We start from the raw sequence: 113,373 nt of genomic DNA on the forward strand, positions 1-113,373 counted from the left end.
GCGCCGTGCACCGAAGCGCAGCCTGCTTCGCCCACAGCCATCAGGCCGGGAATGATCCGCTCCGGATTGGCGCCATCGGCGTTCAGCACTTCGCCCCAATAGTTGGTGGGGATGCCGCCCATATTGTAATGAACGGTCGGCAGAACCGGGATCGGCTCGCGTGTGACGTCGACGCCGGCGAAGATCTTGGCGCTCTCGGAAATGCCCGGCAGGCGCTCATGCAGAACGGCCGGATCGAGATGGTCGAGATGCAGGAAGATGTGGTCCTTGTTCTTGCCGACGCCGCGGCCTTCGCGGATCTCGAGCGTCATGCAGCGCGAAACGACATCGCGCGAGGCAAGATCCTTGGCCGAAGGCGCATAACGCTCCATGAAGCGTTCGCCTTCGGAGTTGACGAGGTAACCGCCTTCACCGCGGGCGCCTTCGGTGATCAGACAGCCCGATCCGTAGATACCGGTCGGGTGGAACTGGACGAATTCCATGTCCTGCAGCGGCAGGCCGGCGCGCGCCACCATTCCGCCGCCGTCGCCTGTACAGGTATGGGCCGAGGTCGCCGAAAAATAGGCACGGCCGTAGCCGCCGGTCGCCAGCACCACCATCTTGGCGGCGAAGCGATGGATCGTGCCGTCATCGAGACACCAGGCGACGACACCGGTGCAGCGGCTGCCGTCTTCGGACATGATCAGGTCGAGCGCAAAATATTCGATGAAGAATTCGGCATTGTTGCGCAGCGACTGGCCGTAGAGCGTATGCAGGATGGCGTGGCCGGTACGGTCCGCGACGGCGCAGGTGCGCTGCACCGGTGGGCCCTCGCCGTAATTCTGCATGTGGCCGCCGAAGGGGCGCTGATAGATCTTGCCCTCCTCGTTACGCGAGAACGGCACGCCGTAATGCTCGAGCTCATAGACCGCCTTCGGCGCTTCCATGGTCAGATACTGCATGGCGTCGACGTCGCCGAGCCAGTCCGAACCCTTGACGGTGTCGTAGAGATGCCACTGCCAGCTATCCGGCGTCATGTTGCGCAGCGAGGCGGCGATGCCGCCCTGCGCCGCTACGGTGTGCGAGCGGGTCGGGAAAACCTTGGTGATGCAGGCGGTACGGAATCCCTGCTCGGCCATGCCGAGCGTCGCGCGCAAACCTGCGCCGCCGGCGCCAACGACGATCACGTCATAGGAGTGGTCGACATATTTGTAGGCCTTGCCATTCTGGGCTGGTGAAGTCGGTGCCATGTCGAGCTTATCCTACGAATGCAATTTTCAAAATGGCGAAGAGACAGAGGCTGGCGACCACGATCGCAAAGAACGTGTTCAGCATCAGCAGAGCGATCTTTCCGAATTCGCCATGCACATAATCCTCGATGATGACCTGCATGCCGAGCTTCATATGGATGACGCCCGATATCACCATCAGTCCCATGACGACGGCGACAAAGGGGTTCGACAGGGCGCGAACCACATCCGCATAGGGCGCGCCGGCATAGGTGATCATGAAGATGACGAAGAACAGGATCAACGGAATATTGGAGACCGCGGTCAGCCGCTGACGCCAGAAATGGCTTGTGCCTTCCTTGGCGGAGCCGAGCCCGCGAACCTTGCCGAGGGGGGTGCGCATATCCATGAGAGGACCTTCAGAAGCGAATGAGAAAGCCGATCGCCCAGACCAGCACGGTCAGACAGAGCGAGCCGATGACGTTGGCGATGGCGAGCTTGGTCGAGACTTCCTTGTCGAAGCCGTAGCCGAGGTCCCACATGAGATGGCGGAAACCGCCGAGCATGTGGTGCAGCAGTGCCCAGGTATAGCCGAGCAGCACGAGCTTGCCGAGAAGGCTGCCGAGCACCCAGTTGGCCCAGTCGTAAGAGCTCTGGCCGCTTGCCGCTGCGATCAGCCACCAGGCGACCAGCAGCGTGCCGACGTAGAGCGCGCCACCGGTGATGCGGTGGACGATCGACATGACCATGGTGGGAATAAGTTTATAGACTTGCAAATGCGGCGACAGGGGCCGGTTATTTGTCACGTTCGCCATCAGAACCTCGCGGCGGCTTCTCTGCGCTCCCGGATTTCGGAGCATGCTCAGTCAACCACACGAATGACAAAATTCTCTGTGTGCGTTGCATCAATTGCGCACGTTTAATCACCGGAAAGCCATACGACAAGCACAATCGCTGTCTGCTTCTAATTTAATCGATTCGGGTTACCGCGAAGTTTGCGGACTAACGAAACTGGTCTTTTCCGCTCAATATTTCGGCCACTTCTCAGGCGCGCATGGACAAGCTGCAGCTTTTGGCGCAATCTGGCGTTAACGATTTGTTAACGATTGCAATTCCGGAGGCCGGCGTCGATGTTTCGCAGTCTGTCGAGAGCTACCTTGCTTACCCTTGCCGCGCTGGCCGCACTTCCCGCCATGGCGGGCGAGCACCGCGACGATCGTCGCTTTCCCCATCGCCGTGTCTTTCACGATGGACTTTATCTCGGCGAAAGGGTGAGTTGGCGCGATCGCGGCATTCGTTTCGACAGCACTTATGGCCATCGATACGGCAGAAAGCGGATGCCGATGCTGGAACGGTTTTCGCCGCCGACAGCCAATCGCGTCACCCGCGGTAGTCTCGTCGTCCTCCTGCCCCAGACAGCGGGCGGATACGGCGGCGGCACCTATGCCGGGTCTTCCTATGTCTACGAGACCGACGGCGGGACCTATGTCGGTGGCAACGGCTACGGCTACTATCCTGCAGCCCGGCCTGAGACGCTGGCGCCGAAGGCAAAGGTCATCGACGTCGCCATCCAGGACGATCCCTGCTCCTATGAAGCCAATGTCTGCGTCATCCGGCCTTAACCGCATGGCGCATCGCGACGCGCGTTAGAGTTCCGTATCAGCCGGGCGCGAAGCGCCATACGGTCGTCTTCTTGATGTCGCTATCCTCTAGCGCCCGCGTCACCGCCACCTGATAGACAGCGCAGAATTCCAGCCGGTCCCGCGGAAGGTAGCTGCGCCCGGGATCGCCGACCAGTACCGGCCTGCCCTCGGCCGCCAGCCGCGCGAACCAGGGGACGAGCGCATCAGCGAATGTGCGATCGTAAAAGACATCGCCGGCTAGCACGATGTCCGCCTCAACACTCGCACCGACCAGATCGGCGCCGGTAAATCCGAGCGCAACATGATTGGCCTCGGAATTCAGCCGGATTGCCGTCTTTGCCCAGGGGTCGATATCGGCAGCCATCACCTCCCCGGCGCCGGCCATGGCCGCCGCAATGCCGACAAGGCCGGAGCCGCTGGCAAAATCCAGCACGCGTTTGCCCCGCACCATGTCCGGATGATCGAGGATGTAGCGCGCCAGCCCCTGCCCGCCCGCCCAGGCAAAAGCCCAGAAGGGCGGCGGCAGGCCGATGGCTTCCAGCTCCTCTTCCGTTTTCAGCCAGAGTTCATGCGCCTCGTTCGCCAGAAAGAGCGAAATCTCCGGCACATGCGGCGGCGGCAGCAGACTCGTATTGGCGCGAATGAAGGTTTCCGGGTCGGTCTTCAATGGTCTTCAGCGCGGCGGATTGTCGAGGCCGCCCATGCGGCAGACTTCGGCCCATTCGTCATCAGTCACCGGCTGCACGGAAAGGCGCATGGAGGTGACGAGCGACATTTTGGCGAGTTTCGCATTCGCCTTGATGTCCTTCAGCGTTACCGGCTTCGGCATGTCCATGACGGCGCGGATATCGACGCAATCCCACTTCGGATCGCCCTTAGCGCTGGAGTCGGGATGCGACAGCGCTGCGACTTCGACGATGCCGACGATCTCCAGCCCGTCATTGGAATGGTAGAAGAACCCTTTGTCGCCGATCTGCATCGCCCGCATGTTGTTGCGCGCCAGATAGTTGCGCACGCCGGTCCATTCCGTGCCTTTTTCACCGGCGGCCTTCTGCTGCTCCCAGGACCAGGAGCCAGGTTCGGATTTATAGAGCCAATGCGCCATGCTCACGCCTCCGGCTTGTTGAAGACCCAGTTGAAGGGCTTGATATCGACGCTTTCGAACAAACCGGCCATGGCGTAAGGGTCGGCATCGGCGAGCGCCTTTGCCTCTTGCGCTGTCTCCGCCTTGACAAGCACCAGACTGCCGCAGGCCTTGCCTTCGTCGTCAAGAAAAGGGCCGGCCATAGAGAGCTTGCCTTCGGCATTGAGTTTGTCGAGATAGGCAAGATGCGTCGGCCGCGTCTCCATGCGAACGTTCAGATGTCCCGGCTTGTCCTTGCAGAGCAGGGCGAAAAGCATGTCTATTCTCCTATTCGGTGGTGATTGGACGCGTCATCAACTGCTCGATGGCGTCTGATATGTCGAGCCGGCCGTCGATGATGGCAGAAACGGCATCCGTGATCGGCATGCTGATCGCAAGCCCCGCGGCAAGCCGGGAGGCGACGGAAGCGGCAAACGCACCCTCCACCAGGGCGCCGTGGGTGGGATCGGTCTTTTCGCCGCGCCCGAGCGCAATGCCGAAACGCAGGTTTCGCGATTGATGACTCGTTGCCGTCAGCACCAGATCGCCGAGACCGGAAAGTCCGCGCACCGTATCGGCCTGCCCGCCTTTGGCGACGACGAAGCGCGACATTTCCGCGAGACCGCGCGCAATCAACGCGGCGCGGGCGGATTCGCCGATGCCGCGGCCTTCGACGATACCGCAGGCGATCGCCAGCACATTTTTGAGCGCGCCGCCGAGCTGCACGCCGATACGATCGGTGGAGGCATAGAGCCGGAAGGTCCGTCCGGAGATCGCCTGAGCGAGCCGCTCGGCTGTCTCCATGTCATTAGCCGCAATCGCCATCGCCGTCGGCAGCCCTTTGGCGATATCGGCGGCAAATCCCGGGCCGGAGAGAACCGCCACCGGATGGTCCGGCAGTTCCCGCTCGAGCATATCGGTCAAAAGATTGCCCGTCGTCCGCTCAAGGCCCTTGGCGCAGGTGACGACAACGGCATGCTTTGACAGGTAGGGACCATATTGCCGCGCCGCGTCGGCCTGTGCCTGCGACGGCATCGCAAAAAGCACGATGGACGCCCCGGTGACCGCATCCGCCTCGGCGGAAAATTCCAGGGCTTCGGGCAGCGAGATGCCGGGCAGCACGGCATCATGCAGCCGTTCTTCTTTCAGATCCTCGATCAGGGACGGATCGCGCCCGACGAGCGTCACGGCGCTGCGGCCGGCAAGGGCGATCACAGCGGCAAGTGCCGTGCCGAATGCGCCCGATCCGATGACGGCGATCTTTTCACTCATGCCTTGGCTCCTCTCTTTCCAAAGCCGATCAGCGTTTCGGCATTGGCATCGAGCGGCCAGCGCGAACGCGGCTGCACGTCGAGTGTATCAGGCGCTACACCGGTCGCCATGCGCTCGAGCCCCGCCCAGGCGATCATCACCGCATTGTCGGTGCAAAGGCTGAGCGGCGGCGCAATGAAGCGGAAACCGTTCTTGTCGCAGAGCGCCTGGAGCGTGCCGCGCAGCTCGAGATTGGCAGCGACGCCGCCGGCAACGACCAGCGCCGGCTTCTCGCCGCTGCTCGGGAACTCCGTCTTGAACCGTTGCAGGCCGCGGCCGATGCGGTCCTTCAGCGTGCGCGAAATCGCCTTCTGGAACGAAGCGCAGATATCAGCCACATCCTGATCGCTGAGCGGCGCGATCTCTTGCGCCGCCTGCCGCACCGCCGTCTTCAGGCCGGAAAACGAGAAGTCGAGCCGCGCCTCGCCGACGAGCGGGCGCGGAAAATCGAAACGATCGGCATTGCCGTCGCGCGCCATCCGCTCCACCGCCGGACCGCCGGGATAGGGCAGGCCGAGCAGTTTTGCCGTCTTGTCGAAAGCTTCGCCGAGTGCATCGTCGATCGTCGTGCCCCAACGTTCATACTGTCCGACGCCACGCACCAGGATCAGCTGGGTATGGCCGCCGGAGACGAGCAGCACCAGATAGGGAAAGGAGAGCCCGTCGGTCAGCCGCGCCGTCAGCGCATGGCCCTCGAGATGGTTGACAGCATAGAGCGGTTTGCCGGCGGCCCTGGCGATCGCCTTGCCGGTCATCAATCCGACAAGCAATCCGCCGATCAGACCCGGGCCTGACGTGGCGGCGATGGCGTCGACATCATCAAGCGACACATTGGCGCGTTTCAGCGCCTGTTCGATCAGTTCGTCCAACGCCTCGACATGGGCGCGCGCGGCGATCTCCGGCACCACGCCGCCATAGGCGCTGTGCTCGTCGAGCTGGGAAAGCACGACGTCCGACAGGACGTTGCAATGCCCCTCCGCATCACGCTCGACGACGGCGGCGGCGGTCTCGTCGCAGCTTGTTTCGATGCCGAGGATGAGCAGAAAGGGAACCATTGGCCTGTTCGTTGATTGCGATGGAACGGAAACCCGTTTACGAGAATTCCGGTAACAACGGAACAGAGCGGATGCAAACAAAACCTTTCCGGATCGGCACGCGGGGCAGCCCGCTGGCGCTTGCCCAGGCGCATGAGGCCCGCGACAGGCTGATGGCGGCGCATCATCTGCCTGAAGAGATGTTCGAAATCGTCGTGCTGACCACCAAGGGCGACCGCATCACCGACCGATCGCTGGCCGAGATCGGCGGCAAGGGCCTCTTCACCGAAGAGCTCGAACAGAAGCTTGTGTCGGGCGAGCTGGATTTCGCCGTGCACTCCGCCAAGGACATGCCGACGCACCTGCCGGACGGCCTTCACCTCTCTGCCTATCTGCCGCGCGAGGATATCCGCGACGCCGTCGTCGGCCGCACCGCACCCAGACTGATCGACCTGCCGCATGGCGCCACCGTCGGCTCTGCGTCGCTGCGCCGCCAGGCGCTGATCCGCCGCATGCGGCCCGACATCAACGTCATCACCTTCCGCGGCCTCGTCGAAACCCGCCTGCGCAAGCTCGAAGAGGGGCAAGCGGATGCGACCTTGCTGGCGCTAGCCGGCCTCAAACGACTCGGCAAGGTCGAGGTGATCACCGATATCCTCGACCCCGATAGCTTCCCACCGGCGCCGGCGCAGGGGGCGATCTGCATCGAAAGCCGCGTCGGCGACACAAAAATCGATGACCTCTTGGCGGCGGTCAACGATGCCGCGACCTTCGACACCGTCTCCTGCGAACGCGCCTTCCTCGCTGCTCTCGACGGCTCCTGCCGCACGCCGATCGGCGGCTATGCCGTTTGCGAGGGCGACCTCATTCGATTCTCCGGCCTGATCATCACGCCCGACGGCCGCAGCCAGCATGCGGTGACCACCGATGGCCACCGCCGCGACGCGGCCGCACTCGGCACCCGCGCCGGCCAGGATGTGCGCGCCAGAGCCGGCAGCGCCTTCTTCGACGACTGGCACTGAAGCGGCCATGCGTGTGCTCGTCACCCGCCCCGCGCATTCGGCGACAAGAACAGCACAACGTCTGCGCGACATGGGCCACGAGCCGCTGCTGCTGCCGCTGCGTCGGCCGGTGCACGACAGGGCCGCAGCCGCAAGCGCGCTTGCGGCCAGCAGCGGTGCAATCGCTGTGACCAGCGCCGAGGCGGTCAGGGTCGTTTCCGCCCTCGGCGATCAGCTCCACCCGCATCTGGCCCGCCCGCTGTTCGCGGTCGGAGACGCGACGGCGCAAGCCGCGGAAAGCCTCGGCTTCCGATCGGTCGCCTCTTCCTCCGGCAACGGACGCGATCTTGCCGAGCTCGTCGCGGCGCAAGGGGTGAATGGTTTGCTCTATCTTGCCGGGATACCGCGCGCCGAAACTTTTGAACAAGGAATGCTCGAACGCGGCATCCGTTTTTCCGTCGCCGAATGCTATCGCATGACGCCGGTTGTTCCGAGCCCGATTGAGATCGAAGCTCTGTTTTCCGGCGGCCGCCCTAACGCCGTTCTCTTCTATTCCCGGCAGGCGGTGGAAGATTTTTTTCACCTGGCAGAGCTGCGATCAGCTCTGTCGGAACACCGCGAAACCCGCCTTCTCTGCCTGAGCGAAGCGGTAGCACAGGCCATTCCGATGTCCCTGAAAAAAACCGTGGCGATTTCGTCCATGCCGGATGAGCAAAGTCTTTTGTCGCTGCTTTGAAGGCTCTAGCCGCCCAAATTTGATCTAACCTCTTCCCTTAACTGGCATCACTGTCTAGTTTCGTTGCAATGCAGGATAAAGAGGACCTCATGGTATCGGGAAACCCGCCACGCCATTCGAAGAGCGCCGATGAGCCGGTCACGATCGACCTCGATGCACAGGACTTCGCCTCCGAAGCCGATACCGAAAAGCCGGTGAACAATCATTCCGGCGACGCCGACAGCCACCCTGCGGATCTCGGCCCGCCGCCCGAAACCGAAGCGGCGTCGCAGCCTGAACCCGAAAGCAGGCGCGAATCGGAGCCGGAGGAGGAGGAGGAGAAGTCGGCGGCCGCCGAACGTTCCTTCACACCCCCTGCCGAACAGCCCGCGCGGCGGGGCGTCGGCACCTCCGGTCTTATCGCCGCCGGCATTTTCGGCGGTCTCGTGGCGCTGCTTGGCGCGGGCGTCATTCAATATGCCGGTTACCTCCCGGGTTCCTCCGCCCCGCAGACCTCGTCCGAGATCGCCGATCTCTCCGGTGAGATCGAAGGCTTGAAACAGACCGTCGCCAACCTTGCCGCCAATCCCGTAAACACGGGTGACGGCGCGTTCGAGACGCGGATTGCCGCGCTGGAAACGGCTGCGAAGAACACCGCAGCGGCGCCATCGGCAGATCCTGCAAATGTCGAGGCGCTCAACCAGAAGGTTGCAGAGCTCAGCAGTCAGGTCGACCAGCTGCGCTCGATGCTTGCCCAGTCCTCCGACCAACAGACGAGCAGCGACGCCGATATCGCCAAGCGCCTCGCCGAGGCCGAAAAGAAACTCAATGAGCCGCGCGAGGATGTTGCCGTCGCGCGAGCCATCGCGGCCGCCGCCCTGAAGGCGGCGATCGATCGCGGCGGGCCGTTCCTGGCCGAGCTGGATACGTTCGCCGGCGTCGCACCTGACGATCCTGCTGTCGCCGACTTGCGTGGCTTTGCCGAGACCGGCGTTCCCTCACGCGCCGACCTGATGCGTCAGGTTCCCGACGTTGCAACCGCCATCATCGAATCGGTCAATCAGCCGGATCCGAACCAGAGCTGGTCGGATCGGCTGATGGCGAGTGCAAAATCGCTGGTGTCGGTCCGGCCCGTCGGCAATATCGAAGGCGAAAGCGTCGAAGCGATCGCCGCCCGCTTAGAAGACAAGGTGAAGAACGGCGATCTGCCCGGCGCTTCCGCCGAATGGAACAATCTGCCGCCCCCCGGCAAGCAGGCGTCCGCCGCCTTCAAGCAGTCGCTGGAAGCGCGCATCCGTGTCGAGGAACTGGTCGGCGGGGCGCTGTCGAAAGCCGTCAGCGGCGCCGGCAAGGAAGGGTGAGACCATGACCAGGCTAGTCATCTTCGCCTTGCTCGTCCTGCTTCTTGCCTACGGCTTCTCCTGGTTCGCCGACCGCCCCGGGGACATCTCGCTGATCTGGGAGGGCCAGATCTACCAGACGAAACTGATCGTCGCCGTCAGCGCGATCATCGCCCTTATCGCCGCCGTGATGATCGCCTGGTGGTTCGCCCGGTTGATCTGGACTTCGCCGCATTCGGTGACACGCTATTTCCGCGCCCGCAAGCGCGATCGCGGCTATCAGGCGCTGTCGACCGGCCTGATCGCCGCGGGCGCCGGCAATGCATTGCTCGCCCGCAAGATGGCGGCTCGTTCGCGTGGCCTCATCCGCGCCGATCAGGAGCCGCTGATCAATCTGCTCGAGGCTCAGGCGGCACTGATCGAAGGCCGCCATGATGAGGCACGCGCCAAGTTCGAAGCCATGGCCAACGACCCGGAAACGCGCGAACTTGGCCTGCGCGGCCTCTATCTCGAAGCCCGCCGCCTCGGAGCCAACGAGGCCGCCCGCCAATATGCCGAAAAGGCCGCCGACAATGCCCCTTATCTGCCCTGGGCCGCCCAGGCGACGCTCGAATATCGCAGCCAAGCCGGCCGCTGGGACGATGCGATCCGACTGCTTGAGCAGCAGAAGGCCGCCCGCGTCGTTGACAAACCCGAGGCCAACCGCCTGCACGCCGTGCTGCTGACGGCACGCGCCACCGAGAAGCTGGAAGGCAACCCGGCCGGCGCCCGCGACGACGCCCTGCAAGCGCTGAAACTCGCCGCCGATTTCGTTCCGGCCGCTCTCATTGCCGCAAAGGCACTGTTCCGCGAAGGCGGTCTGCGCAAGGCCGCTTCAATCCTCGAACAAGTATGGAAATCGGCGCCTCATCCCGAGATCGGCCAGACCTATGTCAGAGCCCGCAGCGGCGATTCCACACTCGACCGTCTGAAACGCGCCGAACGGCTGGAAGCGATGCGCCCGAACAATGTCGAATCTCTTCTTGTCGTTGCCCAGGCGGCGCTCGACGCGCAGGAATTTGCCAAGGCGCGCGCCAAGGCGGAAGCGGCGGCGCGCATTGAGCCGCGTGAAGCGGCCTTCCTGCTCCTGGCCGACATCGAGGAGGCCGAGACCGGCGACCAGGGCCGCGTGCGCCACTGGCTGGCGCAGGCGCTGAAAGCCCCGCGCGATCCCGCCTGGGTTGCGGATGGTTTCGTCTCCGACAAATGGCTGCCGGTGTCGCCGGTCACCGGTCGTCTCGACGCCTTCGAATGGAAGGCGCCCTTCGGTCAGATCGAGGGGCCGCTCGAAGGCGGCTCGGTCCCGGCCTCGATCGAAACGGCTCTGAAGACCCTGCCGCCGCTGCGTGACGTCAAACCGGAAAGCCCGGTCAACGATCACCGCATTATTGAGCTGGAACGCGCCGCGACGATCGCCGAGGCTGCGCGCCCGGCGCCGGCAAAGCCGAAACCCGTCGAAGCCGCCGCCAGCGGCAAAGCGCCAGCACCGAACGAAGCAAAGCCCTTTTTCGGCGGGCTGCCGGATGATCCCGGCGTTCGCGATCCCAGGACGGAACCGGAACCCAAGACACGGCTTCGCCTTTTCTGACACGGAACGAAACCCGCATGTTCGAACGCTTTCAGGCATTCTTCCAGAATCTCACCGCCGATCGTCCGAAGAAAGGCTTTGCCCCCGATGACCCGCGCATCGCAGTGGCAGCACTCTGCATGCAGGTCATGGAAGCCGACGGCCAGATCAAGGCCAGTGAAAAGAAGCGGCTGCGCAAGCTCTTGAAGGAGCAGTATTCGCTCGACAGCAAGCAGCTCGATGCTTTGATGGCCGCCGGCCTCGAAGCCGAAAGCTCCGCCGTCGACTATTATCGCTTCACCGCCGACCTGAAACGCCATCTCGATACCGAGCAACGTCTGGAGCTGATCGGCATTCTCTGGGACATCGTTTATGCCGACGGCGAGCGCAGCGAGATGGAAGATCATGTCATCTGGCGTATCGCCGATCTGCTCGGGGTCTCCTCACGCGAACGCATTCAAAAGCGGCAGGAGGCGGCCGCCAGGGTAACGGATATCCAGGTTGCGCAAGATGATGCCGACTGAGCAAAACCCGAACCGGGACCGGCGCCCGATCCTTATCGTCCTGCATCAGGAGCGATCCAGTGCCGGACGTGTCGGGCAATTGCTGGTCGAAAAAGGCTACTGCCTCGATATCCGTCGCCCGGTCCTCGGGGACCCGCTTCCGACGACGCTCGCAGACCATGCCGGCGCCGTGGTCTTCGGGGGGCCGATGAGCGCCAACGATCCGGACGACTTCGTCAAGAAGGAGATCGATTGGATCGAGGTGCCGCTACGGGAAAAACGCCCTTTTCTCGGCATCTGCCTCGGCGCCCAGATGCTGGTGCGTCATCTTGGCGGCAAGGTGCAGCCGAATGCCGACGGCTCGACGGAGATCGGCTGGTACCCGCTGCACCCGACCGAGAAGGGCCGCCTGCTGATGCACTGGCCGAAGATGGTCTATCATTTTCACCGCGAAGGCTTCGAGCTGCCACACGGCGCCGACCTGCTCGCCGAAGGCGATGCCTACCCGAACCAGGCCTTTCGTTACGACGGCAACGCCTGGGGCCTGCAGTTCCATGCAGAGCTCACCCGGGTGATGATGCATCGCTGGGTCGTGCATGGTGCGCATCGCTTCATTCTGCCGAACGCCCAGCAGGGCCGCGAACACCTTGAGGGCCGCATGCTGTTCGACGCGCCGCTGAGAGCCTGGCTGACAGAATTCCTCGATCTCGTCTTCGAGGGAAAGACGGCGAAGGCGACACCGTCTATTACTCTGCACGCATAATCCCGCTTAGCGGTCAGGCGGGTGCGTCGAGCGTGTCGATCCTGCGCAGCTTCGGGAAACTGGAAGCCCAGATCGCCGCAACTGCCAGAGTTCCGATCCCGCCAATGATCACTGCCGGCACCGCGCCGAAGACCGATGCCATCGTGCCCGCCCTGAACTCCCCAAGTTCGTTGGAAGCGCCGACAAATACCATGTTGACCGCATTGACCCGGCCGCGGAGTTGGTCCGGCGTCCAGAGCGCGATCAGGCTCTCGCGCACATAGACCGACACCATGTCGGCCGCGCCCATCAGCGCCAGTGCTGCGATCGAAATTTCGGTATTGGTCGAGGCGCCGAAGATGATGGTGCCGACCCCGAACAGGGCAACGCCGATGAACATATAGAGACCGGCTCGGTGTTTCAGCGGGTAGGCTGCGAGGAAGATCGCCATGACGATGGCGCCGAGTCCTGGCGCTGCCCGCAGCAGTCCGAGTCCCCAAGGGCCAAGCGTCAGAATATCGCGGGCGAAGATCGGCATCAGTGCAGTCGCACCGCCGAGCAGAACGGCGAAGAGATCGAGCGAGATCGCGCCGAGCACCACCTTTTCGGCACGGATGAAACTGAAGCCGCCGAGTATCATCGCCCAGCTCTTGGCCTCACCCGTCGTTTTCTGTTCCGGCTTGGGGATCATGAAGAGAAGAGCCGCGCCGAGGATGGAGAAGATGACCGCCACCGTATACGCGGTCGTCGCACTGACGCCATAGAGCAGGCCGCCGATCACCGGCCCGGTGATCGCCGCCAGCTGCCAGGACGATGAATTCCAGGCGATCGCATTGGAAAGGGCGTGCTCGGGCACGAGATTGGGTGCGAGAGACTGCACCGCCGGCGACATGAAGGCACGCTCGATCCCGAAAATAAGAAGCACCGCAAAGACCGGCCAGGGCGCGAAGGTCTCCGTCGCCGTCATGATCAGCAGCGCCAGCGTGCAGAGCGCGCTTACCAGAGAGCAAAGAGCGGCGATGGCCCGGCGATTGTGCCGATCGGCGACCGAACCGGTGACCAGGATGAGCAGCAGCGACGGCAGGAACTGTACCAGCCCGATCAGACCGAGATAGATCGCCTTGCCGGTCTGATCGTACATCTGCCAGCCGACTGCGACACTGACGATCTGCTGCGAGAAGGAAAGCAGGAAACGCGCAAAGAAGAAGCGCGTGTACGACGGATGCCGAAACGCGGCGAAACGGTCTCCGGTGGGCGAAAACGACATGGGCCTTGTCCGAGGAAGCGGGCGCCGGAATGGCTGCGAGGCCGCCCGTTAAACGTGATCTGCCATGCGTTTCGACATGGCACTTGCCCGTTTAGTCGCCAATGTCTACATGTCTGTCAACAACCAATTGGAGACGACGATGTTTGCCTTGTTTCAAACCATTGATTTGGTTTTGAATATTTACACCTGGATACTCATTGCCAGTGCCGTTTTCTCCTGGCTCTATGCGTTCAACGTCATCAATTCCAGCAACCAGTTCGTCAATTCGGTCGGCATGTTCCTCTATAATGTCACCGAACCCGCGCTGAAGCCGATCCGCCGTCTGCTGCCGAATCTGGGCGGCATCGATATTTCTCCGATCATCCTGCTGGTGATCATCTTCTTCCTGCGCACATTCCTTTGGACCACCCTATACCCGCTGGTCGCTTGAACCCTCCCTGGAGGCTGTTCGCCGACCATCTTCGCCTCGCCGTTCGGCTGACACCGAATGGCGGGCGTGACGCGATCGATGGCGTCGAGGCGGATGGCGACGGCGAGACCCTGCTTAAGGCACGCGTCACGTCAGTGCCCGAGAAGGGCAAGGCCAACAAGGCGCTGATCCTTCTGATCGCCCGGTCGCTGCGCATTCCGAAATCCAGCATCAGCCTCGTCTCCGGCGAGACGGCGCGCAAAAAAATCCTCCGGATCGACGGAGATCCGGAGGATTTGGTAAAAAAGCTCGAAGCGTTATTAGGCTGAGGGATCAGCCCTTCGCCTTCTTGGCCCGCTCGACGGCTTCGATGATGAGCTGGCCGGCTTCCTTGGAATCGCCCCAGCCGAAGATCTTCACCCACTTGCCGGGCTCCAGATCCTTGTAGTGTTCGAAGAAGTGCTCGATCTGCTTCAGCGTGATCTCCGGGAGATCGGTAAAGTCCTTCACCTTCTCATAGCGCAGCGTCAGCTTCGGCGACGGCACGGCAATGATCTTCTCGTCCTTGCCGGAATTGTCTTCCATCTTCAGCACGCCGATGGGGCGGACGTTGATGACGCAGCCCGGAACCAGCGGCCGGGTGCTGGCGATCAGCACGTCGATCGGGTCGCCGTCTTCAGACAGGGTGTGCGGTACGAAACCGTAATTGCCCGGATAGGTCATCGGCGTATAGAGAAAACGATCGACGACCAGCGTGCCGGCCTCCTTGTCCATTTCATACTTGATCGGATGACCGCCAACAGGAACCTCGACGATAACGTTGACGTCTTCAGGTGGATTGTTACCGATTGAAATGGCGTCGATGCGCATAGGATACTCCCGCGGGGTTGAATTGCTCGAAGCCAGATAATCAGTTTCATCTCGCAACGCAACACGGCAGATCACCGATGCGTGATGACACCGGCGTGATGCCGCAAAAACTTTGGAAGAGAGGCGTGCAACGCCCGAGCAGGCCGATCAGTTCCAGATGAAACCGATCTTCTTCAACTGCTTGTGGTCGAAATTTTCCATACCTTCGCAGAAATCGGTCCCGCCGTGGTGGCGGTAGAAGCGGCTGGCGGCCTCGTTTTCCTCGAGGCACCAGACGACCAGGCCGTTGCAGCCGAGCGACTTCAACAGCCGGCGCGCCTCGCCGAACAGCATGTGGCCGAGACCGATGCCCTGATATTCGGGGCGAAGATAAAGCTCGTAGATTTCGCCTTCCTGCGGCAGGGCGCGGGCACGGTTGAGACCGAGCGTCGCATAACCGGCGACCGTCCCTGCCACATCAAGGACCAGCAATGTCGCAGGCCCGCGCGTGGCCTTGCGCCACCAGTTCTCGCCGCGACGCTCGATCATCTGCGTCAGCGCGCGATGCGGAATGATGCCTGCATAGGTATGTTGCCACGCGAGCCTGTGCGTTTCCGAAATGGCTCGGGCATCGTGCGGTTCGGCCCGCCGGACATCGATCGACAACGTCTTCATAACGTTTACTCTGGTCCTGCCGCAGGCAATTAACCATATGCGGCGAGCGCATCGTGATCGATTGCCCACAGACTTGATTTGTGGACGACGGATAAAATTTAACGCTTTTTTAACGATTGTCACAAGTCGGAATCAGCGCAGCGCACAATAAAAAACCCCGGCTCGAAGGCCGGGGTTTGAAAGCGGTAACGACTGAGCTCTTAGAGCGCCGCCTTGGTCTTTTCGAACCGCTTGCGGTCGTTGGCGTCGAGATACATCTTGCGCAGGCGAATGGACTTCGGCGTGACCTCGACCAGTTCGTCTTCCTGGATCCAGGAGAGTGCGCGCTCCAGCGTCATGCGGATCGGCGGGGTCAGCTTGACGGCTTCATCCTTGCCGGCGGCGCGGATGTTGGTCAGCTTCTTACCCTTCAGAACGTTGACCTCGAGGTCGTTGTCGCGGGTGTGAATGCCGATGATCATACCCATATAGACCTTTTCGCCTGCGTCGATGATCATCGGGCCGCGGTCTTCCAGGTTGAACAACGCGTAAGCAACGGCTTCACCGGCTTCGTTGGCGAGCAGCACGCCGTTGACGCGGCCGCCGATCTCACCCTTGTAGGGCTGGTAGCTGTGGAACAGGCGGTTCATGATCGCGGTACCGCGCGTATCCGTCAGCAGTTCCGACTGATAGCCGATCAGACCGCGGGTCGGCGCGTAGAAAACCAGACGGACGCGGTTACCGCCCGACGGGCGAAGCTCGACCATTTCGGCCTTGCGCTCCGACATCTTCTGCACCACGACGCCGGAATGTTCTTCGTCGACGTCGATCAGGACTTCTTCGATCGGCTCCAGAAGCTGACCGCTCTCATCCTTGTGCATGACGACGCGCGGACGCGAAACGGCAAGCTCGAAGCCTTCGCGGCGCATGTTTTCAATCAGAACGGCGAGCTGAAGTTCGCCACGGCCGGAAACGAAGAACGAGTCCTTGTCGGCGCTTTCCTCGATCTTCAGGGCAACGTTGCCTTCGGCCTCCTTGAACAGGCGGTCGCGGATGACGCGAGAGGTCACCTTGTCGCCTTCGGTGCCGGCAAGCGGTGAGTCGTTGACGATGAACGACATGGTGACGGTCGGCGGATCGATCGGCTGTGCCTTCAGGGCTTCCGTCACGGACGGATCGCAAAAGGTGTCGGCGACGGTGCCCTTGGAAAGGCCGGCGATGGCGACGATATCGCCCGCATGCGCTTCTTCGATAGGCTGACGCTCGATGCCGCGGAAGGCGAGAATCTTGGAAATGCGGCCCTGCTCGATGAGCTTGCCATCCTGACCGAGAACCTTGACGGCCTGGTTCGGCTTGATCGAGCCGGAGGCGATACGGCCGGTGATGATGCGACCGAGGAAGTTGTTGGCCTCGAGGATCGTGCCGATCATCCGGAACGGACCTTCTTCGACCTTCGGCTCGGGCACGTGCTTGACGACGAGGTCGAGCAGCGGCGCGAGACCTTCGTCGCTCGGGCCTGCCGGATCGTAGTTCATCCAGCCGGCGCGGCCGGAACCGTAAAGGATCGGGAAGTCCAGCTGCTCGTCGGTCGCATCAAGCGCCGCGAAAAGGTCGAAAACCTCGTTGACCACTTCATCGGCGCGCGCATCGGGACGGTCGATCTTGTTGATCGCAACGATCGGACGCAGGCCGACCTTGAGGGCCTTGCCGACGACGAACTTGGTCTGCGGCATCGGGCCCTCGGCAGCGTCCACGAGAACGATCGCACCGTCCACCATCGACAGAATGCGCTCGACTTCACCGCCGAAATCGGCGTGGCCGGGCGTGTCGACGATGTTGATGCGCGTGTCCTTCCATTCGATGGAAGTCGCCTTGGCGAGAATGGTGATGCCGCGCTCTTTTTCGATGTCGTTGGAATCCATCACGCGTTCCATGACGCGCTGGTTCTCGCGGAACGAGCCGGACTGTTTCAGAAGCTCGTCAACGAGAGTGGTCTTGCCATGGTCAACGTGCGCGATGATCGCGATGTTGCGAAGTGCCATATGTCATAATCTCTGAGGCTGGGGCGCTACGCCAAGTGGACGCGCCATTTACGTTTGGCGCGCTCTTACCGGTTTTTTCGCGATTGCGAAAGGGGGTCGCGCGCGAAAGCTGCGGCATGGCTGCCGCCATGCCGCTCGCTTCTCTGTCATCAAACTGTCTTAAGCGTCGCTGCCTGTCAATTCCTCGAAGGTGGCGAGTCCCTTTTTGACCAGCATAGCATCCGGCCTCGGCAGCTTGCCGCGGAAGGCCTTGTAGGCATCCTCGGGATCAACTGAGCCGCCGGTGGAATAGATATTCTCCTTGAGCTTGCGCGCCATCTCGCCGTTGAAGGCGTCTCCCGTCTCCTCGAAGGCGGCGAAGGCATCGGCGTCGAGAACTTCCGACCACATGTAGGAATAATAGCCGGCCGAATAACCGCCGGAGAAGATGTGCTGGAAGTGCGGTGTGGCATGGCGCATGACGATCGACTTCGGCATGCCGATCTCGGCCAGCACCTCCGCCTGTACCGCCATCGGATCGTCAACCGCTTCGCGCGTATGAAACGCCATATCGACAAGCGCCGACGAGGTGAATTCGACGGTATTGAAGCCGGCATTGAAGGTGCGGGCCGCCAGCACCTTGTCGAGGAGCGCCTGTGGCATCGGCTCGCCTGTCTCGAAATGCACGGCGTATTCCTTGAGGATGGCGGGAACAGTCAGCCAGTGCTCATAAAGCTGCGAGGGCAACTCCACGAAATCGCGCGAGACGCCGGTGCCGGAAACCGAGGGATAGGTGACGTTTGAAAGCATGCCGTGCAGCGCATGGCCGAATTCATGAAACAGCGTGCGGGCATCGTCGAGCGACAGCAGCGCCGGCTTGCCTTCAGCGGGCTTGGCGAAATTGCAGACATTGTAGATGATCGGCAATTCGCCGCGGCGGCCGTTCTTCAGTTGCAGCTTGTGCTGCGATTGCAGCGAGCTCATCCAGGCGCCTGAGCGTTTCGAGCTGCGGGCGAAATAATCGCCGAGGAAAAGGGCGACCAGTCTGTCGTCCCGATCTCTGATTTCGAACACTCTGACGTCGGGGTGATAAGCCGCGACACCCTTCTTCTCGACCGCGCGGATGCCGAACAGCCGGCCAGCCACGTCAAAGCAGGCGTCGATGATCTTTTCGAGCTGCAGGTAGGGCTTGAGCTCGGCCTCGGAAAAATCGAACTTCCGCGCCCGGATCTTTTCGGCGTAGTGGCGCCAGTCCCAAGGCATCACCTCATGGTTCCGCCCCTCCTCGGCGATCAGTGCCGCGATGTCGAGCTCTTCCTCGCCGGCGCGTTTCACCGCCCGCGCCCAGACGGCCCTCAGCAGGTCGTTCACCGCATCGGCCGTCTTGGCCATCGTGTTGTCGAGCTTCAGCTCGGCGAAATTCCCGTAGCCGAGCAGCTTCGCCACCTCGTGGCGCAGGGCCAGCGTTTCCTTGATGACGCCGCGATTGTCCGTCTCCCCGCCGTTTGCGCCGCGCGCCACCCATGCCTTGAAAGCCTGTTCGCGCAGATCCCGGCGCTCCGAAAAGGTCAGGAACGGCTCGATGATCGAGCGCGACAGCGTCACCGCATATTTGCCCTCCTCGCCGCGTTCGCGCGCCGCCGCTGCCATCGCGTCGCGCAGGAATTCCGGCAGCCCGTCGAGCTCTGCACCCTCGGATAGCATCAACGCCCAGGCCTTCTCGTCGGCCAGCACGTTCTGGCCGAACTGGGTGCCGAGACCCGCGAGCTTTTCGTTGATCGCCGCAAGTTTCTCCTGCTCGGGCTTTTGGAGCTTTGCGCCGGATTTGACGAAGCCTTTCCAATGGCGTTCCAGCACCCGCGTCTGTTCGAGCGTCAGGCCGAGGCTCTCGCGGTTCTCCCAAAGCGTATCGATGCGGGCAAAGAGTGCGGCATTCATCCCGATCTTCGAATAGTGCCGTGACATCTTCGGCGAAATCTCCCGCTCGAGCGCCTGGATGACCTCGTTGGTATGTGCGCCCGCCTTGTTCCAGAACAGCGCCGAAACGCGCGACAGTGCATCGCCGGCGATCTCAAGCGCCACCACCGTATTGTCGAATGTCGGCGCATCGCTATTTCCGGCAATCTCATCGATCTCCTGTTCATGCGCGGCGAGCGCTGCGTCGAAAGCGGCAGAAAAATCGCCATCATCGATGGCATCGAAACGTGGCAGACCGTGGAGAGCGTCCCAATTGACGAGCGCCGGATTGAAATCATGGGGAGAAGCCATCGGAGAATTCCTTTTGGTATGCGAACGGATGGTCAATATAGGAGAGCCGCCGCAGAATTGGTATGTCGCCGCGTTAGGCGTTTGCCTCGTCGGGCGATCTGACGCAGGTCAGCCAGAGCCGGCACACAAGATTTGACAATTGAAAATTAACTATTTGTTAACGATTGACGCGAATCACCCACAGGCGCTAGTTTCCCAATGATCTTCCTGCCAGGGGACATGCGCCATGGAAATTTTTTCCCTGCGGTCTTCTCAGAGTTTGCTGTTTAAAAACAACCCTAATAACGCAAGAAATTCGAAGACTGCCGATATTCAAATCGAGACCAAGGCTCCGGCCCCGGTTTCGTTCCAGCTCGAAGATAATCTCGACGAGGGGCCGGATTTCACCGCCGTCAGCCCTGGCGAGCTGCGCAACTACGCCCGCCAAAGCTTCGATAGCGGCCTGATCGATCAGAACACTTACGCCGCGATCTCCGAACCATTGCCGATGCATGCGATCGATCCACTGGGCAATATCATCGATCTCTCCAGCGTCACCGACGGCACGAGTTTCAATTTCCTCGATTATTATAAGAATCAGCTGCAGGTCGCCATGTCGATCGGCGATCCTCATGAAGTCCAGACGCTAAAGTCGATCGTCAATTTCCTGAACGGCTGAGCGAATGCGCCTCGCATGAAATGAGGCGCTTCAAGCCTTGCGCCAGCCGATGAGGCCGGGCGTTGCATGCCATAGCGCCTGGGCGGCAAAGCCCATGAACAGCACGCCGGACGAGCGCACGATCAGCCGCTCATGCGCGCGATAGAAGCGACGAACCGCCCCCGCCCCGATGATGCCGATCAGAATGACGTCGGCTGTCACGAAACCCAGGAAAGACACAACGAGAAGCACCGGCAGCGCCTCGAAATCGAGCGCGCCGGCCGAGCCCGCGACCAGCGCCGTGAATGTGGCAAGCGCGACCGGATAACCCTTCGGATTGGTGACGCCGAAAATCAGGCCACGCCGGAACGGCCGCTCGACCATAACAAGCGCCTGCCCGTCCGGTCTCGGCTTGGCGTTGACTGCGCCCCAACCGATCCAAGCGAGGTAGAAACCGCAGGCGAGCCCGAGCAGATCGAAGACGAAGGTCCCGATCGTCTTCGCCCCGACGATCGCAATCAGCGCCAGCGACGACCAGATGAGATCCCCGACCAGATGCCCCATCATGAACAAGGCCCCGGCCTTGCGCCCCTGACCGGCGCCGATGCCGAGCAGTTGCAGGAAGGCGGGTCCCGGAATGAGCACATAGAACAGCGCCGCCAGAAAGTCGCCGAAAAGCAGGGACTGCGTCATGAGAATGCTCCGAAGAATGACCAGAGCAGACTAAGTGATGGCAGGCGCCGGTCAAGGGCGATTAAGCGGCCATGAAAAGGTCAGAGCGGTTCTGCGCTCGGTGAAAAGCTGAACCGCTCGATCGCAATCTGCATCTCGTCATCACCTTCCGGTTGCGCGGTGCGCCGTGCTTTGACCGTCCGTACCTCATTTCAGGAAAAAGCCCGCACGGCAAAAATACCGGCGGGCTCGTATCGAGTCCAAGAAAACGCGTGATTACGTCCCGAGATTGCGCTTGCCGAGCGTGCGCAGGCGCAGCGCGTTGAGCTTGATGAAGCCGGCCGCATCCTTCTGGTCATAAGCGCCCTGGTCGTCCTCGAAGGTGACGAGCTTGTCGGAATAGAGCGACTTTTCGCTTTCGCGGCCGATGACCATGACATTGCCCTTGTAGAGCTTCAGCGTCACTTCGCCTTCGACATGCTCCTGGCTCTTGTCGATCAGCGCCTGCAGCATCTCGCGTTCCGGCGAGAACCAGAAGCCGTAATAGATCAGCTCGGCGTAGCGCGGCATGATCTCGTCCTTGAGATGGGCGGCACCCCGGTCGAGCGTGATCGATTCAATGGCGCGATGGGCCGAGAGCAGGATCGTGCCGCCGGGCGTTTCGTAAACGCCGCGGGATTTCATGCCGACGAAACGGTTCTCGACGAGATCGAGACGGCCGATGCCGTTGTCGCGGCCGTAGGTGTTGAGAGTGGCGAGCAGCGTCGCCGGCGACATCTCGACACCATTGATAGACACGGCATCGCCCTTGCGGAAGCCGATCTTGATTGTCGTCGCCTTGTCGGGAGCGGCCTCCGGCGAGATCGTGCGCATGTGCACATATTCCGGCGCCTCCTGAGCAGGGTCTTCCAGAACCTTGCCCTCGGAAGAGGAATGCAGAAGGTTGGCGTCGACGGAGAAGGGAGCCTCGCCCTTCTTGTCCTTTGCAACCGGGATCTGATGCTTCTCTGCGAATTCGAGCAGGTCGGTGCGGCTCTTGAAGGACCAATCGCGCCACGGCGCAATGATCTTGATGTCAGGGTTCAGGGCATAGGCGGAGAGCTCGAAGCGAACCTGATCGTTGCCCTTGCCCGTGGCGCCGTGGGCGATCGCATCGGCGCCGGTCTTGCGGGCGATATCGATCAGATGCTTTGAGATCAGCGGACGGGCGATCGAGGTGCCGAGCAGGTAGACGCCCTCGTAGACGGCATTGGCGCGGAACATCGGAAAGACGAAGTCGCGCACGAATTCCTCGCGGACGTCCTCGATATAGATCTCCTTGATGCCGAGCATTTCGGCCTTCTTGCGCGCCGGCTCCAGCTCCTCGCCCTGGCCGAGATCGGCGGTGAAGGTGACGACTTCGGCGCCGAGTTCCGTCTGCAGCCACTTCAGGATGATCGAGGTGTCGAGGCCGCCGGAATAGGCGAGCACGACTTTCTTCACGTCTTTGTATGATGCCATGATGATGAGGTCCGTTGCATAAAGGCCGGCGAAAACCCGGTGTCGCGGCACTTTTAGCGAGATTGGCGCGTGACGCAAGGGCAAGTGCGATGGCTGAGGCGCCGATAGCGTTTGACAGTGCGCAAGCGGCACCCATATTCGGCTGCGTGCGAACAATGCTCGAGGAGGGGCTGTCCCCGTGACGAATATTCAAGATATTTTCAAGAAGTCCAATGTTGCCGTCATCACCGGCGGCGCGTCCGGCATCGGACTTGCGGCGGCGAAGTATTTTGCCGGACGCGGCATGAGCGTCGTCATCGCCGATCTCGGCGGCGATCGGCTGGCCAACGCCGCCGAGGAGCTCAAGGCCATTGCCGGCGAAGAGGAGGTGATGGCAGTTGAGACCGACGTCGCCAGCCGGGAATCCCTGGAGGCGCTGGAACGCGCCGTACTCCAGCGTTTCGGCCGCGTGCACGTGCTGATGAACAATGCGGGCATTGGCCCGAAAACCTCGATCTTCAGTTCGCAGTCAAATTGGGACCATATCTTCGCCGTCAACCTGATGGGCGTGGTCAACGGCACGCGCGTCTTCGGGCCGAAGATGCTGTCCCACGGCGAGCCCGGCCTGATCATTAATACCGGCTCCAAGCAGGGCATCACCACGCCGCCGGGCAACCCGGCCTACAACATCTCCAAGGCTGGCGTGAAAGTCTTTACCGAGGCGCTCGAACACGAACTGCGCAACACCGCGGGTTCAAAGATCTCGGCGCATCTGCTGATCCCCGGCTTCGTCTTCACCGGCCTCACCAAGGGCGACCGGGCGGAAAAGCCAGCCGGCGCCTGGACACCGGAACAGACGGTCGATTTCATGGTCGAAAGCCTGGAACGCGGCGATTTCTATATCCTCTGCCCCGACAACGACGTGACCCGCGCGGTCGATGAACGCCGCATGGCCTGGGCCGCCGGCGATATCATCGAGAACCGCCCGCCGCTGTCGCGCTGGCACAAGGATTACGCCGACAAGTTCAAGGCCTTCCTCGAAGAGAAGTAATCGGTGCCACTGCATTTCACCCGGAAGCGTGCAGCGGTCCCGGGATAACGACATGCACAAAACAAACAGCGAATGCGCGCCGCATGAATCAAGTTTAGTGCGACGCGCATGAGAAGGTTTGATTGGTAATTTTCTGAAGGCTGGATAAGTAGTCACCTTGACTGTCCAGCTTTCCGAGCGTGCCATGGATTTCCTGCCGAACCTGCCGACCCTTCTCGCCTTTGCCGCCGCGACGCTGCTGCTCGCGGCGACCCCAGGTCCCGATATGACGCTGTCGATCAGCCGTTCACTCGCCCAGGGCAAGAAGGCGGCCCTTTTCGTCGTCGTCGGCACCAGCCTCGGCATCGTCGTCCACACCATGCTGGTCGCCTTCGGCATTTCCGCGTTGATCACCGCTTCGCCGACCGCTTTCCTGATCCTGAAGACCGGCGGCGCCGGCTATCTGCTCTGGCTCGCAGTGCAGGCGATCCGCTTCGGCTCGAAACTGACGGTCGCCAACGTCGAGACGCAGAAGGGCACCGCGCTTGCCAACGTCTCATCCGGCTTCTGGGTCAATCTCCTGAACCCCAAGGTCATCATCTTCTTCATGACCTTCCTGCCGCAATTCGTCAGCGCCGGCGATCCCGCCGTCACGCAGAAGCTGCTGTTTCTCGGCTTTTGTTTCATCCTGATCGGCATGCCCGTCAATGCCGCTGTCGTCTTTGCCGCCGACTGGCTGGCGTCCTGGCTGCAGAACAACAAGAAGATTCTGCGCGGCATGGATTACACCTTCGCCGGCGTCTTCTCGATCTTCGCCGCCAAAATCCTGCTCACCCAGGCTCGATAGGTCGCGGTCGGCTTTGCCGATCCGCACGCTGACGGCTCAGCCGATCAGCACGCTGTTGGTTCAGCCAATCAGCACGCTGTTGGTTCAGCCAATCAGCAAAGCATCGTCATCGAGCGTCTGGCCGCGCATCTTGCGGAACATGGCGATCAGATCTTCGACCTGCAGGTCCTTCCTGCTGTCGCCCGCCACGTCGAGAACGATCTCGCCACCATGGAGCATGATCGTGCGGTGGCCGTAATCAAGCGCCTGGCGCATGGAGTGCGTGACCATCATCGTCGTCAGCTTGCGCTCGGCAACGATCTTCTGCGTCAGATTCATCACGAACTCCGCCATCCCGGGATCGAGGGCCGCCGTATGTTCGTCGAGCAGCAGCACTTCCGAGCCGGCAAGTGTCGCCATGACGAGCGAAACCGCCTGACGCTGCCCGCCCGAGAGCAGATCCATGCGGTCCTTCAGCCGGTTCTCCAGCCCGAGATTGAGCTCGGCGATCCGCTCCTTGAAATAGTCCCGACGTTTGCCGCCAAGCGCCGGCACAAGCCCGCGCTTTTCGCCGCGCCGGGCAGCCAGAGCAAGATTCTCTTCGATCGACAATGAGCCGCAGCTTCCCGTCAGCGGGTCCTGGAAGACGCGCGCCACCAGGCCGGCGCGTGCCGCCGTCGATTTGCGCGTCACATCGCTCTTTCCGATCAGCACCTGTCCCTCGCTCGGGATGACATCGCCGGCGAGCACGCCGAGCAGCGTCGATTTGCCGGCACCGTTGGAGCCGATGACGGTGACGAAGGAGCCTTGCTCGATGGTCAGGCTGACGCCGTTCAGCGCCTGCTTCTGCAGCGGCGTGCCGCGTCCGAAAACGACCTTGATGTCTTTGACGCTGATCACGACACGGCACCTCGGCGAAGACGGGGAAGAATGAGCGCGAAGGTCACGAGCACCGCCGTCACGAAATTGAGGTCGGAGGCCTGCAGGCCGATGACGTCGCTCGACAGCGCCAGCTGGATCGCGATGCGATAGAGGATCGAGCCGAGCACGCAGCCGACAAGCGCGATCAGCAGGCCGCGGCGTCCGAGCAGCGTCTCGCCGATGATGACCGCCGCGAGCCCGACGACAATCGTGCCGACGCCCGAAGTGACGTCGGCAAAGCCGTTGGTCTGGGCAAACAAGGCGCCGCCAAACGCCACCAGCGCGTTCGAAATCGCCATGCCGAGATAGATTTGCCGGCTGGTGTCTACGCCCTGGGCGCGGGCCATGCGCGCATTGGCGCCGGTCGCGCGCATCGCAAGCCCGGCATCGCTTTCGAGGAAGCGCCAGACAAGGATCAGCGCGACGATCACCAGAACGCCGACAAAGAGCGGCCGCACGTAGAAATCGCGCAGGCCATGGCCGAAGAAGGAGCTGATCATCGTATCGGCATTGATGAGAGCGACGTTAGGTTTTCCCATCACCCGCAGATTGACGGAGAAGAGCGCGATCATCGTCAGGATCGAGGCGAGCAGGTTGAGGATCTTGAAGCGCACGTTGAGCAGCGCCGTCACCATGCCGGCCGCCGCGCCCGCCGCCATCGCAATCAGCGCTGCGAGCCAGGCATTGACGCCGGCAATAATCAGCACCGCGGTCACCGCCGCGCCGAGCGGAAAGGAACCATCCACCGTCAGGTCCGGGAAATCGAGGACGCGGAAGGCGAGATAGACGCCGAGGGCGACGAAGGAATAGACCAGGCCGAGCTCGACGGCCCCCCAGAATGCGATTTGGCTCAAGGCTTTCAGCCCCTTTTGTTTCCGTTCCGCCCGTCGCGAAACCGCAGCCTTTTAATACTTCAGCCGCCCCCGCGCAAACGGGAGCGGCTGAATGTGAATGGTCGAAGGAACGATGGCCGTCATTCGATGACCTTGTTGGCGCGCGAAAGCACGCTCTCGGGCAAGGTGACGCCCATCTTGGCCGCGGCGGCCTTGTTGACCACCAGATCGCTGCCTGCAGCGGTCTTGACCGCGATGTCGCCGGGGTTCTCACCCTTCAGCACGCGCACGACGATCTCGCCCGTCTGCTTGCCGACATCGTAATAGTTGAAGCCGAGGGCGGCGATCGAGCCGCGCGAAACCGAATCCGTATCGGCGGTGAAGAGCGGCAGCTTGCTCTCTTCGGCAACCGCAACGGCGCCTTCGAGCGCGGAGATGATCGTGTTGTCGGTCGGAACGTAGATGGCGTCGGCGCGGCCGACGAGGGCGCGCGCCGCACCCTGAACCTCGGCAGACTTGGTGGCAGCCGATTCCACGACCGTCAGGCCGGCCTTTTCGGCCTCGGCCTTCAAGACGGCGAGCAGCGAAACCGAGTTCGCCTCACCTGAGTTGTAGAGGTAGCCGATGGTTTTGACCTTCGGCACGATTTCCTTGATCAGCGCCAGGTGCTCGGCGACCGGCGACATATCGGAAAGGCCGGTCACATTGCCGCCGGGCTTGTTCATGTTCTTGACGAGCTGGGCGCCGAGCGGATCGGAGACGGCGGTGAAGACGACCGGAATGTCACGCGTCGAGGAAACGACCGCCTGGGCCGAGGGCGTGGAGATCGGCACGATGACGTTGGGCTCGTCGCCGGCGAACTGGCGGGCGATCTGGGCAGCGGTGGCCGGATTGCCCTGCGCCGATTCGAACAAGAATTTCAGGTTCTCGCCTTCCTTGTAGCCGGCGGCCGTCAGCACGTCGAGAACGCCCTTGCGCGCGGCATCCAGCGCCGGGTGCTCGACGATCGCGGTGACGGCGACGGTCACGTTGTCGGCCTTTGCGGGCAGGGAAAGGGCCAAAGTGGCGGCAAGAGCGAGCAGAATCGGGCGCATGGGTGTCCTCCTGAATGATTTTGGCGGCACTATTAGGAAAAGCGCATGCTTAAATCAATGCAGGAGAATTGTAGCGAGGATCAAACTTGCTGATCAGTCGTCGGCGCCGTGATTGGCGATCATCATCGCCTCGAAGGCCAGGCGCTCGGTCTTGCGCATGCGTTCGGATTCCGATTTCAGCTGGCCGCAGGCGGCAAGAATATCGCGGCCGCGCGGCGTGCGGATCGGCGAAGCGTAACCCGCCGAATTGATGAAATCGGCGAATTTCTCGATCTGCTCCCAATCCGAACACTGATAATTGGTACCGGGCCAGGGATTGAACGGAATGAGGTTGATCTTCGCCGGCACGCCCTTCAGGAGCTTGATCAAACCCTTCGCGTCTTCGAGGCTGTCGTTGACATCCTTCAGCATCACATATTCGAAGGTGATGCGCCGCGCATTGGAAAGGCCCGGATAGGCCTTGCAGGCGTCGATCAGCTCCTTCAGCGGATATTTCTTGTTGATCGGCACGAGGATGTCGCGCAGGTCATCGCGCACCGCATGCAGCGAGATCGCCAGCATGACGCCGATCTCCTCGCCGGTGCGGAAGATCTCCGGCACGACGCCGGAGGTGGAAAGCGTCACGCGGCGCTTGGACAGCGACAGGCCGTCGCCATCCGTGGCGATCAGCAGCGCCTGCTTGACGCTGTCGAAATTATAGAGGGGCTCGCCCATGCCCATCATCACGATATTGCTGACCTTGCGGCCCTCGGCAGGCATGATCGTGCCCTGCGGCGCTTCACGATCCGGGAAGTCGCCGAGCCGGTCGCGAGCGAGCAGCAACTGCGACAGAATTTCCTCCGCCGTCAGGTTGCGCACCAGGCGCTGTGTCCCGGTATGACAGAAGGAACAGGTCAGCGTGCAGCCGACCTGGCTTGAGATGCAGAGCGTGCCGCGGCCCTCTTCCGGAATGTAGACGGCCTCTATCTCGACCGCGCGTCCTGCGCCTCGCGCGGGAAAACGCAGCAGCCATTTGCGCGTGCCGTCGTTCGAGACCTGCTCCTCGACGATTTCCGGACGCGCGATGGTGAAATGCGTCTTCAGCATTTCGCGCATATCCTTGGCGACATTGGTCATATGGTCGAAATCAGAGACGCCGCGCACATAGATCCAGTTCCAGAGCTGCGAGACGCGCATCTTGATCTGCTTTTCGGGTACTCCCTTTTCCCGGAGCGCTGCCGCCATTTCCTCGCGGGAGAGCCCGATCAACGACGGCTTCTCGGCGCCGGAAGGCGGGCGCGCGGCCTGAGGTTTGTTGACGACGATTGCATCCATGACGGACATAGGCTTCTGACCCCGAATTCAAACACGTAACCGTTCCGCAAGCCGCTGACTTCACGGTGTGATCCGGAAGACTTGCGGGCGCATGACGGCACATTGGCAGAAATTGATCGCAGACGGCGACTGATATCGCGAACTGTCCGCTGTTTACGCGGCCTTTAGCATCATTTTGGCTGCGCGTCACTATAGATGGAAATAACAAAGGCCGGCGCAAGGCCGGCCTTTTGAACTCTCTCAGCAAAAGCCGCTTACTTGCAGCTTTCGATCTGCTTGAGCGCTGCCGAGATGCCCGAGAGCGAATAGCTGTAGGACGTGCCGGTGCCTTTGCGCGAAACCGCATTCACGGTCATCGAATGGCCGGTCTTCATCGCAGCGACGAGGGCCGGCTCCTGGGCAGCATTCTCGACCCAGCCGGCCTTGTCCTTGGTGAACATGACGAAGGTCTTGTTGTCGATGACGACGTTGATCTTCGAATTTTCCTTCACCGTATAGCCCATCATCGCCTGCGGCTCATAGGAGATGTTCTGGCCCGGACGCTGCGAAACGATGAAGAAATTGTCGCCGTGGTCGACGCTTGCCGGCTGCTTTGCCGTCGGGACCGACAGGACGTAGCACACGGTGCTGTTGCCCGACTTGTAGGAATAAGCCCCCCAGGCCTGGAACTGCTGAATGCGGGTCGGCGCGGCGGCGGTCGCGGCCTGCTGCGCTGCCGCCACTCCGGCCATTGTCATGGTGAGGGCGAGGGCGGATACGATACTTCTTACAAACATGGATTCCTGCCGGTTCTTGCGATTCAAGGCCCGAAGCGATCATAGCGGGCGCCGCATAATCACGATCTGCTTTATTTTGACTTAATTCAGGTTACCAAATGGTCAACAATAGCTGCGATTTGTATGTGCCTGTGTCATTTCAGCTCGACTGCCACTTTTGCCCCTTGCCGAAATCGGCTGCGATGCCGGTGCGCCGATGGCACGGCTGGCCGTTCGGCTGAACTTAAGACACAAAGATTCAGGCAAGAGTTTGACCTTTCAAAAATCCGCTGTACCTCATTAAGACTTTGGAAATCCGGGACGAAATTTTTGTCCTAGGGGGCTGGTGAGACGAGATGGGTGCCCGGGAAAGACAGCGTTTCGCTGCCCTCGCAAAGGCGGTCGCAGACGATCGCGACCAGCAGGCCTTTTCCATCTTGTTCGACTATTTCGCCCCGCGCCTGAAAGACCTGGCTAACGCGCCAGAAGATGACGTCAGGCGACGCCGAAGAGCTGGTCCAGGAGATCATGATCGTGCTCTGGCACAAGACCTGTGTCTACGATGCACGCGATCTTCTCTGTCCACCTGGCTTTTTCGCATCGCCCGCAACCGCCGCATCGATCTGCGGCGCCGCACCAGCACCCGCACTTTCGACGAAACCGACCCGAGCCTGCTGCCATCGGCCGAGATCGGCGCCGATGAAATCATCGCCAATGGCGATCGCGACGCCAGCTACGCGCCGCTGTCGAACAACTGCCCGAAGAACAGCGCGACATGATGCGTGCAGCTTTCTTCCTCGGCGAATCGCATTCCGGCTGCCGCTCGGCACGCTGAAATCACGTATTCGGCTTGCATTTGGAAAGCTTCGCAAGATGCTGGAGCGGGAACTCGGCTGAACCGAGTCGCGGTCTTCAAATCGTTTTCATCGTTTCGGCGGGCCTGTCGGCAAGGACCCTGTCCGCCGCGTCGTAATGGCTCGGCCGGATATGACCGCGCACCATGGCGAAGGCGGCGGAAAGCACGGCGATGTCGTCAGAAAATCCGATGACGGCGAAAATATCCGGAATCATGTCGACCGGCATGACGAAATAGGCCAGCGCTGCCAGCAACACGCCGCGCACCTTGGTCGGCGTCTGCGGATCGAGCGCGCAGTAGAAACCAGCGACGACGTCGCGCGAGAAGGGAATCTGCCGCACGGCCCGGCGGAAGGTCGGCCAGAACTTCTGCCGTACGCTTTCCTCCCGCCGGTTCTGGGTGTCCTCGTCGCCCGGCAGCAGGATTTCCCCGAATTTGACCTCGTCCATCCCTGACATCCTTTCGTCCATGCGAACATATGGTGATGGCGCTTCGGCTTTCAATCAGCGCTCGTTTTCAAACGGCACCGCGTGCTGCCACCTTGTCCATCGCCCTGGCGAGCTTGAAATCCAGTTCCGTCAGCCCGCCGGCATCATGCGTGTTCAGCGTCACATCCACCCTGGAATAGACGTTGAACCATTCGGGATGGTGGTTGAGTTTCTCGGCCGTAATCGCCGCCTGCGTCATAAAACCGAAGGCCTCGATGAAATTTGAAAACTTGAACGTTTTCGAGATCGAAGAGGCCGCATCGTTGAGCGCCCAGCCCGAAAGCTCGGCCATTCGTGCCTCGGCCGCGGCCCGTTCCAGTCTTTCCTGTTTCATGCCATGGTCCTCTCATCTGTCAGCAGGTTACCGATGAAAGACATCAGCATCCTTTTCGTTTGTATGGGCAATATATGCCGTTCTCCGCTCGCGGAGGGAATTTTTACCCATCTTGTCGCCGAGGCGAGGCTGACCGATCGCTTCGCGATCGATTCCGCCGGCACCGGCGACTGGCATGAAGGCGAACCGCCCGACCGCCGTTCGATCGCTGTTGCCCGCAATCATGGCCTCGACATAGCAGGGCAACGTGCCCGGCGCATCCGTTCGATCGATTTCGTCAGTGTCGATCTGATCGTCGCCATGGACCGCGACAACGTGGCGGAACTCAACAGGATCGCCTCTCCCGAGGCGAATATCCAGCTGTTCGGCGATATCGCGCTGGGAACGGGGGAGGACATTGCCGACCCCTATTATGGCGGTCCGGAAGGTTTCGAGCTGCTCTATACCAGGCTCTTGACCGGCTGCAGCAGCCTGCTCGAAACGCTCGTCGCCGGACGTACTTCGTGCAGCGGGAACACTTCCTCGGTGAGATAGGGCCCGCCACCGACCGATTCGCGCGATGAAAGCAGCACGAAACGCGGCGCCGTGAAGGTCGCGGTGTGGAAGTTGCCGCGCCCGCTCAGATATTGCACGACATCGTCGAGCCGCGAGGATTTCAGCCGTGCCAGCGTCACGTGCGGCGTGAATTTGCGCGGATCCGGCGGCAGGCCGATGCGCTGGCAGATCCGTTCGATCTCGGCCTGCAGGGCGTACATTTCAGGCGAGTGAGAAACGCCTGCCCAGACCGAGTGTGGCTTCTTTGAACCGAACGAGCCGATGCCTTCGAGCCGGAACTGAAATTCCGGCCGATCGATCCGGTCGAGACGTTCAACGATTTCATCGGCCGTGCGGCCGTCGACATCACCGATGAAGCGTAGCGTGATGTGGTAATTTTCCACATCGATCCATCGTGCTCCGGGGAGGCCACCGCGCAGCAATGAAAGGCTCATTGCCGCATTGCGCGGAATTTCGAGGGCGGTAAACAGTCTCGGCATAACGAGCACTCCCCGAATCTTTTGCAGGTGCTTACACGGAATCACGCAATCAATGGCCGTGCAAGCCCCTAATTCTTCACAGAAGAAATCGTATCGATGAAATTTGTGACATCAGCTTCCATTTTCTCGACCATGACGTCGACACCTCTCGCGTTCGGATGCATGCCGTCATCGAGCTTCAGCCCCGCATCGAGCGCAACCCCGTCGAGGAAGAAGGCATAGAGTCGAACTCCGTGTTTCTCCGAAAGTTTCCGATAAATCGGATTGAAGCGCGCCGCATAATCCGCTCCCATGTTCGGCGGCGCCATCATGCCGACAAGCAGCACCGCTATGCCGCGCGCCTTGAGCCGGGCAATCATCTGGTCGAGATTTTTCTCGCTCTCTTCCGGCGGAATTCCACGCAGCGCATCGTTGGCGCCAAGCTCGAGGATAACGCCATCGGTGCCGTCGGGGACCGACCAGTCGATCCGGGCAAGCCCACCTGTCGTGGTGTCGCCGGAAACCCCGGCATTGGCAATGGAAACGTCGAGCCCCTTCGCCTTCAACGCCGCCTGCAGCTTTTCCGGAAAGCCCTGGCCGGGCGGCAGCTGATAACCCGCCATCAGGCTGTCCCCGAATCCGACGAGATTGATCGTCCGCGCATTCGCTCCAACGGCAAAGATCAGCGACACCGCGATGACGGTGAATTGATGCGCGGCAACTTTAAATCTCATTCTGGCTTCCCTAGATTGGCGAGGTGCCGTTATGCGGCCATTGCGTTAGAGATTAATATAGGGCGATTTCCGTTGGCAAAAACCATCATCGAGTTGAAGGGCGCCGATCTCACCCTTGGCAGTGCGGCCGCCTCCGTCCATGTTCTGAAGGGTATCGATCTCGATATATCGGCCGGCGAATCCGTCGGCATCGTCGGGCCTTCCGGTTCCGGCAAATCCACTCTGCTGATGGTGCTTGCAGGACTGGAGAAGCTCGACAGCGGCGAAATCAACATCAATGACACGCCGCTCCACGCCCTCAGTGAGGATGAGGTCGCCGATTTCCGCGGCCGCAACATCGGCATCGTCTTCCAGTCCTTCCATCTGATTGCCAACATGACGGCGCTGGAAAACGTCGCGGTGCCGCTGGAGCTCGCCAATATCAACAACGCCTTCGAAATCGCCCATCGCGAACTGAGTTCGGTCGGTCTCGGCGAACGGCTGAACCACTATCCCGGCCAGCTTTCCGGCGGCGAGCAGCAGCGCGTGGCGATTGCCAGAGCGCTCGCTCCTTCGCCCGCCTTGCTGATTGCCGACGAGCCCACAGGCAATCTCGATACCGAGACCGGCCGACAGATCGCCGACCTTCTTTTCGCCAAGCAGGCCGAGCGCGGCATGACCCTGCTTCTCGTCACCCACGACGTCTCGCTTGCAAACCGCTGCTCGCGCCAGATCCGCGTCCGTTCCGGCAGGATCGAGGGCGACAGCGCTGCCCGCCGCAGCGAAGCGGCAATCGCATGAGCATGGTCACGCCACGCGTCGCGCTCGCTTTTCGCCTGGCGCTTCGCGAGTTGCGCGGCGGCATCCGCGGCTTCTATATCTTCCTGGCCTGCATCGCACTCGGCACCGGGGCGATCGCCGCCGTCAATTCCGTTTCGCAGTCGATCACCGACACGATCGCCTCGCAGGGGCAGGAGCTGCTGGCGGGCGACGTCCGCTTCGAACTCAACAATCGCCAGGCGACACCTCAGGAAATGAGCTTCCTTCAGGGCCTGGGAACCGTTTCGGTTTCAACGGGTCTGCGCTCGATGGCCCGCAAGCCCGACGGTTCTGATCAGGCGCTGGTCGAGGTCAAGGCGGTCGATGACGCCTATCCGCTCTACGGCAGGTTCGTCGCCGAACCGGACTATCCGCTTGCAGCCCTGCTTTCCGGCCAAGGCGGCACCTATGGCGCGGTCGCCGCCCCGCTGCTTCTCGATCGGCTCGGCCTTGCGATCGGCGACGAATTGCTGCTCGGCAATGTCAAGCTCAGCATTACCGGTACAGTGAAGACCGAGCCGGACGCGCTGTCGGAAGGCTTCGGCTTTGCGCCGCGTCTGCTTGTCAGCCGACAGGCGCTCGAAGCCTCGGGGCTGATCCAGACCGGAAGTCTGGTTGAACACGCCTATAAGATCAGATTGGAAGACAAGCGCGCCATGTCGGGCATCCAGGCGCGTGCCTCCAAGGAGTTTCCCTCTGCCGGCTGGGCGATCCGCACCAGCGACCGCGCAGCGCCCTCGCTCACTGAAAACATCACCCGTTTCTCGCAATTTCTGACGCTGGTCGGCCTCACAGCCCTGATCGTCGGTGGTGTTGGCGTCGCCAACGCCGTGCGTGCTTTCCTCGATTCCAAGCGCACCACCATCGCCACCTTCAAATGCCTCGGCGCTCCGGCCGCCGTCGTCGTTCTGATCTATCTCTTTCAGATCGCCATCATCGCCCTTGGCGGCATTATGGCCGGCCTCGTCATCGGCGCCCTGTCGCCGATCTTTGCAGCACAGTTCCTGGCGCAATTCCTGCCGGTCTCGACCGAGCCGACCCTCTATCCCAGTGCCCTGCTGCTTGCGACGCTCTTCGGCATCCTGACCACGCTCGCCTTCGCCATTCTGCCGCTCGGCCATGCCCGCGAAGTACCGGCGACCGCGCTCTTCCGCGAGCAGGCTTTCGAGGCCCGCCGTCTGCCGTCCTGGCCCTATATCCTGCTTGCCGCCCTCTTCATGGCTGCCCTTGCTGGCCTTGCCATCCTCACCGCCTATGATCGTTTCATCGCCGTCGTCTTCGTCGGCGCAATCGTCTTCGCCTTCGTCGTCCTGCGCCTCGTCGCCGCCTTGATCGCTTGGCTCGCGCGCCGCAGCCCGCGCGTTCATTCGCCGGCGCTCAGGCTCGCAATCGGCAACATCCACCGCCCCGGCGCGCTGACGCCATCGGTCGTGCTCTCGCTCGGCCTTGGCCTGGCGTTGCTGGTGACCCTGACCCTGATCGACGGCAACCTGCGCCAGCAGCTGACCGGCCGAATGAACGAGGGTGCACCCAACTTCTTCTTCGTCGATATCCAGAGTGCCGAGGTCGACGCCTTCCGCAATCTTGTCCAGACGCAGGCGCCGAAGGGCAAGTTGATGGAGGTGCCGATGCTGCGCGGCCGGATCGTCGCCTTCAACGGCGAGGACGTCACCAAGATGAATGTGCCGGCCGCCGGCCGCTGGGTGCTGAACGGCGATCGAGGCATCACCTACGCCGACACGCTGCCGGAAAATGCCGCCCTCACCGAAGGCATCTGGTGGGACAAGGATTATAGCGGCGAGCCGCTCGTCTCCTTCTCCTCGGAAGAGGCGCATGAACTCGGGCTCAAGATCGGAGACACGGTGACCGTGAACGTGCTGGGGCGCAATATCACGGCAAATATTGCCAATCTGCGCCGCGTCCAATGGGAATCACTGTCGATCAATTTCGTCATGGTCTTCTCACCGAACACCTTCCGCGGCGCCCCGCATGCCTGGCTGGCGACCCTGACCGATCCCTCCTCGACGCCGGCCGAAGATGCGGCGATCCTGAAATCCGTCACCAATACCTATCCGACGATCACCAGCGTGCGAGTCAAGGACGCGATCGACATCGTCAACCAGCTCGTCAGGCAGCTTGCGACGGCGATCCGTGCCGCCGCATCGGTGGCGCTCATCGCCTCGATTCTTGTCCTGGCCGGTGCGCTCGCCGCCGGCAACAGGGCGCGCACCCACGATGCGGTGGTGCTGAAGACGCTCGGCGCCACGCGCGCCATGCTGATTCGCGCCTTCAGCTACGAATATCTGATCCTCGGACTGGCGACTGCGATCTTCGCACTCTTTGCCGGCGCCATCGCCGCCTGGTTCATCGTCGCCCGCATCATGCGACTGCCGTCTGCCTTCCTGCCTGACGTGGCGGGCCTGACGCTGGTGACGGCACTCGTTCTGACAGTCGGCATCGGTCTCATCGGCACCTGGCGCATCCTCGGGCAGAAGGCGGCGCCCGTGCTGCGCGAGCTTTGAAGCTGTCCCAAAAGCCTTCACCTTACGGCGATTTAACCGGCCGCGCCGTTGCAGGCCCCTTGTTTGCAAAGGGCGAAAGCCTCATATTGTCTGCAGGCATGCTGGAGCTCCGCAGCGGCGCCCGGGTCGAGAACCCCGACACCGTATCTCCTTCGGAGCTTGTAAGAGGAAACTATGGCTGATCTTCGTAACTATCAAAGCCGCGTCCAGACCGGCGAGATGATTGATCAAGGCCTGCGCGCATATATGCTCAAGGTCTACAACCTGATGGCGCTGGGCCTGGCGATCACCGGCGTGGCCGCATATCTCGGATTCAACTTCGCGGTCCAGGACGGCCAGCTCACCCAGTTTGGCGCGCTTCTGTTCCAGTCGCCGTTGCGCTGGGTCGTCATCCTTGCCCCCCTTGCGGTCGTCTTCTTCCTGAGCTTCCGCATTCATCAGATGAGCGTCTCCGCCGCCCAGACCACCTTCTGGATCTACGCCGCCCTGGTAGGGCTGTCGCTCTCGTCGATCTTCCTGGTCTATACCGGCCAGAGCGTTGTTCAGACCTTCTTCGTCACCGCCGCCTCCTTCGGCGCACTGTCGCTTTACGGCTATACCGCGAAGCGTGACCTGTCGGCGATGGGTTCGTTCCTGATCATGGGTCTCTTCGGCCTGATCATCGCCTCGCTCGTCAACATCTTCCTGGCTTCATCCGCGCTGCAGTTCGCGATCTCGGTGATCGGCGTGCTGATCTTCGCAGGCCTCACCGCCTACGACACGCAGCGGATCAAGGAACTCTACTATGAAGCCGATGACGTCGCTGTCGCCGGGCGCAAGGCGATCATGGGTGCACTGACGCTTTATCTCGACTTCCTCAACCTCTTCATGTTCCTGCTGCAGTTCATGGGCAACCGCAGATAACAGGCGCAATGAGATCGAAAAGGCGGCTTCGGCCGCCTTTTTTGTTGCGCCGGTTTCGCAGGGATGATTTTAGAGGAGCCTGCTCTTCCGATGGACCTGCCGCCCCGATGTCCTTCCTTCTGCGCAACGCCGCCCAAGCCGACATCCCCGCCATCACGGAGATCTATCGTGACTCGGTCCTGAATGGCGTTGCAAGCTACGAGATTGCGCCGCCCTCCGAGGCCGAAATGGCCCAGCGTTTTTCCGCGATAGTCAGTCAGCAATATCCCTACATCGCCGCGGCCGATGCGGACGGGAAACTCTTGGGCTACGCTTATGCGTCGGCCTTCCGCACCCGCCCCGCCTATCGCTGGATGGTGGAGGATTCGATCTACCTGGCCCCCGAAGCCCGCGGGCGTGGCATCGGCAAGGCACTGATGATCGAGCTGATCGACCGCTGCACCGCGCTTGGTTTTCGTCAGATGGTGGCCGTCATCGGTGGCGCGAGCCCGGCCTCGATCGCGCTTCATCTGAAGGCAGGTTTTGTGGAGGTCGGCCTGATGAAGGGCACCGGCTACAAGCACGGCCACTGGCTGGACACGATGCTCATGCAGCGCAGCCTCGGCGAGGGCATGACAACCGATCCGAATCCCTCCACCTACCCCGGTACGCTGTTTGCGGGCTGATAAGAGTTATTTGTCCACGAGTTTCAAGGTTTTGTCGAATACCTTGAGGACCTGGTTCAACTCGTGTCCGCGCTTCAGGATCATGCCGTTGATATTGATCACGGAATAGGCACCCTGTTTGGCGGCAAGCTTCGGGTTCTTTTCAATCCGGAAGAGCGGCATCTCGCCGGAGCGCTTGAAGACGGAAAAGACCGCTCTGTCCTTCAGATGGTCAATGGCGTAATCGCGCCATTCCCCCTCGCCCACCATGCGGCCGTAGATCCAGAGGATCGCATCCAGCTCGCGCCGGTGGAAAGTCACCGGAAGCGGGTCCTTGCTTTGTTTGTATTCCCTGAGATCGACGATGACCGAGGAACTATTGTCGACGGAGCGGCTTTCGCCGTGTCGCAAATCCGGCTGATCTGTCATCAGGTCTCCAAGGCCTCCGCTTGTGACAGGAGAGTGACAGTTTGCCCGAGCCGCCGCAAATTGCAAGAGCGGCGCTCCTCACATTCGCCGCAGGTCCAGTCACGTTCGCTGGGGACCAAGCAATGCTTTCTCCCCAGTGCCGCATTTCAGTCAAAACAGCGCCTCATTTGCGGGAGATTTATGCATCCCGGTTTGGCGCCAGCGCGCCAAAGGGCCCGGCGGAGCGTATCGACCTTAACCCCAGCCCCGAATACGCTCGGCCGGGCCGCCCGCATTTCACCCGTACTCGGGTGAAATATCAGATGCTTTTTCCCGCCATCACCACGGTCGCGCCGAGGATCGCCGCCGGATCGCCGTCGGCCGTGGCCGACTGTAGCAGGATTGCGCAGCCCTCGAGCTGCGGCCGCTGCAAGACGCTCGCCGGTAGCGTCAGACTGGTCGCCTTGCCATCCCACATGCCGACGGTTTCGACGTTGGTGACGCTGTGCAGATAGGAGATCTTCTTTCCGCTGTTTTCGCCTTTCTCAACGTCGATTGTCTTCTCCTTGTCGAAATAGACCATGACGACATTGGCCTTGCCCTGTCCGGCACCGATCTTGATCTCCAGCTCGTCGCCGCGCATCGCCGCGCTGATGGGAACGGTCAGCCCATTGCCTTCGCTGCTGTAGGTGTCGATCTTGCTGTTGATGCCGGTGAGATCGGCGCCGGCCAAATGGCCGCGCCCATTGACGATGGCCTGCGGCGTATAGACGTTGCTGCGACCCATCGTCCTGGCATAGCCGTATTGCCGCTCGGTATTTTCCTTCGAGCTCAGCGTATCGGCCCAGCCGAGATAATTCCAGTAGTCAATGTGATAGGCGAGCGCGATGACATCGCCTTGGTTCACCAGCTTGCGGAAGGCGGCATCAGCGGGAGGACAGGAGGAGCAGCCCTGTGACGTGAAAAGCTCGACGACGCCTCTCGGCTTGCCGTCTTCGGCATGCAGCGAGCCTGCAAAAGCAACGCCGGCGATCAGCGAAATCAAGAAACGGGGGGACATTCACCTGCACCTCTTTTTCAGCGCCGGCGGCGTTTAGGAACCGAAGGCTCTGAGACATGAACGTACGAATAATCCTTCCGGGTCCAAACGAAAAGTCACGAACGGGTGAGACGTAGCTCGGCCGGAAGGCGCTGAAAACAAATCATCGTGAGCCCCATCGAATACTGTCGCCGCAAAGAAGAGCCGCCGGAAATTGCTCTCCGGCGGCCATTATCATAGCAAGCTCCAAGATCCGGATGATTTCAGGCCGATTCGGCCCAAAATCTGAATCCGGATCTACATCAAAAAAGCAGAGCATGATGTTGTCCGAAAACCGCTCACACTTTTCGGCATCATGCTCGACAATCAGGCAGCGAGATCACGCAGAACCGTCTGCAGGATGCCGCCATTGTTGAGGTAGATCACCTCGTCGAGCGTATCGACGCGCGACAGCAGCGGAACTTCCTTCACCGTGCCGTCGCCATAGGTGATCTTGGCGATCTTCCTCTCGCGCGGCTTGATCTTGTCCAGCCCCTCGATGGTGACGAGCTCGTCGCCCTTGAGGCCGAGGCTCTGCCAGGTCGTGCCCTCTTCGAAGACGAAGGGGATGACGCCCATGCCGACCAGGTTCGAGCGATGGATGCGCTCGAAGCTCTGGGCGATCACGGCCTTGACGCCGAGCAGGTTGGTGCCCTTGGCAGCCCAGTCGCGCGAGGAGCCGTTGCCGTATTCGACGCCGGCGAAGATGACGAGCGGCACGCCTTCGGCCTTGTACTGCATGGCGGCGTCGTAGATCGATGTCTCTTCCTTCGACGGATAGTGGATCGTGTAGCCGCCTTCCTTGCCGTTCGGGCCAAGCATGTGATTGCGGATGCGGATATTGGCGAAGGTGCCGCGCATCATCACTTCATGGTTGCCGCGCCGCGTGCCGTATTGGTTGAAGTCGGCAACGGCAACGTCATGGCCGATGAGGTATGCGCCGGCCGGCGATGCCGCCTTGATCGAACCGGCCGGAGAGATGTGGTCGGTGGTGATCTTGTCACCGAACAGGCCGAGGACGCGGGCGCCCTTGATGTCGGAGACGCCGGTGCCCTTCTTGCCCATGCCGACGAAATAGGGCGGGTTCTGGACATAGGTGGAGTTGTCGTCCCAGGCATAGGTCTGGCCCGGCGGGACCTGGACGGCCTGCCAGTTGGCATCACCCTTGAAGACGTCGGCATACTTGGTTTCGTAGAGTTCGCGGGTGACGTACTTCTGAATGAACTCCTGCACCTCGTGCGAGGTCGGCCAGATATCCTTGAGGTAGACCGGCTTGCCGTTCTGGTCTTCGCCGATTGGCTCCTTGGTCAGGTCCTTCTGGACCGTGCCGGCAAGAGCGTAGGCGACGACAAGCGGCGGCGAAGCGAGATAGTTCGCCTGGACGTCGGGCGAGATGCGGCCTTCGAAGTTGCGGTTGCCGGAGAGCACGCCGGAAACAATCAGACCCTTGTCATTGATCGTCTTGGAGATCGGCGCCGGCAACGGGCCGGAGTTGCCGATGCAGGTGGTGCAGCCGAAGCCGACGAGGTTGAAGCCGAGCTTATCGAGGTCGGCCTGCAGGCCCGACTTGGCGAGATATTCGCCGACGACCTGCGATCCGGGCGCGAGCGACGTCTTGACCCACGGCTTGGTCTTCAGCCCCTTGGCAACGGCGTTGCGGGCGAGAAGGCCGGCAGCGATCAGCACCGACGGGTTGGAGGTGTTGGTGCAGGAGGTGATGGCGGCAATCGCGACGTCACCATGGCCGAGATCGAAATCGGTGCCTTCGACTGCATAGCGGTTGTTGAGCTGCCCGGGCTTCTTGTAGTCGGCTTCCATCGACGTCGCGAAACCGGAAGCGATGTTTTCAAGCGCGATGCGGCCTTCCGGACGCTTGGGGCCTGCCATCGACGGCACGACGTCGCCGAGGTCGAGCTCCAGCGTATCGGTGAAGACGAGGTCGGAACCGTCGCCTTCGCGCCACATGCCCTGGGCCTTCGAATAGGCTTCGACAAGCGCGATGCGATCATGCGTGCGGCCGGACATGGTGAGATAGTTGATGGTTTCGCCGTCAACCGGGAAGAAGCCGCAGGTCGCGCCGTATTCCGGACCCATGTTGCCGATCGTCGCACGGTCGGCGAGCGGCATGTTGTCCATACCGGGGCCGAAGAATTCGACGAACTTGGAAACGACACCCTTCTTGCGCAGCATCTGCACGACGGTCAGAACGAGGTCGGTCGCGGTGACACCTTCCTTGAGCTTGCCGGTCAGCTTGAAGCCGATAACTTCGGGCAGAAGCATCGAAACCGGCTGGCCGAGCATGGCGGCTTCAGCCTCGATACCGCCCACACCCCAGCCGAGAACGCCGAGACCGTTGATCATCGTCGTGTGGCTGTCGGTGCCGACGCAGGTATCCGGATAAGCGATCGTCTCGCCGTCCTCTTCCTTGGTCCAGACGGTCTGGCCGAGATATTCGAGGTTGACCTGGTGACAGATCCCGGTGCCGGGGGGAACGACCCGGAAGTTCTTGAATGCCTGCTGGCCCCACTTCAGGAAGCGGTAGCGTTCGCCGTTGCGCTGATATTCCAGCTCGACATTCTTGGCGAAAGCCTGCGGCGTGCCGAATTCGTCGACGATGACTGAGTGGTCAATGACGAGGTCGACGGGAACGAGCGGGTTGATCTTCTCGGGATCGCCGCCGAGCGACACCATCGCGTCGCGCATCGCGGCCAGATCGACGACGGCGGGAACGCCGGTGAAGTCCTGCATCAGCACGCGCGCCGGGCGATAGGCGATTTCGTTTTCGACCGCACCCTTGTTGTTCAGCCACGCGGCGACGGCGAGGATGTGCTCCTTGGTGACCGACTGGCCGTCTTCGAAGCGCAGCAGGTTTTCGAGCAGCACCTTCATCGAATAGGGAAGCTTCGATACGCCGGCCAGACCGTTTGCCTCAGCCTTGGGCAGGCTGTAATAGACATAGTCCTTCCCGTTCACGGAAAGCGTGGAACGACAATTGAAACTGTCAAGAGATTTAGACACGAGAGACCCCGTTCTGATAGCCAACACAGTCGTGCGAACGCCTATGCACTTAATGCACATCAGGATGCGGGTACGGCCATTTCCGCTGTCCGCACGTGAAGCAGACGCTCCAAGTTCGGCACAAGGATGAAATTCACGCCGACCGCTGGCGTGGTTGCCGGTCTTATAGATAATTTCCTAAAAACTTGCCATACCCGACCACGGTCAAAATCGGAGATTTTTTGACCCTCCCGCGAGCCGAAACGAAGAAAGAGCCGACGCATGCAACTCACTGCCGAAAATCTGGCTGCAAGGCGCGGTGAGGATCTCATTTTCGTAAACATTTCCTTTCACTTGACAGCAGGAGAAGCCCTTGTCCTGACCGGCAAAAATGGATCGGGAAAATCCACTTTGCTGCGCGTTGCCGCCGGTCTTCTCAAGCCCGAAAAGGGAACTGTCATCTTCCGCGATAAAGAGAGCCCGCAAGGCCGCCATCCGGGCGAGGTCAGCCACTATCTCGGCCACCGAAATGCGATGAAAAATGAGCTTACGGTTGCGGAGAATTTGGAGTTCTGGCAGTCCTTCCTCAGCAGCCCGGGCGCCGCTGGCCTTCCTCTCGAAGACGCCGCCGAAGCCGTCGGCCTCTTAGGGATCACCCATATTCCCTTCGGCTATCTCTCCGCCGGCCAGCAGCGCCGCTTCGCCTTCGCCAAGCTGCTCGTCGCCCACCGCCCCATCTGGATCCTCGATGAACCCACAGCGGCACTGGATGCGAATGCCGATCGGCTGTTTGCCGCACTGATCGAGGCGCATCTTGCCAAGGGCGGCATCGTGCTCGCAGCGACGCATCAGCCGCTGGGGCTGAAGACTGTGCAGGAAATGAAGATGACGGGCTTCGCCGGTGTGGATCAGGGGGTGTGGGGGTGATGGTTTTCCGTGTGGTCACCCCCCTCTGCCCTGCCGGGCATTTCCCCCGCAAGGGGGGAGATCGGCAAGATGCGCCGACTTTGCGAATGCTTGATCGTGCACAAATCGGCTCCCCTCATCCGCTGCGTTTGATGGGGGCAAGAGCGCGCCCGCGGCCGATCTCCCCCCTTGGGGGGGAGATGCCCGGCAGGGCAGAGGGGGGTGACCCGTCCTCCGTAGATGCAGAGAGCCACCCCGCATGACCGCCCTCTTCCTCCGCGACCTCAAACTCTCGATTCGCGCCGGCGGCGGCGCACTGATCGGCGTGTTGTTCTTCCTGACCGTCGTCGCCGTCATCCCTTTTGGCGTCGGCCCTGACCTCAAGCTTCTCTCCCGCATCGGCCCAGCCATCGTCTGGATCGGCGCACTGCTCGCTGCCCTTCTCGGCCTCGACCGCCTGTTCCAGGCCGAGCGCGACGACGGATCGCTCGACTTGATGCTGATGCAGGAAACGCCGCTGGTCCTGACCGTGCTCCTCAAATGCTTCGCCCACTGGACCGCGACCAGCCTGCCGCTGGTCATCGCTTCGCCGCTGCTCGGCCTGTTCATGAACATGGACGAGAGGGCGATCGGCGCCACAGTGCTGACGCTCTTCGTCGGATCGCCGGCGATCACCTTCATCGGCGCCGTCGGCGCTGCCGTCGCCGTCGCTCTGCCCCGCGGCGGCCTGCTGGTCTCGATCCTCGTGCTGCCGCTGACCATTCCGGTACTGATCTTCGGCGTCAGCGCGACCTATGCCGCGGTCGAGGAGCCGGCGCCATTTCTGCCGCCCTTCCTCATATTGATTGCACTGACGCTCTTCTTCGCGGTCATCGGCCCGGCCGCCGCCGCACTTGCGCTGCGAAACACGTCGGATTGAAAGCCATTCGATTGCGGGAAAAGCCGGATCAAGGTAAGGAAGCGGTCATGAGCCAAACCAGCCTTGCCATCAGCAAAATCAGCGATCTTGCCAACCCGACGCGGTTTCTGGCGCTGGCGGCGCGCATCATTCCCTGGATGGCCGGCATCACCACCCTCTGTTTTGCGGTCGGTCTTTATCTGAGCTTCGCGACCGAAGGCGATTACCAGCAGGGCGAGACCGTGCGCATCATGTATATCCACGTGCCCGCGGCCTGGCTTTCGATGATGTGTTACACGATCATGAGCCTCTCGGCGATCGGCACGCTCGTCTGGCGCCACCCGCTCGCCGATGTTTCCGCCAAATCAGCAGCCCCGCTCGGCGCCGCCTTTACCCTGATTGCGCTCATCACCGGTTCGCTCTGGGGCAAGCCGATGTGGGGCACCTGGTGGGTCTGGGATGCGAGGCTCACCTCCGTCTTCATCCTCTTCCTGATGTATCTCGGCCTCATTGCGCTGAGCCGCGCCATCGACGATCCGTCGCGGGCGGCGCGCGTTTGCGCCGTGCTCATCCTGGTCGGCTTCGTCAACATCCCGATCATCAAGTTTTCCGTCGACTGGTGGAACACGCTGCATCAGCCGGCAAGCGTGATGCGCCTTGGCGGCCCGGCGATTGATCCGGAATTCCTGCGCCCGCTTTTCGTCATGGCGATCGCCTTCACCCTGCTGTTCTTCACGCTGCATATCATAGCCATGAGAAACGAGATCTGGCGCCGCCGTGTCGCCGCCCAGCGCCGTCTCGCCGCCCGCATGGCGAGCCGGGAGGAATAGGCCGTGACGCACGCCTTCTATGTCTATGCATCCTATGGCATCGCCGCATTGGTGACGATCGCCGTCATCCTGTGGACCTGGGCCGACGGCCGGGCGCGTCGCCGCGAGCTTGCAAGCCTCGAAGCCGCCGGTATCCGCCGCCGCTCGGCGCGGCCAAAGGATGGCGAATGACCGAGACGCCCGATACCAAAACTGCCAAGCCAGGTGGATTTGGCCGCTATGCACTGGCGCTTCTGCCGCTGATCGTGTTCGGCGGCATTGCCGCGACGGCCGCGAAGATGCTCTACGACCAGGATTTTCACGGCAAGAACATCGCCGAAATTCCGTCCGCCCTGATCGGCACCAAGGCGCCGTCGCTGAGCCTTCCTCCGCTCGAGGGCGCCAACCTGCCGGCGCTGACCGACGCCGCAGTCAGCGGCAAGCTGACCCTCGTCAACGTCTTCGCCTCATGGTGCATCCCCTGCCGCGACGAGCACCCTATCCTGAAGGAACTGGCGAAAGACGGCCGGCTAAACATTGTCGCCATCAATTACAAGGACAAGAACGAGAACGCCCTGCGCTTCCTCGGCGAACTCGGCAATCCCTATCAGGCGATCGGAATTGATCCGAACGGCAAGGCGGCGATCGACTGGGGCGTGTACGGCATTCCGGAAAGCTACCTCGTCGGCACGGACGGCACCATCCTCTACAAACGCGTCGGCCCCTTCGACGAGATCAGCCTGAAGGAAGGCCTGTATCCGGCGATGGAAAGGGCGCTGGGAAAGCCGGCGCCGTAGTCACCAGGCAGGACACCCCTCCCCACAGGGAGGCGCTTCACTTATCGCACCGCCTTTCCAAATCCTATTCTAACAACTGACTGCTTGTTGCTGTCGAGAGCCGACCGAAATGTAAGGTCAGATCGCGAACGAGCGAGCAAAATGCCGATCTGGCAGTCGGTCCCCTGCTCCGAAAAGCTTCTTCCTCAGCGTACCGTCCGAATAAGCGGTTTTGTATCGTCCGCGCTCCTGTAATCTCGGAACGACATGATTGACGAAATCCTCGTAGCTCTCCGGAACGACAGTTCTGGTGAGATTGAAGCCGTCGATCTCGCCCTCGTCCATCCACGAAATCATCTCCGACGCCACGCTGTCGCCATCCCCTACGACGAGTGGATAGCGCCCTCCAATCTTGAGTTCCTCCAAAAGCTGACGCTTCGTCCAACGCTTCTCCTGCGCCAGCTGAGTGACAGATTGGATGGAGTTGGAGGTTCCGTAGGAGATCGGTTCGTCCAGCCCGAACCTGGAGAGGTCGATCCCGGTGCCAGCAGAAAAGTGAGCCAGCCCGGCTTCGGGGTTGGCGTAGCTGAGATAATCCCGGTATAGATCCTGCGCCGCGCTCCGTGTCGCGCCGGTTATGACCGTTATGCCGACGAATATCTTTACATCGTCGGCATTCCGACCGGCACTGACCGCTCCCTCGCGGATGGCGCGCGCGGTCTTGCGAGCGGCTGCCTTGTCGACTGCGGTGATGAATACACATTCCGCGTGTTTCGCAGCGAATTCCTTTCCACGACCCGAGGTGCCGGCCTGATAAAGGACCGGCGTGCGTTGAGGGGAAGGCTCCGCCAAATGATAACCGGTGGCCTTGTAGTAGAGGCCATCGTGCATGACCGGCCTCACTCTGTTCGGATCTGCGTATCTGCGGCCTTCCTTGTCCAGCAAGACGGCCTCGTCTGACCAGCTCCCCTCCCAGAGCTTATAGAGGACCTCGAGGTACTCGTCGGCCCGCTCATATCGGCTGTCATGCTCCGATTGCGCGTCTTGCCCGACCGCACGCGCCGCACTGTCGAGATAGCCCGTAACGATGTTCCACCCAAGCCGACCCCCGGTAAGGTGGTCGAGGGTCGACATCCGGCGCGCAAACAGATAGGGCGGCTCACCATTCACGTTTACGGTGACACCGAAACCAAGGTGTTGTGTCACGGCCGCCATTGCCGAGATCAGCAAGAGTGGATCATTGACAGGCAGCTGGATCGATTCCCGGAGCGTCAGATCGGCTGATCCCTGATAAACATCGTAGACGCCAACGATATCGGCCAGGAAAATTCCGTCGAAAAGACCGCGATCGAGCGTCTTCGCAAGCGACGTCCAATAGTCGAGTGTCTTGTATTTGTGGGATTGATCACGCGGGTGCGCCCATAGACCGTGATTGATGTGGCCCACCGAATTCATGTTGAACGCGTTGATCAGCAGTTTTTTTGTCATCGTAAAATCGCCTAGATGGCACCGTGTCGCGGCGGGGCGCGCTCATTCAGGTAATAGTTTCCGATAGCCTGGTACTTCCAACGGACCGGGTCGTGGAGTGTGTGCGTTCTGACATTGCGCCAGTATCGGTCGAGGTTAAGCTCACTCGCCGTGGCGGAGGTGCCTGACAATTCGAACAATTTCGTTGCGGCCAGCAGACCAGCTTTTGTCGTTAGAATTCTGGCTTCGGCTACTGCCACCGATGCCGCGGCTACCGTGGCTTCTGTCGGCGTGGATTGTGCGTCATCCACAAAGCGGGATGCCCGACGCAACAATGCCGCGGCGGCTTTTAGCTTGACGTTCACCTGGCCCACTGCGCTGACCGTCAGCGGGTCGTCGGAGGCTCTACCGACATTGGCGTCAATCCACGGCCTGGCTCGCTCGCGGACGAAGCGCTTCATTTCTTCATGTGCTCCGACGCCGATGCCGTAATCAATGGCCGCGTGCATCAGCTGGGCGAAAGGCCCGATCGTAGTCGGCCTATCGAACGAAGCCTGGAATGGTATGATCCACCGTTCTTCGACGCGAACGTTATCGAACGTCACGGAGCCGCTGCCGGTTACGCTGCCCGAAGCCGTCCCAGTCGTCGATGACGGCGACGCCGCCCGATGTTCTTGGAACCATCACCAGATAGGAGACTTGCCCGCCTCCCTCCTGCGCGACAGCAAGGGTCGGTATCCAATGCGCAAAGATCGCCCCGGTGCAATAGAATTTGCGCCCGCTGACGATCCAATCGCCGTTCTCCTGGCGCAAGGAGGTTCTTCTTTTGAAATCCTTATTGCCAATCTCCGCAAGCGCATTGCCAAAACGTTCGCCGGCGAGGACACGATCGTAGAAAAAGCGTTTCTGCTCCCAGCTTCCGCCGACGCGCAGTACCTCAAGGGCATAGAAATGGTTCTGGGGGATCTGCGAAAGCGATCCGTCGGCCGCCCCGATCGTCGATATGATATCCGAGACCGTCTTGGAGCCGAGCGCCGGGCCGCCGAACTCCTTTGGAACGGTGACACCCCAAAGGCCACTCTGGGAGAACTGTTCAACCTCGCTCCAGGGAAGTTCGCGGCCGCGATCCCTTTCGGAAGCCGTCACCGCAAAACCGGCGGCGAGCTTATCGGCTACTTCGAGGGCTTGCTCATGGCTACCAATGACCGGCGGGACACCTGACGGCCGAGGGGCCGGCGCGGCAGCTTTTGCTTCATCACTCATCACTAGTTCCATTGATGCCGCTTGGGAAAAATGTCGTTCAGTTCGAAATTGCCCACAAGGTGATACTTCCAACGAACCGGATCGTGCAGAGTGTGCGTTCTTGCATTTCTCCAATGGCGGTCAAGATTGTGGGAGGCGCGCGTGGCCGAGGAACCCGCTAGATCGAAAAGCATCTCGCTTGCCTCCAGCGCGACTTCGGTCGTGAGTATCTTTGCGTTCGCCACCGCTACAGAAGCCTCTGCGCTGGAACGTTCGGTCACAGGCCGCCTCGCGATCTCATCTAGCGCGGCAGCGGCCTCATAGAGCACCTCCTGGGCCGCATGGTAGCTCGTGTAAAGGTTTCCTATTTCGTGGATGATAGTCGGGTCGTCCGCGGCGCGCTCGCCGCCGAAATCGACCCAAGGGCGTACCCGGTCTCGAACGAAGGACACCGCATCGGATATTGCCGCGCCAGCAATGCCGCAATCGATCGCGGCCTGTATCAATTGCGAAGTGGGACCGGCGAGCCCCGGCCTGTCCTTGAACTCGGCCATCCGGAAAATAAGATCGGGATCGGCCGCTGCGTCGTCGAAGATGACCGATCCGCTTGCCGTTGTCCGTTGCCCGAAGGAAGACCAGTCGTCGACAACCTTCACACCGGGCTGGTCTCGACGAAGCCAGACCTGGACTGGGTTATCGTCGTCATCAACCGCACGGGTTGGAATCCAATGGGCGAATATTGCACTGGTCGAATAGAAACGCCTCCCCGTGAGCCTCGGCTCTCCGTTGACCATCGATAGTCGAGTTGTGCTCGCCGTAACCACCCGGCTGCCTTTTTCAGGTCCCGCGTTTCCAATCCGATGACCGTTGAGCACGTCACCGAAAATGCGGGTCTTTTGGCTCTCGCTCCCGATATCACGGAGCAAAGCGAGCACGCCAAACTGGTTTTGGGGGAGTTGGCCGAGCGACGGATCGGCCTCGCACAGGATTTCGAACACCTTGGCGAGAGTTACCAACGAGACATCCGCGCCGCCAAACTCGCCTGGAACCGTGATACCGCCAAGACCGCTCGCAGTGTATTCCTCTATTTCATCCCAAGGCAGTCGTCGTTCGCGGTCTCGTGACGACGCCTCGATTTTGAAACGCGCGGCCAATTTTTCCGCTATCGCCAGGGCCTCGAGGTCGCTTGTGATCAAATGCGGCTTTGCGGGTGGATGCGGTAGTCGATTTTCAACCGGCCGATGAGACACATTGTCAGCCATCATTGACCTCATCGTGCCTTGAGGCGGCGAACTACAGCGTCGCCGCCAAGCTGTACGACACATACCAGGGCAATGAGCACGACGATCACCGCCACCATAACGGTCGTGTCAAAACGCTGATACCCGTACCGGATTGCCATATCACCGAGGCCTCCTGCACCCACAGCACCTGCCATCGCTGAGGCGCCGATCATGCTGACGACGGTGATCGTGAAGCCGCCGACGATTCCGGGAAGCGCCTCCGGAAGCAGGACGTGCCTGACGATATGCCATCTCCTGCAGCCGATGGCCTGGGCTGCCTCAATCAGCCCGCCATCGACCTCGCGCAGGCTGACTTCCGCAATTCTAGCGAAGAACGGCGTCGCACTTATTGAAAGCGGCACGACCGCGGCCCACACCCCGATTGTGGTTCCTGTAATCAACCGAGTGAGGGGTAACAGCGCGACGAGCAACACGATGAATGGCGTTGCTCTAAAACCGTTGATGACTGCCGCCAAAGAGCGTTGGGCATAAGGAGCCTTTATGAGCCCGCCTGGGGCAGCTAGAACGAGGAAGACTGCAAGCGGGATACCGGCGGCCAGTGCGATCAGAGCCGATGTGCCCACCATGAGAACGGTGTCCAGCAGCGCCTGCCAGAGGCGCTCATACATCATCGCGGACATAGCCGAGTATCCTTACGTTATCTGCAAGTCCCTCGAATCTGGAGAGACCGACTTGATCGTCTGCGTCAGTTGTCAAAAGTATCCGGCCGTACGCGTGGCCTTGGATCCGGTCCACTATGCTCTGAACGATCTGCACCGATGAGCCGACGACCCTCGCCAACTCCTGAAGCCTGATACCCTCACGCCCATTGCCCCCGTAGGTGAGTTCAATGAGCGCCCGCTGGTAAAAATGCTCGCGCGCAGATGTCAGCCGGTCCGCGATATCGCGCGGAATACCAGGCTCCAGCGGCTTGAGCAGTGCCTTTGTGGCTGCATGGCCGGGCTTGCTGAAAATCTCCCAGGTCTTGCCAGCCTCGGCAACCTGGCCGCCTTCCAGCACAACGACGTCATCACAGATCTCACGCACGACGCTCATCTCGTGCGTGATCAGCAGGATTGTGATGCCGAGCGAGCGATTGATGTCTTTGAGCAATTGGAGAATAGAGAGCGTGGTCTCCGGATCAAGCGCGGAGGTCGCCTCGTCGCAAAGGAGAATTTCAGGTCGGTTCACCAGCGCCCTCGCGATCCCTACCCTCTGTTTCTGCCCACCTGACAAACGCGAGGGGTAGGCGTCCTGCTTCCCTTCGAGGCCGACAAGCCGCAAAACATCAGCAACGCGCTCGTCAATTTCGAGCTTGGGCACACCCGCCACTATCAGAGGGAGCGCGACGTTACCCCAGACGGTTTTAGCCGACAGCAAATTGAAGTGTTGAAAGATCATTCCGACCTTGCGTCGGAATGTCACGAGTTCGTCGTCACTTAGCGACCGGACGTCAACCCCGTCTACGACGACGCTGCCCTCGGTCGCGGTCTCCAGCCGATTCACAGTGCGGAGCAGGCTCGATTTCCCTGCTCCGCTGCGCCCTATGATGCCGAAGATCGAGCCTCGTGCGACGTCTATCGTAATGCCTTTGAGAGCGTGGACGGAGCCCCTGTGTGTGTCATAGGTCTTTCCCACGCCGTCGAACGAGACGGCGATTGCCCGCGCGGGATTGGCCGATAAGCCTTTCCCGTTTTCCGGCGAAGGTGCCTCGATTGGCTCGACCCGGCTTACGGATAAGGCGGTCAATTCGTTGCCACCCAAGGCAAGGTGTAGAGCTTCGTGTCGGATGCGAACGCCTTGTTGATCGCATCCTTCACGGCCTGCGAATTCTGGTAAAGAGTGACCAGCTCCTTGACGGCCGGATCTTCCACGCGGTCGGACTTTACGGCAAAAATGATGGCGAACTGCTTGTCGTCGACACCGGAGTAGAGGAGGCCCGAACTCGGATCGAACGCCTTGGAGGCGACGATAAAGTGAGGGTACCCCTGAGCCAGATCAACATCGCCAGTGACGCGCGCAAGCTGGGGACCCTCGACTTCGGTGAAACTCAGGTTCTTTGGATTTTCAGTGATGTCGTCAAGCGATCCCTTGAACCCAACGCCGTCCTTGAGCTTGAGAAGGCCGGCCCGCTGGAGGAGTAGAAGTCCGCGGCCCTGGTTAACCGGGTCATTCGCTATGGCAACCTTGCCGTTTTCGGGGATATCTTCGAACTTCTTGTACTTGAGCGAGTACAGCCCGATGTTAGCAAGCACACCAATGCCGGCGCTCTTGAAATCATAGCCACGCTCCTTCGTAGCATTGTCGAGGAACGGCTGGTGCTGAAAATAGTTGACGTCGATGTCGCCGGATTGAAGCGCGATATTCGGCGTCGTCCAGTCGCTGAACTCGACCACTTCGAGATCGAGCCCTTTGGCCTTCGCCTCCGGGATCAAGACTTCAATCGAGTCCGCGTATACGCCAGGAACAACGCCGACCTTCAACGTGGCCGCCGTTGCAGGCAATGAGAAGGACAGCGCGGCCACAGCCACAAGCAATGTTCTAAGCGTAAGTTTCATTGGTTGACCTCTTGTTTTGGAGGGACCAACGTATTGTCTGTGAAATTGATAGACAAAGATGATTTTTGCGAGATGGCTTTCGCTTCGAGAATATTTTCGCAACCCAAAGTCATCGATTCAATGCGAACGCTTGCGGTGGCGGACGACAACCCTGAAGGGCGGGCGATTACTACCCCGCGGCCCGGAGATGTGCGTTCGGCGACAAAAGATTGGCCTTGATGAGACAATGGCGGCGGTTTTTGAAAACGAACTGAACCGCGCCGGATTGCCGGAGACCGTTGGCTTAAATTGTGCAGTCATCGCCGGTTCGCCCAGCATGGCGTGCTGGGAAATCACTCCGGACTGAAACTGCCCGCGCCGCTTCGCCGATCAAGTTGTTGACCACCGACGCAGCGGCATGGCTTTGCTGAACGATCTGGGGCACCAGATCGATATCGGGAAGGCTGCCCAGCCCCAGTGGCCCCATCGCAAACACCCCATGCGAAGGGTTCGCCCGGGTCCGCCCGCAGTCGTCCACGACGATGCCGATATCGAGTTCGTCCCTCGTTGCCAGACCCGCAACAATAAGCGAACGCACGGGTGGGCTATCGGTCCCGGATGGCCGTCCGCGGGAAGGACCTCCGGCCCGGTCAGTGCCGAAAACAGCACGCCGTTGGTGGCGATGCAATTCACCTTTCCCTTCCTCACGGCAATCGCGCCGCTTGCGATTGCGTGATGCAGGCGCTGATAGTGCTCCGGCGGCAAGCGGTTGCGATGACTGTCGTAGACGGCCTTCACGTGACGTTTGAACCGTGCCCGTTCTTCCGGCGTCAGGCCAGTCCAGATGTCTCGCGCGCGGGAACGAAAACCGTTCATGACGCCCTGCCATCCCGAACCTTCCAGGTCGGCTCTGCGTGCGGCCTCGCGCAAGAAGCGAAACGCACCGCGCAGCGTCTTCGGCACGGGCTGGTCCGTGACGACGGATCCAACCGCAGCGGGAGCATGCGACTGAGGCAGGAAACCCGATTCCGAGATCAACGTGACACGGGAAATTCTGGAATCAGCCAGCAGCCCGAGCGCCCTGTCGACCGCGTGAATGCCACTGCCGATCACGATAGCGCTTTGCGCAGCATCGGCAAGCGCCGCATCCGAAGTTTCACGCAGGCCGTAACCGGTGGCGAGAAAAACGGCATCGAAGCGGGTCGGCTGCTCGGCACCTGCGAAGACCGAATATCCTCCGGCCGGATGCCTGCCGATCGCCGTGATCGCATCCGAACCAAACTGCACGACGACATCGGGCCGATCTGTCAGGGCCTCGGAGAAGCGTTTATAGACATAGCTGCTGAAGATATCTCCTGGAACGAAGGCGTGCTCGAGACCGGCAGGGTCCGAGGTGAGGCGATCGCGCCATGTGTCATCTCTTTCCAGCCAGCGACGGAAATCGTCGGGCAGCGCGGGATCGACGGAAAGGTCGCGAACCCGGCTGGTCAGCACCGTCGATGCAGGCTGGCTGATGCCTTCGCTGATATCGATCTTTGCGCGCGGGTCGAACATCACCAGATGGAAAGGGTGATCGACTCTCTTGAAAAGAGCGATTGCGGTCATGATTCCGGTAAAGCCCCGGCCGACGATCGCAATCCGTGCGAGATGGTCGGCTTTCTGGCCATCCGGCCTCGAAGAACGTGACGAGAGAAGAGTCATTCATCGGCTCCTTCTGCGTGTGAGCGCCCGGATCGAGCGCCGCCTAATTCTCCACTAAAATAATAGAAAATACTATTCCGAACGCAAACATTATTCGACGCGCACGGTTGGCAACGTGGCTTCGGCTTGCGACAGGACCGCTGTTCCCTTGCCGACTGGCTGCTTCGCGCCTTCTGAAGCAATGAAGATGCGGGAGATGGACGATTGGAAATTAATTCCCGGCCACGCCGAAAAAAGAGAGGAATTTCGAACAACTGCGTCGATCTGCGGAATTCTTGAACCATCAATTCCAGCGAGGATTGGCTTAACGTCTCTCTTCCGGGTCCTGGCATCGGCTGCAAGAGGAAGGTAGCATGGCGGCTCCATTGGTCAGCTTGAGCAATCTGTCGACAGAGCCAGCGGCTTCGCCTCAGGTTGCCGCGATTTGGCAGGCCCTTTGCGCGGAGGCCGTCAATGCTTCGGCCAAGGACCCCGCACTCACGCGCGCCATGAATTCGGCAGTGCTTTATCACGCGAGCTTCGCCCAGGCGCTCGCCCAGCGGGTCGCAATCAAACTGGCCAACCACGACCTCGACCAGGACGAACTGCTGGCGGTAATCGCGCAGGCCTTGATCGCCAATCGCAATATCGTTGCGGATGCCGCTGCGGACCTGACGGCGGTCAAGGAGCGCGATCCGTCGAATACGGAAATCCTGACGCCATTTCTATATTTCAAGGGCTTTGTCGCCCTGCAGGGACAACGTGTCGCCCATTGGCTCTGGCATCATGACCGCCTGCATCTGGCGCGCCACATCCAGAGCCGCATTTCTGAAGTCTTTGGCGTCGACATTCATCCCGTCGCCAAGATGGGCAGGAGCATCATGCTCGATCACGGGAGCGGCTTGGTCATCGGCGAGACAGCCATCGTCGAAGACGACGTATCGATCCTCCAGAACGTCACATTGGGAGGAACGGGCAAGGAGACCGGCGACCGACACCCCAAGGTCCGGCGTGGCGCGCTGATCGGAGCAGGCGCCAAGATCCTCGGCAACATCGAAATCGGCGTCGGCGCCAAGGTTGGCGCAGGAAGCGTTGTCGTAAATGCCGTGGCAGCCTACACATCGGTAGCCGGCGTTCCGGCGAAACAGGTCGGCAAGCGCCATTTCAACCTGCCGGGCATCACGATGGACCAGACCTTATCTGAACCGGAATATACGATATAGAGCCGTTCTTGGAGAAGCGAGGCGGTGCCCCAGATGTCCCTCCCTCTTGTGGGGAGGGTTGGGGAGGGGACTTTCTTGACCCTAAACTCCGCCCTGCCAGACCTTGATCGCCTCGACCGGCCAGATCAGCATCAGCACGTTCAGCGTCAGGTTGTCTCGGATCATATAGCCAGTGAAAATCTCGAAGAAGATGGCGACGGCGACGGTCAGCGCCACCGGCGCCCGCCAGGCGAAGAAGAAGCCGAGGCACATGAAGACGGTGTCCATTGCCGAATTGAGGATGCTGTCGCCGTAATAATCGAGCGCGATCGTCGCCGTGCGGTAGCGGTCGATGATGAGAGGCGAGTTTTCCAGCAGTTCCCAGCCGGACTCGATGACGAGCGCCAGGAGCAGACGCGCCATCAGCGGCTTGCGGCGCAGGAGCAGATAGCTCAGGCCGTAAAACAGGAAGCCATGAATGATGTGCGACGGCGTGTACCAGTCCGACAGATGCTGCGAATTGCCGCTGGTATTGACCCCGCCCTCCCACAGCTTGACATAGCCGCAGGCGCAGATCGGCACGCGGCCCATCAGATGTTCGGCGATGATCTGGGCGACCAGGACCGCGAGGCACGCGACGAACCAGAAGGTCTGATGCCTGACCCGATATTCGGCGTCTGCAGCGCTCACTTTTCGCCGTCCGTTTCGGGATTGAGGCTATGCTTCAGCACCAGCGGCATCTGCGCCAGCGTGAAGATGATGGTGATCGGCATCGTGCCCCAGACCTTGAACGCGACCCAGGTATCGTCGGAAAAATTGCGCCAGACGACTTCGTTCAGCACGGCGAGGAACAGAAAGAAGATGCCCCAACGGATGGTGAGTTTGCGCCAGCCTTCGGCATCGAGCTGGAAGGCGGCGTTGAAGACATAGCCGAGCAGCGACCGGCCAAAGGCGAGCCCGCCGAGCAGCGCCACCCCGAAGAGCGTGTTGACGATGGTCGGCTTCATCTTGATGAAGGTCTCGTTCTGCAGCCAGATCGACAGCGAGCCGAAGATGACGACCACGATGCCGGAGACGAAGGGCATGATCGGCAGATGGCCGAGCACGATCTTCGAAACCACAAGCGAAATCACCGTCGCCGCCATGAAGAGCCCGGTCGCGACGAACAGCGGCCCGCCCAGTTCCGAAAGGGCGGGAAATTTTTCGACCAGCCATTGGCCACGCAGATTGGCGAAGAAGAAGATCATCAGCGGCCCGAGTTCCAACGCCAGTTTCAGCATCGGATGATGGCGGTCGGCCGCGGACGGGGTGATATCGCTTTCGGTGGTCATGCGTTCGTCGAACCTGCTATTCCTGAAAACCTGTTTCCCGACCGTCCCTTGCAGGCTTTCGGCGGCATATCTGTGGCATCATTGCCCCAGCCCGGCAATGGCATGGGCAAAATCCTCGGCCTCGAACGGCTCCAGATCGTCGACACCCTCGCCGATGCCGATGAAATAGACCGGCAGCTTGTGCTTGGCGGAGATCGCAACGAGAATGCCGCCCCGTGCCGTGCCGTCGAGCTTGGTCATGATCAGCCCGTTGACGCCGGCGACATTGCGGAAGATCTCGACCTGGCTCAGCGCATTCTGCCCCGTCGTGGCGTCGAGCGTCTGCAGTACGGTGTGCGGCGCATCGGGATCGAGCTTGCCGAGCACGCGCACGATCTTCTCGAGCTCGGCCATCAGCTCGGCCTTGTTCTGCAGGCGGCCGGCGGTATCGACGATCAGCACGTCGCATTTTTTCGCCTTCGCCTGTTCGAAGGCATCATAGGCAAGACCGGCGGCATCGGCGCCGAGCTTGGTGCCGATGAATTCGGAATTGGTTCGCTCAGCCCAGATCTTCAGCTGCTCGATCGCCGCCGCGCGGAAGGTATCGCCGGCGGCGAGCATCACCTTCAGCCCGGCGCCCGAAAGCTTCGCCGCAAGCTTGCCGATCGTCGTCGTCTTGCCGGTACCGTTGACGCCGACGACGAGGATGACATGCGGCTTGTGCGAGAGATCGAGCTGCAGCGGCTTGGCGACTGGCGTCAAAACCTTGGCGATTTCGGACGCCATGATTCGGCTGACGTCCTCGCCGGTCACATCCTTGCCGTAGCGCTCGGAAGCCAGCGTGTCGGTGACGCGCAGCGCCGTCTCGACGCCGAGATCGGCCTGGATCAGCAGGTCTTCGAGATCCTGCAGCGTCTCGTCGTCGAGCTTGCGCTTAGTGAAGAGTCCGGTGATCTGGCCGGTGAGCTGCGAGGACGTACGCGCAAGCCCGTTGCGCAGGCGCTGGAACCAGCTGAGTTTGGCTTGCGGGGCAACGGGTTCGGGTTCGGCGACCTTCGGGCCGGTAGCGAAGCCTTTGGGAAGGATGGGAGTGCTGGTCGCCGATTCCGCCGTGGGGCTACCCCCCTCTGCCCTGCCGGGCATCTTCCCCACAAGGGGGGAGATCGGCTGAACAGAGGCGTCCAGCACCTCATCGATCTCAGGTAGAATTTCCTCTACAGGCGCTTCTGCGACTTCTTCGGTCCCTTCGATCGAAGCCGGCGCATCAGACTCCAAATGATCTCCCCCCTTGTAGGGGACATGTCCCGAAGGGACAGAGGTGGGTGCTTCCGCAGCACTCTCGGCACTCACCTCCGCTTCCGCCTCGGCTTCCAGCAGCGACAGCGGCACGACGCCCATATCGCTCAGCTGGTCCGGAGCCGGCAGGATCGCTGGCTCGGCATCGTCACGCTCTTCCTCGGCATCCTGCACGACATCCGCAGCCGGTCCGCCGGCGGTATCCATCTCCTCGGGAAGAACAGGATCATCCGCGATCGGCAGGTCTTCGTCGCGCGAACGCTGCTCGAGCTCCCTTTCCACAGCCTCAGGCACGGGTTCTTCAGCCGGCTTGCCGAAGGTGAAGACCTTTTTGATGAAACTGAGCGCCATGGGGATTCCGTGAAAGTCAGGCCGCTGCGGCCGTCAATTGCATGTCGAGATGCTTGCCATTGTGGCCGGTGATCGTGACCGGCACAAGTTCGCCGGGACGAAGGCCGGCGGCTGTGACCAGCGTGAAGTTTTCCGTATGCGCCAGGCCGTTGTTTTCGACAAGCAGCCACTGCCGGGTTCCTACCATGCCATCGAGGTGGGATTGATGCAGCCTATGTCCCGTGGCGCGCAGCCGTGCGGCGCGGTCCTTGACCAGCGACCGGTCGTGCTGCGGCATGCGGGCGGCCGGCGTGCCGGGACGCGGGCTGTAGGGGAAAACATGCAGGTGCGCGATATCAGCTTCTTCAGCGAACCGGACCGCATTGGCGAACATCTCTTCCGTTTCCGTTGGGAAACCTGCGATCATATCGGCGCCGAAGCTCATCTCCGGGCGAAGGCGGCGCGCATCCTCGATGAAACGCAGCGCGTCGGCGCGAGAATGCCGCCTCTTCATCCGCTTCAGGATCATGTCGTCGCCATGCTGCAGCGACAGATGCAGATGCGGCATGAAGCGAGGCTCGTCGGCGATCAGGTCCATCAGATGGGCATCGGCCTCGATGCTGTCGATCGAGGATAGCCTCAGTCGGCGGATCTCCGGGAGCTGTTTCAAAAGCGTCTTTGCCAGAAGCCCGAGCGTCGGCGCGCCCGGCAGATCGCCGCCATAGCTGGTGGCGTCGACCCCGGTCAGCACGATCTCGCGATACCCGCTGTCGACGAGCTTGCGGGCCTGGTCAACCACGGCGCCCATCGGCACCGAGCGGGAATTGCCGCGGCCATAGGGAATGATGCAGAAGGTGCAGCGATGGTCGCAGCCGTTCTGGACCTGGATGAAGGCACGAACATGACCGTCGATGTGCCTGACCATCTGCGGCGCCGTCGCCTTGACGCTCATGATATCGTTGACGCGGAGCTTCTCCTCGGCCGAAACACCGAAATCCGGCAGGCTGCGATAGGAGGCGCTCGAAAGCTTCTCCTCGTTGCCGAGCACCGCATCGACCTCCGCCATCTCGGCGAAGGTCTGTTTTTCCGTCTGCGCGGCGCAGCCGGTGACGATGATGCGGGCATGTGGATTGTCGCGCCGCGCCCGGCGGATCGCCTGGCGGGCCTGACGCACGGCTTCGCCGGTGACGGCGCAAGTATTGACCAGGATGGCGTTGTTGAGCCCGGCCTTCTCGGCCTGCGCCTTCATCACTTCGGATTCATATGTGTTGAGGCGGCAGCCGAAGGTAATGACCTCGACGCCGCTCACTGCGCCCCCGCCTCTTGGGTACCATCGCGCGACCAGAGACCTGTCGACGGATCGAGTCGGCCCGACCATTCCCATTCGGCCGGACCGGTCATGATGACGTGATCGTCGCGCTCGCGCCATTCGATCGAAAGCACGGCTGGCGGCTTGGCGCTCGCCACATTGATCGTCACCTTGCGGCCGGTGCGGCCGGTACGTGCGGCGCTGACAGCAGCCGAACAGGCGGCCGAGCCGCAGGCGAGCGTCAACCCCGCGCCGCGCTCCCAAGTGCGTGTCGTTACCGATGTAGGCGACGTCACCTGCGCCAGCGTGATATTGGCGCGCTCGGGAAACATCGGATGGTTTTCGAGCAGCGGCCCGAAGCGGGCGAGATCATAGGACATTACGTCCTTATCCACCCAGAAGATCGCATGCGGATTTCCCATCGACATGGCGGAAGGCGAATGCAGCACCGGATTGTCGATCGGGCCGATCTGCAGCTCGATACGGCTGGTGTCGTGAAATTCTTCCGCCAGCGGGATCCTGTTCCAATCGAAAACCGGCTTTCCCATATCGACGGAGATCGTCCCGTCCTCGTGCTCGACGGCATTGAGGATCCCGGCGACCGTTTGGAAGGTGAAGGCCTTCCGACCGGTCTCTGCGGCAAGCGCCTGCACGACGCAGCGGGTGCCGTTACCGCAGGCCTGCGCCTTCGAGCCATCGGAGTTCAGGATATCGATGAAGGCATCTGTGCCGTCGGCCTTCGGATCATGGATCGCCATGATCTGGTCGAACTCGGTCTGCGGATCGGCATTGAGCGCGACCGCCGCCGAGGGCGTCACCTTATCAGGCCGTCCGCGCATGTCGACGACTAGGATCTTGTTGCCAAGCCCGTTCATCCTCGCGAATTCGACCGTTGCGCTCATAATGTCATTCCGTCCGTCTTTCCGCTGTATATGGCGGAAACGCGAGGGAATTACCAGTGGGTGAGTGCCATGCAGGCCTTGCAGCCGACTGAGCCTCCGGGCGGTCCGTCTTCTACCGCTGACCGCCGTCGGCTTCGAAGGACGCCGCATGCGCCTCGACGATAGCGGCGGTGATGACCTTCCTCAGCTCGTAGACCAGCGAGCGGGATCGTTTGCGATCCAGATCCTGTGCCGCTTTTGCAAGACTAAGGCCTTCGTTGAGAACAATATGATGGGCCCGTGCCAGCGCCCAACTTTCAATATCAGCATTGATCATTCGATATCTCCGCCGGATCATCCGGCATCAAGGATATTCACGAATCATTTTACAGGACGCACTTAAGTAGAAAGTAGAATCACAAGCGGAATATTTTGCAACTGGCGTAAATAGCGTATTGGCCTGTAAGCGGCATTTAACTACCGGATCCATGTCCCACTGCCTCCGAAAAGCCGGTCATGCGGCCATCGGCCCGCATTCGCCTTGACTTTCCCGACGCTTTCCTGTTTATCGCGGCCAATCCGCGACGAGCCACATGACTCCGAGCCGCCGACCGGGACACCGAGATCCCGGAGGTCAACACCCGACAGCGCGATGCGCCCTCGGGTGCTTTTTGGCTTTGCGTCTTGTTTTCGTCAAGGAAAAGCACGACGTTTCCGGGCAGATCAACCCGCCCGAAACGTATCAAGGAAGAGCCGATGTTTGAAAACCTCCAGGACCGTCTTGGATCCATTCTGAATGGACTGACAGGCCGTGGCGCGCTTTCGGAAGCCGATGTTTCTGCAGCGCTGCGCGAGGTTCGCCGCGCGTTGCTGGAGGCCGACGTCGCACTCGACGTCGTGCGCTCCTTCACTGACCGCGTGCGTGAAAAGGCAGTCGGCGCCGAGATCCTGAAGTCGATCAAACCCGGCCAAATGGTCGTCAAGATCGTGCATGACGAGCTGATCGAGATGCTGGGCGGCGAAGGTGTCGGCATCGATCTGCATGCGCCGGCCCCCGTCGTAGTCATGATGGTCGGCCTGCAGGGCTCGGGCAAGACGACGACGACCGCCAAGATCGCCAATCGCCTGTCGACGCGCGATAAGAAGAAGGTGCTGATGGCGTCGCTCGACACGCGCCGTCCGGCCGCTCAGGAACAGCTTCGTCAGCTCGGCGCCCAGACCAATATCGACACGCTGCCAATCATCACGGGTCAGTCGCCGACCGATATCGCCGCCCGCGCCGTGCAGGCGGCCAAGCTCGGCGGCCACGACGTCGTCATCCTCGATACCGCCGGCCGCACCCATATCGACGAGCCCTTGATGGTCGAGATGGCCGACATCAAGAAGCGATCGAATCCGCACGAAATCCTGCTGGTCGCCGACAGCCTCACCGGTCAGGACGCCGTCAACCTCGCCCGCAACTTCGACGAACGCGTCGGCATCACCGGTCTCGTGCTGACCCGTATGGACGGCGACGGGCGCGGCGGTGCTGCCCTTTCGATGCGCGCCGTAACCGGCAAGCCGATCAAGCTGATCGGCGTCGGCGAGAAGATGAGCGAGCTCGAGGAATTCCATCCCCGCCGCATCGCCGACCGTATCCTCGGCATGGGCGACATCGTCTCGCTCGTCGAGCGCGCGGCCGAGAACATCGACGCCGAGAAGGCGGCCGCGATGGCCGCCAAGATGGCCAAGGGTAAGTTCGACCTCGATGACCTCGCCGACCAGCTGCGCCAGATGCAGAAGATGGGCGGCATGGGCGGCATCATGGGGATGATGCCCGGCATGGCCGGCATGAAGGACAAGATGGCCGCCGCCGGTCTGAACGACAAGCTTTTCGGCCGCCAGATCGCCATCATCCAGTCGATGACCAAGGCCGAGCGCGCCAATCCCGACTTGCTCAAGCATTCGCGCAAGAAGCGAATCGCCGCCGGCTCAGGCACCGATGCCGCCGACATCAACAAGCTTCTGAAGATGCACCGCCAGATGGCTGATATGATGAAGATGATGGGCGGCAAGGGCAAAGGCGGCCTGATGAAGCAGATGATGGGCGGCCTTGCGGGCAAGATGGGGCTGGGGGGCCTCGGCGGCATGGGCGGCATGCCCGATCTCTCGAATATCGACCCGAAGCAGCTGGAAGCCCTGCAGAAACAGGCGGAAGCGGCGGGTTTGGGAAAACCGGGTGGGGGTATGCCCGGTCTCGGCGGCTTGCCGGGTGGTTTGCCTGGCCTCGGCGGCGCCAAGCTGCCGGGTCTTGGCGGTGGTTTCCCGGGTTTGCCCGGATTGCCGAAGAAGAAGTGAAAGGATCGTTTGCCCCATGATTGATCCGGACGTCAAAGCCCAGCTCGGGAGCTATCGTCAGTCGATCGACAATATCGATGCCGCTCTCGTGCACATGCTGGCCGAACGCTTCCGCTGCACCAAAGAGGTCGGCGTGCTGAAGGCCAAATACAATCTGCCGCCGGCCGATCCGGCGCGCGAGGAATACCAGATCGAACGCCTTCGCCAGCTGGCGAAAGCCGCCAATCTGGACCCGGATTTCGCCGAGAAGTTCTTGAACTTCGTCATCAAGGAAGTCATCCGGCATCATGAGCAGATCGCTGCGGACCACGCTGAACAGAACGCCGCAGCCCGATAACCATACCGCCTTACGAAGCGGTCTAGAAAAGCCTAAGGAGTAAAGAACATGGCACTGAAAATTCGTCTCGCCCGCGGTGGCTCCAAAAAGCGCCCGTATTACCACGTCGTTCTCGCCGATGCGCGCAGCCCGCGTGACGGCCGCTTCCTCGAAAATCTCGGCTCCTGGAACCCGATGCTCGCCAAGGATGACGAAAAGCGCGTTCAGCTGAACGCCGAGCGCATCAAGCATTGGCTCGACAACGGCGCTCAGCCGACTGACCGCGTCCTGCGCTTCCTCGACGAAGCCGGCGTTGCCAAGCGCGAAGCCAAGAACAACCCGATCAAGGCGAAGCCTGGCAAACGCGCCCAGGAACGCGCCGCCGAAAAGGCCCAGAAGATCGCCGACGCCGCAGCAGCTGCTGCTGACGCCGCGGAATAATCCGGACATCCCCTTTTCGAGCGGGCGGCATGGCGACATGCCGCCCGTTTTCGTTTCCAATCGCCCGCACTTCGTTTATGAGAAACCTGTCTTTCGGCTTCACATGAAGGAACCCATGACAAAGCTTGAAAACCCGGTTTTGATGGCTACGATCGGCGGCGCACAGGGCCTCAGGGGCGAGGTGCGCGCCAAGGCCTACACGGCCGATCCGACCGCGCTCGGCGATTATGGCCTTCTGCACAGCATGGACGGGCGCAGCTTCGAAATCCTCGAAATCCGCGAGATGAAGAACGTCGTCGTTGTCCGTTTCCGCGGCATTAACGACCGCAACGCCGCCGAAGCGCTGAACGGACTCGAACTCTATATCGAGCGAGACAACCTGCCGGACGAGGAGCTCGAGGACGACGAATTCTACTATGCCGATCTCGAAGGGCTCGAAGCGCTTGATGACAAGGGCGTCAGCTACGGGACGGTCACCGGTGTATTCGATTTCGGCGCCGGCGATCTCCTGGAGCTCAAGGGCCCGGGCAAGCGCCCGGTCCTCATTCCCTTCTCCGAAGCCTCGGTGCTGGAAATCGATCTCGAAGCCGGTACGCTGCTGATCGATCCGCTGGCGGCGGGACTGGTCGATGAGCCCGAGCTGTCGCAGTTCACTGCGGGCAAGCCGAAAAAGAAGAAGTAATGGCTTTCCGGGCGCGCATACTGACACTTTATCCGGAAATGTTTCCGGGGCATCTTGGCTTCTCGCTCGCCGGCAAGGCGATGGAGCGTGGGCAATGGTCGCTGGATCTGGTGCAAATACGTGATTTCGCCACTGACAGACACCGCACCGTCGACGACACCCCGGCGGGCGGCGGCGCCGGCATGGTGCTGAAGGCAGACGTTCTTGCTCGCGCGATCGACAGCGGCGGTGAGAATGATCCCCGGCCGCGCCTGCTGATGAGCCCGCGCGGCCGTCCGCTGACTCAGCAGCGCGTGCGTGAGCTTGCGGCGGGTGACGGTGTCATCATCGTCTGCGGTCGCTTCGAGGGCGTCGACCAGCGGGTGATCGAGGCACGCGGATTGGAAGAGGTCTCGATCGGCGATTACGTGCTGTCGGGTGGCGAGCCGGCGGCGCTGGTTCTGCTTGATGCGATCATCCGCACCCTGCCCGGCGTTATGGGCAACGATCTTTCCGGCCTGCACGAAAGCTTCGAGGGCGGCCTGCTGGAACATCCCCATTATACCCGCCCCCAAGAGTGGGAAGGCCGGGAAATTCCCTCCGTCTTGATGTCCGGCAACCACGGGGCCATCGAGAAATGGCGCCACCAGGAAGCGGTGCGACTGACGCGGGAACGGCGGCCGGACTTGCTCGATAGCGTTAAAACCGAGAAAAACGGCTGATTTCGCCGGCCTTTTCACAAAAATGTCGTGCGAGGGATGACAAGCCCCGGCCTTTCGTGTATTGGCGCACGCGGAAATGGGGTTAGCCCCGTCTGCCAGCAAACAAAGAATGGCGAATCCGCTCCCGCCCGCAAGGGCACAATCCTGAGGCTAACCCAAAGGATCAGTGTCGAGCGCTCTGGCTGTTTCAGAAGAACCAAAGGTTAAGACGATGAACATCATCCAGCAGCTTGAGGCCGAACAGGCCGCCAAGATCGAAGCCAAGCGCACCCTCCCCGAGTTCTCCCCGGGCGACACCGTCCGCGTCAACGTGAAGGTTACGGAAGGCAACCGTACCCGCGTTCAGGCCTATGAAGGCGTCTGCATCGCCCGCTCCGGCGGCGGCCTGCAGGAAAACTTCACGGTCCGCAAGATCTCCTACGGCGAAGGCGTCGAGCGCGTATTCCCGGTCTACTCGCCGCTGATCGAAAGCGTCGACGTCGTTCGTCGCGGTAAGGTCCGTCGCGCCAAGCTCTATTACCTCCGCGACCGTCGCGGCAAGTCCGCTCGTATCGTCGAAGACACCGGCGTTCGCGCCCGCAAGCTCAACGACGCCGAACGCGCTGCTGTCGCCGAGGAGAAGGCCCGTATCGAAGCCGAGAAGGTTGCAGCCGCCCAGGCGCTCGCCGCCGAAAAGGCAGCAGCAGAAGCTGCGGAAGCCAAGGCCGCTGCCGAAGCAGCTGCTGCAGCCGAAGCCGAGAAGGCGGCAGAATAAGATCTGCGCAAAATTCTGTTTCTGGAAAGGCGGTCTTCGGATCGCCTTTTCTATTTTTTGCTTCGCCACGCAGCCGGCGGCCTTGCCTCACACCCATCTTCCGTGACAGTTTTTGCCGTTCATTTGAGGGAACCGTTCAATGTTGTTTCGCCGCACCGTTCTTGCTGGCTTTGCCGCCCTTGCTCTTCTGCCGCTTGCCGCATCGGCCGCCGAACTGCCGGATCTTGGCGGCAAGAGCGTCATCGTCGTCACCGAGAATGCCTATCCGCCGCTGCAGTTCGTCGACCCGAAATCCGGCAAGGCGATCGGCTGGGAATATGATGCGATGAATGAGATCGCCAAGCGGCTGAATTTCAAGGTCGAGTACCAGAACACCAGCTGGGACGCGATGATCCAGGCGGTTTCCGACGGCCAGTACAACATCGGCATGACCGGCATCACGATCAAGGACGACCGCAAGCAGAAGGTGGATTTCTCCGATCCTTATATGCGCTCGCAGCAATTCATGCTGGTGCGCGGCGATGAGAAGCGCTTCACCGACGCCAAGTCCTTTGGTGAATTCAAGGAAGGCCTGATCGGCGCCCAGCCCGGCACCTCGCCTTTCTACACCGCCGTCTACGAAATCCTCGACGGCAACGAACAGAACCCGCGCATCAAGCTTTTCGAAACATTCGGCGCCACCGTGCAAGCCTTGAAAACAGGCGACGTCGATCTCGTCCTCACCGACAGCGTCGCTGCCAAGGGCTATGTCGATTCTTCCAACGGCGGCCTGAAGGTCGTCGGCGAACCGCTCGGCACCGAGGACTTCGGCTTCATCTTCCCGAAGGGTTCCGATCTCGTCGCTCCCATCAACGCCGCGATCGCAGCGCTGAAGTCCGACGGCACCTTCGACGCACTGAACAAGAAATGGTTCCTCTACTACAAGATGGGCGAATAATCCGCCGAGCGATCGCAGATGGCGCCCCAACCATCCCCGCGACACGAGAAGGACGACCGTCCCTGGTGGCTGGCCGTCCTTGTCCTGATCGGCATCGTTCTCGCCGTCGTCATCATCACCAATGACATTTACACCCAGGTCTTCCGGACCGTGGTGAATGGCGTCGGCGTCACCGTGTTCGTGACGCTCGTCGCCTTTGCGCTGGCAACCGTGCTTGGTCTCGGCATCGCGCTGCTCGGGCTGGCCGACAGCATCGTGCTGCGCCAGATCGCCCGCTTCTACATCGAGATCATCCGCGGCATTCCCATGCTGGTGCTGCTCTTCTACGTCGCCTTCGTCGGTGCGCCCGGTTTCGTCACGGCGTATAACTTTATCATCACACCCCTGGTGAAATCAGGTATCGCCGAGCCGATCCTGGTGCGCGACCTGTCGCTGATGTGGCGGGCCATCATCGCGCTGATGATCGGCTATTCATCCTTCATCGCCGAGGTCTTCCGAGCCGGCTTTCAATCGGTCGATATCGGTCAGATCGAGGCGGCAAAGTCGCTCGGCCTCTCGCGCTACCGCCGGTTCCGGCTCGTCGTCTTCCCGCAGGCGATCCGGGTCATCCTCCCGCCGCTCTCCAACGATTTCGTCTCGATGGTGAAGGATTCGTCTCTCGTGTCGGTGCTCGGCGTGGCCGATATTACGCAGATGGGTAAGGTCTATGCCTCCGGCTCCTTCCGCTTCTTCGAGACCTATTCGATCGTCACCTATATCTATCTGATCCTGACGATCGGACTGTCGCTGGCGCTGCGGCGGATCGAGAAGAAGATGAAGCAGATGCCGCGACACTAAACACCTGCGTCCATTCGGATGCAGAAAGGACGCGCCTCACGATTCGAATTGCCGTTTCGATCAAAAATCGCTATATCCAGCGCCATGGAATCCAAGTTCAGTTGCATTGGCGCGCATATATTCGTGCTGCAGGATCATTATCGCCTGCCGGCGCGGTTCTTTGCATGCGTCTCCGGTGCGCTCAACAGCCGACTTCGTTGATCGAATGACGGCCGGCGGAACCTGATCCGCTTTTTCCGATTTTCCAAAGCTTCCAAAAACGGACTTACCGCCATGAGCGCACCGCGTACCCTCTACGACAAGATCTGGGACGACCACCTGGTCGACGAGCAGGCAGACGGCACCTGTCTTCTCTACATCGACCGCCACCTGGTCCATGAAGTCACCTCGCCGCAGGCTTTCGAAGGCCTGCGCATGTCCGGCCGCAAGGTTCGCGCCCCTGAAAAGACGCTCGCCGTCGTCGACCACAACGTTCCGACCTCGGCCGACCGCCATCTCGGCATCAAGAACGAGGAAAGCCGCATCCAGGTCGAGCAGCTCGCCACGAACGCTGCCGAATTCAACGTCGAATATTATTCCGAGAACGATAAGCGCCAGGGCATCGTCCACATCATCGGGCCGGAACAGGGCTTCACCCTGCCGGGCATGACGATTGTCTGCGGCGACAGCCACACCTCCACCCATGGCGCCTTCGGCTCGCTCGCCCACGGCATCGGCACATCTGAGGTCGAGCACGTTCTCGCCACCCAGACGCTGATCCAGAAGAAGGCCAAGAACATGCTGGTGCAGGTCGACGGCCAGCTGCCGGCAGGCGTCACCGCCAAGGATATCGTTCTTGCCATCATCGGCGAGATCGGCACCGCAGGCGGCACCGGCTACGTCATCGAATATGCCGGCGAAGCGATCCGTGCGCTGTCGATGGAAGGCCGCATGACGATCTGCAACATGTCGATCGAAGGCGGCGCCCGCGCCGGCCTCATCGCTCCCGACGAAACCACCTTTGAATATATCAAGGGCAAGCCGCGCGCGCCCAAGGGCGAAGCGCTGGAACAGGCGATCGCCTACTGGAAGACGCTGAAATCAGACGAAGGCGCTCATTTCGACCGCGTCGTCAAACTGAACGCCGCCGAACTGCCGCCGATCGTCTCCTGGGGGTCTTCCCCGGAGGACGTCGTCTCCGTCCAGGGCATCGTACCCAATCCGGATGAAATCCAGGACGAAACGAAGCGTGCCTCCAAGTGGCGTGCGCTTGACTATATGGGCCTGAAGCCGGGCACGAAGATGACCGACATCGCTGTCGATCGCGTCTTCATCGGCTCGTGCACCAACGGCCGCATCGAAGACCTTCGCGCCGCTGCCAAGGTCGTCGAGGGCAAGACCGTCGCCTCGACCGTCAACGCGATGATCGTCCCCGGCTCCGGCCTCGTCAAGGAACAGGCGGAAGCCGAAGGCCTCGACAAGATCTTCAAGGCCGCCGGTTTTGACTGGCGCGAGCCGGGTTGCTCCATGTGCCTTGCCATGAACGACGACCGCCTTAAGCCGGGCGAGCGTTGCGCCTCGACCTCGAACCGAAATTTCGAAGGCCGTCAGGGTTTCAAGGGCCGCACGCATCTCGTCTCGCCGGCCATGGCCGCCGCCGCCGCAATTGCCGGGCACTTCGTCGATATCCGCGAGTGGAACTGATCCGTCCGACGGAATGAAAGATAAAGCCGCCCGATGCGTCTGCGCGCATCGGGCGGCTTTTACATTGCGGCGCCGACAGCCGATCGGCGGTGTTCGCGCAATCGGCGATCAGAAAGCCGCCGTCATCGGATCCGGACCCATGCGGGCGCCGGCATTGTCGAGCTTGGCAATCGCCGCCATGTCGTCGGCATCGAGCTTGAAGTCGAACACCTGGAAGTTCTCCTCGATGCGCGACGGCGTGACCGACTTCGGGATGACGACGAGGCCGGTATCGATATGCCAGCGGATGATCACCTGGGCCGGTGTCTTCCGATGTTTCTTGGCAATCTCGCCGATGACCTTGTTCGAGATGAATTTGCCCTGACCGAGCGGACTCCACGATTCGGTGACGATATTCAGTTTCTTGTGAGCCTCCTGCGCCGCCCTCTGCTGGAAGTCGGGGTGCAGCTCGATCTGATTGATGACCGGAACGACGCCGGTCTCGCCGATGATGCGCTCGAGATGTTCGGGATAGAAATTCGATACGCCGATCGAGCGGGCGCGGCCCTCTTCGCGGATGCGCACGAACGCTTTCCAGGTCTCGGTGTAGAGGCCGCGATGCGACGACGGCCAGTGAATGAGATAGAGGTCGACATAGTCGCAGCCGAGCTTCTTGAGGCTGCCGTCGAAGGCGCGCAACGCATTGTCGTAGCCCTGGTCGGTGTTCCTGAGTTTGGTGGTGACGAAGATATCCTTCCGGTCGAGACCGGACGAGCGGATGCCTTCGCCGACACCCTCTTCATTGTCGTAACCCGAAGCCGTATCGATATGCCGATAGCCGGCGGCAATGGCAGTGCGTACCGTCGGCGCGGCAATCTCCTGTGGCGTCTGCCAGACGCCGAGACCGACCTGGGGAATGGAATGTCCGTCATGGAAAGTGATGATGGGTTGAGCGGTCACAATATATCTCCGGGAGTTTGAAGAATTGGACGAGGCATGGATTGCGCCCGCACCTGCGGACGTCCCGGAACGCATTTCAGCCGGAGCGTCCAGTCACCGGAACCATATAGGTGGCGGCATCCTGAAGACAATCAGAGGACCCGGACAATCGTTCCCTTTCGAAGGTGGGGCAGAAGGCGGCGCATGTCACGCAGGCTTACGGCTACGCAGCCGGCCGTCGGCTCGTAGCCAGGCCTGATGAGATGGAAGAAGATCGCCGAACCGCGGTTGCGCAGCCGCGAGGAAATGTTCCAGTCCATGACAAGGCAGATATCGTAGAGGCCGTCACTACGCCGCATCTCCTCATGACTTGCGCCGAATGGCGCCCGCACGAGGCGATTGTAGTTGGCGTTGCCGGGCTGGTCGCACCAGAGCATGTCTGCGCGGATGCGGCGAATGGGGAGCGAGGTGATGAGCTGACCGTTCCGTTCACCGCGCCGGAAGCCGGAAATCAGCCGCATTGCCGCGATCGGCGTGGCGCCGTCGCCCTCGCGTTTCAGGATGGTCCGGCCCGAACGGCCGATCGCGGCAGGGATGGTGATTGCGCCGAATCGGACGATGGCGCGGCTCTTCTTCCCTGGCGCGGGGCGCACCACGATCGTCGATGGCCGCATGCCCCGGCTCCGCCTTGCTTTTTCCATTTTTCTCGCATGTCTTGCATTGCCTGAGGCCGTGATTGAATCATATGAAAAGCTGCGCGGCAACAGCCCCGCCGGCCGATCCTTGCCAAAGCTGGAATTTGGCGTAGGACTAGGGGACTAAACTTTGAGGACGCAACGGCATGACCGCACGCAACATTCTTCTGGTGGATGACGACGAGGACCTTCGTCAGACCCTGACGGAGCAATTGTCGCTTTATGAGGAATTCACGGTTCTGCAGGAAGCCAACGCCGGCAAAGGTGTTGCGACCGCTCGTTCGACGCCGGTCGATCTCTTGATCATGGATGTCGGCCTGCCCGATATGGACGGCCGCGAAGCGGTGAAGCTCCTGCGCAAGGGCGGCTTCAAGGCGCCGATCATCATGCTAACCGGCCACGATACCGATTCGGACACGATCCTCGGTCTTGAAGCCGGCGCCAACGATTATGTCACCAAGCCCTTCCGCTTCGCTGTGCTGCTGGCGCGCATCCGCGTGCAATTGCGCCAGCACGAGCAGAGCGAAGACGCAACCTTTACCGTCGGCCCGTATCTCTTCAAGCCGAGCCAGAAACTGCTCACCACCGACAACGGCCAGAAGATCCGCCTGACGGAAAAGGAAGCGGCGATCATCCGCTATCTCTACCGCGCCGAACAGAAGGTCGTCACCCGGGACGTGCTTCTTGAAGAGGTCTGGGGCTACAATTCCGGTGTAACCACGCACACGCTGGAAACCCATGTGTACCGGCTGCGCCAGAAGATCGAGCGCGATCCCTCCAACGCCGAAATTCTGGTGACGGAAAACGGCGGCTACAAGATCATACCCTAGAGCATTCCGTTTTCTCCAGAGATGCTCTAACTCTTTGTTTTCACGTAGCTCCCAGCAAAAGCGTTTGACGCTTTTCCTGGCAAAACCGCCAGGCGCTTCTGTTGGAATTGCTCTAAGGCGAAAAGCCGACATGGCGCTGACCGACGACATTCATCTGCTTTCCCAGCTTCCGCTGTTCAATGACATGAGCGAGGACCAGTTGCGGTTGATCGCCTTCGGCGCCGACCGGCGCATGATCGCCGCCGGCCAGATGCTGTTCCGCCAAGGCTCCCCGGCCGAGAGCGCCTACGTCGTCTTGAGCGGCAGCCTGGAACTCAGCACGACGAGCAGCGACGGCATGCAGCGGGCGGAGGCTGTCGCCGGACCGGGAACACTGATTTCTGAGCTGGCGCTGGTCACCCTGGTGGAGCGCAAGTTCACCGCGATCGCGCGCGAAGACACAAGCATCATCCGCATCACCCGCGCCCTCTTCCATCGGCTACTCGAGGAATATCCCGATGCGGCCCGCCTGATCGAAAACCGCATCCGCGACAATCTCGCCGAACTTGCAGCCAAGGCGGCAAGCCAGTTCCATCGATTCAGCTGAATCTTGCCAGAGCGCCGGGCAATGATGGAGCGCAGCCCAGGAGCGTAAGCTCAGCCGCGGCCGAGGCCGTCGATCGCCGCCGCAAGCTTCAGGAGATCTGAAGCGTAGAACCCGGCGGCATTGATGCAGTTCGTTTCGAGCAGCTTCAGTCCCTCTTCGGTACGGCAGACATCGATGACATAGGCCGGCGAGTAGCCGGGGTTGATGTCCACCATGCGCTGCCCGAACTCCAGCACATCGTCATCGATCTCGTAACGGTGGATGACACGTGAACCATCCTTGTAGAGCGAATAGGTGACAATCCGATCATTGACGGCACAGAGACGCCATTCACGCAGGATGCGCACAGGCTTGGTGAGCATCAGCAGCGTGTCATGGCGAAGTGATCCTGCCGGGATTTCCTCTTCGTCAAGTGCAAGCACCCGCTCCGCCATCCGGACGATCTCGCCCGTCGATTTCACGGTGCCGGGCTCTTCCTTGCTGTCGTCGACGGGGCGCAGGAACCATTCCCTCCCATCATCGGCCAGGCGCCTGGGGATGTCTCGGAGCGTCAGGAACAGCGCGTCGGCTCCGTTGAGAAGGTAGGGATGCCAAACCTTTTCCTGGACGAACGGACGGAGCTTGAACACGCCCGGCCAGTAGCCGTTCGCCTCGGCGTTCTTCCACAGTGAATAGGAGCCGAACATCACCACGGAGCCGGGATCCGGGACGACCGGCTCGGGGATGAGCTCGCCGACGAACGGGACGACTTTGTGCCATGTGTACGAGATACCGAGCTGGTCGAGCGCCTCGGCCAGCTTCTGGGTGTCTTCGAACTGCTGAAGAAGCCACTGCATCAGAAGTCGAAATGCGCCGTTACCGGCACGTGGTCCGACGGCCGGTCCCAGCCGCGCGCCTCCTTGAGGATCTCGATCCGCTGGAGATGCGGCCCGAGATCGGAAGACGACCAGATGTGGTCGAGACGGCGGCCGCGGTCGGCCGCTTCCCAATCCTTGGCCCGGTAACTCCACCAGGTATAAAGCTTCTCGCTCGCCGGCACATGATGACGCATGAGATCGAGCCAGCCGCCGCGCTTCATCACCTCGATGAGCCCGTCGGTTTCGACGGGCGTATGGCTGACGATTTTCAGCAGTTGCTTGTGTGACCAGACATCGTGCTCCAGCGGCGCGATGTTGAGGTCACCGACCAGGATGGCGGAAGTATTGGCCTCGCCATTGGCTTTCAGCTGCTTCATCTCCTCGATGAAATCGAGCTTGTGGCCGAATTTCGGATTGATGGTGCGATCCGGCTCGTCGCCGCCGGCCGGGACGTAGAAATTGTGCAGCCGGACACGGCGATTGCCGCGTTCGAACACCGCCGATATGTGGCGGGCATCGCCGACGCCGCAATAATCCTGCCGGTGATCCTCCGTCAGCGGAATGCGCGAGGCGATTGCGACCCCGTGATAGCCCTTCTGGCCATGGATGATGATGTGATCGTAGCCCATCGCCCGCAAAGGTGCTGCCGGGAAGAGCTCGTTCGGCACCTTGGTCTCCTGCAGGCAGAGAATGTCAGGCCTCTGTTTGAACACGAGCTGCTCGACGAGCGGCATGCGCAGCCGCACCGAATTGATGTTCCAAGTCGTAATCGAAAAACCCATGCCCAAGCCCTTTCACACTTTCATGGAAGGGCTTTAGAACAAAGGCACGCAGGAGGAAACTGGCAGCGTGCAAAGGCTTCAGGCGATCAATCGAAAACCCTTAGTCGCGTGAAGCTGCCGTGCCGGGAATGCTCTCGTAGGGCACCCGGAAGACGCGGTCGTCGAACTGCACGCCCGTCTTCACGTTGAAGATCATCACCGACGTATCCTTGCCCTGGTTGTCGGTGATCGTCCACTGGCGCAGATCATAGGTCTTCGGATCGAACATCATGGTGATGGTCGAGTTTCCGAACACGGTATTGTTGCCGAGCGCGATCGTCGTCAGGTCCGACTCCTCCTTCACGCCCTTCACCATGCCGGCCGAAAGGTCGATATGCTGCGCCAGGAGCAGGCTGAGCGGAGTCTTCGAGAGCGGATAGAGATCCCAGGTCTTGAGCTTCATATTGCCGATGGCGACGTTCTTGCCGTCGGCGATCACCCGCATCGGCGACGGATCGTCGTAGTTGAAACGCAGCTTGCCGGGACGCTGGATGAAGAACTTGCCGCCGGTTTGTTCGCCGCGCGGACCGAACTGGACAAATTCGCCCTGCATCGTCGTGACGCCGGAGAAATGATCGGCGATTGCCTGCGCGGTGCCGGAGGCGGGCGCTGCCGCCTGCGCGATGGCGCTGAGAGGGACGGCGCTCGCCACAGCAGCGACGGCGAAAGCGCCGAGAAGATCGCGGCGCGTCATCGCCAGGCCGGAGAGGAAGGAATCGGAGTTACGCATCTAAATCTCCTTAATGCGATCTGCATGCCGCTGAAAGGCGGCGTCTTCAAGGCGTTGCGATCGGCGCGCGAAAAGCAACGGCGTTGATGCCGTTACGTTTCCGCAAAGCGGCCACATCAGAAATATATGGCGCTTGTCTCAGCGGTCGAGGATGTCGCCCTCGGTCGGAACGAGGATTTCTCTTTTGCCGGCATGGTTGGCCGGCCCGATGATGCCTTCCTTCTCCATGCGCTCGATCAGCGAGGCGGCTCTATTATAGCCGATACCAAGTCGGCGTTGGACGTAAGAGGTCGAGGCCTTGCCGTCGCGCAGCACGATGGCGACGGCCTGATCATAGGGATCTTCCGAATCCGAAAGGTTCGACGTGCCGGCCGGGCCGCCGCCGCCATAATCGCCGTCCTCGTCGTCATCGGCGGTGATCGCATCGAGATATTGCGGCGAACCCTGCGTCTTCAAGTAGGAGACGATCTCTTCCACCTCGACATCAGAAACGAACGGGCCGTGGACGCGCTGGATGCGCCCGCCGCCCGCCATGTAGAGCATGTCGCCCATGCCGAGCAGCTGTTCGGCGCCCTGCTCCCCGAGAATCGTGCGGCTGTCGATCTTCGAGGTGACCTGGAAGGAGATGCGGGTCGGGAAGTTCGCCTTGATCGTGCCGGTGATGACGTCGACCGAAGGGCGCTGGGTCGCCATGATCACGTGGATGCCGGCCGCACGCGCCATTTGCGCCAGGCGTTGGACCGCGCCTTCGATATCCTTGCCGGCGACCATCATCAGATCGGCCATTTCGTCGATGATGACGACGATATAGGGCATCGGCTTCAGATCGAATTCCTCGGTCTCGTACATGGCTTCGCCGGTATGGCGGTCGAAGCCGGTCTGCACCGTGCGCGAGATCACCTCACCCTTCGACAAGGCCTGTTCGACCCGCGTGTTGAAGCCGTCTATGTTGCGCACGCCGATCTTCGACATCTTCTTGTAGCGCTCTTCCATCTCGCGCACCGTCCATTTCAGCGCGACGACGGCCTTCTTCGGATCGGTGACAACAGGCGAAAGCAGATGCGGAATGCCGTCATAGACGGAGAGTTCGAGCATCTTCGGGTCGATCATGATCAGCCGGCACTGTTCCGGCGTCATGCGGTAGAGCAGCGACAGGATCATCGTGTTGATGGCGACCGATTTGCCTGAACCGGTGGTGCCGGCGACGAGCAGGTGCGGCATCTTGGCGAGGTCAGCGATGACGGCTTCGCCGCCGATCGTCTTGCCGAGCGCCATGGCGAGCTTGGCCTTGCTGCCGTCGAAATCCCGCGACGCGATCAGTTCGCGGAGATAGACGGTCTCGCGTGTCTGGTTCGGGAGTTCGATACCGATCGCATTGCGGCCCGGCACGACGGCGACGCGGGCGGCAATGGCGCTCATCGAACGGGCGATATCGTCGGCAAGGCCGATGACGCGCGACGATTTGATGCCGGGCGCCGGCTCCAGTTCGTACAGCGTGACCACGGGGCCGGGACGGACATGAATGATTTCGCCCTTGACGCCGAAATCCTCGAGCACGCCTTCGAGCATGCGGGCATTCTGCTCCAGCGCATCGGCCGACAGTGTCGAATCGCGCACCACGTTCCTGGGCTCGGCGAGCAAATGCATCGAGGGAAGCTGGAAGCCCTCGGGACGAATGAACGAGCCCTGCGCTTCCCGCTCGACACGCGCGCCGGGCTTCGGACGCGTGATCGCCGGGACGACGCGAGGCTCCGGCTTGGCGGCGGCTTTTGCCGGCGCACGGATCATCCAGTCGTCATCATCGTCGTCAGGCAGAATGTCGGCCGGACGCGGCGGCATGTCGGTATCGAAGGGCGGATCGTCGTCCTCATCCTCATCGTCGATGGAAAGCGATGGCGCGGCGACGCGGCGGAGCGAAGCCGAGCGCGGCTCCATCGACGGCTCGAGGCGCTCGCCGCGAACGGCCGGCGCTTTGGCGCGGACCGGTTCGTTCAGCGTGCCGAATTCATCGTCGTTGAAATCATAGGGCGATTCGAAATCACCCTGGCGCCGCTTGCGCGGTCCCATGCCGAACAGCCGGCGCAGCCGGCCCTGGCTCATGAACCAGGCATGCGTCATCGCGCCGCTGAAAGCGACCCAGCGCGATTCGTCCTCTTCCTCATCCTCGTCTCCGACCACCCGCGCCTTGCTTGTTGTCTCGACGTAATCGTCCTCGATTTCGTCATCGGTCTCGCTGCGGCCGACGAGGCCTGATGCAAAGAGCATCATCCAGGCCGTCGGCACGGCAAAAATGCAGCCGACGACCATGGCGAAGGTCCCTGTGGGATAGGCGCCGACGAAGAGTGCGGGAAAACGCAGAATCATATCGCCGATGACGCCGCCGATACCGTTCGGGATCGGCCAGGTGAGCGGCGGCGGAAAACAGCCGATGACGGCGGAGGAAAGCACGGAGCCGGCAAGCCAGGCGCCGATGCGGGCGGGAATGCGGTCGAAGCGACGGCCGGAGATCATCGTCAACGCCCAGGCCACGATCGGCAGCATCGCCACGACACTGGCAAGCCCCAGAAACTGCATGACGATATCGGCAAAGGCAGCACCGCTGTAGCCGAGAATATTCGTCGGCAGGTTGGCAGTGGCGTAGGAATAGCTCGGATCGGCGACATTCCACGTCGCCAGCGCCGCAACTGAGAAAGCCAGCAGCAGAAAGATCGCAAAGCCGATGAGTGCCTGGATCTGCCGCAGCATGAATGCCGAGAAGGAGAACCGATCCGGACGGCCATCCATTGCCGGCGACGTGCTTCTTGCCATGTGTCTAACCCGTCCAATGCCTGAGGGCAGGCGAATCGCCGAAGCCTCGCCATGCCAAATGCGTCCGCTCTACCTAACCAGAGCGGGGTTAAAGCGATGTTAACCATGCATTCCGGCGTGCCCAATGCCGGCGATGAAAATAAAAAGGCCCGAACCGGTGGAAGGTTCGGGCCAAGAGCGGCTCTTGGTGAGAGCCGCGACGGGCTGTGTGGGGCGCCCTCACGCGGGCGCCCAAAGCCGAGATTACGAGTGATAGGCGGCTTCGCCGTGGGTCGCCAGGTCGAGACCTTCGCGCTCGGCCTCGACGGAGACGCGCAGGCCGATGACGACGTCGACGATCTTGTAGAGGATCGCCGAACCGATGCCCGACCACAGGAGGGTGGTGAGAACGCCCTTCGCCTGGTTGAAGACCTGGGTTGCCGTGCCGGCATAGGTGGCGGCAAAATCAGCCGTCGAATAGTCGACAATGCCTGCACCGCCCAGCGCCGGATTGACGAGGATGCCGGTGCCGAGAGCGCCGATGATGCCACCGATGCAATGCACGCCGAAGACGTCGAGGCTGTCGTCATAGTTGAACTTGTTCTTCACGACGTCGACGAAGAAGTAGCAGATCGGCGAGACGACGAGGCCGAGAACGATCGAGCCCATCGGACCGGCAAAACCTGCCGCTGGCGTGATGGCGACGAGACCGGCGACGGCACCGGAAGCGCCGCCGAGCATCGAGGCCTTGCCGCGGGCGAGGCTTTCGACGATGCACCAGGACACGGCGGCGGCGGCCGTCGCTACGAAGGTGTTGATCATCGCAAGCGATGCATAGCCATTGGCTTCGAGGTTGGAGCCGGCATTGAAGCCGAACCAGCCGACCCAGAGCAGCGAGGCACCGACCATGGTCAGCGTCATCGAATGCGGTGCCATGATTTCCTTCTTATAGCCCGTGCGCTTGCCGAGCATGATGGCGCCGACAAGGCCGGCGATACCGGCATTGATGTGAACGACCGTGCCGCCGGCGAAGTCGATTGCGCCGTAAGAGAAGATCAGGCCGGCCGGTGCGCTGTAGGAGCTCGGGCCGCCCCAGAACCAGACCATGTGCGCCATCGGGAAGTAGATGAAGGTGACCCACAGCACGACGAAGAGCATGACGGCCGAGAACTTGACGCGTTCGGCGAAGGCGCCGACGATCAGGCCGGGCGTGATGCAGGCGAAGGTCATCTGGAAGACGATGAAGGTGTATTCCGGAATGGCGACGCCCTTCGAGAAGGTTTCGGCGAGCGACGATGTGTTGACGCCGGCGAGGAAGGCCTTGGAGAAGCCGCCGATGAAGCTGTTCAGCGAGCCGCCGTCGGTAAAGGCGAGCGAATAGCCGTAGGTCACCCAGATCAGCGACACGACCGCCGTGATCATGAAGACCTGCATCAGCACGGAGAGCATGTTTTTGGCGCGCACGAGACCGCCGTAGAAAAGCGCAAGGCCGGGGATGGTCATCAGAAGGACGAGCGCCGAGGAGACGAGCATCCAGGTATTGTCACCCTTGTCCATGGTGAAGGCAGGAGCAGCGGCGGCAGCAGCTGGCGCGGCAGTCTCCTGCGCAAAAGCGACGGCCGGCGCAAGAAGCGCGGCCGATGCAGCGCCGACGCGCGCAAAGGTGGAAGAAAACTTCGAGATTGACATTGGAAAAGGCTCCTTGATCTGCCGTTCTTACAGCGCTTCTGAATCGGTTTCGCCCGTACGGATGCGCACGGCATGGTCGATCGAATAGACGAAAATCTTGCCGTCACCGATCTGGCCGGTCTTGGCCGACGCCGCGATGGCTTCGACCGCCCTGTCGACAAGTTCCGATGCAACCGCGATTTCGATCTTGAGCTTCGGCAGGAAGCTGACCGCATATTCGGTGCCGCGATAGATTTCGGTATGCCCCTTCTGGCGCCCGTAGCCCTTCACTTCGGTTACGGTCAGGCCCTGAATGCCGATCGCCGTAAGGGCTTCGCGGACCTCATCGAGCTTGAACGGCTTGATAATAGCCATCACAATTTTCATCTGGTTTCCCATCCTTCGTTATCCTCGGCGCGGAGCCGACTCTCCTTGCCGCTGACGTTCCTGAACAGCGACCGGCGATATACATTCAAAGGACGTGCCAGATTCGAAGCCGAAGTTAACTTATTGAAAAATAAATGTTATAATTGGGAATGCCAATAAACAGGCAATTGACCGAGCAATAAGCGCACAAATAATGCGCAAATCTGCAAATATGCCTGTTATTTATTCATTTGCCTTTTTCCGAATCAATCCTTCTTGCGCGACCGACGCGATCAGCATACCTGTCCGGGTGAACAGGCTCCCGCGGGTTAATCCCCTGGCGCCCGAAGCCGAGGGGCTGTCCTGCGTATAGAGCAGCCAGTCGTCGAGTTTGCAGGGTCGGTGGAACCACATGGAGTGATCGAGACTTGCCACCTGCAGGCTCTGGTCGAAGATGGACGTTCCGTGGGCATAAAGCGACGTATCGAGCAGCGTCATGTCTGAGAGATAGGCAAGCACCGCCGCCTGATAGAGCCGGTCATCGGGAACCGGAGCGGTGGCGCGCACCCAGACGTCCTGCCGGGGGTCGAGCTTCCTGTCGGAAAAATAATGGGTCAGCGAGACGGGACGGATCTCGATCGGCCGCTCGCGCTCCCAATATTTCCGGATCGCTTCCGGTGCATGCGCGAGATATTGCTCCTTGATCTGCTGCTCGCCAAGCAGCTCTTCGGGCATCGCCACCTCGGGCATGGCGATCTGGTGGTCGAAGCCCGCTTCCTCGACCTGGAAAGAAGCCGACAGCGCGAAGATTGCCTTGCCGTGCTGGATAGCGACGACGCGCCGGGTGTTGAAGCTCGATCCGTCGCGGATGCGCTCCACCTGGTAGATGATCGGTACCGAGGGATCGCCGGGGCGCATGAAATAAGCGTGCAGCGAATGAACGAAGCGCTCGGCCCCGATGGTGCGCTGTGCCGCCATCAGCGCCTGGCCGATGACCTGGCCGCCGAAGACCCGCTGCCAGCCGGCCTGCGGACTGCGGCCGCGGAAGATATCGACCTCGATCGGCTCCAGATCGAGCGTCGCAAGCAGCCTCTCCATCGCCGAAGGTTCGCTCGTCTCGCGCGTCATTTTGTATGCCTCCCGGCGGTAGGAAGTGAAGTTGCGATGATCTATATAGATCACATCTGAGGCACAAGGTACGGGAGCGGCGCGATGCTGGATATGCTGGTTGTGGGCGGGGGGTATGTCGGCCTTTCTGCGGCGGTCGCGGTCAAGCAGGCAGCGCCCCATCTGAACGTCGCGGTCGTGGAGGCCGCCCCCGAGCATGTCTGGAAAAACGATACGCGCGCTTCAGCCATCATCGCGGCGGCCTCAAAGATGCTCGAAGTCTTCGGCATCTGGAACGAGATAGAGCCTGAAGCGCAGCCGATCACCAAGATGATCGTCACCGATTCCCGGACCTCCGATCCGGTCCGTCCCGTATTCCTGACGTTCGACGGCGAAGTGGAGGAAGGCCGGCCCTTCGCACACATGATCCCGAACGTTGCAATGGTGGCAGCACTGCGCGGTCTCTGCCAGCGGCTCGGCATCGACATCCGCCACGGGCTTGGGGCGACCGAATTCAAAACCCACGACAGCCATGTCGACGTCACGCTTTCGGACGGCAGCACGCTGGAATCCCGGCTGGTGGTTGCCTGCGACGGCGTGCGCTCAAGGCTGCGCGATCTCGCCGGCATCAGGACCGTCACCTGGGACTACGGGCAGTCCGGCATTGTCGCGACCGTCGAACATGAGCGGCCGCATGACGGCTGTGCCGAAGAGCATTTTCTGCCGGCCGGCCCCTTCGCCATCCTGCCGCTCCGGAACAACCGCTCCTCGCTCGTCTGGACGGAACGCACGCATGATGCCGACAGGCTGGTCGCCGCCGACGATCTGATCTTCGAGGAGGAACTGGAACGCCGCTTCGGCCACAAGCTCGGGGCGCTCAAGGTCATCGGCGACAAACGCGCCTTTCCGCTCGGCCTGACGCTTGCCCGCGCCTTCGTCGCTCCACGTCTGGCGCTGGCCGGCGACGCCGCCCACGGCATCCATCCAATCTCGGGACAGGGCCTCAATCTCGGCTTCAAGGACGTTGCGGCGCTCGCCGAAACGATCGTCGAGGCCGACCGCCTCGGTCTCGATATCGGCTCGATCAACATCCTCGAGCGCTACCAGACCTGGCGGCGCTTCGACACCTTCCGTATGGGCGTGACGACCGACGTGCTGAACCGGCTCTTCTCCAACGACGCAATGCCGATCCGTATCGCTCGCGATGTCGGTCTCGGCATCGTCGACCGGCTGCCGCGCCTCAAATCCTTCTTCATCAGCCAGGCGGCCGGAACAGCGGCAAAGGATAATCCGCGGCTGCTGGCCGGCCAGACGATTTAGCCGAATTCGGAGAGGCTATTCGTCGAGGCGGCGGGCCTCGGACACCAGCATGATCGGAATGCCGTCGCGGATCGGATAGGCAAGCTGCGCCTTTTCCGAGACGAGCTCATTGTGTTCGCGATCATAGGAAAGCCGGCCCTTGGAGAGCGGACAGACCAGGAGTTCCAGCAGTTTCGGATCGACGCGGCTCAGTTTTTCGTCCATGACCGCAGTTTACTGCAGAACCGTATCGGAGTCACCGAAGACCCGCGCCAGCACGATTTCGGTAATGGCGATCAGCGTCTCGGCCCGCGTCTTCAGGTCCGGCGCCTCCAGGAGCGCCTGTTTTTCAGCCGGCCCGAACGGCGACATCATGGCAAGTGAATTGACGAGCGTCAGGTTGCTGGCCCGCTCGACGCTCTCCCAGTCGGCCTCCAGCTTATTGGCATCGAGATAGGCCTTAAAAGCGGTCAGAAGCGCCGTACGGTCGACCGCCTCCTCCTCGTTCTCGGCCGAGAGATCGGCAATGAAGGGCGCGATGCGGAAGGTGCGGAAGGGATCGCTGGTCACCTTCTCCTCCAGGAGCCGGAAGCGGCAGACGCCGGTCAGCGACACGATATAGCGCCCATCGCCGGTCTCGGCAAAGGAGGTGATGCGACCGAGGCAGCCGACGGCGGCAAGGTTGTGCTCGCCGCCCTTGTCCTCATGTTCGCCGAGTGCCGGCTGGACCATGCCGATCAGCCGGTTTCCGGCAAGGGCTGCATCCAGCATCGCCAGATAACGCGGCTCGAAGATGTTGAGGGGAAGCTGCCCGGCGGGCAGGAGGAGGGCCCCGGTCAGGGGGAAGACGGCGATCGCATCAGGCAGATCGCCCGGCTTCAGGTATCTGGCATTACCGACTTGCATGAAACCGTCCCGCATTCTGGTGGACGGGCGCGCCCGTCCTGACGAGAATGTGGTGCCCCCGCCCGAAAACGCAAGGGCGGATGTTCATCTTAAGAGAACAGCATTGCCGAAAGCTTGCGCCGCGCGGCAACCGTCGCCGGATCCTTGAAACCCCAGACCTCGAAGAACTGCAGCAGTTGCCGGCGGGCGCCGTCATCGTCGAAGGCGCGATCCTTGCGCATGATGTGAAGCAGATGTTCGGCGGCTTCCTCGCGCCGGCCTTCGACATTGAGGATCTTGGCGAGCTTCAGCCGCGCCTCGTGATTGTCGGGATTGGTCGCCAGCTCCTGCTCGAGCGCGACGGGATCGCCGAGCTTGCGCGCCTCCTCGATCTGGTCGAGCTTCTTCAGCACCGCCTGGATGCCGGCGTCCTTCGCAAGCTCCTCGGGCAGATCAGTCAGCGTTTCGCGGGCCCGCTGATGCTGGTTTGCGGCGATCATGCATTCGGCCATCCCGGCAAGCGCCTTGGCATTCTCCGGATCGGCCTGCATGACCGCGCCGTAAAGCTGCGCCGCCTCGTTGACGTTGCCAGCAGCGAGCAGCTCCGCCGCTTCCGTCAGCACGGCTTCGATTTCGGCCGCCTCATCGGCACCGGCAGGCCCGGCAATACGGTCGATGAACTGAGTGATCTGACTTTCCGGCACCGCACCCATGAAGCCGTCAGCCGGACGGCCGTTGACGAAGGCAATGACGGCGGGGATCGACTGGATTCCGAGCTGACCGGCAATCGAGGGATGGTCGTCGATGTTCATCTTGACCAGTCGAACGCGGCCCTTGGCCTCATTGACCACCTTCTCCAGGACCGGCGTCAGCTGCTTGCAGGGACCGCACCACGGTGCCCAGAAATCGACCAGCACCGGCTGTTTGCGCGACGCCTCAATGACGTCCTTGCCGAAATTCGCAGTCGTCGTGTCGCTGATGTAGCTGCCGGCCGCAGCCGCCGCTTCCGGCTGAGCGCCGAAGCTTGCCGTCGCCGACATCTGATTTCCGAAGGAACCGTTATAGGGGTTGTTGCTGCCGCTCATAGGTATCTCCCGCCGCGCCGATCCTGCCGGCGTCATTGTAGCGCTAAAATCGTATGTCAGGACGTCACTTTCAAGACAAGCGGCTTATGTCCGGTCGCTTCCATGAAACGGATGAGGTCGCCGCTCGCAATCGATGTTGTCGCATCGTTGGAGAGCGGGTGGCAGTTGATGATTTCCTCGGCCATCAGATCGGCATCGAGCACGAAAGTGACGTTTCCGCCGATGTCGTTGATCGCGCCGAAGGCAGTGACCGCTCCCGGAATGACACCGAGATACTCCATCAGCTTCTCCGCTCTGCCGAAGGAGACCCGGCCGGACCCGCCAATAATGGTGTGAACCTGCTTGAGGTCGACCTCGGCATTCTCCTCCACCGTCAGCAGGAAATACCTGTCCTTCTTGTCCTTGATGAAAAGATTCTTCGTGTGGCCGCCGGGGATCGCGTCGCGCAACGCAACTGATTCGGCCACGGTGAAAACAGGCGCATGATCCACTGTCTTATGGGCGATGCCGAGCCCGTCGAGGAAGGCGAACAATTCTTCTCTTGTCTTGGAGGTATTATCGGACATCGGGTAATCCATCGAACGGAGATAAGGAAAAGTCGAGGCGTCCTGATTAAGTCCGTCCACAATGTTTGGCAATCTTCGCAACCGACGCTCTGCCCCCAGTTTTGCGGCCTTTCCGCTCTGCCTCGCAGGACACCGAAATTTTTCTTCGCTTCTCCGTCATTTCCCTGTTGCATTTGAAAATCCGTTAGGCCATATAGCGCCCGTCGCCACGAGGCGGCGCCCACGGTCCAACGACTACCCCGGACCGATGCGGATTGAGCGGGTGTAGCTCAGGGGTAGAGCACAACCTTGCCAAGGTTGGGGTCGAGGGTTCGAATCCCTTCGCCCGCTCCAGTTTTTCTCTTGCACATCCCGAAGACACAGGTACGGAACGGACTCAAGCGGCAGCCTCCCAACGACCGGTTGCGATGGTTCGCAAGGGCCAGGTCTGATGAGGAGACACCGCCTAGCGGGATTTTCTTACGTCTTCGAATTTCAGATCAAAGCGCGCGAGATATTTGGCAAGCCGATCGGCGTCGTTGCTGCTCTTCTTTTCCAGCCGCGAGTTTGCAAACAGTGCCCGGCCCGCGGCACTGGCGCTGACATGCTCCTGGCAGGTGTGAAGAACGGCGGCGAGTTGAACGGCGTCGAAACGATCGAGGCTGTTAACGGCGTCCTCGCCGAGCAGATCGATGAGGATCTCGTCGGATGACCGGCGTCCCGAGGAGCCGCGCCAGGCTGCCTTCAGGCGTCGGATCTCGTCATCGACTACCTCGACAGTGATTCGGCCTTGAGGCGCGAGCGTTGCCATGCGCGTGACGGAGGCGGACAAGTCGCGGAAGTTCGCGCTCCAGACAGCTTCCGAGCCGGTTGCAAATGCGAGATAGCGGCTTCGCGCCTCTTTGTTGAACGTCACGTTCTGCCCTTCACGTTCAAGGAACCGTCGAAGCTCGAAATCGAGATTGGGCTCGATATCTTCCTTGCGCTCGCGCAACGCCGGCAGCTGGAAAGTCCATAGATTGAGCCGGGCAAAGAGATCTTCGCGGAATTGACCGTGGTGGACGGCTTCACCGAGATCGCGATTGGTACCCGCCAGAAGCTGGAAGTCGGCGGAAACTTCGCGGTCCGCGCCGACCGGCAGGAAGCGCTTCTCCTCGATCGCCCGCAGGCACATGGCCTGTTCATCCAGGCCGAGTTCGCCGATCTCATCGAGAAAGAGCACACCCTTGTCCGCCGACTTCAGCAGGCCGGGCCGTTCGCCTGCCGCGCCGGTAAAGGCGCCTTTGACATGGCCGAAAAGCGCCGACATGGCGTGATCGCCGCGGAGCGTTGCGCAGTTGACCTCAACGAACGGACCGCTGACTTTTCGCTCGACCCTCTTGAGTTCGTAGATGCGCTTGGCAAGCTGGGATTTTCCCGCGCCGGTCGGGCCTGCCGGGGATGATGCGCGCTTCGGTCAGGAGGAACCAGCAGATCTGGGCGACATGGGTGCCGGTGGTGATGTTGACGAAATAGTCTTCGGCCTCGGGATCGAAACTGTAGTCCCGGGCAAAATCCCTGAGGCTCGTATAGACTTCGGAAAAGTCCCAGGGGTCCCGCAGATTGATGATGCGCTGGCGAACCTCCGTCGCGGGCGAAATCGTCTCGATATCCCTGATCACAGTCTTGGCCAGCCAGTCGGAATGGTTGTCGTGGATCAATTCCAGCCGATCGATAAAGAGACCGGCCTGTTGGCAAAGGCCGACGTTCGGCCGCCAGCGCGTCCATCGGTCTTCACGCCGGCCCACGTCGAGAGTCGTTCCAAGAATGCTGATGGCGACTCGGCGCTTCATCTTTTATCCAAAATTATAAAATCCTATATCATGAGATAGACTATCCCGCTTTCTCGAACTTGGCAATTTGCAAGGCAGAAATTCTCTTATGACTTTTTACATAGGAAATCAAAGGTTTACGATCTATTTCGTGGGAACTTGTCGCGGATTTTAGAAACTGGCACGCCACTTGAATTGTATTGGGCAGAACCAAATCAAAGAGGTGCTGCCATGGTGAACAAGGCAATCTTCAAATCCTACTTCGGAAAGCTGCTCGCCGGCAAGACGACGACCAACCACGAAGGCGCAGCAGCCTATGCTCTCTCGCCGCGTGAAGCCCTGGCGCAATATGCCGTCACCGGCACATTCAGCGACACGTTCTATGCGGATGCCAGGGAACAGCTCGATGCCGTGATGCGCCTTGGCGCGGAGGTCGAGTCGGAATTCCTGGCAAAGCTCGCGGTCTACGCGGCGGAGAAGGGCCATATGAAGGACATGCCGGTCATGCTGCTGGCGATGCTTTCGGGCCTCGAAAGCGATGCCTTTGCGCCGGCGTTTCCGCGTGTCGTGAAGAGCGGCAAGATGTTGCGCGGCTTCGTGCAGGTCATGCGGTCGGGTGTGACCGGCCGGAAATCGCTCGGATCGCGGCCGAAGAAGATGGTGCAGGCCTGGTTCGACCGGGTGACGACGGAACAGTTTCTGCATGCGATGGTCGGCAATGATCCGTCGCTGCCGGATGTGATCCGGATGGTACATCCGAAGCCGCGAGACGCGGAGCGTCAGGCGCTCTACGCCTGGGCAGTCGGCAAGCCGTATGATGTCGCCGCATTGCCGGCGGAGGTAAAGGCGTTCGAAGCGTTCAAGCGCGATAGCAGCTTGCCGCTGCCGCCCGTGCCGTTCCAGATGTTGACCTCGCTTTGTCTGAGCAAGGAGCAGTGGTCGGAAATCGCCTTGAAGGGCTCGTGGCAGATGGTGCGCCAGAACCTCAACACCTTTGCCCGAAACGGCGTGTTCGAGGTGAATGGCATGGCCGCACGGCTTGCTGCGCGGATTGCCGATCCGGAAGCTGTGCGCAAGGCGCGTGTCTTCCCCTATCAGTTGATGGTGGCGTGGCATATGGCGAACCGGTCGGTTCCGGCTGTCGTTGCGGATGCTCTGCAGGATGCGATGGAGGTGGCAGTCTCCAGCGTGCCGACGATCGGCGGGAAGATCGTGGTCTGCCCGGATGTCTCCGGCTCCATGTCGTCCCCCGTCACCGGCTCCCGAAAGGGCGCGACATCAACCGTCCGCTGCATCGATGTCGCAGCACTCGTGGCTGCGTCGTTCCTGCGGCGTAACCGGCAGACGCGTATCATCCCGTTCGAACAGGACGTCGTGAACGTCCAGCTGAACGGGCGTGACAGCGTGATGACCAATGCGGCGAAGCTCGCGGCAGTCGGCGGCGGCGGAACGAACTGCTCCGCGCCGCTGCGGCTGCTGGCAAAGGAGAAGGCGGCGGTCGACCTCGTGCTCTTCGTCTCGGACAACCAGTCCTGGATGGATGCGCAGGGGCAGGGCCAGGCGACCGCGATGATGGCTGAATGGGCGCGGATCAAGAGGCTGAACCCGGCGGCGAAGCTGGTCTGCCTCGACATCCAGCCCTACGTCCAGACGCCGGCAACGGGAGAGGACGTGCTGAATATCGGCGGCTTCTCGGATGCCGTCTACGGAGCCATCACCAGCTTCGCAGCCGGCAAGTCCGGTCCGGGCGAATGGGTTCGCAGGATCGAGGCGACCGATCTTTGAAACTGCTTCGCGCCGCCAGTGAACGGCGCGAGGCACCGTGACGAATGCCGGATGGAACTACAGACTGTCACTCTCCAGGTCGCGGGTTCGAATCCCGTCGGGTCCCCCAGAAAACAAGGACCCGTAGCTCAGCGGATAGAGCGGGTGTTCCACCACATCTCGTCGTCACGGACCAATCGAAAGACATGTAAAAGACATGGCGAATGCCGGGGAAACTACATCGGTAACCCTGGGCGCGGGTTCAAGGCCCGCCTTGTCGCCCGAATCCCGAAAGGGAGAAGGATGCGCAAGATGTTTCCTCAGGACTTGTCGCCATGACGAGAATTGCAGCGGCGAATGCCGGACGAAACTACAGCCTCCGTATCGAGGTGGCCTGACAGGTTCGACTCCTGACCCGGCGGCGCTCTCTGGCACGAGCGGGGCCACTCGGTTTCGTCCACCTTTGTCGCCGCTGCAAAAATGCCTCGCCGTCCGGGAAAATCGTCGCCCAGGCGAGCATGAAACGTAACCAAGAAGAAGGACTGCAGACGCAGAAAAGAAGATGACCGAGATAATGAGCGGACAGGATCTGATCGACGCAGGCATGAGCCAGGGCAAGTGGTTTCGTCCGGCTCTCGATGCGGCCAACAGGGTTTTGAGCCAGGGCGGTTCGGCCGCGGAGGCGCTTGAAGCAGCAAGGGCTTTTCAGCCGGGGCCGACGCTCGCCCTGAGATCGGATAACGATATCGAGATCTATTCCAACATCCGCGCCGAGAACGCCTTCGAGCAGGACAATGTCGAAAAGGTCAATGCTACGATGCGGGCGCTGGTACGCACGCCGGTCGTCCGGGCTGCGGCGATCATGCCGGACGCCTGCCCGGCCGGGCCGGTCGGCACCATTCCGGTTGGCGGTGTCGTGGCATCCGAGGCGATCCATCCGGGCATGCACTCGGCGGACATCTGCTGCTCCATGGCAATCTCGATCTTTCCGGATGTCGATCCGAAATCGCTTCTCGATGCCGTGCACGCGGTGACGCATTTTGGTCCCGGGGGCCGTCCGCGCGGCGCGCAGATCAAGCCTTCCGAAGCGACGCTGTCGGCCTTCCAGCAGAACCCGTTCCTGCGGGACGGGGCGCTCAGTGCCGGCATCGAGCATTTCGGCACGCAGGGCGACGGCAATCATTTTGCTTTTGTCGGAACGATGAAATCGACCGGCGAGACCGCGCTCGTCACCCATCACGGGTCGCGTGCACCGGGTGCCCGGCTCTACGAAAAGGGCATGAAGGCCGCGAACCGCTTTCGCGAGCAGATCTCGCCGGAAACCCTGCGGCACAATGCGTGGATTCCCGCCGACACCGAAGAGGGCGACCTCTACTGGTCGGCTCTGCAGGCCATCCGGCAGTGGACGAGGGAAAACCATTATGTCGTGCATGACATGGCGGCAAAGGCACTCTCGGCGAAGGTGGCCGATCGTTTCTGGAACGAGCACAATTTCGTTTTCCGGAAATCGGACGGCCTCTTCTATCACGGCAAGGGAGCGACGCCGGCCTTCGACAAATGGGCTGAGGATGCGACCGATCTGACGATCATTCCGCTGAACATGGCGGAACCGATCCTGATCGTCCGCGGCTCAAACGCCGCCCATGGCCTCGGCTTCTCGCCACACGGCGCCGGCCGAAATTTTTCGCGCAGCGCCCATATCAGGCGCCTGGCGGAAGAATATGGCGCGGATGCCCGCGGCTTGAGCCCGAACAACATGGCGGCGATCATGGAAAAGGAGACGGCGGGTCTGGACGTTCGCTTCTTCTCAGGCTTTGCCGACGTCTCGGAACTGCCGAGCGCCTACAAGTCCGCCGCCAATGTGCGTGCGCAGATCGAGCACTACGGTCTGGCCGAGGTAGTCGACGAGGTCGTTCCGTATGGAAGCATCATGGCCGGCGACTGGCAGAAGGATGCACCCTGGCGTCGCAAACGGGAACGCCGTTGATTGCCTCCAGTGCTCCGGCCTTTGCCGTATTGGCAAGGGCCGCAGCACGATACGTGCGGCAATTCTGCCGCCGGTTCCTATTACTTTATCAGGGCCTAAGTATCCGCATCTCTTCGCATTATCTAAAAACTAATGTTGCCTCGTAACCACTCCTAAAGCCAACTCTGGCACCTTGTCGGCTATCGAAATTTGCTTCCAAATTTTTCGGCTGGGGTTTGTTATGAGTCACAATCGGGACGCCTGGGTCAGCCAGCGCGCTTATTCGCTGTGGGAATCGGAAGGTCGGCCGGAGGGGCGCGGGGAAAGCCACTGGATGCAGGCGCTCAAGGAATTCGAGCAACTGGAATTGACCAAAGCCTCGCCCGACGGAAATGACCTTATCGAGAAACTGAAGGCGGCCGGACGGCTGATGCGGGTCTATGACGGGGCGGTCCCCGCCGTCGAGAACGGCCTTCAGCTGAAAGCGGCGCGTTAAAACCTTTTCCAGTCGAATTGAAGCACTCATCCCGCCCGGATGCAGCAATGTGTCATCCTGATACTACTGGCGGGCGGCCCAGCCGAGGCCGCGCCGCAGGATGAGTGGCATAAAGGGATGGTCGAACTCGGCGGCGACATGGCCGAGTGCGGAATAGAAGATGCGGCCGGCGCCGAAATGGCGTTTGAAGACGACGGGCATCACCACATTGCGCGCCGCCGGATCGTAGGCGCCGGTGAAAGTGGTGGTCGCAAGGATTTCGACCGTCGGATCGTAATGCAGATAATATTGCTCCGAACGGTAGTCGAAATCGGGAATGCCCTCCATGACGGGATCGTCCTGGCGGGTGACGGCGACACGGAAATCGATGATGTTGCCGGGATGGGCGACCCAGGTGACGCCGGAGACGTAGCGGAAAGGCGCGCTTTCCTTGAAGGAGGTGGCGAGTGCGCCGTGATGGCCGGCTAGTCCGAGACCTCCACGTACAGCCTCGACCAGGGCGCTAGCATGGGGCTTTTCCAGCGTTCCGCCGGTGATGATGGGGACCAGCAAATCCGCCTTGGCCAGGATCGGAGATCCGAATATGCCGAGATCGCCGGTCACCTCCACGGCGAAGTCGTCCTCGCGCAGGAGATCGGCGACGATATGGGCGCATTGTTCCGGCTCATGGCCCTGCCAGCCGCCCCAGACGATCAATGCCTTCCTCATTCCCGTTCTCCTTGCTGTCTGTCGCGGATCGTTGAGCATCGCCCGATGGTACAAGCCGCTTAAATCGAGCGGTCATGCAAATCACGCGAATAATTGATCGACTTCCCCGTTTCGGCCAAATCGCAATACCGCCGGTTTCGGCATTTGACGTATTGTTCGCTCGCGCCGATCGAAGTTCCTTCTTTTTATTGACGCGTATCTCGTCTAGGTTTCTTCCATCTCTCACTGATAATTAAGGGTGGTGCATGGCAGGTGAAACGATTCTTGTGGTCGGCGGCGCCGGTTATATCGGCTCGCATACGTGCCTCGACCTGGCGAACAAGGGCTATAGGCCTGTCGTCTTCGATAATTTTTCGAACGGCCATCGCGAGTTCGTCAAATGGGGGCCGGCGGAAGAGGGCGACATTCGCGATCGTGCTCGGCTGGACGAGGTGCTGGCCAAGCACAAGCCGGCGGCAATCCTTCACTTCGCGGCGCTGATCGAGGTCGGCGAATCGGTCAAGGATCCGGTTTCATTCTATGAAAATAATGTGATCGGCACCTTGACGCTGCTTTCGGCGGCGCAGGCTGCCGGCGTCAACGCCTTCGTCTTCTCCTCCACCTGCGCCACCTATGGCCTGCCACAGAGCGTACCGCTCGACGAGACGCACCGGCAGGTGCCGATCAACCCGTATGGGCGGACGAAATATATCGTCGAACAGGCGCTTGCCGATTACGACCAGTACAAGGGCCTGCGCTCGGTGGTGCTGCGTTATTTCAATGCGGCCGGTGCTGATTTCGAAGGTCGGATCGGCGAGTGGCACCAGCCGGAAACGCATGCGATTCCCTTGGCGATCGACGCCGCACTCGGCCGTCGCCAGGGCTTCAAGGTGTTCGGTAGCGACTACGAGACGCGCGACGGCACCTGCGTGCGCGACTACATCCATGTGCTCGATCTTGCCGACGCGCATGTGCGCGCCGTCGAATATCTGCTGAGGGGCGGCGATTCCGTCGCGCTCAACCTCGGCACCGGCACGGGTACGACGGTCAGGGAATTGCTGGGCGCGATCGAGGACGTGTCGAACCGACCCTTCCCTGTCGAATATATCGGCCGGCGCGAAGGGGATTCGCATACGCTGGTCGCCAACAACGACAAGGCGCGCGACGTGCTCGGCTGGGTGCCGCAATATGATCTGTCCGAGATCATCCGCTCCGCCTGGAATTGGCATGCAAAATCCAACCAGCATTGAGCCAAGCAGCATTGAGCCAAAAAGCCTTGAAAAGCTCCGCCGGCCCAATATTCTGCTGATTACCGCGGACCAATGGCGTGGCGACTGCCTGTCGGCGGTCGGTCATACTTGTGTGAAAACACCTCACATCGATGCACTGGCGCGCGAAGGCACGCTCTTCCGGCAGCATTATGCCGGGGCCGCCCCCTGCTCTCCGGCCCGGGCCACGCTTTATACCGGCCTTTATCAGATGAACCACCGCGTCTGCCGCAATGGTTCGCCGCTCGACGCTCGCTTCGACAATCTGGCGCTGGCGGCCCGGCGGGCGGGATACGACCCAACGCTGTTCGGCTATACCGACACGGCGCCCGATCCGCGCGGCATGGATGCGGCTGACCCGCATCTGACCACCTACGAATGCGTGTTGCCGGGTTTTACCGCTCGCCAACTCCTGCCCGAGCATGAGCGGCAATGGCTCTCATGGCTCAGGTCACGTAGCCATGCAAATGCCGTCAGCCGCGACATCCACATTCCCGTCGGTGCGCGAGCCGGCGAAATTTCCGATGCTGCACCAGCCTATTCCAGCGATGAGACCCAGACCGCCTTCCTGGCCGGCGAGTTCATTCGCTGGATGGGCGAACAGGACCGGCCGTGGTTTGCGCATGTCTCCTTCTTGCGTCCGCACCCGCCATTCTCAGTGCCGGCGCCGTTCAACCGGATGTACAAGCCGGATGACGGGCCGGCCTTTGCGCGTGCGGAAAACCGCGAAGCGGAACAGGAAGCTCATCCCTATCTCTCCCATGCCATGCCGCTCACCGACAAGGGCAGCTTCATTCACGGGGCGCAAGGGCCGCTCAGCGCCTGGAGCAGCGAGGACTTCGCGGCGATCCGGGCAATTTATTACGGGATGATCTCAGAGGTCGATGCGCAGCTCGGCCGGATCTGGCAGGCGCTGAAGGATGCGGGCGCTTGGGAGAATACGCTCGTCGTCTTCACCTCGGACCACGCCGAGATGGCGGGAGATCACTGGACGCTCGGCAAGGGTGGCTTCTTCGATGGAAGCTACCATATCCCGTTGATCATCCGCGATCCCGCAAACGCTGCGGCCGGCAGGATCGTTGACGATTTCACCAGCGCTGCGGATATTTTTCCCACCTTGTGCGTAAGGCTCGGCATCGAGCCGAAGAACGGCCTCGACGGTCGGTCGCTGATGCCGTTCATCACGGGCGAGGTCGTCGAAGGCTGGCGCGACGCGATATTCTGGGAATTCGATTTCCGCGACATCGCCAAGGGCGAGGCGGAGCGGCATTTCGGGCTGGGGCCGAACCAATGCAACCTCGCCGTGATCCGCGACGATCGGTTCAAATATGTGCATTTTGCCGCACTGCCGCCGCTGCTCTTCGATCTCAGCAATGATCCGATGGAGCTCGACGATGTCGCGACTGATCCGGCCTATGCGGCGATCCGGCTTGAATATGCCGAGAAGTTGCTCTCGCTGAGAGCACGGCATCTCGACCAGACGCTTGCCTATACCGAGCTGACGGAAAAGGGGCCGGTGACGCACCGACCCCGGTAGAGCGTTTCCGTCTTCTTCGAATGGAGGCAACGCTCGCTTTATTTTTTACGTCCAGCAAGACCCGCTGTGCGCTTTGCCGGAATTGCCTTGAATCAGCCCAGATAGTCGCGCTTGCCGATCGGTGCGCCCTGGTTGCGCAGGATGGCGTGGGCGGTGGCGACGTGAAAGTAGAAGTTCGGCAGGGCGAAGGTGGTGACATATTCGTCACCCGGCAGCACGATGCCGCTCTTGCCCGGCAGAGTGATCTGTCGGCTTTCCGCGCCCTCCAGGGCTTGCGCCGAGAATCCGGCGAGATAGGCTTCTGTCTTTGCCAGGCGCTCGCGCAAATGCTCGATCGTCGTCTCGTTATCCTCGAACTTTGGCGCGTCGGTTGCGGTCAGGCGAGCGAGCGTGAACTTGGCGCTGTCGCTGGCCCGCTGATATTGGCCGGCGAGCGGCAGCATGTCGGGCGCAAGGCGGGCGGAGACGAGTATCGCGGGATCGATATTCTTTTCCTTCGCATAGGCTTCAGCCTTATCGAGATAGGTCTTCAGGCTGGCGAGGCCGCGCTGGAACATCGGAACGGTAAGGCGATAGATCGAAATGGACATCAGTCTGTCTCCAGAATTTTCAAAATGAGCGGCCGCGGCGATGTCGAAGGGCCTGCGGCGGGGCCTGTCTTGGACCTTTCCATAGATGGAGGCTGCCCACTTCGTGCGCAATGCCGCCGAACGCGTGTGCCACGCGCAATTCCCATGCATTGCCCATCAATATCCCGAGTGCCGCTAAAGAGAGCTTGACGTCTTTCCCAGAAAATGGAATGAATATTCCGCAGAACAAATTTTACGGTTTGTTTGTTCCGTTTTCGGAACGCCGCGGGAGAGGCGGCGCAGCAAATTGCGGCTTCAGGGCAGATGCCCGGAGCTCCGGCGTGAGGAGGGTGCAGCCGGGCACCGCTTTGTGGAGGAAGTGAAAATGAAAAAGTTTATCCTGGGCACTGCGATGGCGCTCGTCATGTCGACGGCCGCCCACGCGGAAACGGTTGGCGTCTCTATGGCGAAGTTCGACGACAACTTCCTGACCGTTCTGCGCAACGGCATGACCGATTATGCTAAAACGCTTTCCGGCCTCACGCTGCAGGTCGAAGACGCACAGAACGACGTTTCCAAGCAGCAGAGCCAGATCCAGAATTTCATCGCCTCCAAGGTCGATGCCATCATCGTCAACCCCGTCGATACCGATGCGACCACGGCAATGTCGAAGCTCGCCGCCGATGCCGGCATTCCGCTGGTTTACGTCAACCGCCAGCCGGTCAACGTCGACACGCTTCCAGAAAAGCAGGCCTTCGTCGCTTCCAACGAGCAGGAATCCGGCACGCTGGAAACCAAGGAAATCTGCCGCATTCTCGGTGGCAAGGGCAAGGCCGTCGTCATCATGGGCGAGCTTTCCAACCAGGCTGCCCGCATGCGCACCCAGGACGTCCATGACGTCATCAAGACGGATGAATGCAAGGGCCTTGAGATCGTCGAAGAGCAGACGGCCAACTGGGATCGCACCCAGGGCGCCGACCTGATGACCAACTGGCTCTCCAGCGGCATCGAATTCGACGCTGTGATCTCCAACAACGACGAAATGGCTATCGGCGCCATCCAGGCGCTGAAGGCAGCCGGCAAGGATATGAGCAAGGTTGTTATCGGTGGCGTCGACGCCACCCAGGACGCGCTTGCCGCCATGCAGGCGGGTGACCTCGACGTCACCGTGTTCCAGGACGCTGCCGGCCAGGGCAAGGGCGCACTCGATACGGCGCTCAAGCTTGCCAAGGGCGAAAAGGTCGAAAAGAAGGTCTACATCCCCTTCCAGCTCGTCACCCCAGAAAACGTCAAGGACTTCGTCGCCAAGAACTGAGGCGAGTGCCAGGCAGGATGCGGGCTCTGCCCGCATCCTTTCAGTCTGTCCGTATCCGGAGGAGATGATATGGCCGTCAGTCCGACAACCATGGCAGCCGTGCGTGCGAGCGGTGCCGTTCCGAATGCGGAGTTTCTCTTGAGCGCCGAGGGCGTCCGCAAGGAGTTTCCCGGCGTCGTCGCACTCGATGATGTGCAGTTTCGGCTGAAGCGCGCCTCCGTGCATGCGCTGATGGGTGAAAACGGCGCCGGCAAATCGACATTGATGAAGATCCTCGCCGGAATCTATACGCCCGATAAAGGCGATATTCGCCTCAAAGGGGTCGAGATCCAGCTGAAATCTCCGCTCGATGCGCTGGAGAACGGCATCGCCATGATCCATCAGGAGCTGAACCTGATGCCGTTCATGACGGTTGCCGAAAATATCTGGATCCGCCGCGAACCGAAGAACCGCTTCGGTTTCATTGACCATGGCGTGATGCATAACATGACCGAGGAGCTGTTTGCCCGGCTCAATATTGATATCGATCCCGATATCGAAGTCCGGCACCTCTCGGTCGCCAACCGGCAGATGGTCGAGATCGCCAAGGCGGTTTCCTATAATTCCGATGTCCTCATCATGGACGAACCCACTTCGGCCCTGACGGAGCGCGAGGTCGAGCATCTTTTCCGCATCATCCGCGACCTCAGGTCTGAGGGAATCGGCATCGTCTACATTACCCATAAGATGAACGAGCTGTTCGAGATCGCCGACGAGTTTTCCGTCTTCCGCGATGGCCGATATATCGGCACGCACGCCTCGACCGACGTCACCCGCGACGACATCATCCGCATGATGGTCGGGCGTGAGATCACCCAGATGTTTCCGAAGGAACAGGTGCCGATCGGCGAGGTCGTGCTCTCCGTCAAGGATCTTTGCCTCAACGGTGTCTTCAAGGACGTCTCCTTCGAGGTCAGGGCCGGCGAGATTCTCGGTGTGGCCGGCCTCGTCGGCTCCGGACGGTCGAATGTCGCCGAAACGCTGTTCGGCGTGACGCCGGCAAGCTCCGGCAGGATCGAACTGTTCGGCAAGCCGGTGACGATTTCCTCGCCGACCGAGGCGATCCGTCACCAAATGGCATTCCTGACGGAGGATCGCAAAGACACCGGCTGCCTGTTGATCTTGGATATTCTGGAAAACATGCAGATCGCCGTCCTGCAGGACAAATTTGTCAAGGGTGGTTTCGTCCAGCAGGGCGCACTCGAGGCAACCTGCGAAGACATGGCGAAAAGGCTGCGCGTAAAAACCCCCAATCTTTACGAGCGGGTGGAAAACCTTTCGGGCGGCAATCAGCAGAAAGTACTGATCGGGCGCTGGCTGCTCACCCATCCGAAGATCCTGATCCTCGATGAACCGACGCGCGGCATCGATGTCGGCGCCAAGGCGGAAATCCATCGGCTAGTCACGGAAATGGCGCGAAACGGCGTGGCGGTTATCATGATCTCATCCGAAATGCCGGAGGTTCTCGGCATGAGCGACCGCATCATGGTCATGCATGAGGGCCTGGTGACCGGTTTCCTCAATCGCGATGAAGCAACGCAGATCAAGGTGATGGAACTGGCTGCGCGGTAATGCGCAGCTTGGAATCGCCTAAGGGAGGTTTGATATGAGTACCAAGGCAGCAGAGGGTACGGCCCCGCTCGCAACCCGGCAGAGACGGCGGCGTATGCCGCCGGAACTCAGCATCTTCCTGGTGCTTGTCGGCATCGCGTTCATCTATGAAGCGCTCGGCTGGATTTTCATCGGCCAAAGCTTCCTGATGAATTCGCAGCGCCTGACAATCATGATCCTGCAGGTCTCCGTCATCGGCATTATCGCAGTCGGCGTCACGCAGGTCATCATAACAGGCGGCATCGATCTATCATCGGGCTCCGTCGTCGGCATGACGGCGATGATCGCAACAAGTTTCGCCCAGTCCTCCACCTGGGGGCGGGCCGTCTTTCCCTCGCTGACCGATCTTCCGGCGCTCGTGCCCATCATGATCGGTCTGCTGATCGGAGCGGCGGCGGGTCTGGCGAACGGCGCGCTCATCGCCTATACGAAGATCCCTCCGTTCATTGCAACGCTTGGCATGTTCGTTTCCGCCAGAGGTGTTGCCAAGTGGTATACGAAGGGGCAGCCGGTTTCCGGTATCACCGAGCAGTTTCATTTCATCGGGACGAAGGCGTGGCCGGTTGTCGTCTTCCTCGTCGTCGCGCTGATCTTCCACATCGCGCTGCGCTACACCCGCTATGGAAAGTTCACCTACGCCATCGGCGCGAACCCCCAGGCCGCCCGCGTTTCCGGTATCAACATCGAAGCGCACCTCGTCAAAGTCTATGTGATTGCTGGATTGCTTGCTGGTCTCGCCGGCATCGTCACGGCGGCACGCGCGGAAACCGCGCAGGCGAGCATGGGTGTCGGATATGAGTTGGACGCGATCGCTGCGACCGTTATCGGCGGCACCTCGCTCACCGGCGGCGTCGGGCGCATCACCGGCACCGTCATCGGCACCATCATTCTTGGCGTCATGACCTCGGGCTTCACCTTCCTCAGGATCGACGCCTATTATCAGGAGATCGTCAAGGGCTTCATCATCGTCGCGGCCGTCGTCATCGACGTCTACCGGCAAAAGAAGCGCCGCAAGCACTGAGCACGACCATGTGATCCGATGATTTTGCGGGGGCTTCGGCCCCCGTTTCGCTTTTGGTGATGCTCCACGATGCCGATGCCCAAAAAAAGAGGTGGCGAATTCCGTCAGCTTTTCTATTCTGCCGCTTATTGGCCCGCTCGGGCAGCGCAGGAAGACAGATGCAATTCGTATTTGACGGCCACAACGACGTTCTCCTCCGGCTCTGGACACATTCAAAAGACGGCAGCGACCCGATCGCGGAATTCGCAGACGGAACGACGACCGGCCATATCGATGCACGTCGCGCCAGGGAAGGAGGCCTCTCAGGCGGCCTCTGCGCCATCTACATTCCCTCGGGCGATCTTGTCTTCGCCGATCCGGATGCCGATGGCCGCTACATCACGCCGATGGCGGCTCCTCTCGATCCGCTGCCGTCGCTTGCCATCGCCACCGAAATGGCGGCGATCGCTTTGCGGCTCGACCAGGCAGGCGCCTGGCGGCTCTGCCGGACGGTTAAGGACATCCGCGGCGCCATGCAGGAGGGGATCTTTGCCGCCGTCATGCATATGGAAGGCTGTGAGGCTATCGGCCCGGACCTTTCGGCTCTCGAACTATTTTATGCAGCGGGACTGCGATCGCTTGGCCCGGTCTGGAGCCGGCACAACGTCTTCGGACATGGCGTGCCCTTCGCTTTCCCGATGTCGCCGGATACGGCGCCCGGCCTCACCGAGGCCGGTTTCGAGCTGGTGAGGGAGTGCAATCGCCTCGGTATCCTCATCGACCTCGCCCACATTACCGAAAAGGGCTTCTGGGACGTAGCGAAGACGACGGACCAGCCGCTGGTCGCCAGCCATTCCAACGCGCATGCACTGACGCCGGTGGCGCGCAATCTGACGGATAGGCAGCTCGATGCGATCCGCGAAAGCCGCGGGCTCGTCGGCATCAACTATGCCACCGCCATGCTGCGTCCCGACGGTCGCTCGGACAGCGATACACCGCTTGCCGATATGATCCGCCACATCGACTATCTGGTGAACCGCATCGGCATCGATTGCGTCGGCCTCGGATCGGACTTCGACGGCGCAACCATTCCGGAAGAAATCGGCGACGCGGCCGGCAATCAGAAGCTGATTGCCGCTCTCCGGGAGGTTGGATATGGTGAGGCCGACCTCAAGAAACTTGCCCGTGAAAATTGGCTTCGTATTCTGGCGCAAGCTTGGCGGGAGGACCACGCCTAAAGTGCGGCGCGCCTCTCGACGCACTGAAAACGGACAATATTTTAATGGGACATGACCGACAAAACGCCTCGTAATCAATCAAGAACAGGGGAACAGACCATGATGATCGCCAAGCTCAGCCGCAATTTCCGCCTACTTTCCGCAGGAGCCGCCATTTCGCTCCTGATGATGACGGCACCCGCCGCCTTTGCCGAGACGCCCAAGGACACGCTGGTCGAAGGGTTTGCCATCGACGACATCATCACCATGGATCCGGGCGAAGCCTTCGAGCTTTCGACCGCGGAGATCACCAGCAACAGCTACAGCCTGCTCGTCCGTCTCGATCTCGCCGACACGTCCAAGGTGAAGGGTGATCTTGCCGAGAGCTGGAGCGTTTCGGATGACGGCCTCACCTATACGTTCAAGCTGAAGCCCGGCCTCAAATTCGCCTCCGGAAACCCCATTACCGCCGAAGACGTTGCATGGTCGTTCGAACGCGCCGTCAAGCTCGACAAAAGCCCGGCCTTCATCCTCACCCAGTTCGGCCTGACGGGCGACAATGTCACTGAAAAAGCCAAGGCGGCCGACGCCAATACCTTCGTCTTCACCGTGGACAAGGCCTATGCGCCGAGCTTCGTACTCAACTGCCTGACGGCGACCGTCGCCTCGGTTGTCGACAAGAAGCTCGTGATGGAACATGTGAAGGCGGTGACGCCGGATGCCGAGCATAAATACGACAATGATTTCGGCAATGAATGGCTGAAGACCGGTTATGCCGGCTCCGGCGCCTTCAAACTGCGCGAATGGCGGGCAAACGAAGTCGTCGTGCTTGAGCGGAACGACAATTATTACGGCGACAAGGCCAAGCTCAACCGCGTCATTTACCGCTATATGAAGGAAAGTTCGGCCCAGCGGCTGGCGCTCGAAGCTGGTGATATCGACATCGCCCGCAATCTGGAGCCTGGCGATATCGACGCCGTTTCCAAGAATGCCGATCTCGCCACGACAAGTGCGCCGAAAGGCACGATCTACTATGTCAGCCTGAACAACAAGAACGAGAACCTGAAGAAGCCTGAAGTCCAGGAGGCTTTCAAGTATCTGGTCGATTACGATGCGATCGGCGCGACCTTGATCAAGGGCATCGGCGAGATCCACCAGACCTTCCTGCCGAAGGGTCAACTGGGCGCCCTGGATGAAAACCCCTACAAGCTCGACGTTGCCAAGGCCAAGGAGCTCCTTGCCAAGGCCGGCCTCCCGGACGGGTTCTCGGTTACGATGGATGTGCGCAACACGCAGCCGGTGACCGGTATAGCTGAATCCATGCAGCAGACGCTGGCGCAGGCCGGCGTCAAGCTGGAAATCATTCCGGGTGACGGCAAGCAGACGCTGACCAAATATCGCGCTCGCACCCACGACATCTATATTGGTAACTGGGGATCGGATTATTTCGATCCGAACTCCAATGCCGATACCTTCACGAGTAATCCTGATAATTCGGATGCGGGCACGGTGAAGACACTCGCCTGGCGCAACACCTGGGAAGCGCCGGAACTCGATAAGCAAACCAAGGCGGCCTTGCTTGAACGCGACAACGCCAAGCGCGCCGCAATGTATGAGGATATCCAGAAGAAGTTCCTTGCCAACAGCCCCTTCGTCATCATCTTCCAGCAGACCGAGGTGGCCGGTTATCGGAAGAATCTGAAGGAGTTCAAACTGGGTCCGAGCTTCGATACCAACTTCGTCGGCCCGATCGCCAAGGAATAATCCGGCAGGATTAGCGGCGTGAGCACCATCGAAACCACACGGGAGGCGCGGCCCCGCAAGGGCCGTGCCGGCGCCTTCGCCAAGGCTTTGGGGCGGTTCCTGTTCGCCGCCGTCACCACCTATCTCGGCCTACTGGCCGTCACCTTCTTCATCGGCCGAGTCGTACCGATCGATCCCGTGCTCGCCATTCTCGGCGACCGCGCTCCCACCCATGTCGTCGAGCGGGTGCGCCAGGAGATGGGTTTCAACCTGCCGCTCTATCAGCAGTTCTACATCTATATCAAAGGCGTCCTGTCCGGCGATTTCGGCAACTCGGTGCTGACGACCAATCCTGTCATGGTCGACATCCGCCGGGTCATGCCGGCGACGATCGAGCTCGCGACGTTGGGAACGCTAATCGGCGCCTGCGTCGGCGTGCCGCTTGGCGTTCTCGCCGCAGTGCGCCGCGGCAGCATCGCCGACCAGATCGTACGCGTCATTGGTCTCATCGGCTATTCGGTGCCGATCTTCTGGCTGGCGCTGATCTCCCTCGTCATCTTCTATGCGCAGCTGCGGTGGGTGGCTTTTCCCGGCCGAATCGACATCGTCTTCGAATATACCTTCACGCCGATCACCGGCTTCTATCTTCTGGACAGCGCCTGGCAGGGGCAATGGGATGTCTTCTATGACGTCGTCCGCCACATCATCCTTCCCGCGTCCCTGCTCGGCTATTTTTCGCTTGCCTATATCAGCCGCATGACGCGCAGTTTCATGCTGAACGAGCTTTCGCAGGAATATATCGTCGCCGCGCGTGCCAAAGGTCTTTCGGAAACACGGGTGATCTGGGGCCATGCGCTGCGCAATGCCGCCGTGCCGCTCGTCACCGTCATCGCGCTTTCCTATGCCGGGCTGCTCGAAGGATCGGTGCTGACCGAGACCGTATTTTCCTGGCCGGGCATCGGGCTCTACATCACCAATTCGCTGCAGAACGCCGATATGAACGCCGTGCTCGGCGGCACGATCGTCATCGGGACGATCTTCATCGGCATCAATCTTCTGTCTGATCTTCTCTACCGGACGCTCGATCCGAGGACGCGAAACCGATGACGGCTCCTGCCAGCCCCTCTCCTGCGATGAGCCGCCGCGAATGGCTGCTTTCCGACCGGCCGCAATCGCGAAGGCAGGCCCGTCTCGGCCGCGCTTACGTCACCTGGCGGCAGTTCACGGCCAACAGGCTTGCCGTCGTCGGCCTGCTGATCATCGTCGCCCTGCTCCTCGTCGCCGCGTTCGCGGATCTCCTCGCCACGCACAACCCCGTCGTCGGCGATCTCCGCAATGCCCGCCTGCTGCCGCCGGGAACGAGCGGCTACCTGCTCGGCACGGATGATCAGGGCCGCGACATCTATTCACGGCTGATCTATGGATCGCGATTGACCCTGTTCGTAGTCGTGCTCGTCGCCATCATCTCCGCGCCGATCGGGCTGATCGTCGGCACGGTCTCAGGTTATGCCGGAGGCTGGGTAGATGCGACCCTGATGCGCATCACCGATATCTTTCTTGCCTTTCCGAAGTTGGTTTTGGCGCTCGCCTTCGTCGCCGCGCTCGGCCCCGGCATCCAGAACGCGGTCATCGCCATCGCCATCACCTCCTGGCCCCCCTATGCCCGCATCGCTCGGGCCGAGACGCTGACGGTCCGGCGTTCCGACTACATTGCGGCGGTGAAGCTGATGGGCGCCTCGCCTTTCCGCATCATCGTGCGCCATGTCATGCCGCTCTGCATTTCCTCGCTGATCGTGCGCGTGACGCTCGATATGGCCGGCATCATTCTGACAGCGGCCGGCCTCGGCTTTCTGGGTCTCGGCGCACAGCCGCCGCTGCCGGAATGGGGCGCGATGATCGCCTCGGGCCGGCGCTTCATTCTGGATCAGTGGTGGGTCGCGGCCATGCCCGGCATCGCCATTCTCATCGTCAGTCTCGGTTTTAATCTCTTAGGCGACGGCCTGCGCGATGCGCTCGATCCGAAGGAGAGCGGCCGATGACGACGCTTCTGACTGTCGACAAGCTCAAGGTCAGTTACCCCACCCGCACCGGCCTGATCGAGGCCGTGCGCGGCGTCTCCTTCACGCTCGGCAGAGAAAGGCTCGGCATCGTCGGCGAATCCGGCTCCGGCAAGTCGCAGACCGGCCGGGCGATCATGGGGCTGACGCCGAAACACGGGATCGTCACGGCCGACAGGCTCGATTTCAGCGGCATCGATCTCCTCAAGGCATCCGCCGGCGAAAGGCGCAGGTTGCGCGGCAAGCGCATCGCCATGATCCTGCAGGATCCGAAATATTCGCTCGACCCAGTCATGACGATCGGACGGCAGATCTGCGAAACGCTGCGCACCCATGAGAAGATCGGCAAAGCGGAAGCGCGCGAACGGGCGCTCGCCATGCTGGAAGCGGTGCAGATCCGCGATCCCAAACGCGTCTTCGACCTGCACCCGCACGAAGTTTCGGGCGGCATGGGACAGCGCGCCATGATCGCCATGATGCTGATTGCCGGGCCTGAACTGCTGATTGCCGACGAACCGACTTCGGCGCTCGACGTGACGGTGCAGCTCGATGTGCTGCGGATCATGGACAGGCTGGTCTCTGAGCGCGGAATGGGGCTGATCTTCGTTTCCCATGATCTGAGGCTGGTCTCTTCCTTCTGCGACCGGGTCATCGTCATGTATGCCGGCAAGATCGTCGAAGAGCTGGCGGCTGCCGATCTCAAACATGCGCAGCATCCCTATACCAGGGGACTGCTGAACTGCATGCCGGAAATCGGCGCGAACCGCCATCCGCTGCCGGTGCTCGACCGCAAGCCGGAGTGGGCGGCATGAGCGCAGCCCTCCACGTCGACAATCTCAGTGTCGCCTACGATGATTTTCATGCGCTGAAGGATGTCAGCATCAGCGTCGAGCGCGGTGAATCTTTCGGCCTCGTCGGTGAATCCGGGTCGGGCAAATCGACCTTGCTGCGCGCCGTTGCCGGACTTGCGCCCATCAGCGGCGGCGCGGTCCGCATCGACGGCGAAGAGTTGAAGGGTTCGAAGCGCAGCAAGGCCTTCTATCGGCGCGTGCAGATGGTCTTCCAGGATCCCTACGGCTCGCTGCATCCGCGCCAGACGATCGATCGGTTGCTGCTCGAACCGCTTGCGATCCACGCCGTTACCGACAGCGACAAGCGTATTGCCCGCGCGCTCGACGAAGTCGGTCTCGGCAATGGTTTCCGTTTCCGCTATCCGCATCAGCTTTCCGGTGGTCAGCGACAGCGTGTGGCGATCGCCAGGGCGCTGATCGTGCAACCGTCGATCCTGCTGCTCGACGAGCCGACATCGGCGCTCGACGCCTCGGTGCAGGCGGAGGTGCTGAACCTGCTCGAACAGATACGCCGCGACCGCAAGCTCACTTTCGTCATGGTCAGCCATGACCTCGGCGTCATCACCCATATGTGCGAAAGGCTCGCGGTGATGCGCAGCGGCGATGTCGTCGAACGATTGAGCTCGGAAGAGCTGGCGCGGGGCGCGGTCAAGGAGGATTACACGAAAAATCTGATGATCGCGAGCAAGGGTTTCGTCAAAGCCTAAAGGTAATCATTTCAAGCCATTGAAAAGAAAAGGCCGGTGGGGGCGTTAAGGATAATGTTCCCTTAAAAGACGACCATTCGACTAGACTATTGACAGCCGCCGCGCTTCTGTCATGATCCTGTTAACGATTGTTAGCTTTCGTGATCGATGGAGGTCGAGGCATGTTCTTTCTCGGTGGGATGACCATGGGCTATCTCGATCCTCCCGTAAAAGCCGATCGCAAGGAACAGATCACGGTCTCCATACCGGCGGAACAGAACCGGCGCCTGATCGGGACCGAGACCTCCGATCTGCAGCAGAACGAGAACGCCATCGAGCGCTCCTTGATCTGGGCATGGCGCACGCTCTGCTAAAGAGCGGTTGAATTTTCTCTTCCGCCCGCTCTGGAAGGAAATTTATCTCTACCTACCTGATAGGGAATAAGAAATATAACAGCGAGCCGCACAACCGGCCGCACGAGAACAACGGAGGCGACACATGGCAGAGCTGGGTATTTCGCATACTCACGTGAACCACTATGGTTCGGTAGCCACCAAGAAGCCGCACGCGACGCGCCACAGGCTTCAGACGGTGCTCCATGGGACGATCTTCACCGCGGCATTCCTGTTCGTGGTGGCAATGGTCTGCGGCGTCCTCGGATAGTCGGCAGATGATAGGCCTCGGCACGTGCCGGGGCCGCCTGCGCCTCATGCGGCGCGTTACCTCGCTCGGGGCAAGCCCGATCAAAGCGCAGCCAGACCATGATCTGGCGAACCATCCTCCTATCGACAAGCCGCGGCCGGGCCGCAAGGTTGCGACATGCACGGCGCTCTGCCTTGCGCAGCAAGCGCGCCGGCCCGCTCGGCTCACCATTCTTGACTTGAATTATCGCGATAGTGTCCAACTTTTCGCCATGGTTTTGCGGAGAGGGTATTGATCGACCTTCAGGCCGCGCTGGACCAAGGCTAGGCCCGGTTACATCGCTTGCCCAGACGTCATTCACCCGGCTTCATCGATCTTCGAAGAATCGGGCCCCGTTCATGTAGCAGTCATGATAAGCAGTGCAAAAGGCTGAGCAAAACAGCCATAACTTTGTTTGGATCCAGAACCGAACCCATGTCTATTGCCAATCTTTCTCCGAGCCTTCCGCGCGAATCCGATACGAAGCAGATTGATCACAATGATTCGATCCGCTCGACCTATCTTTCCATCGAGGACATCAAGGCGATGGGCGAAGCGGTCGTCGTCAACGGCGTCGACAAGCTGCCGGCTTTCGCACCCTTTGATTTCTTCGCGCGCCACAAGGAAAACGAGAAGGAAATTCTGCGCGTCTACCGCACCACGGCAACCGACGTCGAGGCCGGAGAGACGATCACGCCGGCGGCGGAATGGCTGCTGGACAATCACTACATCGTCGAAGAGGCGATCCAGGAGGTGCGGCGCGACTTTCCCCGCCGCTTCTACCGCGAACTGCCGACGATGCGTGTCGGCGGCGTCGACATTCCGCGCACACTGGTGCTTGCCTGGCTCTACGTCGCCCATACCCACAGCACGATCTCGCAGGAAAGCCTGACGGCGCTGGTCGACGGCTTCCAGAGCAGGGAGACGCTGAGGATCGGTGAACTCTGGGCCCTGCCCTCGCTGGTGCGCTATGTGCTGGTGGAAAACCTTCGCCGCATTTCGAGCCGTGTCGAAGCCAGCCGCCGCCTGCGCCGGCGCGCCAATGAGGCGGCCGACGAATTGGTGCGCCTGACCGATCCGGCCAAGGCGGCCGCCTATCTGAAGACGCTGGAACCGCTTGCCGAAGATAATACCTTCTCAACGCAGTTCCTCTATCGCCTGCGTGACGGCTCACAGACGTCGAGTCTGGCGATCACCTGGCTCGATGAACGCCTGGAAGAGCTCGGTCGCAACACCGAAGAGGCGACGACGGCCGAACACAGCCGTCTCTCTTCCGGCAACGTGACGATGGGCAACATCATCCGTAGCCTGCGCGAGATCGACGATACCGAATGGTCGGTCTGGGTCGAACAGGTCAGCCATGTCGACAAGCTGCTCTGGGAGCATTCGGATTACGGCATCCTCGATTCCGGTTCACGAAACAAATACCGCAAGCAGATCGAGAAACTGGCCAAGCGCTCGCCGCTGACCGAAATGCAAATCGCCCAGCTGGCGCTCGACATGACCGAGGCCGCCAAGGCCTCCGACGAGCCGCAGCCACATGAGCCGAATGTCGGTGGCTTCTTGTCCGGCGCGCAACGGCCGAAGCTCGAGGCGCGGGCGAATTATCGCCCGACGATCACCCAGCACTTCGTGCGCGCCGTGCGCCGGTTCAACTGGCTGTCGATCGCGCTACCCGTCATGCTGCTGACGATCATCGCCATGGCGATCGTCGGCAGGTTCATGGCAAGTGCCGGAATGGGCGCCATTGAAATCGCAATCCTGCTGATCATGTTCTCATTGCCGGCCTCGGAGGGCGCAACAGGTCTCTTTAATACCCTGCTGTCCTTCTTCGTCACCCCGGCCCGCCTCGTCGGCTACGAGTTCAAGGAAGGCATTCCGGAGGACGCGCGCACGCTGCTCGTGGTGCCCTGCCTTATCTCGAACCGCGACAGCGTCGACGATCAGGTGCGCAATCTCGAAGTTCATTATCTCGCCAATCCGCGTGGAGAGATTTATTTCGCGATGCTCAGCGATTGGCCCGACAGCGATGCCGAGGAAACGCCTGCCGATCTCGAGGTTCTCGACTATGCAAGACGCGAGATCGCCAATCTTTCCGCCCGCTATGCCTATGACGGCAAGACGCGTTTCTACCTGCTGCATCGCCGCCGCCTCTACAATCCCTCGGAAGGTGTGTGGATGGGCTGGGAGCGCAAGCGCGGCAAGCTGCATGAGCTGAACATGCTGCTGCGCGGCGACCGCGACACGACCTATCTGCCCGGCGCCAACACCGTGCCGGCCAATGTGCAATATGTCATGACGCTCGATGCCGACACACGCCTGATGCGCGATGCCGTGACCAAGCTCGTTGGCAAGCTCTATCATCCGATCAACCGCCCGGTCATCAATCCGAAGACCGGCCGCGTCGAAAGCGGCTATGGCGTGCTGCAGCCGCGCGTGACGCCGTCGCTGACCACGGGCAAGGATGCCTCGGTCTTCCAGCGCGTCTTCTCGATCAACCGAGGCCTCGACCCCTATGTCTTCACGGTGTCCGACGTCTATCAGGATCTCGCCGGCGAAGGCACGTTCACCGGCAAGGGCCTCTATCATGTCGATGCTTTCGAAGCCTCGCTGAAGGGCCGCATCGAGGAGAACTCGGTGCTCAGCCACGACCTTCTCGAAGGCTCGATGGCGCGCTGTGCGCTCGTTACCGATCTCGAATTGGTCGAGGATTTCCCGATCCGCTATGAGGTGGAGACCTCGCGCCAGCATCGTTGGGCGCGCGGCGACTGGCAGCTCCTGCCCTATATGTTCAATCCGAAATACGGCGTTACGGCCCTTGGCCGCTGGAAGATGTTCGATAATCTTCGCCGCTCGCTGACGCCGATCGCATGGTTCTTCGCCTCCGTGCTCGGCTGGTATTTCATGGGTCCGCTCGGCGCGCTCGTCTGGCAGATTCTCTTGATCTTCTGCCTGTTCGTGGCGCCGACGCTGTCGCTCATCAACGGCATCATCCCGCGCACCAGCGATATCGTCGCCCGAGCCCATCTCTATACGGTCTGGTCGGATATCACCGCCGCCAATGCGCAGGTCGCATTGCGGATCGTCTTCATCGCCGATTCGGCGGCGATGATGGCGGATGCGATCGGCCGGTCGCTCTACCGGCTGTTCGTCAGCCGCAAGCTGATGCTGCAGTGGCGGACCGCCGCCAGCGTCCAGGCAGGCGGCCAAGGCACACTCGCCTCTTATTACAGGCAGATGTGGCATGCGCCGGTACTGGCGCTGCTGGCGCTCGGTTTCGCAGCCCTTCCCGGCGGCAACGCTTTCCTCGTCGGCATCCCCTTCGCGCTTTTATGGATTCTCTCGCCTGTCGTCGCCTGGTATGTCAGCCAGTCGGCCGAGACCGAGGACCGGCTCGAGGTCGCCGATTCCGTATCGAGCGAGCTGCGCAAGATCGCCCGGCGCACCTGGCGTTATTTCGAGACCTTCACCACCCCCGAGCAGAATTATCTGCCGCCGGACAATATCCAGGAAACGCCGCACGTCATCGTGGCGGCGCGCACGTCGCCGACCAATATCGGCGTCTATCTGCTCTCCGTCGTTTCTGGCCGGCATTTCGGCTGGTTCTCCTTTGAGGAGACGCTCGAACGGCTGGAGCAGACGATCGCGACGATCGATAAGATGGAGAAGTTCCGCGGCCACCTGTTTAACTGGTATCACACCGATACGCTGCAAACGCTCGGGCCGCGTTACGTCTCTGCCGTCGACAGCGGCAATCTCGCCGGCCACCTCATTGCGATTTCCTCGGCCTGCCGCAACTGGGCTGAGGCGCCGTCGGCCCACATGCAGGGCAATCTCGACGGCGTCGGCGACACCGCCGGCATCCTCGGCGAAGTGCTGGCGGACCTGCCCGACGACCGCAAGACCGTGCGCCCGTTGCGCCGGCGCCTGGAAGAACGCATCGTCGGCTTCCAGAATGCGCTTGCCGCCGTCAAGCGCGAGCACGAGTTCGCCTCGATCCGCATCATCAACCTCGCCGTTCTCGCACGCGACATCGAAAAGCTCGCCGCCAATCTCGACCATGAGGTCAAGTCGAAGCAGAGCGAAGAGGTCACCCAATGGGCGGCGTCGCTGGTCAAGGTCTGCGAGGCGCATATATCAGACAGCACCTTCGATCTCTCCAAGGTCGATGCCCTCAGGCCGCGCCTGGTGGCGTTGCGCGACAAGGCCCGCGATCTCGCCTTCTCGATGGATTTCGGCTTCCTGTTCCGGCCGGAACGGCGCCTGCTGTCGATCGGCTACCGCGTCGAAAGCGGCGAACTCGACCAGGCCTGCTACGACCTTCTCGCCTCGGAATGCCGCCTGACCAGCCTCTTCGGCATCGCCAAGGGCGACCTGCCGACGGAACACTGGTATCGTCTGGGCCGCCAGGTCGTGCCGGTGGGTTCACGCGGCGCGCTGGTCTCCTGGTCCGGCTCGATGTTCGAATATCTGATGCCGCCGCTCGTCATGCAGGAGCGTGGCGGGGGTATTCTCAATCAGACGAACAATCTGGTCGTCATCGAGCAGATGAATTATGCCCGCAAGCTCGGTATCCCGTGGGGCATTTCGGAAGCGGCCTTCAATGCCCGCGACCATAACCTCAATTACCAGTACACGAATTTCGGCGTGCCGACGCTCGGTCTCAAGCGCGGCCTCGGCCACAATGCCGTCATCGCCCCCTATGCTTCGCTGCTGGCCAGCCAGTACGACCCGCCGGGCGCGCTCGAAAACCTGCAGAGGCTGCGCAAGGTCGGCGCACTCGGCAAGTTCGGCTTCCACGACGCGGTCGATTTCACGCCGACGCGCGTGCCGGAAGGCAAGAAATGCGCGGTGGTCTACAATTATTATGCCCACCATCACGGCATGTCGATCGCAGCCGTTGCAAACGTCGCCTTCAACGGACATCTGCGCGAACTCTTCCACTCCGACCCGGTGATCGAGGCGGCGGAGCTTCTGCTGCAGGAAAAGGCGCCGCGCGACATTCCCGTCATGAGCGGCAAACATGAATCCGATACGCCGGCCAGCATCCAGGACGATCTCATGCGGCCGGAAATCAGGAAGATCAGCGATCCCCTTTCGCGCGACCGCGAGCTCGTCTTCCTGTCGAACGGCCATTATTCCATGATGCTGACGGCGACGGGCGCCGGTTATTCCCGCTGGAACGGCCTTTCCGTTTCCCGCTGGAAAGCCGATCCGACCGAAGACCGCTGGGGCACCTTCATCTTCCTGCGCGATACCGCCACCAACGAATGGTGGTCGGCGACGGCGGAGCCGAAGGGTGTCGAGGGCGAAAAGATCAAGGTCGAATTCGCCGACGAAAAGGCGCAGTTCACCAAGACGGTCGGCGAGCTGACGAGCGAGGTGGAGTGCATCATCGCCACCGAGCACGATGCCGAAGCCCGTCGTGTCACCCTGCTCAACATGGGAACGGAAGATCGTTTCATCGAAGTCACGTCCTATCTCGAACCGGTGATCACCTCGGATGATACCGACAGCGCGCATCCGGCATTCGCCCGCATGTTCGTCAAGACCGAGATCGGCAAGCGCGGCGACGTCATCCGCGCCGAACGCAACAAGCGTGATCCGAACGAGCCGAACATCAGCCTCGCACATCTGATCGTCGACAATGCCGGCGACACCCGTCACACCGAATTCGAAACCGATCGGCGCAAGTTCATCGGTCGCGGCCGCAGCCTCGCCGACGCGGCGGCGTTCGATCCGGGTGCGACACTTTCCGGTAGCGACGGCTTCACGCTTGATCCCGTGATGTCGTTGCGCCGCACCGTGCGGGTGCCGGCCGGCAAGAAGGTCAGCGTGTTCTTCTGGACGATTGCCGCGCCAAGCCGCGACGAGGTCGACAAGGCGGTCAACCGCTATCGTCATCCCGACGCCTTCAACCACGAGCTCGTCCAGGCCTGGACGCGCACGCAGGTGCAGATGCGCCATGTCGGCGTCACCTCGCAGCAGGCGGCAGCGTTCCAGCATCTCGGCCGCTACCTCGTCTATCCCGACATGCAGTTGCGCAAGGATGAGGCGACGGTCGAGGCCGGCCTGCAATCGCAATCGGCGCTCTGGCCGCTGGCGATCTCCGGCGACTTCCCGATCTTCACGTTGCGAGTCGACGACGACATGGATCTCGACATCGCCCGCGAGGCACTGCTGGCGCAGGAATACCTGCGCTCGCGTGGCGTCACCGCAGATCTCGTCATCATGAACGAACGCGCTTCTTCCTATGCGCAGGACATGCAACACGCGCTCGACGCCATGTGCGAGAATGTACGCCGCATGGGTCAGGCCGACGGCTTGCGCCAGCATATTTTCGCGGTTCGCAAGGACCTGATGGAGGAAAACACCTATAAGGCATTGATCGCGGCTTCCCGCGTCACCCTGCATGCGAAGAACGGCAAGGTGGTCGACCAGATCAACCGCGCTGTCGCCCTCTTTGCGCCGTCAAAGGATGAACTGCAGGAGATGGAGCGCGCCGAGCGCAACAGGGCGCCGGTCAAGCGCATCGCGCCGGTGCCGCCGCCCGTGGTGCCGGCCGTTGCCATCGAGGAGGAAGGCGACCTCGACTTCTGGAATGGCATTGGAGGCTTTGCGCGCGACGGCCGCGAATATGTCGTTCGCCTGCCGGGCGGTCATGCGACGCCGCAGCCTTGGATCAACGTCATTTCCAACGACAGGTTCGGTTTCCACGTGTCGGCTGAAGGCGCAGGTTTCACCTGGAGCGTCAACTCGCGCGATTATCAGCTGACGTCCTGGTCGAACGATGCGGTGATCAACCGGTCGGGCGAGGCCTTCTATCTCGCCGATCTCGAAAGCGGCGCCGTCATTACACCGTTCGCAGCGCTTTCGCGTCGGCCGGATATCCGCTTCGAAGCCCGCCACGGACTCGGCTATTCGGTCTTCTCCACCGTTCAGCACGAGATTGCGCTCGAGCTGACGCAGACGATCGACCGCGAGAAGCCGGTGAAACTGCAGCGCCTGCGCCTGCGCAACACCGGTTCGACCGGCCGCAAGCTGCGTCTCTACGGTTACGTCGAATGGGTTCTTGGCAGCAACCCGGGACGCACTGCGCCCTTCATTCTGTCGAGCCATGACGAGGAGACGGGGGCGCTGTTTGCCACCAATCCTTACAGCATCGATTTTTCCAACCGAACCGCCTTCTTCGCGGCGAGCGAGACGCTTTCAAGTTTCTCGGCAAGCCGGCGCGAATTTATCGGCAAGGCTGGCACGATCCAGATGCCTCAGGCCGTCACCTCCGCAGCCCCGCTTTCCGGCATCACCGAGCTCGATGGCGATCCGGCCGCGGCTCTGGCGATCGACATCGAACTCGGGGCCGGCGAAGAGCGCGACGTCACCTTCTTGCTCGGCGATACGCCGACGGAGGAAGAAGCGCGCGCCTTGATCGCCGAGATCCGCAAGTCTTCGTTCGACGATGCGGTCGAGGCAAACCGCGCCTTCTGGCGGGATTTCACCGGCAGGCTGCAGATCTCCACGCCAGATCGCGGGATGAACAATCTCGTCAACACCTGGCTGCCCTATCAGAGCCTCGGCTGCCGCATCATGGCCCGCACCGCCTTCTACCAAGCAAGCGGCGCCTTCGGTTTCCGCGACCAGTTGCAGGATACGCTGGCCTTCCTGATGCACGAACCGTCGATCGCCCGGCGTCAGATTCTGAATGCCGCCTCACGGCAGTTCCGCGAAGGTGATGTTCAGCATTGGTGGCTGCCGGGAACGGGTGCGGGCGTTCGCACCTTGATTTCGGACGACGTCGTCTGGCTGAGCTACGCGATCCACCATTATTGCAGCGTCACCGGCGACAAGACCGTGCTCGACGAGGAGCTTGCCTTTCTGGAAGGACCCGCTCTCCTCGAAGGTCAGCACGACTCGTTCTACAAGCCGGAGATTTCGGAGGACAAGGCGAGCGTCTACGAACATGCGGCCCTGGCGCTCGATCTCGCCATCGCCCGCAAGGGCGCAAACGGTCTGCCGCTGTTCCTCGGCGGCGACTGGAACGACGGCATGAACCGCGTCGGCATCGGCGGGCGCGGCACCAGCGTCTGGCTTGGCTGGTTCCTGGCGGGTGCATTGCGCGCCTTCATTCCCTATGCCGAAGAGCGCGGCGATTCGGCCCGAGTGGACCTCTGGTCCGCCCATCTCGCCGAATTGAAGAAGGCGCTCGAAACTGCGGCGTGGGACGGCAGCTACTATCGCCGCGGCACATTCGA

General features: G+C 61.2%; 106 protein-coding genes, 1 tRNA gene and 3 pseudogenes (2 of these 110 running past the window's edge). 54 read left to right on the forward strand and 56 right to left on the reverse strand.

Features of this window, described 5'->3' with window-relative positions; translation table 11 throughout:
- The 3 genes in view from sdhA to sdhC are tightly spaced (at most 10 nt apart) and all read right to left on the reverse strand, a layout consistent with a single transcriptional unit that may run on beyond the window.
- Positions 1-1,229 carry the 5' portion of a succinate dehydrogenase flavoprotein subunit gene (gene sdhA / locus CO660_RS07205; protein WP_097598166.1) on the reverse strand. The gene continues 613 nt to the left of window position 1, outside the view, so the window shows 1,229 of its 1,842 coding nt (coding positions 1-1,229); its start codon is at positions 1,227-1,229; the stop codon falls past the left edge of the window.
- A gap of 7 nt (positions 1,230-1,236) precedes the next feature.
- Positions 1,237-1,617: a succinate dehydrogenase, hydrophobic membrane anchor protein gene (sdhD, locus tag CO660_RS07210; RefSeq protein WP_085779708.1), complete on the reverse strand. Its 381-nt coding sequence runs from the start codon at positions 1,615-1,617 to the stop codon at positions 1,237-1,239.
- A gap of 10 nt (positions 1,618-1,627) precedes the next feature.
- Positions 1,628-2,023 carry a succinate dehydrogenase, cytochrome b556 subunit gene (gene sdhC / locus CO660_RS07215; RefSeq protein WP_097598322.1) on the reverse strand — a complete coding sequence of 132 codons (396 nt, stop codon included), beginning with the start codon at positions 2,021-2,023 and terminating at the stop codon, positions 1,628-1,630.
- A gap of 315 nt (positions 2,024-2,338) precedes the next feature.
- Between sdhC and CO660_RS07220 the strand changes: the two genes are divergently transcribed.
- A complete protein-coding gene (locus tag CO660_RS07220) occupies positions 2,339-2,830 on the forward strand; it encodes a hypothetical protein (protein WP_097598167.1) in 492 nt (163 codons plus the stop codon).
- A 37-nt stretch (positions 2,831-2,867) separates the two neighbouring features.
- Here CO660_RS07220 and CO660_RS07225 read toward each other — a convergent pair whose 3' ends face one another.
- Genes CO660_RS07225 through tsaD form a run of 5 tightly spaced genes read right to left on the reverse strand, consistent with a single transcriptional unit; the run spans position 2,868 to position 6,340 of the window.
- Positions 2,868-3,518: a methyltransferase gene (locus CO660_RS07225; RefSeq protein ID WP_085779710.1), complete on the reverse strand. Its 651-nt coding sequence runs from the start codon at positions 3,516-3,518 to the stop codon at positions 2,868-2,870.
- Positions 3,519-3,524: 6 nt separating this feature from the next.
- Positions 3,525-3,956, reverse strand: coding sequence for an EVE domain-containing protein (locus tag CO660_RS07230; RefSeq protein ID WP_097598168.1), 432 nt, complete (start codon positions 3,954-3,956; stop codon positions 3,525-3,527).
- A gap of 2 nt (positions 3,957-3,958) precedes the next feature.
- Positions 3,959-4,252: a YciI-like protein gene (locus CO660_RS07235; RefSeq protein WP_085779712.1), complete on the reverse strand. Its 294-nt coding sequence runs from the start codon at positions 4,250-4,252 to the stop codon at positions 3,959-3,961.
- A 10-nt stretch (positions 4,253-4,262) separates the two neighbouring features.
- On the reverse strand, positions 4,263-5,246 hold the full coding sequence (locus CO660_RS07240) for an NAD(P)H-dependent glycerol-3-phosphate dehydrogenase (RefSeq protein WP_097598169.1): 984 nt from the start codon (positions 5,244-5,246) through the stop codon (positions 4,263-4,265).
- On the reverse strand, positions 5,243-6,340 hold the full coding sequence (gene tsaD / locus CO660_RS07245) for a tRNA (adenosine(37)-N6)-threonylcarbamoyltransferase complex transferase subunit TsaD (RefSeq protein WP_097598170.1): 1,098 nt from the start codon (positions 6,338-6,340) through the stop codon (positions 5,243-5,245). Before tsaD ends, CO660_RS07240 begins: the two co-directional genes overlap by 4 nt.
- 71 nt (positions 6,341-6,411) lie before the next feature.
- On the opposite strand from tsaD, the gene hemC reads away from it, so the two are divergent.
- The 6 genes from hemC to CO660_RS07275 all read left to right on the forward strand — a co-directional run bounded on the left by hemC (position 6,412) and on the right by CO660_RS07275 (position 12,247).
- Positions 6,412-7,341, forward strand: a complete 930-nt coding sequence (gene hemC / locus CO660_RS07250; RefSeq protein ID WP_085779715.1) for a hydroxymethylbilane synthase — start codon at positions 6,412-6,414, stop codon at positions 7,339-7,341.
- Between the two features lie 7 nt (positions 7,342-7,348).
- Positions 7,349-8,056, forward strand: coding sequence for a uroporphyrinogen-III synthase (locus tag CO660_RS07255; protein ID WP_097598171.1), 708 nt, complete (start codon positions 7,349-7,351; stop codon positions 8,054-8,056).
- A gap of 68 nt (positions 8,057-8,124) precedes the next feature.
- Positions 8,125-9,396 (forward strand): COG4223 family protein, encoded by a 1,272-nt coding sequence (locus CO660_RS07260; RefSeq protein ID WP_176536245.1) that lies wholly within the window; start codon positions 8,125-8,127, stop codon positions 9,394-9,396.
- A gap of 4 nt (positions 9,397-9,400) precedes the next feature.
- Complete coding sequence (locus CO660_RS07265) at positions 9,401-11,002, forward strand: heme biosynthesis protein HemY (protein WP_097598173.1); 1,602 nt, start codon at positions 9,401-9,403, stop codon at positions 11,000-11,002.
- A 17-nt stretch (positions 11,003-11,019) separates the two neighbouring features.
- Positions 11,020-11,505, forward strand: a complete 486-nt coding sequence (locus CO660_RS07270; protein WP_085779719.1) for a TerB family tellurite resistance protein — start codon at positions 11,020-11,022, stop codon at positions 11,503-11,505.
- On the forward strand, positions 11,495-12,247 hold the full coding sequence (locus CO660_RS07275; protein WP_097598174.1) for a glutamine amidotransferase: 753 nt from the start codon (positions 11,495-11,497) through the stop codon (positions 12,245-12,247). The genes CO660_RS07270 and CO660_RS07275 overlap by 11 nt, the downstream gene beginning before the upstream one ends.
- A 13-nt stretch (positions 12,248-12,260) precedes the next feature.
- Here the strand turns inward: CO660_RS07275 and CO660_RS07280 are convergent, their stop codons facing one another.
- Complete coding sequence (locus tag CO660_RS07280) at positions 12,261-13,493, reverse strand: MFS transporter (protein ID WP_097598175.1); 1,233 nt, start codon at positions 13,491-13,493, stop codon at positions 12,261-12,263.
- A 139-nt stretch (positions 13,494-13,632) separates the two neighbouring features.
- Here CO660_RS07280 and CO660_RS07285 point away from each other — a divergent pair, with 139 nt between their 5' ends.
- Positions 13,633-13,923, forward strand: a complete 291-nt coding sequence (locus CO660_RS07285) for a YggT family protein (RefSeq protein WP_011427104.1) — start codon at positions 13,633-13,635, stop codon at positions 13,921-13,923.
- Positions 13,920-14,231, forward strand: coding sequence for a DUF167 domain-containing protein (locus tag CO660_RS07290; RefSeq protein ID WP_097598176.1), 312 nt, complete (start codon positions 13,920-13,922; stop codon positions 14,229-14,231). The genes CO660_RS07285 and CO660_RS07290 overlap by 4 nt, the downstream gene beginning before the upstream one ends.
- Positions 14,232-14,235: 4 nt before the next feature.
- Here the strand turns inward: CO660_RS07290 and ppa are convergent, their stop codons facing one another.
- The 4 genes from ppa to CO660_RS07310 all read right to left on the reverse strand — a co-directional run bounded on the left by ppa (position 14,236) and on the right by CO660_RS07310 (position 19,694).
- Complete coding sequence (gene ppa, locus CO660_RS07295) at positions 14,236-14,772, reverse strand: inorganic diphosphatase (protein ID WP_064805467.1); 537 nt, start codon at positions 14,770-14,772, stop codon at positions 14,236-14,238.
- A 147-nt stretch (positions 14,773-14,919) separates the two neighbouring features.
- The gene (locus tag CO660_RS07300) at positions 14,920-15,426 is read right to left on the reverse strand and encodes a GNAT family N-acetyltransferase (RefSeq protein ID WP_011427107.1); all 507 of its coding nucleotides are present in this window, start codon (positions 15,424-15,426) and stop codon (positions 14,920-14,922) included.
- A 200-nt stretch (positions 15,427-15,626) separates the two neighbouring features.
- The gene (gene typA / locus CO660_RS07305) at positions 15,627-17,447 is read right to left on the reverse strand and encodes a translational GTPase TypA (RefSeq protein ID WP_085779724.1); all 1,821 of its coding nucleotides are present in this window, start codon (positions 17,445-17,447) and stop codon (positions 15,627-15,629) included.
- Between the two features lie 159 nt (positions 17,448-17,606).
- The gene (locus CO660_RS07310) at positions 17,607-19,694 is read right to left on the reverse strand and encodes a M3 family metallopeptidase (protein ID WP_097598177.1); all 2,088 of its coding nucleotides are present in this window, start codon (positions 19,692-19,694) and stop codon (positions 17,607-17,609) included.
- Between the two features lie 226 nt (positions 19,695-19,920).
- Between CO660_RS07310 and CO660_RS07315 the strand changes: the two genes are divergently transcribed.
- Complete coding sequence (locus tag CO660_RS07315) at positions 19,921-20,352, forward strand: hypothetical protein (protein ID WP_097598178.1); 432 nt, start codon at positions 19,921-19,923, stop codon at positions 20,350-20,352.
- Between the two features lie 30 nt (positions 20,353-20,382).
- Here CO660_RS07315 and CO660_RS07320 read toward each other — a convergent pair whose 3' ends face one another.
- Together CO660_RS07320 and CO660_RS07325 are read right to left on the reverse strand one after the other, a co-directional pair.
- Complete coding sequence (locus tag CO660_RS07320) at positions 20,383-21,024, reverse strand: LysE family translocator (protein WP_097598179.1); 642 nt, start codon at positions 21,022-21,024, stop codon at positions 20,383-20,385.
- A 255-nt stretch (positions 21,025-21,279) separates the two neighbouring features.
- Entirely contained in the window at positions 21,280-22,503 is a 1,224-nt protein-coding gene (locus CO660_RS07325) for an argininosuccinate synthase (RefSeq protein ID WP_097598323.1), read from the reverse strand.
- A 178-nt stretch (positions 22,504-22,681) separates the two neighbouring features.
- Here CO660_RS07325 and CO660_RS07330 point away from each other — a divergent pair, with 178 nt between their 5' ends.
- A complete protein-coding gene (locus CO660_RS07330) occupies positions 22,682-23,533 on the forward strand; it encodes an SDR family NAD(P)-dependent oxidoreductase (protein WP_097598180.1) in 852 nt (283 codons plus the stop codon).
- Positions 23,534-23,717: 184 nt separating this feature from the next.
- Positions 23,718-24,359 carry a LysE family translocator gene (locus tag CO660_RS07335; RefSeq protein WP_097598181.1) on the forward strand — a complete coding sequence of 214 codons (642 nt, stop codon included), beginning with the start codon at positions 23,718-23,720 and terminating at the stop codon, positions 24,357-24,359.
- Between the two features lie 84 nt (positions 24,360-24,443).
- Here the strand turns inward: CO660_RS07335 and CO660_RS07340 are convergent, their stop codons facing one another.
- The 5 genes from CO660_RS07340 to CO660_RS07360 all read right to left on the reverse strand — a co-directional run bounded on the left by CO660_RS07340 (position 24,444) and on the right by CO660_RS07360 (position 29,276).
- On the reverse strand, positions 24,444-25,238 hold the full coding sequence (locus CO660_RS07340; RefSeq protein WP_085779731.1) for an ABC transporter ATP-binding protein: 795 nt from the start codon (positions 25,236-25,238) through the stop codon (positions 24,444-24,446).
- The gene (locus CO660_RS07345; RefSeq protein ID WP_097598182.1) at positions 25,235-26,113 is read right to left on the reverse strand and encodes an ABC transporter permease; all 879 of its coding nucleotides are present in this window, start codon (positions 26,111-26,113) and stop codon (positions 25,235-25,237) included. Before CO660_RS07345 ends, CO660_RS07340 begins: the two co-directional genes overlap by 4 nt.
- A 119-nt stretch (positions 26,114-26,232) precedes the next feature.
- Positions 26,233-27,186 carry an ABC transporter substrate-binding protein gene (locus tag CO660_RS07350; RefSeq protein WP_097598183.1) on the reverse strand — a complete coding sequence of 318 codons (954 nt, stop codon included), beginning with the start codon at positions 27,184-27,186 and terminating at the stop codon, positions 26,233-26,235.
- A 93-nt stretch (positions 27,187-27,279) separates the two neighbouring features.
- A complete protein-coding gene (gene rlmN, locus CO660_RS07355; protein ID WP_097598184.1) occupies positions 27,280-28,509 on the reverse strand; it encodes a 23S rRNA (adenine(2503)-C(2))-methyltransferase RlmN in 1,230 nt (409 codons plus the stop codon).
- A gap of 245 nt (positions 28,510-28,754) precedes the next feature.
- Positions 28,755-29,276 (reverse strand): invasion associated locus B family protein, encoded by a 522-nt coding sequence (locus tag CO660_RS07360; RefSeq protein ID WP_085779735.1) that lies wholly within the window; start codon positions 29,274-29,276, stop codon positions 28,755-28,757.
- A gap of 335 nt (positions 29,277-29,611) precedes the next feature.
- Between CO660_RS07360 and CO660_RS07365 the strand changes: the two are divergent.
- Positions 29,612-30,152, forward strand: a pseudogene (locus CO660_RS07365) (sigma-70 family RNA polymerase sigma factor).
- A gap of 15 nt (positions 30,153-30,167) precedes the next feature.
- Here CO660_RS07365 and CO660_RS07370 read toward each other — a convergent pair.
- Together CO660_RS07370 and CO660_RS07375 are read right to left on the reverse strand one after the other, a co-directional pair.
- On the reverse strand, positions 30,168-30,560 hold the full coding sequence (locus CO660_RS07370) for a YkvA family protein (RefSeq protein ID WP_097598185.1): 393 nt from the start codon (positions 30,558-30,560) through the stop codon (positions 30,168-30,170).
- A gap of 67 nt (positions 30,561-30,627) precedes the next feature.
- Entirely contained in the window at positions 30,628-30,933 is a 306-nt protein-coding gene (locus CO660_RS07375) for a 4a-hydroxytetrahydrobiopterin dehydratase (RefSeq protein ID WP_085779737.1), read from the reverse strand.
- 33 nt (positions 30,934-30,966) lie between these two features.
- Between CO660_RS07375 and CO660_RS07380 the strand changes: the two genes are divergently transcribed.
- Positions 30,967-31,467 carry a low molecular weight protein-tyrosine-phosphatase gene (locus CO660_RS07380; protein WP_097598186.1) on the forward strand — a complete coding sequence of 167 codons (501 nt, stop codon included), beginning with the start codon at positions 30,967-30,969 and terminating at the stop codon, positions 31,465-31,467.
- On the opposite strand, the gene thpR is transcribed toward CO660_RS07380, so the two are convergent.
- Positions 31,374-31,967 carry an RNA 2',3'-cyclic phosphodiesterase gene (gene thpR, locus CO660_RS07385; protein ID WP_097598187.1) on the reverse strand — a complete coding sequence of 198 codons (594 nt, stop codon included), beginning with the start codon at positions 31,965-31,967 and terminating at the stop codon, positions 31,374-31,376. The two genes, CO660_RS07380 and thpR, sit on opposite strands and share 94 nt — an antisense overlap.
- Positions 31,968-32,035: 68 nt before the next feature.
- On the reverse strand, positions 32,036-32,680 hold the full coding sequence (locus CO660_RS07390; protein ID WP_097598188.1) for an arylesterase: 645 nt from the start codon (positions 32,678-32,680) through the stop codon (positions 32,036-32,038).
- Between the two features lie 72 nt (positions 32,681-32,752).
- Here CO660_RS07390 and CO660_RS07395 point away from each other — a divergent pair, with 72 nt between their 5' ends.
- The 4 genes from CO660_RS07395 to CO660_RS07415 all read left to right on the forward strand — a co-directional run bounded on the left by CO660_RS07395 (position 32,753) and on the right by CO660_RS07415 (position 37,568).
- Positions 32,753-33,460: an ABC transporter ATP-binding protein gene (locus CO660_RS07395; RefSeq protein ID WP_097598189.1), complete on the forward strand. Its 708-nt coding sequence runs from the start codon at positions 32,753-32,755 to the stop codon at positions 33,458-33,460.
- Complete coding sequence (locus CO660_RS07400; protein WP_097598190.1) at positions 33,457-36,000, forward strand: ABC transporter permease; 2,544 nt, start codon at positions 33,457-33,459, stop codon at positions 35,998-36,000. The genes CO660_RS07395 and CO660_RS07400 overlap by 4 nt, the downstream gene beginning before the upstream one ends.
- A 174-nt stretch (positions 36,001-36,174) precedes the next feature.
- Positions 36,175-36,903, forward strand: a complete 729-nt coding sequence (locus CO660_RS07410) for a Bax inhibitor-1/YccA family protein (protein ID WP_085779743.1) — start codon at positions 36,175-36,177, stop codon at positions 36,901-36,903.
- Positions 36,904-37,010: 107 nt separating this feature from the next.
- Positions 37,011-37,568, forward strand: a complete 558-nt coding sequence (locus CO660_RS07415; RefSeq protein WP_097598192.1) for a GNAT family N-acetyltransferase — start codon at positions 37,011-37,013, stop codon at positions 37,566-37,568.
- A gap of 6 nt (positions 37,569-37,574) precedes the next feature.
- On the opposite strand, the gene CO660_RS07420 is transcribed toward CO660_RS07415, so the two are convergent.
- The 3 genes from CO660_RS07420 to acnA form a co-directional block, all read right to left on the reverse strand.
- Positions 37,575-37,976 carry a DUF2794 domain-containing protein gene (locus CO660_RS07420; protein WP_085779745.1) on the reverse strand — a complete coding sequence of 134 codons (402 nt, stop codon included), beginning with the start codon at positions 37,974-37,976 and terminating at the stop codon, positions 37,575-37,577.
- 298 nt (positions 37,977-38,274) lie between these two features.
- Complete coding sequence (locus CO660_RS07425; RefSeq protein ID WP_085779746.1) at positions 38,275-39,015, reverse strand: thioredoxin family protein; 741 nt, start codon at positions 39,013-39,015, stop codon at positions 38,275-38,277.
- 345 nt (positions 39,016-39,360) lie between these two features.
- Positions 39,361-42,051, reverse strand: coding sequence for an aconitate hydratase AcnA (gene acnA, locus CO660_RS07430; protein WP_097598193.1), 2,691 nt, complete (start codon positions 42,049-42,051; stop codon positions 39,361-39,363).
- A 261-nt stretch (positions 42,052-42,312) separates the two neighbouring features.
- Between acnA and ccmA the strand changes: the two genes are divergently transcribed.
- The 5 genes from ccmA (at position 42,313) to CO660_RS07460 (ending at position 45,440) form a co-directional block, all read left to right on the forward strand.
- Positions 42,313-42,957: a heme ABC exporter ATP-binding protein CcmA gene (ccmA, locus tag CO660_RS07435; protein WP_097598194.1), complete on the forward strand. Its 645-nt coding sequence runs from the start codon at positions 42,313-42,315 to the stop codon at positions 42,955-42,957.
- Positions 42,958-43,195: 238 nt separating this feature from the next.
- Positions 43,196-43,855 carry a heme exporter protein CcmB gene (gene ccmB, locus CO660_RS07445; RefSeq protein ID WP_085779749.1) on the forward strand — a complete coding sequence of 220 codons (660 nt, stop codon included), beginning with the start codon at positions 43,196-43,198 and terminating at the stop codon, positions 43,853-43,855.
- A gap of 47 nt (positions 43,856-43,902) precedes the next feature.
- The gene (locus CO660_RS07450) at positions 43,903-44,664 is read left to right on the forward strand and encodes a heme ABC transporter permease (RefSeq protein ID WP_097598196.1); all 762 of its coding nucleotides are present in this window, start codon (positions 43,903-43,905) and stop codon (positions 44,662-44,664) included.
- Positions 44,665-44,667: 3 nt separating this feature from the next.
- Positions 44,668-44,835, forward strand: a complete 168-nt coding sequence (ccmD, locus tag CO660_RS07455) for a heme exporter protein CcmD (RefSeq protein ID WP_097598197.1) — start codon at positions 44,668-44,670, stop codon at positions 44,833-44,835.
- Positions 44,832-45,440 (forward strand): DsbE family thiol:disulfide interchange protein, encoded by a 609-nt coding sequence (locus CO660_RS07460; RefSeq protein WP_097598198.1) that lies wholly within the window; start codon positions 44,832-44,834, stop codon positions 45,438-45,440. Before ccmD ends, CO660_RS07460 begins: the two co-directional genes overlap by 4 nt.
- 117 nt (positions 45,441-45,557) lie before the next feature.
- Here CO660_RS07460 and CO660_RS07465 read toward each other — a convergent pair whose 3' ends face one another.
- The 7 genes and pseudogenes from CO660_RS07465 to CO660_RS07495 form a co-directional block, all read right to left on the reverse strand.
- Positions 45,558-46,907: an LLM class flavin-dependent oxidoreductase gene (locus tag CO660_RS07465; RefSeq protein ID WP_097598199.1), complete on the reverse strand. Its 1,350-nt coding sequence runs from the start codon at positions 46,905-46,907 to the stop codon at positions 45,558-45,560.
- Positions 46,908-46,918: 11 nt separating this feature from the next.
- Positions 46,919-48,149: pseudogene (locus CO660_RS07470) on the reverse strand (SfnB family sulfur acquisition oxidoreductase).
- A gap of 2 nt (positions 48,150-48,151) precedes the next feature.
- Positions 48,152-49,390 carry an SfnB family sulfur acquisition oxidoreductase gene (locus tag CO660_RS07475; protein ID WP_245421302.1) on the reverse strand — a complete coding sequence of 413 codons (1,239 nt, stop codon included), beginning with the start codon at positions 49,388-49,390 and terminating at the stop codon, positions 48,152-48,154.
- A gap of 8 nt (positions 49,391-49,398) precedes the next feature.
- Positions 49,399-50,052 carry a methionine ABC transporter permease gene (locus CO660_RS07480; protein ID WP_085779756.1) on the reverse strand — a complete coding sequence of 218 codons (654 nt, stop codon included), beginning with the start codon at positions 50,050-50,052 and terminating at the stop codon, positions 49,399-49,401.
- Positions 50,033-51,160 carry an ATP-binding cassette domain-containing protein gene (locus CO660_RS07485; RefSeq protein ID WP_280952979.1) on the reverse strand — a complete coding sequence of 376 codons (1,128 nt, stop codon included), beginning with the start codon at positions 51,158-51,160 and terminating at the stop codon, positions 50,033-50,035. The genes CO660_RS07480 and CO660_RS07485 overlap by 20 nt, the downstream gene beginning before the upstream one ends.
- Positions 51,157-51,969, reverse strand: coding sequence for a MetQ/NlpA family ABC transporter substrate-binding protein (locus CO660_RS07490; RefSeq protein WP_097598202.1), 813 nt, complete (start codon positions 51,967-51,969; stop codon positions 51,157-51,159). Before CO660_RS07490 ends, CO660_RS07485 begins: the two co-directional genes overlap by 4 nt.
- 369 nt (positions 51,970-52,338) lie before the next feature.
- The gene (locus CO660_RS07495) at positions 52,339-53,649 is read right to left on the reverse strand and encodes an FAD/NAD(P)-binding protein (protein ID WP_245421303.1); all 1,311 of its coding nucleotides are present in this window, start codon (positions 53,647-53,649) and stop codon (positions 52,339-52,341) included.
- Between the two features lie 353 nt (positions 53,650-54,002).
- On the opposite strand from CO660_RS07495, the gene cysE reads away from it, so the two are divergent.
- The gene (cysE, locus tag CO660_RS07500; protein WP_097598203.1) at positions 54,003-54,851 is read left to right on the forward strand and encodes a serine O-acetyltransferase; all 849 of its coding nucleotides are present in this window, start codon (positions 54,003-54,005) and stop codon (positions 54,849-54,851) included.
- A gap of 81 nt (positions 54,852-54,932) precedes the next feature.
- Here cysE and CO660_RS07505 read toward each other — a convergent pair whose 3' ends face one another.
- The 6 genes from CO660_RS07505 to CO660_RS07530 form a co-directional block, all read right to left on the reverse strand.
- Positions 54,933-55,520 (reverse strand): DUF2585 domain-containing protein, encoded by a 588-nt coding sequence (locus CO660_RS07505; protein ID WP_097598204.1) that lies wholly within the window; start codon positions 55,518-55,520, stop codon positions 54,933-54,935.
- Positions 55,517-56,161 (reverse strand): septation protein A, encoded by a 645-nt coding sequence (locus CO660_RS07510; RefSeq protein ID WP_097598205.1) that lies wholly within the window; start codon positions 56,159-56,161, stop codon positions 55,517-55,519. The genes CO660_RS07505 and CO660_RS07510 overlap by 4 nt, the downstream gene beginning before the upstream one ends.
- A gap of 78 nt (positions 56,162-56,239) precedes the next feature.
- The gene (gene ftsY, locus CO660_RS07515) at positions 56,240-57,787 is read right to left on the reverse strand and encodes a signal recognition particle-docking protein FtsY (protein WP_097598206.1); all 1,548 of its coding nucleotides are present in this window, start codon (positions 57,785-57,787) and stop codon (positions 56,240-56,242) included.
- Positions 57,788-57,803: 16 nt separating this feature from the next.
- Positions 57,804-59,075 carry a tRNA (N(6)-L-threonylcarbamoyladenosine(37)-C(2))-methylthiotransferase MtaB gene (gene mtaB, locus CO660_RS07520; RefSeq protein WP_097598207.1) on the reverse strand — a complete coding sequence of 424 codons (1,272 nt, stop codon included), beginning with the start codon at positions 59,073-59,075 and terminating at the stop codon, positions 57,804-57,806.
- Positions 59,072-59,977, reverse strand: a complete 906-nt coding sequence (gene dapF / locus CO660_RS07525) for a diaminopimelate epimerase (RefSeq protein WP_097598208.1) — start codon at positions 59,975-59,977, stop codon at positions 59,072-59,074. Before dapF ends, mtaB begins: the two co-directional genes overlap by 4 nt.
- A gap of 112 nt (positions 59,978-60,089) precedes the next feature.
- Positions 60,090-60,314, reverse strand: coding sequence for a hypothetical protein (locus tag CO660_RS07530; RefSeq protein WP_064805530.1), 225 nt, complete (start codon positions 60,312-60,314; stop codon positions 60,090-60,092).
- 398 nt (positions 60,315-60,712) lie between these two features.
- Between CO660_RS07530 and ffh the strand changes: the two genes are divergently transcribed.
- The 9 genes from ffh (at position 60,713) to leuC (ending at position 68,644) form a co-directional block, all read left to right on the forward strand.
- Positions 60,713-62,293 (forward strand): signal recognition particle protein, encoded by a 1,581-nt coding sequence (gene ffh / locus CO660_RS07535; RefSeq protein ID WP_097598209.1) that lies wholly within the window; start codon positions 60,713-60,715, stop codon positions 62,291-62,293.
- A gap of 16 nt (positions 62,294-62,309) precedes the next feature.
- Entirely contained in the window at positions 62,310-62,630 is a 321-nt protein-coding gene (locus CO660_RS07540; RefSeq protein WP_085779768.1) for a chorismate mutase, read from the forward strand.
- A 48-nt stretch (positions 62,631-62,678) separates the two neighbouring features.
- Positions 62,679-63,050: a 30S ribosomal protein S16 gene (gene rpsP / locus CO660_RS07545; RefSeq protein ID WP_097598210.1), complete on the forward strand. Its 372-nt coding sequence runs from the start codon at positions 62,679-62,681 to the stop codon at positions 63,048-63,050.
- Positions 63,051-63,165: 115 nt separating this feature from the next.
- Positions 63,166-63,732, forward strand: a complete 567-nt coding sequence (gene rimM / locus CO660_RS07550) for a ribosome maturation factor RimM (protein ID WP_097598324.1) — start codon at positions 63,166-63,168, stop codon at positions 63,730-63,732.
- A complete protein-coding gene (trmD, locus tag CO660_RS07555; RefSeq protein ID WP_097598211.1) occupies positions 63,732-64,433 on the forward strand; it encodes a tRNA (guanosine(37)-N1)-methyltransferase TrmD in 702 nt (233 codons plus the stop codon). Before rimM ends, trmD begins: the two co-directional genes overlap by 1 nt.
- A 211-nt stretch (positions 64,434-64,644) precedes the next feature.
- Positions 64,645-65,187 carry a 50S ribosomal protein L19 gene (gene rplS, locus CO660_RS07560; RefSeq protein WP_064708028.1) on the forward strand — a complete coding sequence of 181 codons (543 nt, stop codon included), beginning with the start codon at positions 64,645-64,647 and terminating at the stop codon, positions 65,185-65,187.
- Positions 65,188-65,326: 139 nt separating this feature from the next.
- On the forward strand, positions 65,327-66,124 hold the full coding sequence (locus tag CO660_RS07565; protein WP_097598212.1) for a basic amino acid ABC transporter substrate-binding protein: 798 nt from the start codon (positions 65,327-65,329) through the stop codon (positions 66,122-66,124).
- Between the two features lie 18 nt (positions 66,125-66,142).
- A complete protein-coding gene (locus CO660_RS07570) occupies positions 66,143-66,961 on the forward strand; it encodes an amino acid ABC transporter permease (protein WP_097598213.1) in 819 nt (272 codons plus the stop codon).
- A 273-nt stretch (positions 66,962-67,234) separates the two neighbouring features.
- Positions 67,235-68,644: a 3-isopropylmalate dehydratase large subunit gene (leuC, locus tag CO660_RS07580; RefSeq protein WP_097598214.1), complete on the forward strand. Its 1,410-nt coding sequence runs from the start codon at positions 67,235-67,237 to the stop codon at positions 68,642-68,644.
- Between the two features lie 108 nt (positions 68,645-68,752).
- Here the strand turns inward: leuC and CO660_RS07585 are convergent, their stop codons facing one another.
- Both CO660_RS07585 and CO660_RS07590 read right to left on the reverse strand, forming a co-directional pair.
- Positions 68,753-69,583 (reverse strand): aldo/keto reductase, encoded by an 831-nt coding sequence (locus CO660_RS07585; RefSeq protein WP_097598215.1) that lies wholly within the window; start codon positions 69,581-69,583, stop codon positions 68,753-68,755.
- 131 nt (positions 69,584-69,714) lie between these two features.
- Positions 69,715-70,236, reverse strand: a complete 522-nt coding sequence (locus CO660_RS07590) for a L,D-transpeptidase (protein ID WP_097598216.1) — start codon at positions 70,234-70,236, stop codon at positions 69,715-69,717.
- A gap of 167 nt (positions 70,237-70,403) precedes the next feature.
- On the opposite strand from CO660_RS07590, the gene CO660_RS07595 reads away from it, so the two are divergent.
- The gene (locus CO660_RS07595) at positions 70,404-71,087 is read left to right on the forward strand and encodes a response regulator transcription factor (protein ID WP_097598217.1); all 684 of its coding nucleotides are present in this window, start codon (positions 70,404-70,406) and stop codon (positions 71,085-71,087) included.
- Between the two features lie 130 nt (positions 71,088-71,217).
- Positions 71,218-71,673, forward strand: a complete 456-nt coding sequence (locus tag CO660_RS07600; protein WP_097598218.1) for a cyclic nucleotide-binding domain-containing protein — start codon at positions 71,218-71,220, stop codon at positions 71,671-71,673.
- 50 nt (positions 71,674-71,723) lie between these two features.
- Here CO660_RS07600 and CO660_RS07605 read toward each other — a convergent pair whose 3' ends face one another.
- From CO660_RS07605 to tesB, 7 genes are all read right to left on the reverse strand, one after another.
- The gene (locus CO660_RS07605; RefSeq protein ID WP_097598219.1) at positions 71,724-72,509 is read right to left on the reverse strand and encodes an ATP-grasp domain-containing protein; all 786 of its coding nucleotides are present in this window, start codon (positions 72,507-72,509) and stop codon (positions 71,724-71,726) included.
- The gene (locus CO660_RS07610) at positions 72,509-73,312 is read right to left on the reverse strand and encodes an exodeoxyribonuclease III (RefSeq protein ID WP_097598220.1); all 804 of its coding nucleotides are present in this window, start codon (positions 73,310-73,312) and stop codon (positions 72,509-72,511) included. The genes CO660_RS07605 and CO660_RS07610 overlap by 1 nt, the downstream gene beginning before the upstream one ends.
- A 100-nt stretch (positions 73,313-73,412) precedes the next feature.
- The gene (locus CO660_RS07615; protein ID WP_097598221.1) at positions 73,413-74,081 is read right to left on the reverse strand and encodes an outer membrane lipoprotein carrier protein LolA; all 669 of its coding nucleotides are present in this window, start codon (positions 74,079-74,081) and stop codon (positions 73,413-73,415) included.
- 138 nt (positions 74,082-74,219) lie between these two features.
- Complete coding sequence (locus CO660_RS07620; RefSeq protein WP_097598222.1) at positions 74,220-76,889, reverse strand: DNA translocase FtsK; 2,670 nt, start codon at positions 76,887-76,889, stop codon at positions 74,220-74,222.
- A 243-nt stretch (positions 76,890-77,132) separates the two neighbouring features.
- The gene (locus CO660_RS07625; protein ID WP_097598223.1) at positions 77,133-78,557 is read right to left on the reverse strand and encodes an ammonium transporter; all 1,425 of its coding nucleotides are present in this window, start codon (positions 78,555-78,557) and stop codon (positions 77,133-77,135) included.
- Positions 78,558-78,584: 27 nt separating this feature from the next.
- The gene (locus CO660_RS07630) at positions 78,585-78,935 is read right to left on the reverse strand and encodes a P-II family nitrogen regulator (RefSeq protein ID WP_003543684.1); all 351 of its coding nucleotides are present in this window, start codon (positions 78,933-78,935) and stop codon (positions 78,585-78,587) included.
- Between the two features lie 210 nt (positions 78,936-79,145).
- Entirely contained in the window at positions 79,146-80,030 is an 885-nt protein-coding gene (gene tesB / locus CO660_RS07635) for an acyl-CoA thioesterase II (protein WP_097598224.1), read from the reverse strand.
- An 84-nt stretch (positions 80,031-80,114) separates the two neighbouring features.
- Between tesB and CO660_RS07640 the strand changes: the two genes are divergently transcribed.
- On the forward strand, positions 80,115-81,329 hold the full coding sequence (locus CO660_RS07640) for a ubiquinone biosynthesis hydroxylase (protein WP_097598225.1): 1,215 nt from the start codon (positions 80,115-80,117) through the stop codon (positions 81,327-81,329).
- A 15-nt stretch (positions 81,330-81,344) separates the two neighbouring features.
- Here the strand turns inward: CO660_RS07640 and CO660_RS07645 are convergent, their stop codons facing one another.
- From CO660_RS07645 to CO660_RS07660, 4 genes are all read right to left on the reverse strand, one after another.
- A complete protein-coding gene (locus CO660_RS07645) occupies positions 81,345-81,533 on the reverse strand; it encodes a Trm112 family protein (protein WP_003567459.1) in 189 nt (62 codons plus the stop codon).
- A gap of 9 nt (positions 81,534-81,542) precedes the next feature.
- Positions 81,543-82,229, reverse strand: a complete 687-nt coding sequence (locus CO660_RS07650; RefSeq protein ID WP_176536246.1) for an LON peptidase substrate-binding domain-containing protein — start codon at positions 82,227-82,229, stop codon at positions 81,543-81,545.
- Between the two features lie 74 nt (positions 82,230-82,303).
- On the reverse strand, positions 82,304-83,278 hold the full coding sequence (trxA, locus tag CO660_RS07655) for a thioredoxin (RefSeq protein ID WP_097598226.1): 975 nt from the start codon (positions 83,276-83,278) through the stop codon (positions 82,304-82,306).
- A gap of 56 nt (positions 83,279-83,334) precedes the next feature.
- Positions 83,335-83,844: a prolyl-tRNA synthetase associated domain-containing protein gene (locus CO660_RS07660; protein WP_097598325.1), complete on the reverse strand. Its 510-nt coding sequence runs from the start codon at positions 83,842-83,844 to the stop codon at positions 83,335-83,337.
- 258 nt (positions 83,845-84,102) lie between these two features.
- Between CO660_RS07660 and CO660_RS07665 the strand changes: the two genes are divergently transcribed.
- Positions 84,103-84,177: transfer RNA gene (locus CO660_RS07665), tRNA-Gly, on the forward strand.
- A 112-nt stretch (positions 84,178-84,289) separates the two neighbouring features.
- Here the strand turns inward: CO660_RS07665 and CO660_RS07670 are convergent.
- Positions 84,290-85,655 (reverse strand): annotated as a pseudogene (locus CO660_RS07670) (RNA repair transcriptional activator RtcR family protein).
- Positions 85,656-85,865: 210 nt separating this feature from the next.
- Between CO660_RS07670 and CO660_RS07675 the strand changes: the two are divergent.
- From CO660_RS07675 to CO660_RS07685, 3 genes are all read left to right on the forward strand, one after another.
- Positions 85,866-87,419 carry an RNA-binding protein gene (locus CO660_RS07675; protein ID WP_097598227.1) on the forward strand — a complete coding sequence of 518 codons (1,554 nt, stop codon included), beginning with the start codon at positions 85,866-85,868 and terminating at the stop codon, positions 87,417-87,419.
- A 553-nt stretch (positions 87,420-87,972) separates the two neighbouring features.
- Positions 87,973-89,385, forward strand: coding sequence for an RtcB family protein (locus tag CO660_RS07680; protein WP_097598326.1), 1,413 nt, complete (start codon positions 87,973-87,975; stop codon positions 89,383-89,385).
- Positions 89,386-89,605: 220 nt separating this feature from the next.
- Positions 89,606-89,860 carry a DUF2934 domain-containing protein gene (locus CO660_RS07685; protein WP_097598228.1) on the forward strand — a complete coding sequence of 85 codons (255 nt, stop codon included), beginning with the start codon at positions 89,606-89,608 and terminating at the stop codon, positions 89,858-89,860.
- Between the two features lie 63 nt (positions 89,861-89,923).
- On the opposite strand, the gene CO660_RS07690 is transcribed toward CO660_RS07685, so the two are convergent.
- Positions 89,924-90,568, reverse strand: a complete 645-nt coding sequence (locus CO660_RS07690; RefSeq protein WP_097598229.1) for a ThuA domain-containing protein — start codon at positions 90,566-90,568, stop codon at positions 89,924-89,926.
- 245 nt (positions 90,569-90,813) lie between these two features.
- Here CO660_RS07690 and galE point away from each other — a divergent pair, with 245 nt between their 5' ends.
- Both galE and CO660_RS07700 read left to right on the forward strand, forming a co-directional pair.
- The gene (gene galE / locus CO660_RS07695; RefSeq protein ID WP_097598230.1) at positions 90,814-91,797 is read left to right on the forward strand and encodes a UDP-glucose 4-epimerase GalE; all 984 of its coding nucleotides are present in this window, start codon (positions 90,814-90,816) and stop codon (positions 91,795-91,797) included.
- A complete protein-coding gene (locus CO660_RS07700) occupies positions 91,775-93,352 on the forward strand; it encodes an alkaline phosphatase family protein (RefSeq protein WP_097598231.1) in 1,578 nt (525 codons plus the stop codon). The genes galE and CO660_RS07700 overlap by 23 nt, the downstream gene beginning before the upstream one ends.
- Positions 93,353-93,444: 92 nt before the next feature.
- Here the strand turns inward: CO660_RS07700 and CO660_RS07705 are convergent, their stop codons facing one another.
- Positions 93,445-93,942, reverse strand: a complete 498-nt coding sequence (locus CO660_RS07705) for a DUF1993 domain-containing protein (RefSeq protein ID WP_097598232.1) — start codon at positions 93,940-93,942, stop codon at positions 93,445-93,447.
- A gap of 364 nt (positions 93,943-94,306) precedes the next feature.
- On the opposite strand from CO660_RS07705, the gene CO660_RS07710 reads away from it, so the two are divergent.
- From CO660_RS07710 to CO660_RS07760, 12 genes are all read left to right on the forward strand, one after another.
- Positions 94,307-95,236: a sugar ABC transporter substrate-binding protein gene (locus CO660_RS07710; RefSeq protein WP_097598233.1), complete on the forward strand. Its 930-nt coding sequence runs from the start codon at positions 94,307-94,309 to the stop codon at positions 95,234-95,236.
- A 69-nt stretch (positions 95,237-95,305) separates the two neighbouring features.
- Positions 95,306-96,847 (forward strand): sugar ABC transporter ATP-binding protein, encoded by a 1,542-nt coding sequence (locus CO660_RS07715; protein WP_097598234.1) that lies wholly within the window; start codon positions 95,306-95,308, stop codon positions 96,845-96,847.
- Positions 96,848-96,881: 34 nt separating this feature from the next.
- Positions 96,882-97,907, forward strand: coding sequence for an ABC transporter permease (locus CO660_RS07720; RefSeq protein WP_097598235.1), 1,026 nt, complete (start codon positions 96,882-96,884; stop codon positions 97,905-97,907).
- 158 nt (positions 97,908-98,065) lie between these two features.
- Entirely contained in the window at positions 98,066-99,124 is a 1,059-nt protein-coding gene (locus CO660_RS07725) for a dipeptidase (RefSeq protein WP_097598236.1), read from the forward strand.
- A gap of 99 nt (positions 99,125-99,223) precedes the next feature.
- Complete coding sequence (locus tag CO660_RS07730; protein ID WP_097598237.1) at positions 99,224-100,867, forward strand: ABC transporter substrate-binding protein; 1,644 nt, start codon at positions 99,224-99,226, stop codon at positions 100,865-100,867.
- An 18-nt stretch (positions 100,868-100,885) separates the two neighbouring features.
- Positions 100,886-101,953, forward strand: coding sequence for an ABC transporter permease (locus CO660_RS07735; RefSeq protein WP_097598238.1), 1,068 nt, complete (start codon positions 100,886-100,888; stop codon positions 101,951-101,953).
- The gene (locus tag CO660_RS07740; RefSeq protein ID WP_097598239.1) at positions 101,950-102,885 is read left to right on the forward strand and encodes an ABC transporter permease; all 936 of its coding nucleotides are present in this window, start codon (positions 101,950-101,952) and stop codon (positions 102,883-102,885) included. Before CO660_RS07735 ends, CO660_RS07740 begins: the two co-directional genes overlap by 4 nt.
- The gene (locus tag CO660_RS07745; protein WP_085779796.1) at positions 102,882-103,715 is read left to right on the forward strand and encodes an ABC transporter ATP-binding protein; all 834 of its coding nucleotides are present in this window, start codon (positions 102,882-102,884) and stop codon (positions 103,713-103,715) included. Before CO660_RS07740 ends, CO660_RS07745 begins: the two co-directional genes overlap by 4 nt.
- Positions 103,712-104,461 carry an ABC transporter ATP-binding protein gene (locus CO660_RS07750; protein ID WP_097598327.1) on the forward strand — a complete coding sequence of 250 codons (750 nt, stop codon included), beginning with the start codon at positions 103,712-103,714 and terminating at the stop codon, positions 104,459-104,461. Before CO660_RS07745 ends, CO660_RS07750 begins: the two co-directional genes overlap by 4 nt.
- Before the next feature lie 161 nt (positions 104,462-104,622).
- A complete protein-coding gene (locus tag CO660_RS07755; protein WP_097598240.1) occupies positions 104,623-104,814 on the forward strand; it encodes a hypothetical protein in 192 nt (63 codons plus the stop codon).
- 124 nt (positions 104,815-104,938) lie between these two features.
- Positions 104,939-105,103, forward strand: coding sequence for a hypothetical protein (locus CO660_RS33220; RefSeq protein ID WP_020922541.1), 165 nt, complete (start codon positions 104,939-104,941; stop codon positions 105,101-105,103).
- A gap of 453 nt (positions 105,104-105,556) precedes the next feature.
- Positions 105,557-113,373, forward strand: the 5' portion of a protein-coding gene (locus CO660_RS07760) for a glucoamylase family protein (RefSeq protein WP_097598241.1). Its footprint extends 703 nt past the window's final position; 7,817 of the gene's 8,520 nt are visible here — the first part of the coding sequence; it begins with the start codon at positions 105,557-105,559; its stop codon lies beyond the right edge, outside the window.

The organism is Rhizobium sp. L9 (assembly GCF_002531885.1).
Taxonomy (GTDB): Bacteria; Pseudomonadota; Alphaproteobacteria; order Rhizobiales; family Rhizobiaceae; genus Rhizobium.

Bases quoted from the DNA above. Each gene is read 5' to 3' on its own strand.
- sdhD (WP_085779708.1), bottom strand. From the start codon at position 1,617: ATGGATATGCGCACCCCCCTCGGCAAGGTTCGCGGGCTCGGCTCCGCC.
- sdhC (WP_097598322.1), bottom strand. From the start codon at position 2,023: ATGGCGAACGTGACAAATAACCGGCCCCTGTCGCCGCATTTGCAAGTC.
- CO660_RS07220 (WP_097598167.1), top strand. From the start codon at position 2,339: ATGTTTCGCAGTCTGTCGAGAGCTACCTTGCTTACCCTTGCCGCGCTG.
- CO660_RS07230 (WP_097598168.1), bottom strand. From the start codon at position 3,956: ATGGCGCATTGGCTCTATAAATCCGAACCTGGCTCCTGGTCCTGGGAG.
- CO660_RS07235 (WP_085779712.1), bottom strand. From the start codon at position 4,252: ATGCTTTTCGCCCTGCTCTGCAAGGACAAGCCGGGACATCTGAACGTT.
- CO660_RS07240 (WP_097598169.1), bottom strand. From the start codon at position 5,246: ATGAGTGAAAAGATCGCCGTCATCGGATCGGGCGCATTCGGCACGGCA.
- tsaD (WP_097598170.1), bottom strand. From the start codon at position 6,340: ATGGTTCCCTTTCTGCTCATCCTCGGCATCGAAACAAGCTGCGACGAG.
- hemC (WP_085779715.1), top strand. From the start codon at position 6,412: ATGCAAACAAAACCTTTCCGGATCGGCACGCGGGGCAGCCCGCTGGCG.
- CO660_RS07255 (WP_097598171.1), top strand. From the start codon at position 7,349: ATGCGTGTGCTCGTCACCCGCCCCGCGCATTCGGCGACAAGAACAGCA.
- CO660_RS07260 (WP_176536245.1), top strand. From the start codon at position 8,125: ATGCAGGATAAAGAGGACCTCATGGTATCGGGAAACCCGCCACGCCAT.
- CO660_RS07265 (WP_097598173.1), top strand. From the start codon at position 9,401: ATGACCAGGCTAGTCATCTTCGCCTTGCTCGTCCTGCTTCTTGCCTAC.
- CO660_RS07270 (WP_085779719.1), top strand. From the start codon at position 11,020: ATGTTCGAACGCTTTCAGGCATTCTTCCAGAATCTCACCGCCGATCGT.
- CO660_RS07275 (WP_097598174.1), top strand. From the start codon at position 11,495: ATGCCGACTGAGCAAAACCCGAACCGGGACCGGCGCCCGATCCTTATC.
- CO660_RS07280 (WP_097598175.1), bottom strand. From the start codon at position 13,493: ATGTCGTTTTCGCCCACCGGAGACCGTTTCGCCGCGTTTCGGCATCCG.
- CO660_RS07285 (WP_011427104.1), top strand. From the start codon at position 13,633: ATGTTTGCCTTGTTTCAAACCATTGATTTGGTTTTGAATATTTACACC.
- ppa (WP_064805467.1), bottom strand. From the start codon at position 14,772: ATGCGCATCGACGCCATTTCAATCGGTAACAATCCACCTGAAGACGTC.
- CO660_RS07300 (WP_011427107.1), bottom strand. From the start codon at position 15,426: ATGAAGACGTTGTCGATCGATGTCCGGCGGGCCGAACCGCACGATGCC.
- typA (WP_085779724.1), bottom strand. From the start codon at position 17,447: ATGGCACTTCGCAACATCGCGATCATCGCGCACGTTGACCATGGCAAG.
- CO660_RS07310 (WP_097598177.1), bottom strand. From the start codon at position 19,694: ATGGCTTCTCCCCATGATTTCAATCCGGCGCTCGTCAATTGGGACGCT.
- CO660_RS07315 (WP_097598178.1), top strand. From the start codon at position 19,921: ATGGAAATTTTTTCCCTGCGGTCTTCTCAGAGTTTGCTGTTTAAAAAC.
- CO660_RS07320 (WP_097598179.1), bottom strand. From the start codon at position 21,024: ATGACGCAGTCCCTGCTTTTCGGCGACTTTCTGGCGGCGCTGTTCTAT.
- CO660_RS07325 (WP_097598323.1), bottom strand. From the start codon at position 22,503: ATGGCATCATACAAAGACGTGAAGAAAGTCGTGCTCGCCTATTCCGGC.
- CO660_RS07335 (WP_097598181.1), top strand. From the start codon at position 23,718: ATGGATTTCCTGCCGAACCTGCCGACCCTTCTCGCCTTTGCCGCCGCG.
- CO660_RS07350 (WP_097598183.1), bottom strand. From the start codon at position 27,186: ATGCGCCCGATTCTGCTCGCTCTTGCCGCCACTTTGGCCCTTTCCCTG.
- rlmN (WP_097598184.1), bottom strand. From the start codon at position 28,509: ATGTCCGTCATGGATGCAATCGTCGTCAACAAACCTCAGGCCGCGCGC.
- CO660_RS07360 (WP_085779735.1), bottom strand. From the start codon at position 29,276: ATGTTTGTAAGAAGTATCGTATCCGCCCTCGCCCTCACCATGACAATG.
- CO660_RS07370 (WP_097598185.1), bottom strand. From the start codon at position 30,560: ATGGACGAGGTCAAATTCGGGGAAATCCTGCTGCCGGGCGACGAGGAC.
- CO660_RS07375 (WP_085779737.1), bottom strand. From the start codon at position 30,933: ATGAAACAGGAAAGACTGGAACGGGCCGCGGCCGAGGCACGAATGGCC.
- CO660_RS07380 (WP_097598186.1), top strand. From the start codon at position 30,967: ATGAAAGACATCAGCATCCTTTTCGTTTGTATGGGCAATATATGCCGT.
- thpR (WP_097598187.1), bottom strand. From the start codon at position 31,967: ATGCCGAGACTGTTTACCGCCCTCGAAATTCCGCGCAATGCGGCAATG.
- CO660_RS07390 (WP_097598188.1), bottom strand. From the start codon at position 32,680: ATGAGATTTAAAGTTGCCGCGCATCAATTCACCGTCATCGCGGTGTCG.
- CO660_RS07400 (WP_097598190.1), top strand. From the start codon at position 33,457: ATGAGCATGGTCACGCCACGCGTCGCGCTCGCTTTTCGCCTGGCGCTT.
- CO660_RS07410 (WP_085779743.1), top strand. From the start codon at position 36,175: ATGGCTGATCTTCGTAACTATCAAAGCCGCGTCCAGACCGGCGAGATG.
- CO660_RS07415 (WP_097598192.1), top strand. From the start codon at position 37,011: ATGTCCTTCCTTCTGCGCAACGCCGCCCAAGCCGACATCCCCGCCATC.
- CO660_RS07420 (WP_085779745.1), bottom strand. From the start codon at position 37,976: ATGACAGATCAGCCGGATTTGCGACACGGCGAAAGCCGCTCCGTCGAC.
- CO660_RS07425 (WP_085779746.1), bottom strand. From the start codon at position 39,015: ATGTCCCCCCGTTTCTTGATTTCGCTGATCGCCGGCGTTGCTTTTGCA.
- ccmA (WP_097598194.1), top strand. From the start codon at position 42,313: ATGCAACTCACTGCCGAAAATCTGGCTGCAAGGCGCGGTGAGGATCTC.
- ccmB (WP_085779749.1), top strand. From the start codon at position 43,196: ATGACCGCCCTCTTCCTCCGCGACCTCAAACTCTCGATTCGCGCCGGC.
- CO660_RS07450 (WP_097598196.1), top strand. From the start codon at position 43,903: ATGAGCCAAACCAGCCTTGCCATCAGCAAAATCAGCGATCTTGCCAAC.
- CO660_RS07460 (WP_097598198.1), top strand. From the start codon at position 44,832: ATGACCGAGACGCCCGATACCAAAACTGCCAAGCCAGGTGGATTTGGC.
- CO660_RS07465 (WP_097598199.1), bottom strand. From the start codon at position 46,907: ATGACAAAAAAACTGCTGATCAACGCGTTCAACATGAATTCGGTGGGC.
- CO660_RS07475 (WP_245421302.1), bottom strand. From the start codon at position 49,390: ATGGCTGACAATGTGTCTCATCGGCCGGTTGAAAATCGACTACCGCAT.
- CO660_RS07480 (WP_085779756.1), bottom strand. From the start codon at position 50,052: ATGTCCGCGATGATGTATGAGCGCCTCTGGCAGGCGCTGCTGGACACC.
- CO660_RS07490 (WP_097598202.1), bottom strand. From the start codon at position 51,969: ATGAAACTTACGCTTAGAACATTGCTTGTGGCTGTGGCCGCGCTGTCC.
- CO660_RS07495 (WP_245421303.1), bottom strand. From the start codon at position 53,649: ATGACTCTTCTCTCGTCACGTTCTTCGAGGCCGGATGGCCAGAAAGCC.
- cysE (WP_097598203.1), top strand. From the start codon at position 54,003: ATGGCGGCTCCATTGGTCAGCTTGAGCAATCTGTCGACAGAGCCAGCG.
- CO660_RS07510 (WP_097598205.1), bottom strand. From the start codon at position 56,161: ATGACCACCGAAAGCGATATCACCCCGTCCGCGGCCGACCGCCATCAT.
- ftsY (WP_097598206.1), bottom strand. From the start codon at position 57,787: ATGGCGCTCAGTTTCATCAAAAAGGTCTTCACCTTCGGCAAGCCGGCT.
- dapF (WP_097598208.1), bottom strand. From the start codon at position 59,977: ATGAGCGCAACGGTCGAATTCGCGAGGATGAACGGGCTTGGCAACAAG.
- CO660_RS07530 (WP_064805530.1), bottom strand. From the start codon at position 60,314: ATGATCCGGCGGAGATATCGAATGATCAATGCTGATATTGAAAGTTGG.
- ffh (WP_097598209.1), top strand. From the start codon at position 60,713: ATGTTTGAAAACCTCCAGGACCGTCTTGGATCCATTCTGAATGGACTG.
- CO660_RS07540 (WP_085779768.1), top strand. From the start codon at position 62,310: ATGATTGATCCGGACGTCAAAGCCCAGCTCGGGAGCTATCGTCAGTCG.
- rpsP (WP_097598210.1), top strand. From the start codon at position 62,679: ATGGCACTGAAAATTCGTCTCGCCCGCGGTGGCTCCAAAAAGCGCCCG.
- rimM (WP_097598324.1), top strand. From the start codon at position 63,166: ATGACAAAGCTTGAAAACCCGGTTTTGATGGCTACGATCGGCGGCGCA.
- trmD (WP_097598211.1), top strand. From the start codon at position 63,732: ATGGCTTTCCGGGCGCGCATACTGACACTTTATCCGGAAATGTTTCCG.
- rplS (WP_064708028.1), top strand. From the start codon at position 64,645: ATGAACATCATCCAGCAGCTTGAGGCCGAACAGGCCGCCAAGATCGAA.
- CO660_RS07565 (WP_097598212.1), top strand. From the start codon at position 65,327: ATGTTGTTTCGCCGCACCGTTCTTGCTGGCTTTGCCGCCCTTGCTCTT.
- CO660_RS07570 (WP_097598213.1), top strand. From the start codon at position 66,143: ATGGCGCCCCAACCATCCCCGCGACACGAGAAGGACGACCGTCCCTGG.
- leuC (WP_097598214.1), top strand. From the start codon at position 67,235: ATGAGCGCACCGCGTACCCTCTACGACAAGATCTGGGACGACCACCTG.
- CO660_RS07590 (WP_097598216.1), bottom strand. From the start codon at position 70,236: ATGCGGCCATCGACGATCGTGGTGCGCCCCGCGCCAGGGAAGAAGAGC.
- CO660_RS07595 (WP_097598217.1), top strand. From the start codon at position 70,404: ATGACCGCACGCAACATTCTTCTGGTGGATGACGACGAGGACCTTCGT.
- CO660_RS07600 (WP_097598218.1), top strand. From the start codon at position 71,218: ATGGCGCTGACCGACGACATTCATCTGCTTTCCCAGCTTCCGCTGTTC.
- CO660_RS07605 (WP_097598219.1), bottom strand. From the start codon at position 72,509: ATGCAGTGGCTTCTTCAGCAGTTCGAAGACACCCAGAAGCTGGCCGAG.
- CO660_RS07610 (WP_097598220.1), bottom strand. From the start codon at position 73,312: ATGGGTTTTTCGATTACGACTTGGAACATCAATTCGGTGCGGCTGCGC.
- CO660_RS07615 (WP_097598221.1), bottom strand. From the start codon at position 74,081: ATGCGTAACTCCGATTCCTTCCTCTCCGGCCTGGCGATGACGCGCCGC.
- CO660_RS07620 (WP_097598222.1), bottom strand. From the start codon at position 76,889: ATGGCAAGAAGCACGTCGCCGGCAATGGATGGCCGTCCGGATCGGTTC.
- CO660_RS07625 (WP_097598223.1), bottom strand. From the start codon at position 78,557: ATGTCAATCTCGAAGTTTTCTTCCACCTTTGCGCGCGTCGGCGCTGCA.
- CO660_RS07630 (WP_003543684.1), bottom strand. From the start codon at position 78,935: ATGGGAAACCAGATGAAAATTGTGATGGCTATTATCAAGCCGTTCAAG.
- tesB (WP_097598224.1), bottom strand. From the start codon at position 80,030: ATGACGCGCGAGACGAGCGAACCTTCGGCGATGGAGAGGCTGCTTGCG.
- CO660_RS07640 (WP_097598225.1), top strand. From the start codon at position 80,115: ATGCTGGATATGCTGGTTGTGGGCGGGGGGTATGTCGGCCTTTCTGCG.
- CO660_RS07645 (WP_003567459.1), bottom strand. From the start codon at position 81,533: ATGGACGAAAAACTGAGCCGCGTCGATCCGAAACTGCTGGAACTCCTG.
- CO660_RS07650 (WP_176536246.1), bottom strand. From the start codon at position 82,229: ATGCGGGACGGTTTCATGCAAGTCGGTAATGCCAGATACCTGAAGCCG.
- trxA (WP_097598226.1), bottom strand. From the start codon at position 83,278: ATGAGCGGCAGCAACAACCCCTATAACGGTTCCTTCGGAAATCAGATG.
- CO660_RS07660 (WP_097598325.1), bottom strand. From the start codon at position 83,844: ATGTCCGATAATACCTCCAAGACAAGAGAAGAATTGTTCGCCTTCCTC.
- CO660_RS07675 (WP_097598227.1), top strand. From the start codon at position 85,866: ATGGTGAACAAGGCAATCTTCAAATCCTACTTCGGAAAGCTGCTCGCC.
- CO660_RS07680 (WP_097598326.1), top strand. From the start codon at position 87,973: ATGAGCGGACAGGATCTGATCGACGCAGGCATGAGCCAGGGCAAGTGG.
- CO660_RS07685 (WP_097598228.1), top strand. From the start codon at position 89,606: ATGAGTCACAATCGGGACGCCTGGGTCAGCCAGCGCGCTTATTCGCTG.
- CO660_RS07690 (WP_097598229.1), bottom strand. From the start codon at position 90,568: ATGAGGAAGGCATTGATCGTCTGGGGCGGCTGGCAGGGCCATGAGCCG.
- galE (WP_097598230.1), top strand. From the start codon at position 90,814: ATGGCAGGTGAAACGATTCTTGTGGTCGGCGGCGCCGGTTATATCGGC.
- CO660_RS07700 (WP_097598231.1), top strand. From the start codon at position 91,775: ATGCAAAATCCAACCAGCATTGAGCCAAGCAGCATTGAGCCAAAAAGC.
- CO660_RS07705 (WP_097598232.1), bottom strand. From the start codon at position 93,942: ATGTCCATTTCGATCTATCGCCTTACCGTTCCGATGTTCCAGCGCGGC.
- CO660_RS07710 (WP_097598233.1), top strand. From the start codon at position 94,307: ATGAAAAAGTTTATCCTGGGCACTGCGATGGCGCTCGTCATGTCGACG.
- CO660_RS07715 (WP_097598234.1), top strand. From the start codon at position 95,306: ATGGCCGTCAGTCCGACAACCATGGCAGCCGTGCGTGCGAGCGGTGCC.
- CO660_RS07720 (WP_097598235.1), top strand. From the start codon at position 96,882: ATGAGTACCAAGGCAGCAGAGGGTACGGCCCCGCTCGCAACCCGGCAG.
- CO660_RS07725 (WP_097598236.1), top strand. From the start codon at position 98,066: ATGCAATTCGTATTTGACGGCCACAACGACGTTCTCCTCCGGCTCTGG.
- CO660_RS07730 (WP_097598237.1), top strand. From the start codon at position 99,224: ATGATGATCGCCAAGCTCAGCCGCAATTTCCGCCTACTTTCCGCAGGA.
- CO660_RS07740 (WP_097598239.1), top strand. From the start codon at position 101,950: ATGACGGCTCCTGCCAGCCCCTCTCCTGCGATGAGCCGCCGCGAATGG.
- CO660_RS07745 (WP_085779796.1), top strand. From the start codon at position 102,882: ATGACGACGCTTCTGACTGTCGACAAGCTCAAGGTCAGTTACCCCACC.
- CO660_RS07750 (WP_097598327.1), top strand. From the start codon at position 103,712: ATGAGCGCAGCCCTCCACGTCGACAATCTCAGTGTCGCCTACGATGAT.
- CO660_RS07755 (WP_097598240.1), top strand. From the start codon at position 104,623: ATGTTCTTTCTCGGTGGGATGACCATGGGCTATCTCGATCCTCCCGTA.
- CO660_RS33220 (WP_020922541.1), top strand. From the start codon at position 104,939: ATGGCAGAGCTGGGTATTTCGCATACTCACGTGAACCACTATGGTTCG.